The sequence below is a fragment of the Sorangium sp. So ce381 genome, assembly GCF_051473845.1.
Lineage (GTDB): Bacteria > Myxococcota_A > Polyangia > Polyangiales > Polyangiaceae > Sorangium > Sorangium atrum.
The window spans coordinates 345,327-460,669 of the sequence record NZ_CP150336.1; the positions used below are offsets into that span (position 1 = coordinate 345,327).

At 71.2% G+C, this 115,343-nt stretch carries 76 protein-coding genes, 1 pseudogene and 3 CRISPR repeat arrays (2 of these 80 cut by a window edge); of the genes and pseudogenes, 46 read left to right on the forward strand and 31 right to left on the reverse strand.

All coding sequences use genetic code 11. The annotated features are described in order from the left end of the window. From WMF29_RS01360 to WMF29_RS01370, 3 genes are all read left to right on the forward strand, one after another. Positions 1–10,980 carry the 3' portion of a tetratricopeptide repeat protein gene (locus tag WMF29_RS01360; RefSeq protein ID WP_437327105.1) on the forward strand. Its footprint begins 240 nt before the window's first position, so only the last 10,980 of its 11,220 coding nucleotides appear in the window; the start codon falls outside the window, past its left edge; the stop codon is at positions 10,978–10,980. Between the two features lie 14 nt (positions 10,981–10,994). Then, positions 10,995–11,987 carry an aminotransferase class IV gene (locus WMF29_RS01365; protein WP_437327106.1) on the forward strand — a complete coding sequence of 331 codons (993 nt, stop codon included), beginning with the start codon at positions 10,995–10,997 and terminating at the stop codon, positions 11,985–11,987. A 151-nt stretch (positions 11,988–12,138) separates the two neighbouring features. Further along, positions 12,139–12,972: a hypothetical protein gene (locus WMF29_RS01370; protein WP_437327107.1), complete on the forward strand. Its 834-nt coding sequence runs from the start codon at positions 12,139–12,141 to the stop codon at positions 12,970–12,972. 113 nt (positions 12,973–13,085) lie between these two features. On the opposite strand, the gene WMF29_RS01375 is transcribed toward WMF29_RS01370, so the two are convergent. The 4 genes from WMF29_RS01375 to WMF29_RS01390 all read right to left on the reverse strand — a co-directional run bounded on the left by WMF29_RS01375 (position 13,086) and on the right by WMF29_RS01390 (position 16,951). Beyond that, entirely contained in the window at positions 13,086–15,377 is a 2,292-nt protein-coding gene (locus WMF29_RS01375; RefSeq protein WP_437327108.1) for a hypothetical protein, read from the reverse strand. Positions 15,378–15,431: 54 nt separating this feature from the next. Beyond that, on the reverse strand, positions 15,432–15,818 hold the full coding sequence (locus tag WMF29_RS01380) for a RidA family protein (protein ID WP_437327109.1): 387 nt from the start codon (positions 15,816–15,818) through the stop codon (positions 15,432–15,434). A 96-nt stretch (positions 15,819–15,914) separates the two neighbouring features. Then, positions 15,915–16,529 carry a recombination mediator RecR gene (recR, locus tag WMF29_RS01385; protein WP_437331070.1) on the reverse strand — a complete coding sequence of 205 codons (615 nt, stop codon included), beginning with the start codon at positions 16,527–16,529 and terminating at the stop codon, positions 15,915–15,917. Between the two features lie 98 nt (positions 16,530–16,627). Continuing rightward, positions 16,628–16,951: a YbaB/EbfC family nucleoid-associated protein gene (locus tag WMF29_RS01390; protein ID WP_272097344.1), complete on the reverse strand. Its 324-nt coding sequence runs from the start codon at positions 16,949–16,951 to the stop codon at positions 16,628–16,630. A gap of 397 nt (positions 16,952–17,348) precedes the next feature. Between WMF29_RS01390 and dnaX the strand changes: the two genes are divergently transcribed. Further along, positions 17,349–19,772, forward strand: a complete 2,424-nt coding sequence (gene dnaX, locus WMF29_RS01395) for a DNA polymerase III subunit gamma/tau (protein WP_437327110.1) — start codon at positions 17,349–17,351, stop codon at positions 19,770–19,772. A 40-nt stretch (positions 19,773–19,812) separates the two neighbouring features. Here dnaX and WMF29_RS01400 read toward each other — a convergent pair whose 3' ends face one another. From WMF29_RS01400 to WMF29_RS01420, 5 genes are all read right to left on the reverse strand, one after another. Continuing rightward, the gene (locus tag WMF29_RS01400) at positions 19,813–20,418 is read right to left on the reverse strand and encodes an AAA family ATPase (RefSeq protein ID WP_437327111.1); all 606 of its coding nucleotides are present in this window, start codon (positions 20,416–20,418) and stop codon (positions 19,813–19,815) included. Positions 20,419–20,429: 11 nt separating this feature from the next. Continuing rightward, the gene (locus tag WMF29_RS01405) at positions 20,430–21,422 is read right to left on the reverse strand and encodes a class I SAM-dependent methyltransferase (RefSeq protein ID WP_437327112.1); all 993 of its coding nucleotides are present in this window, start codon (positions 21,420–21,422) and stop codon (positions 20,430–20,432) included. Further along, positions 21,419–22,495, reverse strand: a complete 1,077-nt coding sequence (locus tag WMF29_RS01410) for a radical SAM protein (RefSeq protein ID WP_437327113.1) — start codon at positions 22,493–22,495, stop codon at positions 21,419–21,421. The genes WMF29_RS01405 and WMF29_RS01410 overlap by 4 nt, the downstream gene beginning before the upstream one ends. Then, positions 22,492–23,238, reverse strand: coding sequence for a radical SAM protein (locus tag WMF29_RS01415; protein WP_437327114.1), 747 nt, complete (start codon positions 23,236–23,238; stop codon positions 22,492–22,494). Before WMF29_RS01415 ends, WMF29_RS01410 begins: the two co-directional genes overlap by 4 nt. A gap of 64 nt (positions 23,239–23,302) precedes the next feature. Further along, positions 23,303–23,455 carry a hypothetical protein gene (locus WMF29_RS01420; protein WP_437327115.1) on the reverse strand — a complete coding sequence of 51 codons (153 nt, stop codon included), beginning with the start codon at positions 23,453–23,455 and terminating at the stop codon, positions 23,303–23,305. 501 nt (positions 23,456–23,956) lie between these two features. On the opposite strand from WMF29_RS01420, the gene WMF29_RS01425 reads away from it, so the two are divergent. Further along, on the forward strand, positions 23,957–24,595 hold the full coding sequence (locus tag WMF29_RS01425; protein ID WP_437327116.1) for a TIR domain-containing protein: 639 nt from the start codon (positions 23,957–23,959) through the stop codon (positions 24,593–24,595). Between the two features lie 133 nt (positions 24,596–24,728). On the opposite strand, the gene WMF29_RS01430 is transcribed toward WMF29_RS01425, so the two are convergent. Genes WMF29_RS01430 through cas7g form a run of 4 tightly spaced genes read right to left on the reverse strand, consistent with a single transcriptional unit; the run spans position 24,729 to position 31,645 of the window. After that, positions 24,729–25,682, reverse strand: a complete 954-nt coding sequence (locus WMF29_RS01430; RefSeq protein ID WP_437327117.1) for a type I-G CRISPR-associated protein, Cas3-extension family — start codon at positions 25,680–25,682, stop codon at positions 24,729–24,731. Next, a complete protein-coding gene (gene cas3g, locus WMF29_RS01435) occupies positions 25,679–28,684 on the reverse strand; it encodes a type I-G CRISPR-associated helicase/endonuclease Cas3g (protein WP_437327118.1) in 3,006 nt (1,001 codons plus the stop codon). The genes WMF29_RS01430 and cas3g overlap by 4 nt, the downstream gene beginning before the upstream one ends. Further along, positions 28,677–30,368: a type I-G CRISPR-associated protein Csb2 gene (gene csb2, locus WMF29_RS01440; protein ID WP_437327119.1), complete on the reverse strand. Its 1,692-nt coding sequence runs from the start codon at positions 30,366–30,368 to the stop codon at positions 28,677–28,679. The genes cas3g and csb2 overlap by 8 nt, the downstream gene beginning before the upstream one ends. Continuing rightward, complete coding sequence (gene cas7g, locus WMF29_RS01445; RefSeq protein ID WP_437327120.1) at positions 30,368–31,645, reverse strand: type I-G CRISPR-associated RAMP protein Csb1/Cas7g; 1,278 nt, start codon at positions 31,643–31,645, stop codon at positions 30,368–30,370. The genes csb2 and cas7g overlap by 1 nt, the downstream gene beginning before the upstream one ends. A 582-nt stretch (positions 31,646–32,227) precedes the next feature. On the opposite strand from cas7g, the gene cas1 reads away from it, so the two are divergent. The 3 genes from cas1 to WMF29_RS01460 all read left to right on the forward strand — a co-directional run bounded on the left by cas1 (position 32,228) and on the right by WMF29_RS01460 (position 38,743). Further along, a complete protein-coding gene (cas1, locus tag WMF29_RS01450; RefSeq protein ID WP_437327121.1) occupies positions 32,228–33,460 on the forward strand; it encodes a CRISPR-associated endonuclease Cas1 in 1,233 nt (410 codons plus the stop codon). 90 nt (positions 33,461–33,550) lie between these two features. Next, the gene (gene cas2, locus WMF29_RS01455) at positions 33,551–33,841 is read left to right on the forward strand and encodes a CRISPR-associated endonuclease Cas2 (RefSeq protein ID WP_437327122.1); all 291 of its coding nucleotides are present in this window, start codon (positions 33,551–33,553) and stop codon (positions 33,839–33,841) included. A 1,110-nt stretch (positions 33,842–34,951) separates the two neighbouring features. Further along, positions 34,952–37,922: direct repeats of the CRISPR family, unit length 36 nt; unit sequence CTCTCCGCCGCTGAAAGGCGGCGGCCCCATTGAAGC. Positions 37,923–38,392: 470 nt separating this feature from the next. Further along, a complete protein-coding gene (locus WMF29_RS01460) occupies positions 38,393–38,743 on the forward strand; it encodes a hypothetical protein (RefSeq protein ID WP_437327123.1) in 351 nt (116 codons plus the stop codon). Here WMF29_RS01460 and WMF29_RS01465 read toward each other — a convergent pair whose 3' ends face one another. Then, positions 38,744–40,195 (reverse strand): SAVED domain-containing protein, encoded by a 1,452-nt coding sequence (locus WMF29_RS01465; protein ID WP_437327124.1) that lies wholly within the window; start codon positions 40,193–40,195, stop codon positions 38,744–38,746. It abuts the gene before it with no gap. A gap of 136 nt (positions 40,196–40,331) precedes the next feature. Here WMF29_RS01465 and WMF29_RS01470 point away from each other — a divergent pair, with 136 nt between their 5' ends. From WMF29_RS01470 to WMF29_RS01525, 12 genes are all read left to right on the forward strand, one after another. Further along, positions 40,332–43,817: an nSTAND1 domain-containing NTPase gene (locus WMF29_RS01470; protein ID WP_437327125.1), complete on the forward strand. Its 3,486-nt coding sequence runs from the start codon at positions 40,332–40,334 to the stop codon at positions 43,815–43,817. Further along, positions 43,759–44,811 carry a sigma-70 family RNA polymerase sigma factor gene (locus WMF29_RS01475; RefSeq protein ID WP_437327126.1) on the forward strand — a complete coding sequence of 351 codons (1,053 nt, stop codon included), beginning with the start codon at positions 43,759–43,761 and terminating at the stop codon, positions 44,809–44,811. Before WMF29_RS01470 ends, WMF29_RS01475 begins: the two co-directional genes overlap by 59 nt. After that, positions 44,811–45,665, forward strand: a complete 855-nt coding sequence (locus tag WMF29_RS01480; RefSeq protein ID WP_437327127.1) for a serine/threonine-protein kinase — start codon at positions 44,811–44,813, stop codon at positions 45,663–45,665. The genes WMF29_RS01475 and WMF29_RS01480 overlap by 1 nt, the downstream gene beginning before the upstream one ends. A gap of 155 nt (positions 45,666–45,820) precedes the next feature. Beyond that, positions 45,821–46,831, forward strand: a complete 1,011-nt coding sequence (locus tag WMF29_RS01485; RefSeq protein ID WP_437327128.1) for a cyclic GMP-AMP synthase DncV-like nucleotidyltransferase — start codon at positions 45,821–45,823, stop codon at positions 46,829–46,831. A gap of 25 nt (positions 46,832–46,856) precedes the next feature. Further along, positions 46,857–48,602 (forward strand): hypothetical protein, encoded by a 1,746-nt coding sequence (locus WMF29_RS01490; protein ID WP_437327129.1) that lies wholly within the window; start codon positions 46,857–46,859, stop codon positions 48,600–48,602. Positions 48,603–48,792: 190 nt separating this feature from the next. Next, positions 48,793–50,190: a Cas10/Cmr2 second palm domain-containing protein gene (locus WMF29_RS01495; protein WP_437327130.1), complete on the forward strand. Its 1,398-nt coding sequence runs from the start codon at positions 48,793–48,795 to the stop codon at positions 50,188–50,190. After that, entirely contained in the window at positions 50,187–51,998 is a 1,812-nt protein-coding gene (locus tag WMF29_RS01500; RefSeq protein WP_437331071.1) for an RAMP superfamily CRISPR-associated protein, read from the forward strand. The genes WMF29_RS01495 and WMF29_RS01500 overlap by 4 nt, the downstream gene beginning before the upstream one ends. Further along, the gene (locus WMF29_RS01505) at positions 51,985–52,392 is read left to right on the forward strand and encodes a hypothetical protein (RefSeq protein WP_437327131.1); all 408 of its coding nucleotides are present in this window, start codon (positions 51,985–51,987) and stop codon (positions 52,390–52,392) included. The genes WMF29_RS01500 and WMF29_RS01505 overlap by 14 nt, the downstream gene beginning before the upstream one ends. Beyond that, on the forward strand, positions 52,373–53,140 hold the full coding sequence (gene csx7 / locus WMF29_RS01510) for a type III CRISPR-associated RAMP protein Csx7 (RefSeq protein WP_437327132.1): 768 nt from the start codon (positions 52,373–52,375) through the stop codon (positions 53,138–53,140). Before WMF29_RS01505 ends, csx7 (WMF29_RS01510) begins: the two co-directional genes overlap by 20 nt. Beyond that, entirely contained in the window at positions 53,140–54,057 is a 918-nt protein-coding gene (csx7, locus tag WMF29_RS01515) for a type III CRISPR-associated RAMP protein Csx7 (RefSeq protein ID WP_437327133.1), read from the forward strand. Before csx7 (WMF29_RS01510) ends, csx7 (WMF29_RS01515) begins: the two co-directional genes overlap by 1 nt. Beyond that, positions 54,054–55,043 (forward strand): RAMP superfamily CRISPR-associated protein, encoded by a 990-nt coding sequence (locus WMF29_RS01520; protein ID WP_437327134.1) that lies wholly within the window; start codon positions 54,054–54,056, stop codon positions 55,041–55,043. Before csx7 (WMF29_RS01515) ends, WMF29_RS01520 begins: the two co-directional genes overlap by 4 nt. 1 nt (position 55,044) lies before the next feature. Continuing rightward, positions 55,045–55,893 carry a hypothetical protein gene (locus WMF29_RS01525; protein ID WP_437327135.1) on the forward strand — a complete coding sequence of 283 codons (849 nt, stop codon included), beginning with the start codon at positions 55,045–55,047 and terminating at the stop codon, positions 55,891–55,893. A 28-nt stretch (positions 55,894–55,921) separates the two neighbouring features. On the opposite strand, the gene WMF29_RS01530 is transcribed toward WMF29_RS01525, so the two are convergent. Beyond that, complete coding sequence (locus WMF29_RS01530; protein ID WP_437327136.1) at positions 55,922–56,719, reverse strand: hypothetical protein; 798 nt, start codon at positions 56,717–56,719, stop codon at positions 55,922–55,924. Between the two features lie 417 nt (positions 56,720–57,136). Beyond that, complete coding sequence (locus WMF29_RS01535) at positions 57,137–57,991, reverse strand: hypothetical protein (protein ID WP_437327137.1); 855 nt, start codon at positions 57,989–57,991, stop codon at positions 57,137–57,139. Positions 57,992–58,690: 699 nt separating this feature from the next. Continuing rightward, a CRISPR array of direct repeats spans positions 58,691–62,166; the repeat unit is 36 nt; unit sequence CTCTCCGCCGCTGAAAGGCGGCGGCCCCATTGAAGC. Between the two features lie 107 nt (positions 62,167–62,273). Continuing rightward, a CRISPR array of direct repeats spans positions 62,274–66,344; the repeat unit is 36 nt; unit sequence CTCTCCGCCGCTGAAAGGCGGCGGCCCCATTGAAGC. Between the two features lie 82 nt (positions 66,345–66,426). Between WMF29_RS01535 and WMF29_RS01540 the strand changes: the two genes are divergently transcribed. The 4 genes from WMF29_RS01540 to WMF29_RS01555 all read left to right on the forward strand — a co-directional run bounded on the left by WMF29_RS01540 (position 66,427) and on the right by WMF29_RS01555 (position 71,614). After that, positions 66,427–66,651, forward strand: a complete 225-nt coding sequence (locus WMF29_RS01540; protein ID WP_437327138.1) for a hypothetical protein — start codon at positions 66,427–66,429, stop codon at positions 66,649–66,651. 186 nt (positions 66,652–66,837) lie between these two features. Then, a complete protein-coding gene (locus WMF29_RS01545; protein ID WP_437327139.1) occupies positions 66,838–68,247 on the forward strand; it encodes a hypothetical protein in 1,410 nt (469 codons plus the stop codon). Next, positions 68,244–70,463, forward strand: a complete 2,220-nt coding sequence (locus WMF29_RS01550) for a hypothetical protein (protein WP_437327140.1) — start codon at positions 68,244–68,246, stop codon at positions 70,461–70,463. The genes WMF29_RS01545 and WMF29_RS01550 overlap by 4 nt, the downstream gene beginning before the upstream one ends. Next, a complete protein-coding gene (locus WMF29_RS01555) occupies positions 70,460–71,614 on the forward strand; it encodes a hypothetical protein (protein ID WP_437327141.1) in 1,155 nt (384 codons plus the stop codon). Before WMF29_RS01550 ends, WMF29_RS01555 begins: the two co-directional genes overlap by 4 nt. Positions 71,615–71,771: 157 nt before the next feature. Here the strand turns inward: WMF29_RS01555 and WMF29_RS01560 are convergent. Continuing rightward, positions 71,772–72,554 (reverse strand): annotated as a pseudogene (locus tag WMF29_RS01560) (transposase); the annotation flags it as partial. Positions 72,555–72,730: 176 nt separating this feature from the next. Here WMF29_RS01560 and WMF29_RS01565 point away from each other — a divergent pair. The 5 genes from WMF29_RS01565 to WMF29_RS01585 all read left to right on the forward strand — a co-directional run bounded on the left by WMF29_RS01565 (position 72,731) and on the right by WMF29_RS01585 (position 80,935). Next, positions 72,731–73,711, forward strand: coding sequence for an SGNH/GDSL hydrolase family protein (locus WMF29_RS01565; protein ID WP_437327142.1), 981 nt, complete (start codon positions 72,731–72,733; stop codon positions 73,709–73,711). A gap of 282 nt (positions 73,712–73,993) precedes the next feature. Further along, the gene (gene tssI / locus WMF29_RS01570) at positions 73,994–76,651 is read left to right on the forward strand and encodes a type VI secretion system tip protein TssI/VgrG (RefSeq protein ID WP_437327143.1); all 2,658 of its coding nucleotides are present in this window, start codon (positions 73,994–73,996) and stop codon (positions 76,649–76,651) included. A 47-nt stretch (positions 76,652–76,698) separates the two neighbouring features. Next, entirely contained in the window at positions 76,699–78,795 is a 2,097-nt protein-coding gene (locus tag WMF29_RS01575) for a hypothetical protein (protein ID WP_437327144.1), read from the forward strand. Positions 78,796–78,890: 95 nt separating this feature from the next. Next, the gene (locus WMF29_RS01580) at positions 78,891–80,336 is read left to right on the forward strand and encodes a hypothetical protein (RefSeq protein WP_437327145.1); all 1,446 of its coding nucleotides are present in this window, start codon (positions 78,891–78,893) and stop codon (positions 80,334–80,336) included. After that, positions 80,333–80,935, forward strand: a complete 603-nt coding sequence (locus WMF29_RS01585; RefSeq protein WP_437327146.1) for a hypothetical protein — start codon at positions 80,333–80,335, stop codon at positions 80,933–80,935. Before WMF29_RS01580 ends, WMF29_RS01585 begins: the two co-directional genes overlap by 4 nt. 197 nt (positions 80,936–81,132) lie before the next feature. Here WMF29_RS01585 and WMF29_RS01590 read toward each other — a convergent pair whose 3' ends face one another. Further along, entirely contained in the window at positions 81,133–81,723 is a 591-nt protein-coding gene (locus WMF29_RS01590; protein WP_437327147.1) for a Uma2 family endonuclease, read from the reverse strand. A 79-nt stretch (positions 81,724–81,802) separates the two neighbouring features. Beyond that, positions 81,803–82,495, reverse strand: coding sequence for a DNA-binding protein (locus WMF29_RS01595; RefSeq protein WP_437327148.1), 693 nt, complete (start codon positions 82,493–82,495; stop codon positions 81,803–81,805). 124 nt (positions 82,496–82,619) lie between these two features. Here WMF29_RS01595 and WMF29_RS01600 point away from each other — a divergent pair, with 124 nt between their 5' ends. From WMF29_RS01600 to WMF29_RS01630, 7 genes are all read left to right on the forward strand, one after another. Further along, the gene (locus WMF29_RS01600) at positions 82,620–84,152 is read left to right on the forward strand and encodes an RNA polymerase sigma factor (protein ID WP_437327149.1); all 1,533 of its coding nucleotides are present in this window, start codon (positions 82,620–82,622) and stop codon (positions 84,150–84,152) included. Between the two features lie 17 nt (positions 84,153–84,169). Beyond that, positions 84,170–85,288 (forward strand): hypothetical protein, encoded by a 1,119-nt coding sequence (locus tag WMF29_RS01605; RefSeq protein WP_437327150.1) that lies wholly within the window; start codon positions 84,170–84,172, stop codon positions 85,286–85,288. A gap of 148 nt (positions 85,289–85,436) precedes the next feature. Then, the gene (locus WMF29_RS01610) at positions 85,437–86,597 is read left to right on the forward strand and encodes a hypothetical protein (RefSeq protein ID WP_437327151.1); all 1,161 of its coding nucleotides are present in this window, start codon (positions 85,437–85,439) and stop codon (positions 86,595–86,597) included. A gap of 169 nt (positions 86,598–86,766) precedes the next feature. Next, on the forward strand, positions 86,767–88,548 hold the full coding sequence (locus tag WMF29_RS01615; RefSeq protein WP_437327152.1) for an ABC transporter ATP-binding protein: 1,782 nt from the start codon (positions 86,767–86,769) through the stop codon (positions 88,546–88,548). 234 nt (positions 88,549–88,782) lie between these two features. Then, positions 88,783–88,980 carry a hypothetical protein gene (locus WMF29_RS01620; protein WP_437327153.1) on the forward strand — a complete coding sequence of 66 codons (198 nt, stop codon included), beginning with the start codon at positions 88,783–88,785 and terminating at the stop codon, positions 88,978–88,980. 23 nt (positions 88,981–89,003) lie between these two features. Continuing rightward, positions 89,004–89,957, forward strand: a complete 954-nt coding sequence (locus WMF29_RS01625; protein WP_437327154.1) for an MvdC/MvdD family ATP grasp protein — start codon at positions 89,004–89,006, stop codon at positions 89,955–89,957. After that, positions 89,954–90,967: an MvdC/MvdD family ATP grasp protein gene (locus WMF29_RS01630; RefSeq protein WP_437327155.1), complete on the forward strand. Its 1,014-nt coding sequence runs from the start codon at positions 89,954–89,956 to the stop codon at positions 90,965–90,967. Before WMF29_RS01625 ends, WMF29_RS01630 begins: the two co-directional genes overlap by 4 nt. A gap of 21 nt (positions 90,968–90,988) precedes the next feature. Here WMF29_RS01630 and WMF29_RS01635 read toward each other — a convergent pair whose 3' ends face one another. The 3 genes from WMF29_RS01635 to WMF29_RS01645 form a co-directional block, all read right to left on the reverse strand. Further along, complete coding sequence (locus tag WMF29_RS01635; RefSeq protein ID WP_437327156.1) at positions 90,989–92,539, reverse strand: ATP-binding protein; 1,551 nt, start codon at positions 92,537–92,539, stop codon at positions 90,989–90,991. Between the two features lie 210 nt (positions 92,540–92,749). Next, positions 92,750–93,826 carry a hypothetical protein gene (locus WMF29_RS01640; RefSeq protein WP_437327157.1) on the reverse strand — a complete coding sequence of 359 codons (1,077 nt, stop codon included), beginning with the start codon at positions 93,824–93,826 and terminating at the stop codon, positions 92,750–92,752. Between the two features lie 10 nt (positions 93,827–93,836). Beyond that, positions 93,837–95,720: a serine/threonine protein kinase gene (locus WMF29_RS01645; protein ID WP_437327158.1), complete on the reverse strand. Its 1,884-nt coding sequence runs from the start codon at positions 95,718–95,720 to the stop codon at positions 93,837–93,839. A 475-nt stretch (positions 95,721–96,195) separates the two neighbouring features. On the opposite strand from WMF29_RS01645, the gene WMF29_RS01650 reads away from it, so the two are divergent. From WMF29_RS01650 to WMF29_RS01660, 3 genes are all read left to right on the forward strand, one after another. Continuing rightward, positions 96,196–99,615 carry a DUF2126 domain-containing protein gene (locus WMF29_RS01650; protein ID WP_437327159.1) on the forward strand — a complete coding sequence of 1,140 codons (3,420 nt, stop codon included), beginning with the start codon at positions 96,196–96,198 and terminating at the stop codon, positions 99,613–99,615. Between the two features lie 297 nt (positions 99,616–99,912). Continuing rightward, the gene (locus tag WMF29_RS01655) at positions 99,913–101,397 is read left to right on the forward strand and encodes an IS4 family transposase (RefSeq protein WP_437325635.1); all 1,485 of its coding nucleotides are present in this window, start codon (positions 99,913–99,915) and stop codon (positions 101,395–101,397) included. 406 nt (positions 101,398–101,803) lie between these two features. Next, on the forward strand, positions 101,804–102,016 hold the full coding sequence (locus WMF29_RS01660; RefSeq protein WP_437327160.1) for a hypothetical protein: 213 nt from the start codon (positions 101,804–101,806) through the stop codon (positions 102,014–102,016). A 21-nt stretch (positions 102,017–102,037) separates the two neighbouring features. Here the strand turns inward: WMF29_RS01660 and WMF29_RS01665 are convergent, their stop codons facing one another. The 3 genes from WMF29_RS01665 to WMF29_RS01675 form a co-directional block, all read right to left on the reverse strand. After that, positions 102,038–103,396: a hypothetical protein gene (locus tag WMF29_RS01665; RefSeq protein WP_437327161.1), complete on the reverse strand. Its 1,359-nt coding sequence runs from the start codon at positions 103,394–103,396 to the stop codon at positions 102,038–102,040. A 261-nt stretch (positions 103,397–103,657) separates the two neighbouring features. Then, positions 103,658–104,236, reverse strand: coding sequence for a protoglobin family protein (locus WMF29_RS01670; RefSeq protein WP_437331072.1), 579 nt, complete (start codon positions 104,234–104,236; stop codon positions 103,658–103,660). Next, positions 104,236–104,445 (reverse strand): hypothetical protein, encoded by a 210-nt coding sequence (locus WMF29_RS01675; RefSeq protein ID WP_437327162.1) that lies wholly within the window; start codon positions 104,443–104,445, stop codon positions 104,236–104,238. Before WMF29_RS01675 ends, WMF29_RS01670 begins: the two co-directional genes overlap by 1 nt. Before the next feature lie 215 nt (positions 104,446–104,660). Between WMF29_RS01675 and WMF29_RS01680 the strand changes: the two genes are divergently transcribed. Continuing rightward, on the forward strand, positions 104,661–105,551 hold the full coding sequence (locus WMF29_RS01680; RefSeq protein WP_437327163.1) for an SDR family oxidoreductase: 891 nt from the start codon (positions 104,661–104,663) through the stop codon (positions 105,549–105,551). A 141-nt stretch (positions 105,552–105,692) separates the two neighbouring features. On the opposite strand, the gene WMF29_RS01685 is transcribed toward WMF29_RS01680, so the two are convergent. Together WMF29_RS01685 and WMF29_RS01690 are read right to left on the reverse strand one after the other, a co-directional pair. Then, entirely contained in the window at positions 105,693–106,211 is a 519-nt protein-coding gene (locus WMF29_RS01685; protein WP_437327164.1) for a hypothetical protein, read from the reverse strand. Positions 106,212–106,214: 3 nt separating this feature from the next. Then, entirely contained in the window at positions 106,215–106,925 is a 711-nt protein-coding gene (locus tag WMF29_RS01690) for a hypothetical protein (RefSeq protein WP_437327165.1), read from the reverse strand. Positions 106,926–107,018: 93 nt separating this feature from the next. Here WMF29_RS01690 and WMF29_RS01695 point away from each other — a divergent pair, with 93 nt between their 5' ends. The 3 genes from WMF29_RS01695 (at position 107,019) to WMF29_RS01705 (ending at position 109,726) form a co-directional block, all read left to right on the forward strand. Further along, on the forward strand, positions 107,019–107,660 hold the full coding sequence (locus WMF29_RS01695; protein WP_272097377.1) for an O-methyltransferase: 642 nt from the start codon (positions 107,019–107,021) through the stop codon (positions 107,658–107,660). A gap of 102 nt (positions 107,661–107,762) precedes the next feature. Further along, positions 107,763–108,659, forward strand: coding sequence for a type III pantothenate kinase (locus WMF29_RS01700; RefSeq protein WP_437327166.1), 897 nt, complete (start codon positions 107,763–107,765; stop codon positions 108,657–108,659). Then, entirely contained in the window at positions 108,656–109,726 is a 1,071-nt protein-coding gene (locus tag WMF29_RS01705) for a FecCD family ABC transporter permease (protein WP_437327167.1), read from the forward strand. The genes WMF29_RS01700 and WMF29_RS01705 overlap by 4 nt, the downstream gene beginning before the upstream one ends. 13 nt (positions 109,727–109,739) lie before the next feature. Here WMF29_RS01705 and WMF29_RS01710 read toward each other — a convergent pair whose 3' ends face one another. The 4 genes from WMF29_RS01710 to WMF29_RS01725 all read right to left on the reverse strand — a co-directional run bounded on the left by WMF29_RS01710 (position 109,740) and on the right by WMF29_RS01725 (position 112,775). Beyond that, on the reverse strand, positions 109,740–110,138 hold the full coding sequence (locus WMF29_RS01710; protein ID WP_272097380.1) for a (deoxy)nucleoside triphosphate pyrophosphohydrolase: 399 nt from the start codon (positions 110,136–110,138) through the stop codon (positions 109,740–109,742). Between the two features lie 90 nt (positions 110,139–110,228). Further along, entirely contained in the window at positions 110,229–111,335 is a 1,107-nt protein-coding gene (locus WMF29_RS01715; protein ID WP_437327168.1) for an FHA domain-containing protein, read from the reverse strand. 298 nt (positions 111,336–111,633) lie between these two features. Next, positions 111,634–112,260: a Holliday junction branch migration protein RuvA gene (gene ruvA, locus WMF29_RS01720; RefSeq protein WP_437327169.1), complete on the reverse strand. Its 627-nt coding sequence runs from the start codon at positions 112,258–112,260 to the stop codon at positions 111,634–111,636. Next, the gene (locus WMF29_RS01725) at positions 112,257–112,775 is read right to left on the reverse strand and encodes a hypothetical protein (RefSeq protein ID WP_437327170.1); all 519 of its coding nucleotides are present in this window, start codon (positions 112,773–112,775) and stop codon (positions 112,257–112,259) included. Before WMF29_RS01725 ends, ruvA begins: the two co-directional genes overlap by 4 nt. A 201-nt stretch (positions 112,776–112,976) precedes the next feature. On the opposite strand from WMF29_RS01725, the gene WMF29_RS01730 reads away from it, so the two are divergent. The 3 genes from WMF29_RS01730 to WMF29_RS01740 all read left to right on the forward strand — a co-directional run. Then, positions 112,977–113,384 (forward strand): hypothetical protein, encoded by a 408-nt coding sequence (locus tag WMF29_RS01730; protein ID WP_437327171.1) that lies wholly within the window; start codon positions 112,977–112,979, stop codon positions 113,382–113,384. Then, a complete protein-coding gene (locus tag WMF29_RS01735) occupies positions 113,381–114,715 on the forward strand; it encodes a LysM peptidoglycan-binding domain-containing protein (RefSeq protein ID WP_437327172.1) in 1,335 nt (444 codons plus the stop codon). Before WMF29_RS01730 ends, WMF29_RS01735 begins: the two co-directional genes overlap by 4 nt. 259 nt (positions 114,716–114,974) lie before the next feature. After that, positions 114,975–115,343 carry the 5' end (the start) of a tetratricopeptide repeat protein gene (locus tag WMF29_RS01740; RefSeq protein ID WP_437327173.1) on the forward strand. The gene runs 1,269 nt beyond the window's last position, so only the first 369 of its 1,638 coding nucleotides appear in the window; its start codon is at positions 114,975–114,977; its stop codon lies off the right edge, out of view.

The following is a 115,343-nucleotide window of genomic DNA, read 5'->3' on the forward strand; positions in this document are numbered from 1 at the left end:
CGCGTCTACCACGAGGAGCTCATCGACGTCGACCGCGCGGCGGCCGCCTACAAGCGGCTGATCGAGCTGCGCCCCGACGACGACGCCGCGGCCGAGGCGCTCGAGACCGACGCCTCGAAGCGCGAGCGGTGGCGCGACCTCGTGGACCGGTACGTGGCCGAGGCCGAGGGCGCGACCGACGGCGCCTTCAAGAGCGCGCTCTACACGAGCGCCGCCGACATCGGCTACCGCTACGGCCGCGCCGAGCTCGGCGAGCGGGTGGCCGAGCTCATCGAGCTCGCCCTGAAGCTCGACCCGAAGAACCTCCGCGCCGCCAACCTCGCCGAGATCGCCTTCTCCACCGCGGGGGACTGGGACGCCGTCGTCCGCGTCCAGTCGATCGTCAAGGGCGAGGCCCAGAACAAGGAGGACCGCATCGCGGCGGCCGTCCGCGCGGCGCGCACCATCAAGGCCCGCCTGAGCGATCCGGCCCGCGCTGTCGCGGCGTACGAGGAGCTGCTCGACCTCTCGCCAGGCCAGCCCGAGGCGCTCTCGTTCCTGACCGAGGCCTACTCCGCCGCGGGCGACTGGGATCGCCTCGTCGCCCTCTACGAGGACCAGCTCCGCAGCGGCGGCGTGAAGCCCGGCGAGGAGCTCGGCATGCTCGTGCAGATCGCCATGGTCCACTGGCGCATGCGCGGCCAGCCCCAGGCGGCCGAGCCCTATTTCGACCGCGTGCGCCGCGCCGACCCGGCGCACGCCGGGATGCTCAACTTCTACCGCGAGGTCCTCGAGCAGCGCGGCGACAAGCCGCGGCTCACGACGATCCTCACGGACGCGCAGCGCGCCGTTCCCGACGGCCCCGAGAAGCGCGCCATCGCCACCGAGCTCGCGCGGCTCGCCGAGTCGCAGGAGAACGCCGCCAAGGCGATCGAGCAGTACAAGTCCGTGCTCCGGACCGACCCGGAGAACCGCCAGGCGCGCGACGCCCTGAAGCGCCTCTACCTGCAGACCGAGGGGTACAACGCCCTCGTCGAGCTCCACCGGCAGGACCTGGAGCGCACGCCCGCCGACGACGTCGCCGGCAGGGTCGCGGTGCTCCGCGAGATCGCCGCGATCTACCGCGATCGCGCCAAGAACGACGCGGCCCTCGTCACGGTCCTCACCCAGATCGTGCAGCTCGACGACAAGGACGTCGACGCCGTGCGGGAGCTGACCCGCATCTACGAGTCGCTCGGGCGCTGGCGCGACCTGCTCTCGTACCAGCAGCGCCTCGCCGAGCTGACAGAGAGCCCCGCCGAGAAGGCGGGGCTCTACCGCGCGGTCGCGCGGCGCTGGTTCGACCAGTTCTCCAACGTCCAGAACGCCATCGCGGCGTACGAGGCGCTGCTCACGGTCGAGCCGATCGACGAGGAGGCGCAGCAGAAGCTCCGCGAGCTGTACCTGAAGCGGCGCGCCTGGCCGCAGCTCTACTCGCTCTACGAGCGCAAGCTCGAGGGCGCCGAGGGCGCCGCGAAGATCGAGCTCCTCGGCGAGATGGCCAAGCTCGCCGCCGAGCGGCTCGACCGCGGCGCGGACGCGATCGCGCTGCAGAAGCGGATCCTCGAGCTCGACCCGAGCGCCCCCGGGGTGCTCGACGCGCTGGAGAAGCAGGCCGAGCGCGAGAAGGACTTCGCCACGGTCGCCGAGGTGCTCGAGCGCCGCGTCGACCTCGCGGCCGACGACGCGGCTCGCCTCGTCTCGCTGCAGAAGCTCGGGGCCGTGTACGCCGAGCGCCTCAAGGATCCGGCCCAGGCGGCGCGGACGTGGCGGCGCGTGCTCACGCTCTCGCCGGGGCACGCGCGCGCGCTCCGCGTCCTGCGCGACGCGTACTTCGCCGCGGGCGACTGGGACGGGCTCGAGGAGCTCTACGCCTCGCAGAACGACTGGGAGGGCCTCGTCGACTTCCTCTCGGGCGCGGCGGACAAGGCGACCGACCCGGCCACGAAGCTCGACATCTCCTTCCGCGCGGCCCGGATCTTCGAGGAGCAGCTGAAGGCGCCCGAGCGCGCGGCGCGCTCGTACGAGCGCGTGCTCAGCGTCTCGCCGAAGGACGCGCGCGCCGCTGCGGCGCTCGTGCCGATCTACGAGGAGGAGGAGAAGTGGGCCCGGCTGCCGGCGCTCTACGAGATCCTCCTCGACGCGACGGACGACGCCGAGGCGCAGGTCGGCATGCTGCGCAAGCTCGCGGCGGTGACGGGCGGGCCGCTCTCGGACAAGCCGAGCGCGCTCGGCTACGCGCGCCGCGCCTACGAGCTGAAGCCGGACGACGAGGGGCTCGACCTGCTCGAGGCCTGGTCGCGGGCGGCGGGCTCGTGGGGGCCGTTCGTCGAGGCGGTCGAGGGCCGGCTCCGGACGGCGGAGGACCTCGCGACCGACGTGCAGCGCACGCTGCGGCTGAAGCTCGCCGAGGTGTACGCGCGCGAGATGGGCAAGCTCGACGAGGCGGTGACCGTCTACCGCGGCCTCGTCGAGGACGACCCGTCGGACGACGACACGGTGCGGGCGCTCGACGCGCTCCTCCGGGCGAACGAGCGGCAGGCCGATCTGCGGTGGCTGTTCGAGCTCAGGGCGAGCCAGGTCGGGGGCGAGGATCGCGCCGAGATCCTCGAGGAGTGGGCGACGCTCGAGGAGGAGGTCTTCGGCGACCCGGCGAAGGCGATCGAGCTGCTGCGCAAGGTCATCGCGCTGACGCCCGGGCGCATCAACGCGCTGCGGGTGCTCTCGCGCCTCCTGAACGCCGCGGGCGAGTACGAGGCGGCGTCCGTGATCGTGGCCACGCACCGCGACGTCAGCGAGGGCGACGAGCGGGCGCGCCGCGAGATCGAGCTCGCGACGCTCTACCTGGACCGGCTGGATCGGCCGGCGGACGCCTTCGAGGCGGCGGTGCGCGCGCTCGATCTGTCGGCGCACGACCCGGACGCGATCGCCGTCCTCTCGCGGCTCGTCGAGCGCCCGGAGACGCGCGTGCGCGCGGCCAAGGTGCTCGCCGTCGAGTACGCCGAGACGGGCAACCACCGGCGCGAGGCCATGGCGCTCCGGGTCATCCTCGAGTCGGAGCGGGATCCGGCGCGGCGGCGGGAGCTCTACCTCACGCTCGCGAGCGTCGAGGAGGCGAAGCTGCACGCGGCCGGGACGGCGTTCGACGCGCTCCTCCGGGCGCTGCACGAGTTCTCCGACGACATCGAGCTCTGGGACCGCGCCGCCGAGCTGTCGCGGCGCGCCGGCCGCCCGACCGACCTCGCGGAGGCGTACCGCGTGCACCTCGTCGCGGGCCGCACCGAGGGCGACAAGGTGCTCGGCAGCTCCGTGGAGGTCGAGCTCTGCGAGCGCGCGGCGAGCCTCCACGACGAGCAGCTCGGCGACCCGGAGGGCGCGAAGCCCTACCTGGAGCGGGTGCTGAGCCTCGACCCGAACAACCACCGCGCGTTCGAGCGGCTGAAGCAGATCCTGACGGCGGCCGAGCGGTGGGGCGAGCTCGAGGAGCTCTACGACCGCGCGGCGAAGGGCACGACGGACCAGAGCGAGCGCATCGAGCTGCTCAACGAGGTGGCGCTCATCGCCGAGGAGATCATCGGCGATGCGGCCAAGGCGATCGGCTACTACGAGCGCATCCTCGAGCTCGATCCGTTCTACACGGCGGCGCTCGACTCGCTGGAGAAGCTCTACGAGCGCGAGGGCCGCTTCCGCGACCTCGCGGCGCTCCTCGAGCAGCGCCTGAAGACGGCGACCGAGGCCGAGAGCGTCGAGATCAAGCTGTCGCTCGGCAGCATCTACCTCGACCGGCTGCACGAGCCCGAGGGGTCGCTCGGGCACCTCGAGGACGTGCTGCGGATCCGCCAGAACGACCCGAAGGCGCGCGAGCTCGTCGAGCGGCTGCTCGACATCGGGGCGCTCCGCCTCCGGGCGGCGCGCGTGCTCGAGGCGGTGTACGAGGCGCGGGACGAGATCCGGCAGCTCGTGCGGGTCCTCGAGATCCGGCGCCAGGGCGCCGAGACCGAGTCGGAGCGGCGCGAGCTGCTCCGCCGGGTCAGCGTGCTCCAGGACGAGCGGCTCAGGGACGACGCGGGCGCGTTCGCCAGCCTGTCGGAGCTCCTGCCGCTCGAGCCGGAGGACCTCGCGGCGCGCGAGCGGCTCATCGAGATCGGCCGGCGCCTCGGCGAGCACGAGCAGGTCGCCGAGGTGCTCACGGCGGCCGCGGACGCGTGCGGTACCGCCACCATCCGCGGCGAAATCCTCATGGAAGTCGCGAGGATCTGCGAGGACCTCCTCGGCGACGCCGACCGGGCCGAGAAGGTCTACCGGCGCGTGCTCGCCATCGATCCGACCGATCCGACGCTGGTGATCCCGGCGGCGCAGGCGCTCGGCCGCATCTACGCGGCGAAGGAGCAGCACCAGGCGCTCGCGGGCGTGCTCGCGATCGAGGTGCGCCTCGAGGAGAACGTCGAGACGCGGCGGTCGCTCTACGAGCGCATCGGGACGCTGCACGAGACGGTGCTGGACGACCCGGCCAAGGCGATCGAGGCCTGGCAGGCGCGGCTCGGCGACGACGGCGCCGACGTGGCGGCGCTCGCGGCGCTCGAGCGGCTCTACGAGCGGACGTCGCAGTGGCGGGAGCTCGTCTCCGTGCTCCGGGCGCGGGAGCAGTCGACGACGGAGCCGGAGGAGCGGCGGCGCGCCATGACCAAGGCGGCCGAGACGCTCGCGCAGAAGCTCGCCGACGTGCCCGAGGCGATCAACGCGTGGCGCGCGGTGCTCGACGAGTTCGGCCCCGAGCGCCCGACGCTCGCAGCCCTCGAGGAGCTCTACGAGCTCGACGAGCGCTGGGTCGACCTCGCCGAGACGCTGGAGGTGGACCTGTCCCTCGCGGTGGAGACGCCCGCCCGGCTCGACCTGCTGGCGCGGCTCGGCGACGTGCGGCGGCTGCACCAGGCCGACGCGACGGGGGCGCTCGAGGCGTACCGCCAGGCGCTCTCGCTCGACCCGTCGAACGCGCGCTGCCGCGCGGCGCTCGAGGCGATGCTCGAGCGGGAGGACGCGCGGCGCGACGCCGCCGAGACGCTCGAGCCGCTCTACGAGGCGGACGGCGACGCCGAGCGCCTCCTCCGGGTCCTGGAGATCAAGGTCGAGACCTCGGATCTCCCGAGCGAGCGGCTCGCCACCCTGCAGAAGTCGCTCCGCACCGCGGAGGGGCCGCTCGGCGACACGTCGCGGGCGTTCGGCTACGCGCTCCGCGGCGTGCGGGAGGCGGCGGGCGAGCCCGAGGTGACGACGTGGATCGCCACGGTCGAGCGGCTCGGCGAGGCGACCGGGCGCTGGTCCGAGGTGTGCGAGCTGTTCCAGCGCATCGCGCCGGACATCCTCGACGGCGACGTGCAGCAGAACGTGCGGCTGCGGGTCGGCGAGCTCGCGCGGCACAAGCTCGACGACCGCGAGCTCGCGGTGGAGCAGTACAAGAAGGCGCTCGAGGCCCGCGGGGACGACCGGCGGGCGATGATCGCGCTGGAGGAGCTCTACGGCGAGGCGCGCGACGCCGGGCGGCTGCTCGAGATCCTGAAGCTCCGGGTCGAGCACGCCGAGAGCGACGAGGAGAAGACGGGGCTGCTCTTCCGGATCGCCGAGCTCGAGCGGGGCCCGCTCGGGGACCAGGCCGGCGCGATCGCGACCTACGAGACGATCCTCGACATCGCGCTCCACCCGGACGCGATCGCGGCGCTGGACGGCCTCTACCGCGAGGCGGGGCGCTTCCAGGACCTCATCCGGCTCTACGAGCGGCAGCTCGACGTGCGCGCCGGCGACCTCGCCGAGCTGCACGTCAAGATCGCGCTCGTCGCGCACCGGCACACCGAGGACCTGCAGCGCGCGTTCGACGAGCTCTCCGAGGCGCTGCTCATCGATCCGGCGCACGAGGGCGCGGTCTCGCTGCTCGAGGCGATCCTCGAGGGCTCGGCCGAGGCGGAGCACCGGGCGCGCGCCGGGGAGATGCTCGAGCCGGTGTACCTGCGCCGGGCGGACTGGAACCGGGTGAAGATCGCGCTCGACGCGCGCCTCGCCGCGAGCCAGGACCCGGTCGAGCGCCGCGATCTGCTGCAGCGGCTCGCGACGCTGCACGAGGAGCAGCTCGAGGATTACCGCGCGGCGCTCGAGACGGTGGCGAAGCTCCTCCACGAGGACCTCACCGACGAGGGCGTCTGGGCGGAGCTCGAGCGGCTCGCGAAGGTGGCGAGCGCGGAGCGGCGGCTCGCGGAGATCTACGCCGCGGAGCTCGGGGAGCTCACCTCGGACGACGCGTCGAGCGCGAAGCTCAGCCGGCGCACCGGCGAGCTCTACGCCCAGCTCGGCGACGTGGCCGACGCGCTGCGGTGGTACCGGCGCGCGCACGAGTTCGAGCCGGACTCGCGCGAGCTGTTCGACGCGATCGACGGGCTGCTCGTCAAGGAAGGGCGCCACGCCGAGCGCATCCAGCTCTACCGCGCGGCGCTCGACTACCGGAAGGACGAGGATCGGCTCGACGCCCTCCACACGATCGCGCGCCTGGAGCGGACGGAGCTCCGCGAGCCCGCGCTCGCGATCGAGACGTACCGCGCGGCGCTCGACGTCGACGAGAACGACGCCCGGGCGCTCGACGCGCTGACGGAGCTCTACCGCGAGCTCGACCGGCCGCGGGACCTCGCCGACCTCTACCTGCGCCGGGCCGAGGCGGCCCCGAACGGCGAGCGTGCGGCGCCCTACCGCCTCGCGCTCGCGCAGCTCCTGCGCACGCGGCTCGAGGACACCTCGGGCGCGATCGATCAGCTCGAGGCGATCGTCGGCGAGGTGCCGTCGCACGCCGAGGCGATCCGGGCGCTCGAGGCGCTCATCCAGGACCCGCAGCACAAGGCGCGGGTCGTCGAGATCCTCGGTCCGCTCTACGAGGGGGCGGACGACTGGCGGCAGCTCGTCCGGCTCAACGACGAGCGGTTCGGCCTCGCCTCGGACGCCCGCGAGAAGGTCGCGGTGCTCCGGGAGACGGCGAAGCTCTGGGAGACGCGCGGCAACGACGAGCTGCGCGCCTTCGACGCGACCCGGACGGCGTTCGGCCTCGATCCGGACGACGGCGAGACGCGCGGCGAGCTCGAGCGGCTCGCCGAGCAGCTCGGCGCCTGGGAGGAGCTCGCGGAGAGCCTCGAGGCGGGGGTGACCACCACGTCGGACGAGCTCACGAAGCGCGAGCTGCTCTCGTCGCTGGCCAAGGTCTACGACACGCGCATCGACGACCCGCGCCGGGCGCTCCGCGCCTACGCGCGCCTGTCCGCGCTCGACCCGAGCGATCCCGAGCCGCTCGAGCAGATGGACACCCTGGCCGTGCTGCTCAGCGACTGGGACACGCTCATCTCCGTCCTCGAGAAGAAGAGCGAGATGGCGTCGGACGAGGAAAACGCCTCGATCTGCCGGCGCATCGCCGAGACCAAGCTCGAGATGCTCGAGGACACGGAGGGCGCCATCCAGGCGTACGAGCGGGCGCTCGAGCTCGATCCGGAGAGCGCGATGACGATCGACGCCCTCATCGAGCTGCACGAGCCGCGCGGCGCCGCGAGCCGCCTCGTCGAGCTCTACGGCCGGCGCGTCGAGCTCGCGGGCCCCGACGAGGAGGAGCTGCGCTACGACCTCAACGTGCGCGCCGCCGAGCGCTACGAGCGGGATCTCTCGAGCCCGCGCGACGCCATCGCCGCGCTCAACGCGGCGCTCGAGGCGAAGCAGGGCGATCCGGCGGTGCTGTCCTCGCTGGAGCGGCTCTACCGGGCCGAGCGGATGTGGGACGAGCTCCTGTCGAACCTGATGCTCCAGGCGAGCGCGGCCGCGGACAGGGGCGCGCGCATCAAGCTGCGGACGGCGATCGGCGACCTCTACGCGGGGGAGCTCGAGAGCCCGAGCGACGCGATCGAGCAATACCGGCTCGTCCTCGACGAGGACGCGGTGAACGACCACGCGATCCAGGCGGTCCGCGCCATCGGCGAAGGCCGGGAGGAGCTGCGGCTCGACGCCGCCGAGGTGCTCGAGCCCGTCCTCCGCGCGGCCGGCCGCCACGAGGAGCTCGCGGCCGCGCTCGAGCTGCGCCTGCGCGCGCAGACCGAGCCGGCCGATCGGGCCGCGACCCTCCGCGCGATCGCCCTCGTGCAGGACGTCCAGCTCGGGCGCCCGCTCGAGGCGGAGCAGGCGCTGCTCCGCGCGCTGGAGGACGCGCCGGACGACGCGTCGCTGCACGGCGAGATCGAGCGGCTCGCGGAGCGCACGGACGGCTTCGGCCGCTACTGCGACGCGCTCGCGCAGCGGGCCGCGGCGACGTTCGACGCGACGATCGCGAAGGACCTGTTCCTGCGGATCGGCCGCATCGCCGAGGAGAAGCTCGGCGACGATCGGCGCAGCGCCCAGGCCTACGCGAAGGCGGTCGAGCACGCCGGCGACACGCCGGAGCTCCTCGAGGCGCTGGACCGGCTCTACGGCCGCCTCGGCGACGAGCGGGCGCTCGCGGACGTGCTCGAGCGCCGCGTCGCAGTCACGCCCGGCGATCGCGACCAGGCGGATCTCTTCTATCGGCTCGCGGTGATCCAGATCGGGTCGTTCGGCGACAAGCCCCAGGGCCTGAACACCCTGCGGCAGGCGCTCGATCGCGCGGTCGATCACGAGCGGGCGAGCGGCGCGCTCGAGGCGCTCACCGAGGACCCGGCGCTCTTCGACGAGGCGGCCGAGGCGCTCGAGGGCGTCTACCGGACGCGGGGCGACAACGCCGCGCTGGCGCGCCTCTACGAGAAGCGCATCCGCTTCGCGCCGGGCGGCGCGGAGCGGATCCGCATGCGCCTCGACCTGGCGAAGGTGCTCGAGGTGCGCTCGAACGACCCGAGGGCGGCGCTGGAGACCCTCGAGAAGGCGCTCGCCGACGACCCGTCGGACCCCGACGTGCTCGGCGAGATCGAGCGCCTGGCCCCGCTGACGGGCGGCTGGGCGAGCGCCGCCTCCGCCCTGGAGCGGGCGGTGCGGGCCGGGACCGAGCTCGACGGCGACACGGCGCGCGACCTCTGGATGCGCATCGCCGAGTGGCAGAAGAACAAGGTGGGCGACGCCAAGGCCGCCGAGGCGGCGTACGAGGCGGCGCTCACGCACGATTCCACGAGCGAGCACATCCTGCGGTCGATCGAGGAGCTGCAGCGGGCGCCGGGGCGCGAGCGCGACCTCATCGGCACGCTGCGCCGGATCGCCGCCCTCGACGGCATGGAAGGGAGCGCGGGCGAGCTGCGCCGCGAGGCGAAGGAGCTGGCGGAGCGCGCGCTGGGCGACCGCGAGCTCGTCGAGGCGATCCTGCGCGAGATGATCGCCGCGGACGAGGGGGACACCTGGGCGCTCGCCGAGCTCACGAAGGTGCGGGAGGAGGCGGGCGACCACAAGGAGGTCTTCCGGCTGCTCGTGCGCCAGTCCGAGCTCTACGCCGAGGCCGAGCGCATCCGCGACGCGCGGCACGCCGCCGCGGCGGTCGCGCGCGAGCGGCTCGGCGACGACGCGGCGGCGATCGAGCTCTACGAGACGCTCTTCGAGGCGGATCCGGGCGACGCGCGCGCAGCGACGGCGCTGCGCGAGCTCTACGCGAAGGCCGGCAAGCACAAGGAGCTCCTCGCGCTGCTCGAGCGGCTCACCGACCTGGCCGAGTCGCCCGAGGCCCGCTCGGCGCTGCGCCTCGAGAGCGCGGAGATCTGCCTCTCGCGGCTCGACGCGGTGAGCGAGGCGACCGAGCACCTGCGCGCGGTCCTCGACGAGCAGCCCGACAACGAGAAGGCGACGGTCCTGCTCGCGCAGCTGCTCGAGAAGACCGGCCGCGATCAGGAGCTGTCGGACCTGTTCGTCACGCAGATCGAGCGCGCCAAGGACCGCGGCGACGTCGCGGCGGAGCTCTCGTACAGCGTCCGCCTCGGCGAGGTCTACGAGGCGCGGCTGAACGACACGGCGCGGGCGATCGAGACCTACCGCGCGGTCCTCGAGCGCGAGCCGCGCCACCACGGCGCGCTCCTCGCGCTGGCGCGCCTGCACGAGCAGCGCGGGGAGAAGGCCGAGGCGGCGCAGCGGCTCGAGGTGATCCTCGAGGACGCCCGCGCCACGGAGGCGGTGGCCACGGCGCTCCGGCTCGCGGATCTGCACCGGTCCCTCGGCGACGAGGGCGCGGTCCGGCGCGTGCTGGAGCGGGGGCTCGCGGCGGACGGGTCGGCGCAGGAGATCAGGAAGCAGCTCCTCGCCCTCTACGAGAAGCAGCAGGCCTTCACCGAGCTCGCCGATCTCATCACGGGCGACGCCGAGGCGGCCGCGCAGCCGGCCGAGAAGGTGGCGCTCTACCGCAAGGCGGCCGGCATCCACCTGGCGAAGCGGAACGATCCCGGCCGCGCGGCGGACCTCCTGGTCAAGGCCACCGAGCTCGTGCCGGGCGACCGCGAGCTCCTGCTCGCGCTGTGCGACGCGTACAGCGCCTCGGGCCGCGGCCAGAAGGCCGCCGAGGCGCTCCAGCAGATCGTCGAGTCCTACGGCGGCCGCCGCTCGAAGGATCTCGCCGCGATCCACCACCGCCTCGCCAAGGCCTACCTGGCCGAGGGGCAGCGGGAGCGGGCGCTCGCCGAGCTCGACATCGCCTTCAAGATCGACCCGGGCTCGATCGCCATCCTCCGCGACCTCGGCGTGCTGGCGCTCGATCTGTCGGAGTCGGGCGACGACGCGGCGAAGGCGGCGCACATCGATCGCGCGCAGAAGACCTTCCGCGCCCTGCTCCTCCAGAAGCTCGACGAGGGCGCGCCGATCAGCAAGGGCGAGGTCTTCTATTACCTCGGCGTGATCAGCCATCGTCAGAACGACGACAAGAAGGCGATCCAGATGCTGGAGCGCGCGCTCGACAACGAGCGCGACTTCGCCCCGGCGAAGGAGCTCCTGGCGCAGCTCAAGAAGTGACGTAATCTCGCCGCGTGACGCGGCTAGTCAGCATCGATGGTGTGATCCACCGGCCGGAGGAGGCCCGGGTCTCGGTCTACGACCGCGGCTTCCTCTACGGCGATAGCGTCTTCGAGACCATCCGCACCTACGGCGGCGAGCCGTTCGCTCTGGAAGAGCACCTCGTCCGCCTCGAGCGCTCGGCCGAGCGGATCGCGATCGCCCTGCCGATCCCGCGCGACGATCTCGGCCGCGAGGTCGTCGCGCTGCTCCGGGCAGCGACGGCGGCCGGGAGCGCCGGGGCCACGGCGGGCTCGGCGGGGGCCCCGGGCTCGGCTTCCGCCGGCAGCCCGGCCGCGCCGCTCGAGAGCTACATCCGCGTGATGCTGACGCGGGGCAGCGGCCCGCTCGGGCTCGATCCCTCGCTCGCGGGCGCGCCCCTCCGCGTCATCCTCGTCGAGCCGCTGAAGCCGCTGCCGGGCGCGCTCTACCGTGAGGGGATCTCGGCCATCACGATCCGCACCCAGCGGGCCGGCGACGCGGCGCCCGGCGCCAAGGTCTCGAACTACCTCGAGAGCCTGCTCGCCCTGCGCGAGGCGCGGGCCGCGGGGGCGCACGAGGCGCTGATCCTCGACCCGTCAGGTCATGTCGTCGAGGGCACGACGTCCAATGTCTTCCTTGTCGAGCGGCGCCCCGCGGCGCACGAGGGCGCCGAGGACCCGGGGCACCTGCTGATCACGCCGCCCAAGGAGGCAGGGATCCTCGTCGGCATCACCCGGGCCCACGTGATCCACGTCGCGGGCGAGGTCGGCATGCCGGTGTGCTGCGAGCCGGTCACGATGGCCCGGCTCCTCGCCGCCGAGGAGGTGTTCATCACCTCGAGCCTCCGCGAGATCGTTCCCGTCGTCCGCGTGGACGCCCACACGATCGGCGCGGGTGTCCCCGGCCCGAAGACCCAGGCGCTGCATGCCGCTTTCCGCAAGCGGGTGGGAGCTGGTGCGATTCCTCTCCCGTGGGAGGCGCCCTGAGCCCGCCGCGGCCGGCTCGACGGCGTCGAAATCTTGCGATCCATGACGTGCCGCTCGGAGCGCGCGTCCAAGGAACGGGCCGGCACGTTCCCTGCGCGGGTCGGATGGGGCTCGCAACTCGCCCGCCGTACAATCTGCCCGAGAGGAATCCATGATGAATCGCTCGCTCCGAATCGCCTGTTTCCTTGTGTGCGCCGTGTCCGCCGCAGCGACGGCCGGATGTGCCCTGACCATCGACGACAACTCCATCACCGCCGAGACCCTCGTGCGCTACGAGGGCACCAAGGAGAAGGCGCGGGTCGACTACCTCCCGACCCAGAGCGTCCGCATCGTCAGCGAGAACGGGGATGTCGAGGTCCGTATCGGGGACGTGAGCGCGGTCGAGGTCAGCTTCTCCCCGTTCACGATGCGCAAGAAGGACGAGAACCAGATCGCGGTGGAGGAGATCGAGAACGACCTCGAGCTCTCCGCGATCACCGACGGCGATGTCGTGATCTCGACGCGGCGCGTCTCGGGCGGGTGGGGAGGGCTGGGCGCCGACATCCAGGTCGTCCTGCCAGCCGAGTTCGACGGCGGGCTCCGCGTCGAGCAGGACAACGGCGGCGTCGAGGTCAACCTGGACGGCGCCCCGTCCCGCGGCACCACCGTGGTGAGCGACAACGGCAGCATCGACGTGGTCGGCGCGCGCGGCGCGATCGACGTGGCCACCGACAACGGCCACGTCTTCGTCGACCTCGACGCGTGGAGCAGCTCCGATGGCGCGATCAGCTCCGGCAACGGCGCCATCGAGCTCTCGGTGCCGGCCGGGGTGGACGGGACGATGACCGCGCAGACGCTCAACGGCGACGTCGTGGAGCAGGGCATCCCCTCGACGTGGGCCACAGCCGGCGAGGGCAGCGCGACGTCGTACACGATGGGTGACGGCGACGGCGGCCTGCTCGAGCTGTTCACCGAGAACGGCGACATCACCATCGCCGTGAAGTAGCTCCGCCGGGACAAAAGCCGAGAGGCGAGCGCCGGGTCGCCCCGGGCTCGCCTCCTGGTCTCTGGGTCACCGGCTTCGCGTCGCCGGCGCGCCGGCGACGCCGGCGCTCCCGATCACGTGCCGGTCGACGGCTGGGCCTCGGCGCCCGAGCCCTCGGCGCCCTGCGCCGTGGCGCCCGAGCCCTCGGCCGGCTCCTCGCCGCCTGCAGCGGGCGCGGGCGGGACAGCGCCGGCCGGGACCGGGATCCGCAGCTGCCCGCCGCCCTGCTGCGCCAGCACGCCGAGCGCCTTCTGGAAGAAGGCGGCCAGGAACGGGATCTCCCGCGGCGGCGAGGTGATCAGCCCGGCCTCCTTGATGGCACGCGCGACGGCGAGGGCGGTGGTGGCCGCCGCGTCGCCCTTGCGTGCCCGCAGCGACACGGCGCTGCTCCGGATCCGCGTCGCGAGCTGCCCGCGCACCTCGGGCGAGAAGAACCGGTCGGTCGCGAGATCGATCTCCTCCCGCAGGGCCGTGTTCACCAGCCCGGGATCGCGCATCCCGGCGGCCCCGAGCCGCTGGCCGACCTTCTGGAGGAGCTCGTCGAGCGCCGGCCGCGAGGGCAGCCAGTGCCGGAACTCAGGCTCGTCGTGCAGCGCGGCGGAGCCGGCGATCTGCGCCGTCACCAGCTCGTCCGTCAGGCTCTCTTCGAGGTCCGCCACCGGGTGCCTCGGCTCGGTCTCCGGCGCGGGCTCGATGAGATCGCGACATCCCTCGAACCCGAGCGGCACCACCTGCCCCGACACCGCGTTCTGCCGCTTCGCGGCCGCGATCCGGTGGCGCGCCCACTCCAGGGAGACCGGCACGGGCGCCGTCCCCAGGTTCTCGTACGCGCGCGCGCGGCCCTCCTTGATCTGCGAGCCGCTGAGCCACCCCGCGCCGGCGTGCAGCACGCCGACCGAGTCGCGCACGATCACCTCGGCGATCCGGTAGCGGCCGCTGGTGTCGCGGCTCGTGATCGCGATGGCCTCGGTCCCGCTCGAGTCGGGCGGGATGAGCGTCGCCTCGACCACCTCGGCGCGCTCCTCCGCGAGCCGCACCACGCGCGGGCGCGTCGGGATCGTCGCCCCGCGCGACTTGAGCACGTTGAGCGCGCGCCGCGCCGCCTTGCGCGCCGCGCCGGAGGCGTCCTCCGACTCGGCGGCCGCCGCGATCGCCTCGGCGTTGGAGGCGCCGAGCCAGGCGTCGACGAGGGCCGGCGCGGCGTCGCCCGCCGACTTGAGCGCCTCGAGCGCCCGATCCCAGCCCGCCGCGAGCACCTCGGCGTCGAAGTCGACCTTCGTCGCCCCGGCGCTCGGGCTGCTGCCTTCAGGGCGGGCGCCGCTCTCGGCCTTGCTCTTCGAGGTGGCCGCGGCCTGCTGGGCCTTCGCGGTGCGCGCGCCGAGCGCCTCGCGCGCCGTGAGCGCCGGCTTGTCGGAGGTCGCGACCGGCTTCGCCTTGGCCGCCGGCAGCGCGAAGAGGAGGTGCGCCGGCTTGGCCGGGCCCTGCGGCTGCCGGGCGCTCTTGCCCGTCACGACCGTCGCGGCCGCGCCCTGGCCGACCACGGTGACCATCCGGTCGCTCTGCTGCTGCTTCGCCGCGGCGGGCGCTCGTCCTTCGGCACCCCCGGGGCCCTGCGGCCGCCCGCCTTCCGCGGCCGGCCGCGCCGAGAAGCCGCGGTCGGGCCTCGGCCCGCGGTCGGGGCGCGGTCCACGGTCGGGCCTCGGTCCACGGTCGGGCCTGGGCCCGCGGTCGGACCAGGGGCGGTCGGGGCGCGGTCCACGGTCGGGCCTCGCGCCCTGCGCGCCCTGCTCTGCGCCTGCCACCTGCGCCGCTCCAGGGGCCCGCTCGGGCCTGGGTCCACGGTCGGGCCTGGGCCCGCGGTCGGGGCGCGGCCCGCGGTCGGGCCTGGGTCCACGGTCAGGGCGCGGGCCGCGATCGGGCCTGGGCCCGCGGTCGGGCCTGGGCCCGCCGGAGGCCGCGGCGGGCCGCTCGGGCCTCGGCGCGCGGTAGTCGCGCACCACCCGCGGCGCGGCGGCCGGCGGCGGCGCGGCGTCCTCGGTCGTCGGCGGCGGCGGCGCGTCCGCGAGCGCCGGCCGCTTGCGCGGCGCGATGACGTCCAGCAGCGAGCCCTGCGGTTCCTTTGCGGCGGCCTTCGACGAGGGACGCGGCGCCTCGCCTGCGGGCTGCGCCGACGCGCCCTCGGAGGGCTCGTCGGTTCGTTTCACGCCGCTCGCGCCGCTCGCGCCGACGGACGTGCTCGCCGAGCGGACGACCCTCCGCGCGCGCGGCTTGTCTCCGCTCTCTGCATCGGGGGCGCCCTCGCGCGCAGCTTCGGACACTGCGCTGGCGGTCCGCTCCGTGCTCTCGCTCTCGTTCTTTGTGCTCATGTCGAGGCTCCCGGGGACATATTGGAGATGGGGGCCGCGGCCGCGGCTCCCCGATTATCGCGAAAGATGGGCAACAGCTTCGATCTCGACGGCGGCGCCCTTGGGCAGCGCCGCCACCTGCACCGTCGCCCGTGCGGGCAGCACGCCGCCGACGGCTGCTCCGTACACCTGGTTGACGATGGCGAAATCCGCGAGGTCCGTCAGGTAAATCGTGGTCTTCACCACGTCGCTCCAGCTCGCGCCGGCCGCGGACAGCACCTCGGTCAGGTTCCTGATCACCTGGGCCGTCTGCTCCTCGATCCCCCCGGCGACGAGCTCGCCCGTCGCGGGATCGATCGGGATCTGGCCGCTGCAGAACACGAGATCTCCCGCCTTGACGGCCTGCGAGTAGGGGCCGATGGCGCGCGGGGCCCGATCGGATGTGATGGTGATTTTGGACATGTCGACCTCTGAAGTTCGTGAGCGCTTCGGCGTGAAGAACGCCCGCCCGCCCCGGCCCTCGCTTTCGGGGGCTGGGGCCGATTCTCGCGTTTCCTGCTAGCCGAAGCTCTTCCGGCCTTCGATGGCTCGCCCCAGCGTCACCTGGTCGGCGAACTCCAGATCTCCCCCGTGCGGCACGCCGCTGGCGATCCGCGTGACCTGGATCCCCATCGCGCCGAGCTCCCGCGCGAGCAGGAGCGCGGTCGCCTCTCCGTCGACGGAAGGCGGGGTGGCGACCAGCACTTCCCTCACCGGCTGCTCTGGATCGCGCACGCGCGCCCGGAGCGCCTCGAGCGGCAGCTCCTCGGCGCCGACCCCCTCGAGCGGCGAGAGGAGCCGGCCGAGCACGAAGTACCGCCCGCGCATCGCCCCGCTCCGCTCGATCGCCAGGAGGTCCTGGACGCGCGCGACGACGCACAGGAGCGCGCCGTCGCGCCGCGTATCCAGGCAAATGGCGCAGAGCGCCCGGCCGTCGTCGTCGAGCTCGGCGATGTGGCCGCACCGGATGCACGGCCTGATGTGATCGCAGAGCTCGACGAGCTCGCCGCCCAGGTCGCGCGCGGTGTCCTCGCCGGCGGTCACGAGGAAGAGGGCGAAGCGCTGCGCGGTCTTCTCGCCGACGCCCGGCAGGCGCGCGAGCAGCTGGGCGACCCGCGACAGCCGGCCGGGCAGGCCGCCCGGCGCGCTCCGGAAGCCGGCCGAGGGCGCGCCCCGGTCGCCGTTCGGGACCTTCGAGGAGCCGGGGAGCGACGCCGGGGAACGCAACGCCGTCAAGTGTGCATGCCGGGGAGCTTGACGCCGCCGGTCACCTTGGTGATCTCGGTCTCGACGAGCTTGTCGGCCGCGTCGAGCGCCGAGTTCGATGCGGCCACGATGGCGTCGAGCGCCATCTCCAGGCCCTCGCTCGCGAGGAAGGCGGGGTCGACCTCGATCCGGCGCAGCTTGCCCTCGCAGGAGACCACGACGGTGACCTTGTCGCCGGCGGCGGTCGCGCTCACCTCGCGGTCCTTCAGCTCGCCCTTCACCTGGTCGATCTTGCGCTGCACGCGCGCCGCCTGGCGAACCAGCTCGTTCATTCCGCCGCGAAATTGCATATTCAGACCGGCGTCTATGCCGTGAACCGCGCCGCGCCGCAACCGTGAAGGGGAGGGGGACGGGGGCGAGGAGGGGCGCGAGACGCGCGGCCCGCCGACGCAGCGCGCGGCCGTTCGACGCAGCGCGCGGCGGCACCATGGGCGCGTCGCCCTCCGGGGCCGCCCGCCGCGAGCGGGCTCCTCCGTCTCTTCAGGGGGCTCGTGGGCGCGCTCTCCAGGGGCTCCTTGGCGCGTGCGGTGGCGTGGTTCCGGCTGGTTCCGGCCGGTTCCGGCCCCGGCGCGGGGCGGGGTGCATTTTGTGCGGCAATTCTGGCAGACTCTCCGGAATGCAGGGCGACTTCCGTACCGGCCACAGCTGCGGCGACGCGCCCGCGAGAAGGTGCTAGTCGAGCAGCGTATGAGCTACGTCGTCCTCGCGCGGAAATGGCGCCCGCAGTCCTTCGAGGATCTCGTCGGACAGGAGCACGTCTCCACGACGCTCGCCAACGCCATCGCGCGGGATCGCGTCGCCCACGCGTTCCTCTTCACGGGCGTCCGCGGGGTCGGCAAGACGACGAGCGCCCGCATCCTCGCGAAGGCGCTGAACTGCGTCCGCGGCCCGACGGCGACGCCCTGCCAGACGTGCGCGCCGTGCGCCGAGATCACGGTCGGCGCGGACGTCGACGTCCAGGAGATCGACGGCGCGAGCTACAACGGCGTCGACGAGGTGCGCAAGCTCCAGGAGAGCCTGCCGTACCGTCCGGCGCGCGACCGGTTCAAGATCTTCATCGTGGACGAGGTCCACATGCTCTCGAACGCGGCGTGGAACGCGTTCTTGAAGACGCTCGAGGAGCCGCCGCCGCACGTGAAGTTCATCTTCGCGACGACGGAGGTGCACAAGGTCCCGGTCACGATCCTGAGCCGGTGCCAGCGCTACGACTTCAAGCTCATCGGAGCGCAGGCGATCGCGGCGCGGCTCCGCTGGGTGCTCGATCAGGAGAAGATCCCCGCCGACGACCCGGCGCTCAGCGCGCTCGCGCGGGAGGCGGCGGGGAGCATGCGCGACGCGATGAGCCTGCTCGACCAGGTGATCGCGTGGGTGGGGACGAGCGGCGATCGCATCACGGCCGAGGGGGTGGCGAAGGTGCTCGGCGTCGCCGACCGCGTCGTGCTGCACCGGCTCGCGGGGGCGCTCGTGGACGGCGACCCCGCGGCGTGCGTGCGCATCGTCGGCGAGCTCGCGCAGGAGGGGTACGATCTGCCCCACGTGGCCCGCGATTTCCTCGCGCACCTGCGCGATCTCGTGGTGGCCAAGGTCTGCGAGGATCCGGCGCCGCTCCTGGATCTCGCGGACGAGGAGGTCGCCGACACGCGCGCGCTCGCGGCGCGGGCGGACGCGGACGATCTCACGCGGCTGCACCAGGGCTTCTCGCGCGCGTTCGACGACATCGCCCGGAGCGGCCAGCCGCGCGCCTCGTTCGAGATGGCGCTCGTCCGGCTCGCCCGGAGGCCGCCGCTCCTGCCGATCGACGAGCTGCTGCGCCGCCTCGGCGATCTCGAGCGGCGCCTGAACGGCGGAGGCGGCGGCGGGGGTGGCGGCGGCGGCGCGCCGGAGCGCGGGCCGCAGCGGCCCGGCGCGCCCTCCGGCGGAGCGGCTGCGCCCCGGCGCGGGGCGGCTTCGGCCGAGGCTGCGCCCGAGGACGCGCGCGCGTCCGGCGCGGCGGCGGCCGGCGCGGCGAGGGCGAACGACGCGGCGGGGTTGAACGGCGCGGCGGCGGCGAACGGCGTGGTGAGAGCGAACGGCGCGGCCGCCACCGGCGCACCGGCGAACGGCGTCGCCTTCGCGAGCGGCGCAGCGGGCGCGGGCATGGCGGGGAGACCGACCGGCGCGGCGCCGGCGAACGGCGTGGCGGCGGTGAACGGCGCGGCGGCGGTGAACGGCGCGGCGGCGAACGGCGTGGCGGCGGCGAACGGCGTGGCGAGGGCGAACGGTGCGGCGGCTGTCTATGGCGCGCCGGGCGGGAGCGGGGTGGCGCGAGCGCACGGCGGCATGGCAGCGAACGGCGCTGTCGCGGCGAGCGGCGCGTCGGCTGCCAACGTCGTCCCGTTCGTGAACGGCGCGCCGGGCGTGCACGGCGCCGCGACCAGCTTCTCGAGCGGCGGCGCCGCGCCGGCCTTCGCGAAGGCGCCGCCGTATGCGAGCGGCGCAGCCGCACCCGCGTACCGCGCCGACAGCGCTCCGCCACCCTCGCCCCGCGGCGCGTTGTACTCCGTTCCGCAGAGCGCGCCGCCGTTCGTGGCGCCCAGCTTTACGCCGAGGTCGAGCGCGCCGCCCTCGGCGCAGACCCCGGCGCCGGCGTCGAGCGCACCGCCCTCGGCGCAGGGCCCGGCGCCAGCGTCGAGCGCGCCGCCGCCGCCAGCGATGAGCGCCGAGGACCTCGCCACCTGGCGCGCGGTGATCGCCGCGGTCAGGGTGCAGCGGCCGGCGCTCGCCTCCGTCCTCGAGCACGCGGCGGTGCTGGAGCTCACGCCGACCCGCGTCGCCCTCGGCTACGAGGCGAACTCGTTCCTGGCCGGCCAGGCCACCGAGCCGGTGTCCCGCGATCTGCTCGCCCGCGTCCTCGGCTCCCACTTCGGCGCCCCCACCGAGCTGGTCTTCGAGACGATCACCCGCGGCAGCGCCGGCCCGTCGCTCGCCCAGGTCGAGACCGCCGAGCGCAAGGCCCGCATCGATGCCGCCAAGCGCGCCGTGGCCGACCACCCGCTCGTCACGGCCGCGATCGAGCTGCTCGGCGCGGAGCTCAAGGACGTGCGGCTCGCTCAGGACTTCGCAGAGGGGTGAGGGCCCCGGGCCGGCGCGCCATGCGCCCTGGCGCGCCGAGTCAGGCGTGGTGCGCGGCACCGATGAGCCGCGCGCGGCTCGCCAGGAGCTCCGCCCGCTCCTCCACCGTGCCAGGGCCGACGTCGATCACCTCGAAGCCCGCCGCGCGGTAGAGCGCGCCGAGCCGCTGGTTGATCCGCTCCGCCTCGGCGGCGCGCGCCTCTCTGCTCTTGCCCCAGCGCGGCTCCTGGAGCTCTGGCATCACGGCGAACAGGAACACCAGCGCATAGCGCTCGAACGCGGGCTCGCCTTCCGGCCAGGGGTACTCCGCCTCTCCGCTCGTGCGCAGGTAGTACTCGACCGGATCGAGGTACCCGCGCTCCAGCCAGTCTCCCTCCCGCGCGTCCGCCTCGATCGCCTTCTGGGTCTCCAGCACCCGCGCGGCGAACTCCCGCTTTCGGCACATCGGACAGAGGTGCTCCGGCGTGTCGATCGGGCGAAACGGCGCGTCCGGCGCGTGGCCGTGGGTGCGCGCGCCGAGCTCGTCGAGCACGCGCCGGTGCGCCTCGCCGTGGATGCGATAGCCCCGCGTGGACGCGAGGTGACGGAGCGTCGTGGTCTTGCCGCACGAATAGGCCCCTGTCGCCACGAAGAGAGGTTTGCTCATCGCCATCCCACCTAGCGCCGCGCCCACCACACCGAGCCTGCGCCGCGCTCGATCGCCCGCCCGACACGGGACATGAAGTGAGCGACGGCCTCCATGACGCCCGCGTGGTCCTCGTTGTGGTCATGGCCGGCCAGGACGGCGCCCGGCTTGAGCCTTGGCCACCAGGCCTCGAGATCGGCGAGCACGGCCGCGCGGTCGTGCGAGCCGTCGAGGAACACGAGATCCAGGCTGGCGTCGGCGAAGCCCGCCGCCGCGTCCGTGGACGCCATCCGGAGGACGTTCGGCTGGATCCCGAGCGCCGCCATGTTCGCCCTGAACGCGCCGGGCACGTCCTCCGCGGCGAGCATGGCGCGATACCTGTCGGCGTACTTGTCGCTCGAGCCTCTCCAGGTGTCGACGCAATGGAGCGCGACTCCATTCTTCGCGGCGAGCCGCCCGACGTACGCCGTGGAGAGCCCCTTCCACGAGCCCACCTCGACCATCGCGCCGCCCCGGATGGGGCGCACCAGCGCCCGGTAGGCGAGGCCGTCCTCCTCGGAGAACCAGCCCTGGATGGGCGCGACCCGGTTCACCGGGAACAGCGCGAGCAGCGCTGCTCGCTTCTGTGCTGGATCGCGGTACTCGTACTGCCTGTCGCACAGCTTGACGAAGCAGCGGGCGTCGTGCGCGATGAACAGAGGCCGCTCGATCACGGCGAATTTCTTGAGCGACGTGGACCGCTCGGGCTCCCGCTCCCCTCTCCGGATCTCGCCTTCGGTCGTCGCGAAGATCACGTCTTCGTGCCGGATCGGCCGCCCTTGATCCGGGCCGTCGGTCCAGGCCCTCTCTCCGGGGTATCCGGCGCGGTCGGTGCCGTGCTCGAGGAGGCGAGTCAGCTTGTCCGCCTCGCTCGCGCGGAACAGGAGAGGGTGAGGAGTGCCGCGCCCTTCGAGCTCGTCCAGGACCTCCTCGAGGAAGAGCAGGTTCCGGCCGATGTAAGGAACGGGAATGAGGAGCGGTGTCATGACGTGGGCAGCGAGGCGCGCATCGAAGGGGGAGGGCCGAGGACGCCGTCCCAGGGTTGCCAGGTGGAGGCGAGCCTCGCGTTGGGGTGGAAGATGAGCTCGTGGACGATGCCCGGGCCCGAGCGCTTCGTCTCCTCGAGCTGGGCGAGGTCGGCCTCCTCGAAGACGACATCCATGTCCTCGAAGCGGAACACCTCGACATAGTAGTAATAACCCACGATCTGCCGCTCGAACGAGAACCGCGCGTCGGCGCTCAGCGCGTCGAGCAGCGGCTCGAGCCGGACGCGCGTGCGATCGCTGTATTTGACGACGTGGTTCTCGACCACCGCGGTGGGATCGGTCTTCATCAGCTGCCGGAAGATCACGTTGTCCACGCCGAGCGACCGGGCGAAGCGCAGGTAATGGACGATGGGCTCGACCGCGTCGATCTGCCCGTCGAGGAGCACGCAGGAGAGGCGCACCCGGGTGCCGCCCGCCGTCGCCGCCGCCACGACGGTACGCAGCTCGTCGGCGCGGAGGCCGTCCTTCATCACCATCAGCCGTGCGTTCCTGTCGTGATCGGGGTGGGCGCGGCTGATGTTGAGGTGCTGGATACCGGTGTCGACGATCCAGTCGATCACCCGCTTTCCTTCGCGCTGCTGGAGCAGCCCCGAGCCGTTCGTTGTGAGCGTCCGCTTGCGGCCCCGGTGGGCCTGCCCGAGGGCGAGGATGCGGGGCAATCGCGGATCGTGGCTCGGCTCCCCGCCGGTCACCGAGATCGTCGGATCGAGCGGCCGGAGCGCTTCCAGGGACGCCACCATGGCATCGAAATAACGCCCGTCGTCGTCCTCGACGGTCTTCTGCACGGACAGGCTGCGCCCGCGCGACGCTGGCCTCAGCTCTTCGACGCAGAAGTGGCATTTCGCGTTGCAGGGCTGACGGCTGTAGATGGAGAAGTTCGCGTTGCGATAGACCTCGACCGGCCGGCCCCAGAGGTCGAAGCGCACCGTGTCGCCGGCGGTGCTGTTGGCCTTGAGATCGAAGGCGCGGCTCTTCAGGCGGCGCCATTCCTCGCGGAAGGGACGGGCGCTCACGGTAGCCTCCTCATCGCGTCGGAGCGCGCCACGAGGTCGGGACCGAAGGCGCTGCCGTCCGGGTTGAGCATCGTGAAGTGGGTTCCTACGAGGAAAGGCTCGTCCCAGTCGTCGCGCTTCTGCGCGAAGCCATAGCGCTGGAGGTGGAACACGTTGGCGAGCTCGATGAGTCCCGCTTCGCGCACCGCCTCGACGATCCATGCATCGCCGTCGGGCTCGGTCTTGCGCAGCCGGACGTTCAGGACGAGCTGGCGATCACCGCCGAGCGCGGAGAGCCGCTCGCGCAGAGCGCGCGCGAGGGCGAGCAGGCCGCCGTCGTTCTCGAGGAGGTGGTGGTTCACCGATAGCTTGATCGTAGCGGGCTCGCCGAGCTTCTGGAGCCATGCGTCGAGCCCGGCCGGATCGCGCGGGATCTCGACGCCGTTGGTGACCACGACGACGCGCGCGCAGCGGGGCTCGGCGCGGGCGAGGCGGACCATCTCGTCGAAGTGCGGGTGGATCGTGGGCTCGCCGCCCTCGAGTTGCACCTCGAACGGGCCCTCGGCCGGGAAGCTCGCGAGGTAGCGGTCGAGGGCGAGGAACGTCTGCCCCCGGGGCGACGAGCAGGTGCAGCACCACGGGCAGGAGCGGTTGCAGTGGTTCGAGGTGGCCACGTAGAGCCGGTGCGGCCGCTCCGCCGTGGGGCGGTCGAGCGGCAGCGTGCCCGTGAGCGTGGCGTTCTGGGGGCGCGTCGCGGTCGGCATGGAGCCTCCTGCGAGGAGGATACGGCGGGGTGGGGAGGGGATGAAGGAGATCCGCGGAGGCGGATCACGGCGATGGGGCCGTCGCGCCGAGGCCGAAGTGGGAGGCGTAGCCGAGGGCGATGGGGCCGCGGACGGGCTCGGCGAAGGTGAGGCGCAGGCCGAGGCTCGTGGCGGCGGGAGGGCGCTGCATCACCAGCCAGGGCGTGGTCGTCCTCATCCCGAGCTCGCCGTCGGAGCCGCCTGCTACGCGTGTAGCGGGTGTGCGGGTATTCCGAAATGGCTGGTTGTATGAGGCGGAAGGGCGAGTCGGTGGGTAATCGCTCATGGCTTGGATCGCCCGCCGAGAGCACTGCGGTTTGCGGGCGGCGCCTTGCGGAAGGGTCTGGGTGGCGGCTTCTTTATCTTAACAGCCGGTACCGGTGGTGGTTGTTGACAGCTGGAACTGTTGGCGCCTGTAGGGTAACAAATGCTGAGGCCTGACTTGACGAGCCGTCCTGCCGTTCCAAGGACATGGCGTATGCAACGACTCCCTGAATTCAGCAGGATGGGGTGGCCCTCCCCCCCGCTTTCCCGTGTTGTCGAATTTGCCGATGCGGGCCTCTTTGAAGTACAGCCGGCACGGCTGGTGGGTGCAGCAATCTACACGTTTCGCTGCTGAGGGCGGCGGAGCGCTCCGCCGCTGAGAACGGCGGCCCCGTTGTGTGCGCACCTGCCCACCGTGAGATTATATGTTCTGTTCGACCTCGCTGTCGACGAGGTGCGTTATGGCACGGAGTGGGATGAAAAAGTGCCGGAGGTTGCCCTCGTCAATGTTGCACCAGTCTGGCTTGACGCTGATGCTCTTGCCGCGCCCGGGAATGCGGGTGCCGCTTCTGGCACCATGGGTAGTTCCAATGGCATACGGAGCAGGTGTATGAAACCGCGGGTGTTCATCGGTTCCTCGTCGGAAGGTCTCTCGATTGCAGAAGAAATTCAGCTGGGCCTTCAGTATGTTGCTGGATGTAGGCTGTGGACCCAGTGGGTGTTTCGCCCCTCGTTGAATGTGCTCGACGAACTTGTGGGTAGGGCCAAGGAGTATGATTACGCGATTTTTGTTCTGACGCCCGGTGATGTCGTCACCAGACGAGGGCGGGTTGGAAAAGTTCCACGTGGTAATGTTATCTTAGAGCTCGGCTTGTTTCTAGGTATGCTGGGTCGCCATCGAATATTCATGGTTTGTAATCGCGATGTGCAAATGGAGCTGCCCTCCAATCTGGAAGGTGTTACGACTGTGTCGTACGGAATTTGTGCTGGTAACGACTTGTCCGCGGCAATGGGCTCGGCATGTACTCAGTTGAAGAAGGCAATGATGCTGTAGTCGTTGCACCCGCTCATTGCCCGTGCGCGAGGCTGTCCAAGGCGTTGTCGGCAAAATTCAACGGTTCCATGACGAGGAAAGACGGGCGCGCGCATGGACGGCAAGGGCGGGTCCTCCACTCCTCTGTCCCGGGTCAGCCCCCCGGCGCTGGGCGTGCCATGCGCGCCGGCGCGAAACTCCCGTAGCCGCCCTGATCGCTCCGGCGGATGGCGGACTCGAACACGATGGCGATGCCGCGGGAGCGCAGGACGCTCGGATTCACCTCGAAGACCTCCGGCGACGTCAGGATGGAGCCGATCACGGGGCGTGAGAGAGGCACCGTCCAAATCGGCCACCGGAATGCTCCTGTCTTCCACTCGCCGCTGCACCCGGTGGTCACGATCCGGTCGCCCACGGGAGCGACCCGGATGAATGGCAGGCCACGGAACGCGAGCCAGTCCGCGCCGGGCACGCCGAGCTTCTTGTCCTTCGAAGGATCGCTCGCGCGAAGCGCGTAGTCGCGCGCCGACGTGTTGTCCCACTGGAGCACAGGGAGAGCTCGCTCGTACCTCCACGGCCCGAATAGGGCCTCCTCCAAGTCCTCGACGCGCACTCCCTGGCTGAGTTCGCTCACCATCGAGAGGAACTCCTGCTGGCCCGCGGTGAAATGCAGTGCGGTCGGCTTCGTGTTGCCGTTGTTGTCCATCGCCACATCCGTCGCGAACGCGGCGGCGAAGGCGAGGCTCCGCCGCAGGTCGTTGTTCACCAGGGCGTCGTTCACCAGACGGCTCAGGTAATCCGCGAAGTACCCCGGAGGGGGCTTGAGATCGTGCGTCTCGGTTCCGGTGCCGTCTTTGCGGTAACGCAGCCGCTCGATCGCGGGCTCTCCCCGGAAGCTCTCCAGGTCTCGTACCAGCGCGTCGAGCAACGCGCCGCGATCCGGGCCGCCCACGATCGCCGGTCGGTAGTTGCCACCGGCGCGCCACACGAGCCTTGGCTCCGGCGTTCCGTCCTTCGTCCGGTCGGCGAGCGCGTTGAGCACCCCGAGCGCCGCCAGGAACGCCAGCGGGTTCTTGCCATCCAGCCCGGTCAGCAGGAGCTCGGTCATCGCTCGTTCCTCGCTCCGATGTCGCCGCGCTGCTCTTCCTCGCTCCGCCGGTGATCCGCGAGCCGCAGGATCGCTTCGAGCCACGCCAGCCCGAACCAGCCGTAGTGCTGCACGAGCCGCCAGAACCGCTCGGCGATGCCCGAATCGAGCCGCGCCAGGCCGTGATCGCTCGAGGCGCGCACGGGCGTGCCCGCCACGTCCAAGGTGAGCTCGACGGGTTCGTCATCGGCGACGACCGGAGCGAACGGCCGACACCAGCCGTGGTGCGAGGCCGTGAGGTGCAGGACCAGGTCGCGATCGACATCCTTGTCGAACAGCTGTGCGCAGCCCTGAAGGAGCGCAACGGACGAGAGCTCGTGACGGGCTCCCAGCGGATACCCGGATCGCTTGAACGCGTGGGCCCGCGCTGCGCGATCCGGTGCGACGATTGCGCTCTTGGCGAGCGGCTCGGGCGCCACCGCCGCCCGGAGCTCGCTGCCCCCGTGGAGCATCCGCTGGAACCGCGGGTCGACCTTCCCGGCGTCGTGCCAGCGCGCCGCCAACTCGACGGCGCGCGCGACATCGAGCGGGAGCCCACACTGCTCGGCGAACCGCCTGGCCCAGGCAGCGACCCCTCCCAGATGCTCGCGCAGCGTTACCTCGACGCCTGTGTACGATGCGCTGTCGCCCTCCGTCGTCACATCGCCCACCCCGTCGTTGCGTGCGCGGAAGCGGCCGACGAGCGCGAAATAGCCCGGCTCGACCCAACGCTTTCCATCGTCATCCCCCAGCTCCACGCCGTCGATTCGCACGAGCGCAGGGCGCCTCCTGCCCTTCACCGCGAGCGCCTGGAGCACGTCACCAAGCCACGGTGGCATGGCCGTCGCCGCGCTCATCTCGGAGAGCCACGCGTCCATGGCCGCCCGGTCCTCGGCATCCGACCGCTCGTCCACGACCGGGACGGCAGCCTTCGACCATGCGGGATCCGTGATGTCGGCGTGCCATTGAATGACCTCACGGTGCAGCCGCAGCGTCGGACGCCCCGTCTGCTGCCATCGGGCGCGATCGCCCAGGTCCGAGACGGGCTCTTGGGAGGATGGATCCCAGGTGCCTTCGGCGAGGCCTCCATAGGCGCTTGGGACGATGAGCGTACTGCCTGCGCGGAGGTCGCCCGGCTCGACCACCCGGCTATCGTCGCCATTCCAGAGGAGCGCGAGCCGCCCGCTCCGCGGTTTCTCGTCGCGCTCCTCCCCCGCCGCGCGCCCTTCGACGTCGGCGAGGTCGGGCACCGCGCCGCCCTGGAGCCACGCGCGAACCGCATGGATCGGCATCGAAATCGCCTCGACCCCGACCGGCGTGCACGCCTCCACGCGCTTCAACAGGGCCTCGCGCGCCGCCTCGTCCGCTGTCGCCCGCGCGAGCAGCAGCTCCGTCACATCGGCGCGCCAGACGACCTGCACCTCGGGCGCCTGCTCCTGCTCGATCCCGTGGAGCCACAGCGCCACATCGGGATCGTACGCCGGGCTTGGCATCGTCTGCACCCACGCGTCGAGGTGCGCGGGCAGCATCACGGGCGCACGCCCCGCCTGCGTGTGCATCTCGGCGAGCCTCTTGCCCACGGGTAGCGCCGCCTCCAGCGCCTGGATGCCGAAATCGCGCGCGGCCTCGCCAAGCCACTTCCACGTTTCGGTGAGCGCCTTGCCATAGATCGGGTCGACGTGATCCTTGGCGAGCGCGTCCGAGCGCACCAGCACCACGCCGCGCGCGTCCTTGATGGTGCCAATCCGGTTCAGGCGCCCGAATCGCTGCCGGAGCGCGTCGAGCGAAGCGCACTCCGTCACGATCGCGTCGAGATCGAAGTCGGCGCCCGCCTCGATGCACTGGGTCGCGACGATGATGACCGGGCGCGCCGTCGTACTGCGTACGCGGTCCGAGCGGACGAGCCGGCCGATCGTGGCACCGAGGTCGTCCCGATCGAGCGGACGCATGCGACCCGTGACGAGGAAAACGTCAGCGCTGTCGCCGGTTCGCTTTCGTATGACCGCGGCCGCCTCGCGTGCCGTGGCGACGCGGTTGACGATGACACCCACGGCGCGCCCCGGCGCGACGAAGCCCAGGGCATGGTCGGCGCAGGCCTCGGCGAAGGTCACTCGCCGCGCGTCCTCCCCGCCGCTCACCTTCACTTCGCCGAGCGTGACCGGCTTCTTCGCCCCGAGCCGCCTCGCGAGCCGCTCATCGCGGTGATCGTCCTCGTTCAGCTCGAGCACTCGCCGGCCGTCCGATGCAGCCGACGCGCTGCCCGGCGTGGCCGACATCTCCACGACCTGCCATCGGTCGGGCAGTTTGCGGGTCGCCCACGCGCGGTACCGGCGCAGCGCGAGCAGCGTGTCGCGAAACGGCTGCGACAGGTGCACCTCGTCGAGCAGCAGGAGCGTGTCGTTGCCCAGCAGCCCCGCGTGGATCGGTCGCATGGAGTCGCTCACGCCGTAGCCACGGAAGAGCAGCCGCGAGCCGACCTGATCCACGGTCGAGACGGCCACGAGCGGCTGATCGGGCCTCCGCGCCCACGCGTCGTCGCGCGGCATGCCGCCGCGGAGCTGCGCCAGCGCGAGCGGCGCATCGCCCTCCCGGAGGCCGGCGAGCCCGCGGAGCCGGTCGGCCACCGTGCGAAGGATGCCGTGCTGTGCAGAAGTCAGCTTTCTGGCGATCTTCTCCGCGCGTTCGAACGCCTGATCGACGACCGTCCGCCGATCCACGACCATCACGATGCGCCGGGGGGCCTTGCGCTCCGCTGCCGGCAATGCGGCGTCGAGCGCGAGGTGGAAGACCGCGACGTCGATCGCCGCCGTCTTGCCCGTGCCCGTGGGGAGATCGAGCAAGTCCGGCCAGACCCCATCGCGTGCGACCTCCGCGAGCAGCCTCTCCTGCCATGGAAATGGCGTCACGCGGTCGCTCGGATCCGGCGTTGCGCTGTGGATCGCCTCGAAATAAGCGACGAAGTCGTCGGGCGAGAGCTCAGCCATCTCCCCTCAGCGGCCGGAAGAGGCCGAGGCCGAAGTAACGCCCCGCGCCGAGCAGGATCGGCCCCCGCACCGGCGCGTCGAACGAGAGGGTCGCGTGCACGAGGACCCGCTGCAGGGGAGGTGTGCCCGCCTGGAACGGCGGAAAATTCCGGGCCTTTTCGGCGCCTGCAAGGGGCGCCGCCGGCGCGACCGTCACGCGCGCCGGGCGCGGGAGGCCGATCCGCTCGCACGCCATGGCGACGGTCGCCTCGGCCTCCGCGTAGGCAGCGGCCTCCTTCTGCGGATCGCGCGCGCCGAGATCGCCCGGGTTGCGGTCGAGCGCAACCGGCGTGGCGCTGGCCCACGAAGTGGCCTCGGCGCACCACGTCGCTGGCCGCAGCGTCGATTGGAACGCCTGCTCTTCCAGCCGCTCGAGGATGAGCTCACCTGCCCTCCCAAGGTGGACAGGGAGCCGCGGCGGCTCCTCGTCGCCGACGCGCCTTTGCTGTTCCCAGGCGTCCAGCGCGCGGTAGACGGCGAGCCGTTCGTCACGCGTCGCGTCCCGCGGCAGGATCAGCGCGACGCCCAGGATCGCACCGTCGGCGTGCTCGCTGCCGACGAACGGCAGTGGGACGTAGGCGAGGTGGGGGCGCTCGCTCGGTCCGCCCGAGGCGCGGTGCCCCGAGAGGATCTCGGGCGCGCCTGGGCCGTGCGCCGCCATCATGGCCTTGCGTACCGTCCGGGCGACGTCGAGGCCACGAACCGACGGGAGGCGCAGGCCGGCGACCCGGCGCAGGACGATCCACTCGTCGCTGAAGCGTGGCGCCAGCGCGCTCGTCTCGCCGGCGGCGCGAGGCCTGACGTAGCGCTGGAACGACGCAGGCAGGACCCGTCCGGGTGTGTCGGCCTGGAGCTCGAAGGCCGTGCAGAGGGCCGTGAGCTGGCCCGGGCCCACGACGCGGAGCACCGCTTCGTCTCCGGCGCGCCCGTAGCCGGCGTCGTCCGGGATCCAGGTCGGCTCGGGGCGATCGTCGCGCACGCGCACGCTGACGAGCGACGACGAGTGTCCGAGCCGCGTCACGCGCGCGGCGAGCGCATCGAGCGTCGCGCGCAGCTCGGGCGAGGGCGCCGCGTTCGGCCATGCGAAGACGATATGCGGCCCTGCTGATCCCATCTCGGCCGGCGCGCTCGACGGGAAGGTGCGCGGCTGCCGCGTCCGTCGCTCGGGCAGGATCGACGCCGCCTTCGCCGGCCCTTCTTTCCCCTCCTTGCCGGTCGGGACAGGCGCGATCGCCTTGCGCACGGCCTCGTTGAAGCGCGCCTCGGCCTTGGCGAGCGCCTTCTCGGCCGCGGCGAGCGGCTTGCCACCCTTCGGCCGCGCGGCGTCGACCTCTGCGCGCGCCTCGCGCACGGCGAGCGCCTCGTCGTCGAGCGAGCCGACCACGCTCGTGTCGTTCACGGGCACGAACACCGTCACGACCTCCCGCGCCGCGGCCTCGGGGGCCGTGATCTCGGGCGGGCCTTGCTGCTCCAGCCACTCCAGCGCGGCGCGCTCGTCGTCCGACCGGTCGAGCGCCTCGAAATACGCCGCGACGAGGGCCGAGAACAGCCGCGCCGGGTGCGGCGGCCACTCGGCACGACCGCGGTCATCGACGGCGGTCGCCACGTAGCGGCCGGTCAGCAGGGCGACCTCGATTGCGAGCATCAGCCCTCGTCCTCGGCCTCGCCGCTCGCCGCCAGCTCACGGCTCTTCCGGATGAGGCCGGCGAGCTTCGGTGCCGGCGTGAGCGTGATGGGCTTCGGATCCCAGCCGAGGCCGAGCTGCCGTGCGTTCTGCTCGGCGCCCTTGAGCAGGGCAGCCGCCTCGCTCCGGGAGAGCGAGAAGCGCTCCGGCTCGCCGCCGTCCCGGCCCACGAGCTCGAAGACGAGGGGCTCTCTCGCGACGAGGGTCGAGCGTGAGCGGAGGTCGTAACCCTGGTCGCGCTGGTAGACGACGGCGGCGAGGGCCAGCGCGGCGAGGGCGGTGCGCGCCGCAGCCTCGGCTGTGTCGCGCTGCTCGGCAGGGAGGCGCTCGCCCGAGCAGGTGGTCTGGAAGCGCAGGCGGCGGAGGGCGCCGAGCGAGAGCACGGTGGTCTGCACGGCGTGGCTCATCGTGACGCCGCCCGCGGCTGCATCGATGCTCGGCGGGATGTTGCCGTGATTGATGGCGGACGGAGAGCCCTTCTTGCCGTCGCCGCCGCCGCTGCGGGAAAACTCGACGGGCTTGCCCTTGGCTAGCTCGGCCTCCTTCGGGTCGACCGTCCAGTCCTGGCTGGGGTCCTTGTGCTTGAACACCGGTCCGGCCTTCGTTTGGATGCCGGCGGGGTCGAGGCGACTCGCTGTCTTGACGCCTGGCGCGACGTCGATCCCGACGATCTCGGAGACCAGGCAGCGCTGGAACTTGGCGCCGAGGCCGCCCTTCGGACCCGTGCTGTCCCACACGCCGAAGATCAGGGCTGTCGGACAGTACTTGTACATGGCCGTCGCGTGGGTCGGGCGCGCGTCGGTCACCTCCTTGCCGACGGTCGTGTGGCGGAACGGGGTGCCGCCCAGCACGCTGTCGCGGAGGAGCGCGTCGGCGATGCGGTGCGGGGCCTGTAGCGCCGTGATCTGCTCGAGGTCCGCGAGCCCCTCCTCGTTCGAGAAGTCGACCTGCACGATCGGGAAGGGGAGCTCCCCGCGCCGGAATCCATCGAGCAGCGCCTCCTCCAGGCGGTTTGCCTGAGAAGCGACCGAGTCGAGGAGCACGGTACTCACCTCGCGCCCGTCGATGCGCCGCTGCTCCGTCGCGTACTTCGTGGCCGCGTTGCGTTCCTTCACGTAAGTCGGCGGAAAGACCTTGTCTCCGGGGCCGCCCGCGGGATCGAGGCGCGTGATCGTGCGGATGGCGGCGGCGCCGCCGGCGACGGCGTTCGCGAGGGTATCGAGATCGAGAGAGCGCATCGGTCCTCCGTGGGCGGAACGTGCTGGATGTCGACGAAAAACGCGAAAAGCTCCAAGCGGCGCAGGGCGGGGCGAGCTCGTGCGGCGTGGCGCCAGCGTCGCGCGGCTGGAGCGGAGGTGTCTACCATCGCAGAGCAGGCGGCGAATGGGAAGAGGGCGATACCTTACTCCGCAATTTTGCGTACCCCTGCGAGCTTACCTGACGGAGTGACGCGCGCAGCCAAGCTCGGCTTGCGTCGCCGGGGCCACTGTTGTCCTGGGCCGCTGTGGCGGGAATCGAGCCAGGGGCGACATGGGTGTGGCGGCACGGGAGGCGTGGCGCGCCCTATCGATGAGCCCCGGGCCCCTACGGTCAGCGGAGCTCGCAGCGCGCCGCTGCTGGAGAGGCGTCGCGCGGGCGGACGCCGACGCTCCTGGCGTGCATTGCGGCGAGCGATTCAGGATTCTCGGATTAATTGATGGATTCGAATGTTTGACTCTGTCTGACGCGAAGCCGTCCTCTGACGTCCAGAGGGGGGTGCCGTTCCACCGTCGCTCGTCGACAGCTCGAAGTGCAACGGCTGCTCGCTTGTGGGGATCTGCTTGCCCGACGAGACCAACCTCTTGCGGCGTCTCGACGGGGAAGATCTCGACGCGGCGGTGGAGGGGGAGAAAGGGCACCCGCCCATCAAGGCCGATGGGTCGGAGGAGCTGGGCCCGCTGGACGTGGACCCGTGGGGGCTCGCCGGCGCCGCGGGCGCGGACGTCAGGTCCGAGGACGCGGACGAGCAGGCCGGGGCGGAGCTCAGGCGCCTCCACCCTGCGCGTGACGACAAGCTCCCCGTCTACGTGCAGGAGCAGGGGGCGCGCATCGGGCTCGCGGGGGAGCGGCTCGTGATCACCAGCCGCGCTGGCGGGCACACGGAGGCGCGGCTCTCGAACACGTCGCAGGTCGCGCTTCTCGGCAACGTGCAGATCTCGACGCAGGCGATGCGGGCGCTGCTGGAGCGGGGGATACCTCTCTGCTTCATGACGTACGGGGGCTACACCCTGGGTCGCGCGACGGGGCTCGAGTCGAGGAACGTCGAGCTCCGGGTCGCGCAGCACCGGGCGGCGGCGGACGAGGCGTTCTGCCTGTCGTTCGCGCGCGGCGTCGTGGTGTCGAAGATCAAGAACGCGAGGACGATGCTCCGGCGCAACCACGCGGCGCCCGAGGCGGCGGTGCTGTCGGAGCTCGACCAGCTCGCGCGCAAGGCCGCGGGGGCGCCGTCGTTGCCGTCGCTGCTCGGGATCGAGGGGACGGCGGCCCGGGTGTATTTCGGGGCGTTCGCTGGCATGTTGAAGGGCGCGGGCGAGGCGAGGGGCGAGTTCGACCTGGAGGGGAGGAACCGGCGGCCGCCGCGCGATCCGGTGAACGCGCTGCTGTCGCTGGCCTACGCGCTGCTCGCGAAGGATCTCGCGACGACGCTGGGCACCGTCGGGCTGGATCCGCTGCTCGGGTTCTATCACCAGCCGCGCTTCGGTCGGCCGGCGCTGGCGCTGGATCTGATGGAGGAGTTCCGGACGATCGTGGCGGACTCGGTGGTCGTGGCGGCGATCAACAACGGGGTCGTGGCGCCGGACGATTTCCAGCGCTTCGGCGGCGCGGTGGCGCTGCGGCCCGCGGGGCGCAAGAAGTTCCTCCAGGCCTACGAGCGGCGGATGGACCAGCTGGTGACGCACCCGGTGTTCGGATACCGGATCAGCTACCGCAGGGTGCTGGAGGTGAAGGCGCGGCTGCTCGCGCGGGTGCTGCTCGGCGAGGTGGAGGCGTACCCGTCGTTCCGGACGCGGTGAAGGCGTCGTCCAGGACGAGGTGAATGAAGGCACGGCGCGGGAGAGCGCGGGCCGAGGGAGCGAGGGAGAGAGCGAGCGAAGGAGGCCGGCGTGAGGCAGAGCTACATCGTGAGTTACGACGTCTGCGATCCGAAGCGGCTGCGCAAGATCTTCAAGGCGATGCGTGGGTACGGCGACTGGCTGCAGCTCTCGGTGTGGCAGTGCGAGCTGAGCCGCAGGGAGCTCGTGGAGCTGCGGAGCGATCTCGGGCAGATCATCGATCCGAGGGTGGACCAGGTGCTGATCATCGACATCGGTCCTGCGAAGGGGCGCGGGCTGAGCGCCATCGCGTCGCTCGGGAGGGCGTGCGTCCCATCGGAGCGGGTGGCCGTGGTGGTGTGAGGCGCTGAGCCGGGGGGCGGAGCGGCTGAGTCTGTCGCGTGCGGCGGCAGCAGCGAGGAGGGCGGACGGCGGCGTGCTGGCTCATCGGTCAGCGCGGGGCCGACCGAGCCGGGGGAGGCGTCAGCGGCGAACTGCCGTCCGTTGGCTGCCGCATCCACGAGCCATGCGGCGAGCGCATCGGCGGAGGGCTCCAGCCCCACGTCGTCGAGGCGATCCGGGCCGAGGCCATCGCGCCGCGCGGTTCCGGAAGTACGAGCGCATCTCAGCGAAGGGCAGGACGATGCTCCTCTCCCAGGCGTCGTCGGGCAGGGGGGGCGAGCCTGCGGCTGGGCGTCGCGGAGCGCGATGCGCGCGGAGCGGGTGCGGGAGCAGGCGGTCGCGCCGTCGATGATGGGGAGCGCAGCGGCGACCTTGTGCTTGCGGAACCGAGGAACAGCACGAGCGCGCGCTGGACCTTCCGACCTGGCGTGAGATGCGTCGCGTGCGTCGGTAAGGGAGTTCGGCGAGGGTGCTCCCTGCGTGCCGTAGGCGGAGGACTGCGTTCAGGAGAGCCATGCCGCGCCAGGGCGCCGGGGGAAGGGAACCGTCGCTTGCGAGGACGAGGCTCTGGCATGGGCAGCGGGCCCCCAGGGGCAGCGCCCCGGTCCGTGGCGCGTTAGGCGCGGTCCCCAGCTCGGAAGGTGAGCGTTTCGCCGGGGCGGAAATCGGCGAGGTGGGGGCGAGTCCGGAGAGGCCGCCGAGCCGGGGACGCCGTGGGGCAAGGGGAGCTTGAGGAAAGGTGGAGGCGATGGTGCAGACGCGGAGGAGGTGCGGGTGCAGCGGTGGCGGTGCGGTGGCAGAGCGGCGAGGCGGACGAGCGGAACGGAAGGCCTGGGCGAGAGGGGCAGGTGGCGTGGTAGAAGGAGGACAGGAGGACCGGCTGCGAGCGGTGGAGTGACGCGGAAAAGCCGGGGGGCGCTCGCAAGGCTGGCAGGTGTTTGAAAAGACGAAGGATTTGGTGATGGCCGGGGGGCGCGGAGCGACCCCCGGCGGCCGGAGCGAGGGGTCGGGCGGGAACCTCTCGCAAACCGGGTTGTAAGTGTGCGAAATGTTTCGTAGCCCGCGAGGGCTCTCTCCGCCGCTGAAAGGCGGCGGTCCCATTGAAGCCGCTCGTCCCGGGCGCTCCGACAGTCTGAGGATCGGAATCTCTCCGCCGCTGAAAGGCGGCGGCCCCATTGAAGCTTGTCGCGGGTGTAGTGCGCCGTGAGCCGTACCTCCTCTCCGCCGCTGAAAGGCGGCGGCCCCATTGAAGCAGGCTCGTTGAAATGTGCTCCCCGTTCAAGTGGTAGTGGCACTCTCCGCCGCTGAAAGGCGGCGGCCCCATTGAAGCGGCGAGCGGGGCGCGTGTCACCTGGTGCGGCGTGGGCTCTCCGCCGCTGAAAGGCGGCGGCCCCATTGAAGCCTCTCGAGCATGCCGGCTGTGTATCCGGCGACAGCGGCGACTCTCCGCCGCTGAAAGGCGGCGGCCCCATTGAAGCCGCGTGCGGGTGCTGACGAAGAACTCGACGGTGGGGCTCTCCGCCGCTGAAAGGCGGCGGCCCCATTGAAGCACTCCTCCGGGTCGAGGTAGGGGACCGGCGCGGGCGCGCTCTCCGCCGCTGAAAGGCGGCGGCCCCATTGAAGCCTCTCCGCCTCGCTGTCTCCGAAGTAGATCCCCCCCTCTCCGCCGCTGAAAGGCGGCGGCCCCATTGAAGCTTCTCGCCCGCCACGGGGGCGGCGCCGCGCCCGAGCTCTCTCCGCCGCTGAAAGGCGGCGGCCCCATTGAAGCCAGAGGCTGCCGGCGCCGACGGTAGGGCTGTCCGCGTACTCTCCGCCGCAGAAAGGCGGCGGCCCCATTGAAGCCCATAGCTGCTCTCGACGCCAGCGACGGCCAGAACGGCATCTCTCCGCCGCTGAAAGGCGGCGGCCCCATTGAAGCGAGCAACGGATCGCGCGCCTCACACTCTCACGCGAGCTCTCCGCCGCTGAAAGGCGGCGGCCCCATTGAAGCTCGCTGGAACTGGTAATTGTCCCGAAGCCAGAGGGCATGCTCTCCGCCGCTGAAAGGCGGCGGCCCCATTGAAGCGCCGGGTAGTCGCGAGCGGTCGTATCGAGCACCGTCCACCTCTCCGCCGCTGAAATGCGACGGCCCCATTGAAGCTTTGGGTACGACACGCCGGTTGGCATCGACAGCGCGACTCTCCGCCGCTGAAAGGCGGCGGCCCCATTGAAGCATACTGATGGGCTCGCAAGCACGAGCACCTTTGAGAGCTCGTCTCTCCGCCGCTGAAAGGCGGCGGCCCCATTGAAGCATCGCGTCCTCCATGTCCCTCTAGATTCCGTCCCGCGACTCTCCGCCGCTGAAAGGCGGCGGCCCCATTGAAGCTTGGGCGCCACCTTCTTGGGCGCGCTCTCCGCCGCTGAAAGGCGGCGACCCCATTGAAGCAGCCTTTTCCCCGGGCCGCCTCCTCGACCCCCGTCACCTCTCCGCCGCAGAAAGGCGGCGGCCCCATTGAAGCGAGACCATGAGCCGGTTCGTCCTCGGGTCGATGGTCACCTCTCCGCCGCAGAAAGGCGGCGGCCCCATTGAAGCGCAACCCTCTGCGGCTTGCTGCGCCCGAAGGTGCGCTCTCCGCCGCAGAAAGGCGGCGGCCCCATTGAAGCGCTTGTGTTCCTGGGCATAACTCCGGCGCGGAGGGGGGCTCTCCGCCGCAGAAAGGCGGCGGCCCCATTGAAGCTTGATGGTGGCTTTGAAGGTCGTTTTATTCGGGAACTCTCCGCCGCTGAAAGGCGGCGGCCCCATTGAAGCAAGCCCGGCGTGTGGAAGAACTCAGCAGACACCTCCGCTCTCCGCCGCTGGAAGGCGGCGGCCCCATTGAAGCAAGCCCGGCGTGTGGAAGAACTCAGCAGACACCTCCGCTCTCCGCCGCTGGAAGGCGGCGGCCCCATTGAAGCCTGAGCACCGTCTCGGTCCTGCGCTAGGTGACCGGCTGGCTCTCCGCCGCTGAAAGGCGGCGGCCCCATTGAAGCCTCATCTCGTACGCGAGCGCCTTGACCGCCGGGCCGACTCTCCGCCGCAGAAAGGCGGCGGCCCCATTGAAGCTGCGCTCGCGCGTGATTCAAGCGCTCGTGCGCTCCATCCCTCTCCGCCGCAGAAAGGCGGCGGCCCCATTGAAGCATGGCCTTGACGCGGAGCTTCTGCGGCCAGTAGGCCATCTCTCCGCCGCAGAAAGGCGGCGGCCCCATTGAATCGATGAAGGTGCCGCCGCCGTTCAGCGACCACGCCAGCGTCTCTCCGCCGCAGAAAGGCGGCGGCCCCATTGAAGCGGATTCAGCCGCAACGCCTTGACCAGACGCCCCGTGCTCCCCCTCTCCGCCGCAGAAAGGCGGCGGCCCCATTGAAGCGCGCAGGACTGACCGCGCCCGCACCTCCGAGATGCTCACCTCTCCGCCGCAGAAAGGCGGCGGCCCCATTGAAGCTTGTGTGCCCAAAGGATGACCGGGTTTCTCAGGTACTCTCCGCCGCAGAAAGGCGGCGGTCCCATTGAAGCTGCAGGTTGGCCTTCTTGTGAGCTTTCCACAGCCCTCTCCGCCGCAGAAAGGCGGCGGCCCCATTGAAGCAAGGTGTGGGAACGGGATCGCGACATGGGCCTCGTCAGCTCTCCGCCGCAGAAATGCCGCGGCCCCATTGAAGCATCCACCAGTCGGTGATGCGCGTGGCCGACTTCTCCACGCTCTCCGCCGCAGAAATGCGGCGGCCCCACTGAAGCAGAAGCCAGAGGTTCTGGAAGCGCGGGTCGTTCAGCCTCTCCGCCGCAGAAATGCGGCGGCCCCATTGAAGCAGCTCATCGAGCGCGCGCAGATTTTCGCTTTCCTCGTCGCTCCGCCGCAGAAAGGCGGCGGCCCCATTGAAGTCTCTCACAGAGCGTCCCTGTCACTACCCTGGGCATGGTTCTCTCCGCCGCAGAAATGCGGCGGCCCCATTGAGGCGTCATGTTGCGCTTCGAGCCCTTCGCCAGCTTCACCGCTCTCCGCCGCAGAAACGCGGCGGCCCCATTGAGGATTGGAGGAGAAATGAAAGTCGTTTCGATCCTGATCTGTGTCTCCGCTGCAGCGTGCAACTATGACATGGGCGAGTGCTATCTCCGGGATGGCCGTGATGAAAGCGTCGGCAGCGGCGTAATCACCACGGGCGGAGCCGGAGGCTTCGGGGACGCGCCGCCGGCGCCGCGAGACGGGGACGAGCCTTCCGAGTGCAGCGAAGCCGTCGAGGCGGCAGCCCAGGTCGCCTGCGCGTCTCCGGGGAGCAGTGCGTGCGTGGACCAGTGCGAGGCGATCGGCGCCTACTGCGTCCATCGAGCTTCGCATCCATACAGCAAGAGCAGCGGATTCGGCGATCTGTACTGGTGTAAAGGTGGCAAGCCCACGTGGACGTGCTCTTGTCAATATTCGAATGGCGACAATTGCACGGTCATTCGGCCGCTCGGGACGTGGCTTTGTCGATATTCGTTCGAGAAATAGGGAGGTGGACAGATGGTACATGCACGGCGTGTGGCGGAGGCGCTCTCTGGCGGGCTGAACTGCGCCTCTGCGATCGTGGAAGCGCTCGATGCCGGCCCGCCGGGGGCCGACCTTCCGATGGATGAATGGGTAGGGACCCTTCGCGCGATGGGGGACGCTCTCGAAGCGATCCTGGCAAAAGAGGTGACGACGGCGCTCATCGTACACCAAGGTGACTGTGACGTCGCCCGACGATTGGCCGCCCTGGTGTCGGACTGGGCGACCACGCGCCCGCCACCTCACGAGCTGCGCGCGATGGCCATGGCTGTTTTGCGACTCTCGAACCGTAGCGAAGCCGAATCCGCACCCGACGGGCAGGAGTGATCAGCCGGGGATGAAGAACGCTGGCCCATAACCCGGGCTCAGATCCTCGTACAGCTGGGTGCCGGGTATCCGATTCCAGAGGTGCCCGAGGAGCAGCGCTGCTCCCGCGGGCCCTGACAGGAACAGGTGCACCCTGCGCGCTCCCGTGGCGCGTACCTGCTCGCGCACCACTTGCCTCACCGCGCGCGCCCACCCCTTCGCGCGCGCCGCGTCCGGGATCGCCGTGTCGCTCGGCGCAGGGGCGGCCGCGATCTCGACGAAGCGCCCGACGGGAAGCCCGCTGCGCCGCAGATACGCGAGCACGTCCTCGGAGATGTCGTTGGCCACGCTGAGCCCCACCGCCAGGTCGCCCCCCGCCCCGAGCTCCACCGGCGCGCCGACGCGCAGCGGGAACTCGTCAGACGCCACGTCGCTGCTCCACCGCTCGCCGCGCTGCACGCACGCCACCCGGAACTTGCGCGTATCGCCGAACGTGACGCCGGCCGCGAACCACGCGGGCAAGCGCATGTCGCCGCGCACGAGGACCCGGTCGAACCCGAGCGCGCGGATGCGGCGCTCGGCCGCCTCCAGCTCCGGCAGCAAGCGCCCGTTCCAGTCCCGCGGATCGCGGAGCTGCCGGCGCGCCCGGGGGTGGTCGCCCTCGAACCGATCGACCCAGTCGAGGTGCTCCGTCGCCCCGGCCGCCCAGGGATCGCGATCGATCGCCTGCACCACCACGGTCGCCCGGCGCGCCTCGCCGTGCAGGCCGCGGCGCGCGATCTCCGCGGCCAGCACCTGTCGATCCACCTCCTGCCGGGCCCCCGTCACCCACCCACGGATCATCTGGACCCCCTGCTCCACCGCGAGCTCATCGCTCCTCAGCCCCACAGCGGCCATCCGATCCGAGACGCTCGTCGCGAGCCCCGTCCACCCCGGCTGGCCGGTGAGCAGGACGAGGTGATCGAGCATCTCGAGCAGGTCGGCCTCCGCGACGCCGACATGGCCTGCCCAGCGCTTTCGCCCGAGCCCAGCCTTCGATCTCGGCGCCGCCAGCCGCAGCCTCGGGCCGAGCGTGCCGGTGCGTCCGTCCTGCAAGGCCAGCACCGGATCGGACACGTCGAGCGATCGGTTCGTGTACAGGCCCATCTTCGGCCGCTGTCCGTCCCGCGACAGCCTCTGCCAGCTCTTCCAGAACATCTGTAAAGGGCTCTTCCCCTTGTCGGTCGCCGGCGTGATCCACCAGGCCCGGTCGATCGGGTGGCGCCCGTCCACCGAGTACTTCACTTGAAAGTGCTCGTCCGCCGCCGTCCGGCGGCGCACCACGACGTCGTCCACGTTGCCCGCGTTCTTCACCTCGATCGCGATCCCGTCGACGTCCTCCGCCGGCATCAGCGCTCGCAGCGCGTGATACCAGGCGAAGAGGTGCTGGTAGTCGTGTCCTTGGAGCGCGGCTCCCGCAGCGCTGAGGCTCATCTCGGCTTCCCCTCTGGCCCTCGGGCGATCCCGCGGCCAGCTTGCTGCGGCGCCCGCGCGCCGGCAAGCGAGAGCGCCTCGCGCCGGCGCGCTGGTCCTGCCGGAGCATCATCGGCTAGATTCCGCCCACCCGATCATGGACCTTCCGGGCGACAGGTTCGGTCCCTATCGACTCGTCCAGCCCATCGGCAGCGGCGGCGTCGGGCGCGTCTTCCTCGCGGTCCACCAGCACATGGGCCAGGAGGTGGCGCTCAAGGTCCTCTCGCGGGAGTCGGCCGGAGACCCCCAGCTCGTGGCGCGGTTCGTCCAGGAGTCGCGCGCCCTCGCCCAGCTCCGCCACCCGGGCATCGTGCGGGTCCACAACTGCGATAGACGCGAGGACGGCGCCGCCTACCTCGTGATGGAGTACCTCGAAGGCACCACGCTCCGCGCGTGGGTGCAACGGCAGAACGGGCCGGCGCCGCTCGACGCCGCGCTGGCGATCGGCCGGCAGCTCGCCGACGCGATGAGCGAGGTCCATGCAAAAGGGATCGTTCATCGCGATCTGAAGCCCGAGAACGTCCTCCTCGTCCCGGACGAGGCGGCTCCGCTCGGCCTCCAGCCCAAGATCCTCGACTTCGGTATCGCCAAGGTGCCGCCGGCCAGCGACGAGCGGGGCGATACGCACGTTCAGACCGCCGCACACAATTTCCTGGGAACCTCGGCGTACATGGCACCGGAGCAGTGCAGGAACGCCGCGGAGGTGACCGACCGGGCCGACGTCTACGCGCTCGGCGTGGTCCTGTTCGAGCTCATCGCGGGGAGGCCGCCGTTCGTCTCGACGGACGATGTGGAGCTTCTCTATCACCACGTGCACGAGGAGCCCCCGCACCTGGACGAGCTCGTGCCCACGGTGCCCCCGGCGCTCAGCGCCTTCGTCTCCTCGATGCTGGCCAAGGCGCCGGAGCAACGACCCACGATGGTCCGTTGCCGAGACATGCTCGCGCGGTCGTGGGCGAGCGAAAGAAACGAGTGCCCCTTCCCGGGATTACAGCCGTTCACGGAGGCGCAGGCCGAGCTGTTCTTCGGGCGCCATGTCGAGATCAAAGAGCTCGTGCCCGTCCTCGAGGAGATGCGCGAGGAAGGCGCCAGGCGCTGGCTCCAGATCGAGGGGCCGAGCGGCACCGGGAAATCGTCGCTCGTGCAGGCCGGGCTCCTGCCGAGGCTGATCGAGCGAGCTCCAGGGGCGGCGCCGTGGCTCGTCGTGACGCTCCGCCCGTCCGAGGACCCGATCGAGAGCCTCGCTGCCGCGGTCGCCTCGGTGTGCGCAGCGCATGAGCCCGCAGGGGCTCAGGCAGAGATAGAGACCGCGCTGCGCTCGGAAGGAAATGCGCTCGCCGCGCTCCTCTCCCGCTGTGTTCCCCCGGGAGCCAGGCTGCTGCTCGTGGTGGAGCAGCTCGAGGAGCTTTTCGCGCTGGGCGGCGCTCACGTGCGCCAGGTCGACGCCCTGCTGTCGGCGTGCCTCGCAGGTGAACGCTCTCCGCTGCGCCTGCTGACGACGCTGAGGAGCGACTACCTGCATCGGCTGGAGCAGGCGCCCGGCCTGGCGCGGGCGCTGAACAGCAAGGCGTGCCGCTATCACCTCCGGCCGATGGATGGAGAGGCGCTCGAACAGGTGATCCTCGGCATGGCCACCCGGGCCGGGCTCCGGCTCTCCGAGGGGCTGCCCGCGCGCATGGTGCGCGACGCGGCCGGCACCGACGCGCGGCTCCCGCTCCTGGGCCATACGCTCCGCAGCCTCTGGTCGTCCCGCGCCTCGGGCGCGTTGACCCACGACCACTACGAGCAAATCGGCGGGGTCAGCGGCGCGCTGGCGCGCCACGCCGCACTGCTCCTCGATGCGCTGGGCGAGCAGGGGCGAGAGCGGGCCAAATGGCTCATCCTCGATCTCGTCCAGGTCGGTCGCGGCGTCCCCGACACCCGGCGCCCGAGGACGCGGGGAGACGTCCTCGCTGCCGCGGGAGGCGACCAGCTGGCGGAGGACGTGCTCCTGCGGATCTCGGGCATGCCGGCCGGGGAATCGCCGGCAGCGTCCGAGAGCCTGCGGCTCGTCGTGATGGCCGCGGACCCTCCGGCGGAGCCGTCCCAGCAGCGCGTCGACCTGGTGCACGAGACGCTGCTGCAGAAGGTCCCGGCGATCGTCGGGTGGATCGAGGCCGAGCGCGCGCTCCTCGAGCGGCACGCCGACCTCGAGGTCGCGGCGCACGCGTGGGCGCAATCAGGGAGGCGCGAGGATGGGCTGCCCTGGGGCTCCCTGCTGGATCACTACCGCGGGAAGATCGGCGCGGCGGGCGACCCGGGGCGGCTCCTGCGGATGGCCAGCGAGCGGGCGCGCACGTTCCTGGGAAAGGCGGAGAAGCTCGAGCGGCGACGTCTCTTGATACGGCGAGCGCTCATCCTGATCCTGGGCGCCGCGGTGGTCGCGATCTCCGCGACGGCGCTCTGGGCCTGGACGGAGCGGCAGCGCGCCGAGGAAGAACGGCAGCGCGCGGAGCAGGAGCGGCAGCGCGCCGAGGAAGAACGGCAGCGCGCCGAGAAGAACCGGCAACACATCCTCATGGCCACGAGAGAGCTGGTCGGCGATCTCGACTGGAAGCTCGGCAGGGTCCTGTACACGTCGAGCATCCGGGCGATGCTGCTCGAGCACCTGGACGAGAACCTCTCGTCCCTGCGCGAGGAGGAGAAGGACGAACCGGACGTCATCCGCGCCGTGGTGGATATCAAGCTCCGGCGCAGCGATTTCGCTCGAGCGAATGGGCGCCTGTCCGAGTCGTACGCGTTCGTCTCGCAGTCAGAGGACCGCATCCGGCTCGGTCTTGCGAAGGACCCGTCGAGCGAGATCCTGCGCATGAGGCTCGGGTGGACCCACTCGAAGCGCGGGAAGCTCAACCTCGCGTACGGGCGATACGAGCTCGCCCGCGAAGATTTCGATCGATCGGTGGAGGTGCTGAGCGGCGTGCGCTCCGTCGAGCCCAACAACTACAGGCGCACGCTCGCGACGAGCTACTCCGAGCAAGGAGAGGCCCAGCTCGAGCTCGGCCATGCATCCGCCGCCGCGGCTCGATACAAGGATGCCCTCGGTCTGCTCGAGCAGATCGACGAGCCCGACGAAGAGGGCAAGCGATACAACCGCTCCTTGATCGCGCAAGCGCTGGCCGCCCTGGGGGCTGCCACGCGCAGGAGCGGAGAGCTGCGCGTCGCGGTGGGCCACATCGAGCAAGCCCGTGAGCTCGCGAGAGAGCTCTTCCAGGGCGAGCCAGGGAACGTGTACTTCCGCTTGATCCTGAGCAAGACCGAGGCGGCCCTGGCCGCGGCGCGGGCGGAGGGAGGCCAGGCCGCCGAGGCGTTGCCGCTCTACGAGCAGGCCGCCGGCACAGGCGAGGCATTGCATGCAGGGGACCCGACCCACAAGGAGTACGGGTTGCTCCTGTGCCAGAGCCTCCGGGGGGTGGAGGAACTGGCGGGGGCCCGAGGAGGGCGGACGCGCGCCGCGGAGGCGCGCGCACGCCGGTGTGAGGTGGCGCGTGGGTTCGTCGAGCGGGACCCGGAGGACGTGCGGTTCAGGCGCCTGGCCTGCCCGTGAGCCGGCAGAAAAAATAAATGAGCGCTCCGCGATCGATCTTGCGCGGAACGGCATCCATCCGGATCGAGGCGCGCTCCGCGCCCCCTCCATGATCACCGCCCAACTTGCGCCCTCCAGAACGCGGCCTTGCAACGTCCGCCCCGCGGCGTACGATGGATTGCATTCTTCTATGGGCCAGGAAGCCGTTCCTCTGGAGGAGCTCATCGCGCGCGCACGGGCCGGAGATCAGGCGGCGATGCGGCAGCTATTCAAGTGGTCCGCACCGCTCCTCGAGGACTGGGCGTCCCGTAGGCTGAGGAGGAAGCAGCCGGATATCACACGCCCGTCCGACCTCGTGCAGGAAGCGTCGGAGAGGGCCTCTCGCGGGATCTCCTCCTTCAGGGGGACGACGGCGGCCGAGTGGCTTTCCTGGCTGGAGAGCATCGTGGAGACCTGCGCTATCCAGTCCTTCCGCGCGGCCGCCCGCAAGAAGCGGGACAGGGCCGGCGAGGTGCCGCTCGACGAGGAGAAGCACCTCGTGCCTCAGCTGAGCCCGAGCCAGGCCGCCGCGGACGAGGAGCAGTGGCGGCAGGTGTTCGGTCGCGTCTTCGAGCTCCCGGAGGAGCAGAAGACGGCGATCTGGCTGTGTTACCTCAAAGGTCTTCGCGTCTCCGACGCGGCTCGATGCATGGAGAGGTCCGACGCGGCGATCCGCGGCCTCTTGCACAGAGGCATCGAGGCGCTCCAGGAGCGCGTGACTGGCGCTGCGGAGCCTGCCTCTGCGGCGGACGGTGCCCGTCGGGCGGCCCAGCCGAAGGAGGACGCCAGGGCAGCGTTGCTCTCGTACCTGCGACGGCGTGAAGCCGGAGAGCGCATCGACGCCGGCGCGTTCATCGCCGAGCACGCCTCGTGCGCCCCGGAGCTTCGACCCATGCTCGAGTGGGTCGAACGGATCGAGGCGCAGCGGCTGGCGCGCCTCGGGGAACCCGGGGAAGAGGGAAGCGAGGAGCGTTGATGCTGGCGCCCGGCGTGAGGATCGAGGGCTACGAGGTGGTGAGCATCCTGGCCATCGGGGAGATCTGTCATGTCTACGAGGCGCGCGCCGGCCAGGGTGCGAGGCCGGTCGCGGTGAAGGTCCTGCACGAGGCGTGGTGCGCCGATGAGGAGATCGCGACCCGGTTCCGGAACGAGGCGAGCGTCCTCCGGAGCATCCAGCACCCGCACGTGGTCCGCCTGTTCGCGTCGGGGACCCTGCCATCAGGGGCGCCTTATATGATCCTGGAGCGGCTGCCCACCCACCTCGCGCGTGCGCTCGCCGACGCGGACGGCGCCCTGCCGCCGAGGACCGCGGCGCGCCTCGCGTCCCAGATCGCGACCGCGCTCCTCGCCTTGCACGCCCGGGGGATCGTCCACCGCGATCTGAAGCCGGCCAACGTGCTGCTCGACGCACACGATCTCGGCGCCGCCCAGGTCCGGCTCGCCGACCTGGGCCTCGCCAAGGTGAGGTCGGACGCACGGGGTGAGCCCATCGCCGCCGGCCACGTTTCGACGGGCGGGAGCGCGCTGCTCGGGACCTGGGACTACATGGCGCCCGAGCAGTGGATCAAGCCCAAGGCCGCTGGCGCGGCGGCGGACGTGTACTCCCTCGGCGTGCTCCTGTTCCAGATGCTGTGCGGCCGCCTGCCGTTCGTTGCGGACGAGCCGAAGGAGCTGATGGCGCTCCACCTGTTCGAGCGCCCGCCGCTGGGCGGGCTCGACGAGCGGAGCCCGCCGGCGCTGCGCGAGCTCGTCGGCCGGATGCTGAACAAGGTCCCATCGACGAGGCCGGCCATGCAGGAGGTGCTCGGCCAGCTCGACGGCCTGCGCTAGCCGAGGGTAGGGCTGGTCGAGAAATCGACAGGGCCCGCGATCGATTTCCTTCGGAGCGGCGTCTTCCCCCGGTGGGAGCGACCGAGCAGCCAGCGGTCGCCCCGGAGTGCCGTCCATCCCGCGCTCCTGTGGAGCCGTTCCTGGAGGTCCATCCCGTGGCAGACGTGCAGAAATATTTCGTGCAGTTCGACGAGGCCATCCGGTTCGATAGGGACCATGAGAAGCAGATCCTCGCGGAGAAGCGTGAGCGCATCCTCCGCAAGCTGAGCGAGGGCATCAAGCGGCAGCGCGTGGAGGGCGTGAAGATCCCGTCCTACGAGCCCTTCAACCAGGGCAGCTACGCGATGAACATCGGGGTGAAGCCCGTCGATGGCGACTTCGACATCGACGTCGGCCTGCGCTTCGATCTGTCGAAGAACGACTATTCGGATCCCGTCGTCGTCAAGGGGTGGGTCCACAAGGCGCTCGACGGTCACACCAGGAAGGTCGAAGTGCGCCGTTCATGCGTCACCGTCTTCTACCAGGAGCGCGGAGAAGACATCTACCATGTCGACCTCGCGATCTACTCGAGTGGCAAGAGGAATGCCGACGGCAAGGACTACATCGCGAAGGGCAAGCCCGGACAGAGGGCGGACGAGCGCCGCTGGGAGCCGTCGGACCCGCAGGAGCTCCACGACGTCATCCTGAGCGGGCGTACGGGGGAGCACGCGCAGCAGTTCCGCCGCGTCGTCCGCGCCCTGAAGCGCTGGAAGGAACTCCGCCTGTCGAGGTACGGCAGGAACGCCCCGAAGGGGATCGCGCTGACGGTCGCTGCCCACCACTGGTTCGAGCCGTCCGTGAAGAAGGACGTGTTCGGGAAGACCGTCGGGTACGACGATCTCGGAGCGCTGAGCGGCCTCGTCACCCGGGTGCTGAACCGGTTCGAGTCGAGCTGGAGCACGGAGGAGCAGCGATACGTCTCACGTTTGCGGATCCAGCACCCTGTTTCGCGTGATTACGACTTCTGTTCGAACATGACGAGCGCGAGCATGCTCGGCTTCAAGGACGGCTTCGGGGCGCTCCTGTCCGCGCTGACGAGGGCCCAGGAAATTTCGGATGCGCGCGCGGCCTGCCAGGCGCTCCGAGAACAGCTCGGCGACGACTTCCCGCTGCCCGAGGGGCGATAGAGCAGTTCATCAGGAGCGAACCATCATGGCGAACAACGAACTCCAGATCCTGATCCTGGTCGACCTTTACCCTGCCGTCTCGGTCGACGAGCTCCGGGACACGCTCCCGCACGAGCGCGAGGACCGCCAGACGCTGCTCTTGACGCGGTTCGGGGCCCCCCGGCTCGCGTCTCCGCCCGACGCCTCTCCGATCGACTGGCCGGCCGTGGGTCGCGCCGTGGAGAAGCTCGTGGCCGAGGTCCAGGCGATCCGAGGCGACAGGCCTACGGTCCTCTTCATCGGCGGTCGCGGCCCGCTCGCGGTGTTCGTCCACCTGGGCTATCTGCTCTCCAACTTCGGGGGAAGGCAGGTGGTGCTCAACCAGCCGCCCGGCGGGGGACGCTGGGAGCACTTCTCCATGGAAACCGCAGCCGGGGAGAGGCCGCTCCTTCTCGACGTTCTGGCCGGCTTGCCCGCGGAGGAGGTGCCGAGCTCAGGGCGAGTCGGCATCTACATCGACACCGCCGGCAGGGACACCTCCAGGGACGTCTTCCGCGACTTCATCAAGGAGGAGGGCGACCACGTGGCCAGCGTCGTCAAGCTTTGCTCCTCGACCCCTCTGCGCCTCACGCCGGAGGACGTGCCGGCGCTCGTACTGCAGCTCACCGAGTTCTTTTCGCGCGCTCCCGCCCGTTACCCGGACCGCTCGGGTCTCTCGCTCTTCATCGGCGGCCCGGTGCAGGTCGCCTTCGCCGTCGGGCGCGCCATCAACCCCAAGGTGCTCGGCAAGGACATCTGGCTCACCGAGTACCGTGCTCCGGGCTACGAGCGCGTCTACTCGCTCCCGTTCAACCCGAGGACCGAGCCGGAGATCTCGCGCGGCGCGGAGGACGTGAACGCACGCCGGGATGTGCTCGATGCCATGGCCGATGGGATCGCCGAGCTGAAGACGTATCTGGAACCAAAGCACCTGCCGGACGGCATCCTGCCGGCCTCCGAACGAGAAAAATTCATCGCTCGCCTCCAGAAGCTCGATCAGGCGAGGCAGGCGAGGGACGACGATGCGTTCGAGCTACGCGCCCTGGAAGGGCATTACACCCTCGGCGAGGGCCTGCTCGAGGCGCTCCGCGGCAGCACCGCACAACAGCAGCAAGACTTCGCGAAACTGCTGCTGCTCCACGAGCTCGTCCACGACTGGCAGACGTTGCGCAGCACCAACCACCTCGCCGTGGGCCGAGCCTGCTTCGTGCTCGAGCAGGTAGATTGCGCGGCGGACGCCTTCGCGGTTCGAGCGCTCATGAACATGGAGCTCGACATCGGCGGTCCGAGGGCGCGCGACCAAGCGCGCGCGCGGCTCCGGCACTGGCTGCGGATGGTCCTGCACGGCATCTCCTCGTTCGACATCATGGAGCACGGCAGCAAGATGGAGCAGCTCGCCGAGCGGCGCTTGCGTCGATACCTCATCTGGCACCTCCAGCTCGCGCGCGCGGCGACCGTTAGTGACGCGAGTCACGTCGACGCCATGCTGCGCTCGCCGCTCTCCGTCGAGCTGGCCCCGCTCGCGGGCCGGATCGATACGCAGCGGCATGAGAAGATGGTCACCCGCGCGTTGCCAGATACGGAGCTCTTCTGCGCGGTCGGCGGGTACCTGGTCAGGCAAGCGAGACGCCCCGGCTTCGAGCCTGGCACCCTCGTGGACGCGGTGCGGACGTATGCGCACGAGCCGATCCAGAAGGCGATGGTCTTCCTGGTTGACGAGCACCGGGCGAAGCTCGCGCCGTGGGACACATGATCGTTCGGAAGGGACGTCCGATGTCGGTGCATGCGCCGAATGCAGCACTTGGCCCTGTTCCTACGGCGCGGCCCGCCGCTTCGATGTGGTTTCGCTGTTTCGTGTTGACAGGAGAAACGTGTGATTCGTACCGTAGCCTGAGCCGGCCAGCAGCCGTGCGGCGCGAGCGCGGAGGCGGATCGGAGAGAGCATGATCCAGATCGACGTTGCCGAGAAGAAGCGAAAGGTCGCAGGCGCAATCGCATCCGCAGGCTCCCCGGCTCGGCTCGTCGGCTTCGAGGCCGTCGAGATCCAACGCTTCGTCACCGCGAGCAGTCGTCCTGTTGCCATCCACGGTGCGAGCGAGGCCATCAAGCTGTTCGACGACCTCATCAGCCGTCGCATTGAGACGGTGTTCGCCGGCGGTGGTCGTGGCGTCCTCGTCGTGCCGGAGCGGCACGCCCCCGACCACATCGAGGATCTCAAGCGTGAGTTCCGCCGCCTCACGCACGGGTCGCCGCTCGCGGTCGCCGACGTTCCGTTCGACCCTGCGGGCGAAGCGGCGTCCCTCGACTGGCTTCGTCTCAAACAGGCGACCGCGCGATACGCCTGCGATCCCGAGCAGTTCGAGCTCGATTTCTCGCGCGGAGCGTGCGCCGATTGCCATGCGCGCCCGGCCAGCCGTCGATCTGAAAAGCCTGACTCTGACAACGAGTTCGTTTGCGATCGATGCTATTCACTCATCCGTGTCGGCCGCGAGATAGAAAAGGGAGAGGCCCGCGGGCGATGGACGCTGGAGGACCTGTCGACGAACGGCAAAATCGCCGTGGTTTGCGCGGATGGCAATCACCTCGGCCTGTTCTTCCGGTCGCTTCACAGCCTCGCGGCGCTCGCGATCGGCAGCACCGCGATCTCGGACATCTTCAGGAACGCCCACCGAGAGGCGATGAAGCACGCCGGGGAGCCGCGCAACGTCGCGCTCGTCGCCGGCGGAGACGACCTCAAGGCGTTCTTGCCACCGGAGGCCGCGCTCGAGTACGTCGGCGCGCTCGTGAGCGCGGTCGAGCGCCAAGCGGCCGCCGTCGGTGGGCTCGCTGGTGCGCTCGGGGCCGAGTCGCTCGATCGCCTGCGCGGGCTCGGCGTCGGCGTCGGCCTGTTCGTCGCACCGTACCAGGTGCCGGCGTCCCGCCTCGTCGACCAGGCGCGTGATCTCGAGAAGGAGGCGAAGCGCTTCTGCCTTCGCGGCGACGCCCGGTCCGCCGTCGACTTCGCGATCGTCGCCTCGGAAGGCGGCGTCGACGAGGCGTCAAGCCGTACAAGGAAGGGCCTCCATCGGCCTGTCGCCGGCGATCGCTGGGCGCAGGTCCTCCGGAACGCGCGGGCGCTCGGCGACGTCCCCGCGGCTCAGCGCTCCGCGGCGTCCGACGCGTGGTCGCTCGACGAGGCCGAGCGAGACAACCGGTTCTACTACCAGCTCGCGCGCTCGGAGTCCTGGCAAGCTTGGTTCCGGCAATGCGGCGTGGACTGGCGGGATCGCAAGGCCGTACGGCAGCACATCCCGGACCCGGCCATGCTGGCGTTGGCCCGGTTGAGCGAGGGCAAGCGATGAGCGAGTTCGAGCTGATCTTGTCGTTTCCGAGCGGGAGCGTGTTGATCGGCGGCCACTCGCCGGCTCCCGAGGGCGTCAGCGTCGCCCATGCCCGCCTCCCAGACGGCCGGCCGGTCATCCCGGCCTCGGCCCTCCGCGGCGCGCTGCGGGAGGCGCTGGAGGCGCTGCTCCGCGCTGTGGGCGAGCCCGCTTGCGCCGGGGGCGACGGCGTGGATCCGCGCCGGCCCGGCCCGTCGGAACGAGGGCCCTGCCAGCTCGCCGGCGGAACGTCGTGCCGGGGTTGCCGCCTGTTCGGGGGTGGTCGCTCGGTGCTGCCCGAAGCCTCCAGGACCTTCTCCGCTCTCGTCCTCGGCGAGGCGGTTCCGGTCGACGAGGGCGCGATCGCCTGGCAGACGCGCCACGGCGTCGCCATCGATCGACGGCGACGCAGCGCATCCAGCAAGAGGCTCTTTCGCCGTGCCGTGCCGGAAGAAGGTCTCATGTATCGGGCCCGCGGCCGCCTCACCATCACAGATGAGCAGGTCCGCCGGGACTTCGAGGCCGCTGTGGCAGCGACCACGCACGTCGGTGCGGGCAAGAGCGGCGGGCTCGCGCGCGTGGAAATGAAGCTTCAATGGGTCTCGAGCGAGATTGTGCCGCGGCCTATGCCCCCCGCGAGTGAGATCGAGCTCTCCATCGTGCTCCGGACGCCCGCGTCGATCGGCGTCCCGCTTGCGGCGGGGAACTTCCGCGACACGCGCCTCGACATCCCCGGCTCGGCGCTCCGTGGAGCGATCGGCTTTGCCCTCGCCGAGATCCTCGACGATCCGAACGAGCCCGATTTTCAGGCCCTGGTCGCCGAAGACGAGGGCGGCGCCATCTTCGACTTTCTGTATCCGGTCGATGGCTTCGACGCCGATGGAATCGCGGGACCATGGCCGCTCACAGCTCGGCAGTGCAAGGCCGATCCGCGCCATGGTGTCGTCGATACGCTCCTCGATCGCATCGCGGTCGATACCGTTCGAACGCCCACAGAGGCGGCCCGCATTGCGGAGCACATCGTCGAGACCTGCCCGGTAGCCGGCTGCGGCCATGTCCTTCGAGCGGCGCGCGGTTCGCGGCGGGCGAGCGGGCCGCCGAGCACGCGTCTCACGACTCGGGTCGCCATGGATCGACAGCGCGGGTCCGCGCGCGACAAGATGCTCTTTTCGCACGCGCAGATTGAGCGTGGAGCGCGGTTCGTGGGACGGATTCGCAACATTCCGGAGGCATCCAGGGAGCACCTCCAACGGGCGCTCCAGCGGCCCCTGTCGGTGGGGCGCGCTCGGGCCATGGGATGGGGGGCCATCGACATTGCGCAGGTGACCACACCGGCACCCATGGCGTCCGTCGCGGAGCGAGGCGAGAGGTTCGATCGGGCGCTTGCCCGGCGCCTCGAAAAGGACCTCGGCCTCCCCGGCGACCGCGTGGGGCGCCTCATCGCCTTCACGCTGCTCTCTCCGCTGCTCCCGCCGAGCGGGGACGACGGCCGGGCGGCCCTCGGCGGCGCGCTCGGGTGTGCCGTTCGCTGGCCTGTCGTGGCGCGCCGCTTCGATATCGAGCGCGGCTGGGACCAGCGCACCGGGCCGCGCGATGTGGCCCGCGCAGTGCAGGCGGGGGCGGTGTTCGTGGCCGAGCTGGTGGATGCGTCGCACTGGCGCGAGCTTGCCACCGTGCTGGCACGGATCGAGTCTCAGGGGGTCGGAGACCGGACCCGCCAGGGGTTCGGCCGTGTCCTTTGTTTTGACCCATTCATCTATGAAGGGATCAGGCAACGTGAAGATGGATGAAGCGGCACGGACCCACCGCGAACAGGCGCAGCTTCTCCAGCAGCATCGCAAGGAGCTCGTCCTCGCGGCCGAGAGCGTCATCGAGACGCGCTTCAAACAGGGCAGGTTGATCAAGCCGAAGAAGACGCAGTTCTCGAACCTCATCGGCCTGTGCAACGAAGCCCAGTGCGCGGAGGAGCTCGCCAATTACCTCCGCTACCAGGCGGGCCGCAACGAATGGGAGGCGGACTTCACGAGGGCGGTCCTCGCCGCGGTGCAGCCGATCCTCGACAAGCTCCCGGAAGGCGTGCGGGTCGCCGCGTGGAAGCTCTACGCCACCTACATGGCGCGCGCTTACGTGTACCAGGACGCCGTCGCAGCGGGCGGGAGGGGCCATGAACGAGCCTCGCGTTGACGATTTCGACGTCCTCCGCTCCCGTGTTCGCCTGACGGGCGTGATCACGGCGCAGACGGCGCTCCACGTTGGCAGCAGCGGAGGCGGCGATGTCGGCGCCGCTGATCTGCCGGTGCAGAAGACCGTGCACGGCTACCCCTTCATCCCCGGCTCGTCGCTCAAGGGCGTCGTGCGCTCGACGCTCGAAGGGATACTGCGCGCGGCGAAGAACGAACGACTGCGAGCGTGCGATCCTCTCGGAGACGACGCCTGCGCGGCGGGCGGCGAGCGCTCCGGCCCGCTCAAGGAGCACTGCGCCGTATGCCGGCTGTTCGGTAGCCACCTGGTGGCCAGCCACGTTCGCTTCAGCGACGCGCGGATGCTCGACGAGAACGGGTCCCCTCCGGTCGAGACACGCGATGGCGTATCGATCGACCGCGACCTTCGCGTCGCCGCCGGACGGCGGAAGTATGATCTGGAGGTCGTCTCGCCCGGGACGGCGTTCTCGCTCGAGATCTTCGTCGTCAACCCAGAGCCCTGGCTCATGGGTCTCCTCGTCACCGGGCTCGATCAGATCGCCGAGGGCTTCACCGCGATCGGCGGCTTCACCTCGCGCGGTCTCGGGCGCGTGAGCATCGCGTGGAGCGCGCTCGAGCGCGTCACTGCCGCGCAGCTCCTTGCGGGCAAGAAGGTCGAGTCGCTCGACGTCGAAGCGGAGCTCGACGGTTACCGCGCGGCGCTCGCGACCCTGGCGGAAGGGGGTACGTGATGTTCAGCGAGACGGGGAACCGAGCGCTGCTGCGCATCCGCATCACGACCAGGACGCCGCTCCTGATCCGGGCCGGCGATACTGGCCTCGATCCGACGGGCTCGGACCTGAAGTGCGTGCGTACCCGGCGCGGCGATGTCGACCGCACCGTGTATGTGCCGGGCTCCAGCCTCAAGGGCGTGGTGCGGTCGGTCGCTGAGTCCAGCGTCCGCGGGCGCAAGCTGGGCGGCGTCGAGGGGGCGTGCGATCCCTTGAGCCCGACGGCCGCGTGCGGCGAGCGCGGGCGCACGCGTGCGGGCGGTCCTGACATCCACCGCGAGCACTGCCTCGCGTGCCGTGTCTTTGGCTCCCTCGCGATGAAGGGGCGCGCGGCGATCCGCGATCTGTTCCCCTGGGAAGGGCAAGGCGACGAGCTCTCGACGGCAGATCTCCGGCTGATGGCCAGCGCCAATCGGACCCAGGTCCGGTTCGGCGTCGCTATCAACCGCGTTTCGGGCGGCGTCAGCCGTGGGAAGCTCTTCGATCAGGAGGTCGTGCCCGCCGGCACGTCGTTCTGGGGCGAGATCGCGCTGGAGAATTACCAGGTCTGGCAGCTCGGTCTCCTGGCGACCGCCTTCGATGAGATCGAGGAAGGGCTTGCTCAGCTCGGGTCGAGCAAGAGCCGCGGTCTTGGCGTCGTGGGCCTCACCGTGGCGTCGATGGTTCACGAGCAAGCGGCGCACGCCGGAATGAATCCCGCTGGAATCGGCGACATCGTGCCCGAGCCGAGGCGGCGCGAGTACGGCCTCCTGCCGGAAGGCAAGCTGCCGGCGGTCGAGGGGCGCCGCCGGGGGCTCTTCGTCCGCTTCGCGGTTTCGGGCGAGCAAACGAAGGAATGGATGGAAGCCGGCCTCGACGCGCTGGGGGCGCTCGGATGAGCTACGAGTTCGTCCCCTTCCCGGACACGGGCGCGACGGTGCGGCGGGAGTCGCGCCCGTGGGCGCGCCACGATCGCCGGATGCCTGGGGCCTGGTTCGGGACGCTCCGCGTGGAGATCGCATGCCACCAGCCGATCCATGTCGGCTCCGGCTTCAAGGCCGAGCAGGGCGGCAGGGTCGTCCGCCGGACGGCGCGCGCCGGCGAACGCCTCGTCCTCCCCGGCTCCACCCTCAAAGGCGTCCTCCGTGCGCGCTTCGAGGCCATCACGCGGAGCTGCGCGTTCGAGCCGCCGAGCGACCGTGGGTTCATCATCTCTCAGAGCTACCCGGATGTGAGGCGGGGCCGGCTCACGGCCGCGGTTCGGCAGATGCCGATCTTCGACGAGCGCTGCGGTCGCGACAACCGACTCTGCGCGGCCTGCGCGCTGTTCGGCTTCCAGTACAAGGACGAGTCGCTCCAGAGCCGCGTCCGTGTCGCCGATTTCCTGGCCGACGAAGCGGCGCGCTCCGCCGTCGCGGAGATGCCGGAGCAGTACGAACCGCGGCTGCATCACCTGGGCGACTTCCGCATCGACCGGAGCGGACGGGAGCCCGAGTTCGAGGTCAGCCGGCTCTACGGCCGGAAGTTCTATGTGGGGGCCAATCCATCGACCGATGGGGCGCCGCGAAGGCAGCAGGTCGAGGTTGCACCAGCGGGGACGCGTTTCTGCGGTGCGATTCACCTCTTCAACGTCGACGCCGCCGAGCTGGGCGCGCTGCTGGTCGCGCTTGGGGTGGAGCCGAAGACCTATCTCAAGATCGGCGCTGGGAAGGGGCACGGCTTCGGTCGCGCGGCAGTCGCGACGGTGGGCTACCAGCTCCGCGATGAGCTCCGCCGCTCCCGCGAGCCGGCCATCGATGCGTGGCGGAAGGCGTTCGATGCGTCGGGTGATCGATGGGAGGGCGGCGTCGTCAAGCTCGTCGAGATCCACGAGAGGCCTTGTTGACATGAGCGGGATGCGCGAGCGGATGGCGCGCCTGGAGCGCGACGCGACGGGGATGGGCACGGCCAACCACGGGCGGTTCCTGTCCGAGGCGATGCAGGCCCTGCGGGATCCGGCGGCCGTCGGCGACGTGGACGCGGACGAGATCGAGGCGCCGCTCCGCGCGCTGCGGTTGCTCGATGCGCTCTGGGGCTCATCGTATGCGGACCGGCCGGAGCCAAAGGTGGCGCTCAACGAGATCGGCGGCTGGCTCGAGCGGCGGCTCCTGTCGACGCCTGGGCTGAAGACAGCGGAGCTGCTCGTCGAGCTCGGCTGGCTCAAGCGGCTCGCGAGGCATCACGAGGCGCTGCGCCGCGAGTCGACGGGAAGCGGCGGGCGCGCTCCGGTTGCGAGGCCGGCGACGAAGAGCTTCGGCGCGCGGATGGCCGAGGTCGAGCGCCGGAGGAGGGCGGCGCTCGCGGTGGCTCCGCGGCCGGTACCGAGCGCGGTGCCAGCGCCGGCCGCGAAGCTGCCGGAGGCTCCGGCGGCGCTGCCCGACGAGGTGGCGGTCCAGTTCGCGGAGCTCGGCAAGGCCAGGGAGGAGCGCGGGAGGGCGGCGGATCGTGTGAAGAGGGGCAAAGAGCCGAAGGATGCGCAGCTCGGTCTGACGGCCCTGGAGGGCGTCGCGAGGGGGATGCGTCTCGTGTGTTCGACGACGCGGACCGCTGGGATGGGCGAGGTGTTCGAGCGGATCCGGACGACGCCGGGAGCGCAGGATTGGGTCTGCTACGCGAGCGGGATGGAGCGACGGGCGGATGGGGTGGTGTTCGTGGGGAGGTTGTCGCTGACGCCGACGCGAAGGCACGATGCGTAGGGGCCACCGGCCGAGGTGATGGCTGCCCTCAGCGCGCTGCCGGGTCGGCGAGCCAGGCGGCGAGCGCGTCGGCGGAGAGCTCCAGCCGGACGTCGTCGAGCCGGTCGGAACCGAGGCGGTCGAGCCGTTCGGCCATCACGGGATGCTCCGCCTCGCTCAGCGGTCGCCCTAGCTTCTTCTCGAACTGCGTCGTCAGCACCCGGAGCTGGCCCTCTTGGAGGCCCTCCTTCCGCGCCTCGTCGCGGATCGATTGCTTGAGCTGCTCGAACCACTGGTGAACTTCCGTCGCGATGTCCTCCTCTTCCGCGTCTCCGGCCGCACGCGCCGAGGGCTCGACCTGGGTCTCGAAGCCCAGGCGTGCCAGCCAGGGTAGGGCGATGTCCCTCTCCCAGGCGTCGTCAGGCAGGGCGGCGAGCTCGCGGATCGCGTCGCGGCGCACGGCTCGCGCGCCGAGCAGGCGCAGGACCAGGGTGTCGCGGGTGCGCGGCAGCTCCGAGATGACCACGATCTCGACTCGCCAACCTGGCGCAGAGCGGTAGAGGCCGGGGCGCCCTGGTACCGGCTCGAAGCCGAACGCGTCGAGCACGGCGGTGGGTCGGTCGCTGCTGAGGACGCACAGCCGCGGTACGGGTACGGTGGCACCGGCGCGGCGCTTGAGCTCCTGGTGCCGGTGGAGCTGCCTGCGAACGCAGTCGCGCAGCTCGTCCGGGCCAGGGGGGTCGTGAAAAGGTTCGAACTGGCAGGGCTCCGCCGCGAGCGCGCCGAGCAGGCCGAGCTCGGCGCGCAAGGCGGCGCGGGCGGGATCGGGTACGTACCAGACGTTCATGGTCCAGGAAGCCGCGATGACCTGGCCGCGATGACCTCGACCTGGGTGTCGGCGGCGCCGACGCGGGTGAGGGTATCGCGAAGGACGTTCTTGCCGAAGGCGTCGAATCTGCTGCGCATCGATGCGGGGCGAGGATGGGATCTGTCGAGCGTGTCAGCAAGCCAATTGCGGCGCGTGGCGTGCTGTTTTTGCGAAGCGAGGGAGAGGGGCACCGCGTATGGGGAGGAGCGGGAGCAGCGGTATTACGTGTGCCGTATCGATGTCGTGCTGCAATCGCGTTGCGAGCGCGGCGCTGCGCATCTGGCGCTGTGCATCTGGTGCCGCGTCCGGGGACGCGCGAATCGACGGATGGAGGTGGGGGGAGCGAGGCAGGGGGAGAGGGCGTGGGCGCGGTGTGCCCGCGCCGCGCCGCGCCGCTCAGCGCCCCTTGCGCTTGGCGTTCGCGACGGGGGCGCCGGTCTTGGCGTTCGCAACGGGGGCGCCGGTCTTGGCCTTCGCGACGGGGGCGCCGGTGAGGAACGCGCCGGTCTCGGCCTGCGGCTCGGCGGCGTCGTTTTCGCTGTCGTCGTCGGTCTCCTCGTCGGCGGCCTCGCTGGCCGGAGCGGCCTTGGAGGAGCTGGCGCGGCGGAAGCCGAGCTCGCGGAGGAGCCTTCGGTCCTTGATGGCGGTCTGGACGATGGTGCTCCACTCCAGGTACCAGTCCCAGAGCTGCTGCTCGGCCGTGTCGAAGTCCTCGTCGGCGGCGGAGGCGGGCGGGATCTCGGCGGTGGGCTCCAGCTTTCCTGCGCGGGCGAGGAGCTCTTTTGCCTCGTCGACGACGGCCTTGGTCAGGCCGCGCTTGGTGAGCATCTTGCGCGCATCGTCGCCCTGGGCGTCGGGGCCGCCCTTTTCCTTGGACCTGGCGAGTTTCTCCCAGCGTTCGACGAAGGTGCCGACGGAGACGAGGACGGCGGCGCCCTCGGTCTGGGCGAGGTTGCGGAAGACGAAGGCGTACGCTTGCGGAGTGTGGCGCTTGAGGGTGGCTGACGCGATGGGGAACCACTTGTTTTCCCAGGCATCGAGCTCGTTGATCAAGCCGGTGTCGGCGGCGGCGGCGGTGGCGACGAAGCCGAGGCGGGTGCGGGTGACGCGCTGGAGCAGGCGCCATCCCTCGGCGAGATCGTCATCGGAGAAGCCGTGGGCGACGAGCGCCGCGGCGACCTTGTTCTTGCGGAGCCCCATGAGCAACAGGAGCACTCGTTCGGCCTTCTGACCTATCGTGAGCTTGGCCATGATTCACCTCCCAGCGCACGGAGGTAATCAGGAGATGGATGGCTGTCGATGCGTGGAGTGCGTCCGTAACGTGCTCTGCGCGCTCGCCGGGCGGGGGGCACCGGCACGGACGGGCGGGCGCTGAGGGTGGCGGACGGCGGCCCCGGCTTGGCGCGGGCGAGCCCCGGAGCGGCGGGCGCGAGCCCCGGGTCGGCGGGCGCGAGCCCCGGGTCGGCGGGCGCGAGCCCCAGGTCGGCGAGCGGCGTCCCTAGCTCGGAAGGTGAGCGCCCCGCGGGGGGCCAGGCCGGCGCGCTGGGGGATGAGTCGGGCGATGTGGGGGGCGAGCCGGTGGACGCGGGGATGACGTGGCGCAAGGCGGGGGATGAGCCCGGCGCGCCGGGGGCGGCGGCGCCGGACGCGGGGCGGCGAACCGCGGAGGCGGGGGACGCGGCGGCAGGGCGTCCGGAAGGACGGAAGGGTGGGGCGAGGGGAGGAGGAGGCGTGGTAGAAGAGGGCGAGTGCACCGGCTGCGAGCGGTGGGGTGGCGCGAAAACCCCGGGGGGCGCTCGCAAGGCCGCCAGGTGTTTGAAAAGACGATGGATTTCAAGATGGCTGGGCGCTCGCGGAGCGGTCTCCGGCAGCCGGAACGGGGGGCGAGACGGGAACCTCTCGCAAACCCGTTTGCAAGTACGCGAAATGTCAGGTAGGCCTGGGAGGTCGCTCTCCGCCGCTGAAAGGCGGCGGCCCCATTGAAGCGCTGCGCTGAACGCGCGGCAGCGCGTGAGCGTGCGCCTCTCCGCCGCTGAAAGGCGGCGGCCCCATTGAAGCTCGATCGGGAGGCAGACCGGGGCGATGAAGCCTCGGACCTCTCCGCCGCTGAAAGGCGGCGGCCCCATTGAAGCAGGATGTCGGCCGGCGCCTCGAGCCCCGCCACGCGCTCTCTCCGCCGCTGAAAGGCGGCGGCCCCATTGAAGCACCTTCGTCGCGTCGAGCGCGGCGCGCGCGAGCCCAAGCTCTCCGCCGCTGAAAGGCGGCGGCCCCATTGAAGCCATCACACGTGAACTCCTTTCGATGCAGTGAGGCAGTGCCTCTCCGCCGCTGAAAGGCGGCGGCCCCATTGAAGCAGCGCGGTCGCTGGGTCGGTACAGAGATACATCGCCCTCTCCGCCGCTGAAAGGCGGCGGCCCCATTGAAGCAAGTCGAAGCCGGGCGGGAGCACGAGGGTCGAGTTCGCTCTCCGCCGCTGAAAGGCGGCGGCCCCATTGAAGCCGAGCCGCGTAGAGAGCGCTTGCCCCGCGCGCCCGAGACTCTCCGCCGCTGAAAGGCGGCGGCCCCATTGAAGCGGCGCGCAGCCGAGGCGCTTCGCCGCGTGCGAGTAGCTCTCCGCCGCTGAAAGGCGGCGGCCCCATTGAAGCATATGCAGGAGCTCCGCGAGTTCCTTCGGCGTGAGCACCTCTCCGCCGCTGAAAGGCGGCGGCCCCATTGAAGCATCGGGAACGAGTTGGCGGTAGCGGCGTCGTTGTCCGCCTCTCCGCCGCTGAAAGGCGGCGGCCCCATTGAAGCGCATCCTGCATCTCCTGCTGGAGGACGCTATGCTGGTGCTCTCCGCCGCTGAAAGGCGGCGGCCCCATTGAAGCGAGACGACATAGTATCTGTACCCTGCCAAAGCCGCCTCTCCGCCGCTGAAAGGCGGCGGCCCCATTGAAGCCCGCCGATCATGAGCGTGCAGTTCCGCAGCGCGTCCCTCTCCGCCGCTGAAAGGCGGCGGCCCCATTGAAGCCACCCGGACAACATGCCGGAGGAGTTCGATGACACCTCTCCGCCGCTGAAAGGCGGCGGCCCCATTGAAGCCGATCGACGCCATCGGCGAGGCTCACGCGCTCGCCAGCTCTCCGCCGCTGAAAGGCGGCGGCCCCATTGAAGCTCCCAGACGGTGTATCGCGGGCCGCCGCGAAGCTTCTCTCTCCGCCGCTGAAAGGCGGCGGCCCCATTGAAGCCCCGAGTGCGGCGGCGCCGGCCTGCGCCTTGGCGACACTCTCCGCCGCTGAAAGGCGGCGGCCCCATTGAAGCAGGTCGCTCAGGTCGTCGGCGGTCAGCGCGTTGTGCATCTCTCCGCCGCTGAAAGGCGGCGGCCCCATTGAAGCTCGGCGGTGCCATCGTCGGACAGCACCCGGAGGTAAGCTCTCCGCCGCTGAAAGGCGGCGGCCCCATTGAAGCGAATACCTGCCTGTCCCGGAAGGCGTGCGAGGGCTTGCTCTCCGCCGCTGAAAGGCGGCGGCCCCATTGAAGCTTTATCGCATCGGGTCGCAGGAGATCGGCGCCATCACCGACTCTCCGCCGCTGAAAGGCGGCGGCCCCATTGAAGCCCCGAGGGGCGGAGCAGCGAGAGGGGCGGGGAGGGGCTCTCCGCCGCTGAAAGGCGGCGGCCCCATTGAAGCCAGGTTCCAGCCCCACTCGATGAACTCGCACTCGACCTCTCCGCCGCTGAAAGGCGGCGGCCCCATTGAAGCTCCGTGAGCACCGCGCCCCCGGGGTACCACTCGATCGCCTCTCCGCCGCTGAAAGGCGGCGGCCCCATTGAAGCTGCCAGTTCCGCCGACCGCCGGACCCGACACAGGGCGAGCTCTCCGCCGCTGAAAGGCGGCGGCCCCATTGAAGCAGCAGGTGCTTCCGGATGTCCGAGCCCGCCTCGTCCCACTCTCCGCCGCTGAAAGGCGGCGGCCCCATTGAAGCTCGATCAGCTTCTGGGCCCCCTGCTGCCCCTTGCTCCCCTCTCTCCGCCGCTGAAAGGCGGCGGCCCCATTGAAGCGTGAGGAGATCCACCGCCTGATACTGCGGCTCGAGCGCCTCTCCGCCGCTGAAAGGCGGCGGCCCCATTGAAGCCCCCGAATCCGGAAGCGCCGGAGTCTCTCCAGAACCTCCTCTCCGCCGCTGAAAGGCGGCGGCCCCATTGAAGCGTCGCCACTACAACGTGCGCTTCGACGTCGCCGGTGCTCTCCGCCGCTGAAAGGCGGCGGCCCCATTGAAGCGTGCGGCTGCCCTTCTTTCCCTTGGCGCCGCTGCCCTCTCCGCCGCTGAAAGGCGGCGGCCCCATTGAAGCGCCTCACCCGGGTAGTTGCCCTCCCGAGGGATGTTCTCTCCGCCGCTGAAAGGCGGCGGCCCCATTGAAGCGACTCCGTCGCGCGCGCCGCGAGCAGAGCTGTCTCGCTCTCCGCCGCTGAAATGCGGCGGCCCCATTGAAGCAAGTGACCCACGTCACGACACGGCGTCACGACGCCTCTCTCCGCCGCTGAAAGGCGGCGGCCCCATTGAAGCGCAGCAGCGGGCGGCACGCGCTGGGCGAGGGCGGCGATCTCTCCGCCGCTGAAAGGCGGCGGCCCCATTGAAGCGGCGCCGCCGGTTTCGCGCTCGGCTTCAGCGCCGTCTCTCCGCCGCTGAAATGCGGCGGCCCCATTGAAGCTTTGTTGGGTCGCCGTCTCTATGGCATCCCTCCATGCCTCTCCGCCGCTGAAATGCGGCGGCCCCATTGAAGCGGCGAGAGTCCCGGCGTGACCGTGAAGACCAAGCGTACCTCTCCGCCGCCGAAAGGCGGCGGCCCCATTGAAGCAGCATCAAGTGGGGCGAGACGATGCCGCCGAGGCCTATCGACTCTCCGCCGCTGAAAGGCGGCGGCCCCATTGAAGCGACTACGTGGGCGTGGACGGGCGCCCGGTGATCTTCCTCTCCGCCGCTGAAAGGCGGCGGCCCCATTGAAGCTAGCGTTTCGCCCGCCGGTGCTCCGGTCGATGCACGCTCTCCGCCGCTGAAAGGCGGCGGCCCCATTGAAGCTATCGCGAGGTGTGCGTGATATTGACCAGTACCGTAGCTCTCCGCCGCTGAAAGGCGGCGGCCCCATTGAAGCGGCGGCGATGGCGCAGAGGTTGGCGGTCTGCGCGTTCACCCTCTCCGCCGCTGAAAGGCGGCGGCCCCATTGAAGCTCCGTGGAACTCACGTGTATCCTTTCGTCCCGCGCGGCCTCTCCGCCGCTGAGGGGCGGCGGCCCCATTGAAGCTGGAACCGCTCCATGAACTTGTGGGCGGACTCCCGGACTCTCCGCCGCTGAAAGGCGGCGGCCCCATTGAAGCACGACGAACTCGCCGATGCACAGGTTGAACTCCTGCTCTCCGCCGCTGAAAGGCGGCGGCCCCATTGAAGCCAGTGGTCCTCGATGATGACGGCGAGTCCGCGCGCCTCTCTCCGCCGCTAAAGGCGGCGGCCCCATTGAAGCAGGGTGGAGGGAGCTTCCGCCTGCTCGGGATGCGAGCTCTCCGCGGCTGAAAGGCGGCGGCCCCATTGAAGCCGACCTCGGTCCAGTGCGAGAGCGGCAGCACCCGATCTCTCCGCCGCTGAAAGGCGGCGGCCCCATTGAAGCGTCTGCTTCTTCGCCGCCCCCATGCGTCACCCCACGCTCTCCGCCGCTGAAAGGCGGCGGCCCCATTGAAGCATGGTCAGCCCTGTCGAACCCAGCACGGTCGCCGCCTCTCTCCGCCGCTGAAAGGCGGCGGCCCCATTGAAGCTCGTCGGCGATACCCCATCGCTTTGCCGCGAGGTGCACTCTCCGCCGCTGAAAGGCGGCGGCCCCATTGAAGCGAAGGCGCGATCGTGGCTCGCGTCTCGTTCGGGCGCTCTCCGCCGCTGAAAGGCGGCGGCCCCATTGAAGCAGGCGCAGCGGCTGCCGGCCGTGCTCCTTGGTGATGACTCTCCGCCGCTGAAAGGCGGCGGCCCATTGAAGCGAACTGCGGCACGGGGCGCACCTGCGCTTCGGGGGCTCTCCGCCGCTGAAAGGCGGCGGCCCCATTGAAGCCAGGGACCGCTACTGCGCGAGAGAAAGGTACTTGGGTCTCTCCGCCGCTGAAAGGCGGCGGCCCCATTGAAGCGGGAAGCGGTCGCGCAGCACGGTGGGGATGTGGAGCGGGCTCTCCGCCGCTGAAAGGCGGCGGCCCCATTGAAGCTGGGCGATCTGGGACTGGCCGCTCTGCAACGCCTGCAAGACTCTCCGCCGCTGAAAGGCGGCGGCCCCATTGAAGCAGCGCGTCGCAAGGCGGTAAGCCCGGCGCCGTCAGCTCTCCGCCGTTGAAAGGCGGCGGCCCCATTGAAGCGCGGCGGTCGTCGGGACCGCGTAGATCGCGTCGTTCACCTCTCCGCCGCTGAAAGGCGGCGGCCCCATTGAAGCACCCGGCGGCACGCGCGCCACGAGAGCGTCCCGCACCTCTCCGCCGCTGAAAGGCGGCGGCCCCATTGAAGCCGTCCCGCTCACGTTCGAGTGATACGCCGCGTTCAGGCCCTCTCCGCTGCTGAAAGGCGGCGGCCCCATTGAAGCTAGGCGGTGCTCCGCGCGATGCTCACGCTGCGTCCCGCTCTCCGCCGCTGAAAGGCGGCGGCCCCATTGAAGCGTCGCGTCGATGGCGTTGACCACGAACGTTCCCGCACCCTCTCCGCCGCTGAAAGGCGGCGGCCCCATTGAAGCACGAACTCGACCACCGCGGCCCGGACGTTCTCGACCACTCTCCGCCGCTGAAAGGCGGCGGACCCATTGAAGCAGGCCATGCCCCAAGTCTTGACGCGCTCCCCAGACGGTCTCTCCGCCGCTGAAAGGCGGCGGCCCCATTGAAGCTTGCTCCTGCCCCGGCGCGGGCGGCGAGGCCGGCGGCGGCTCTCCGCCGCTGAAAGGCGGCGGCCCCATTGAAGCAACGCGCTGCGTGGCGGGGAGAAGGCCATCGCCGCGAGCTCTCCGCCGCTGAAATGCGGCGGCCCCATTGAAGCGCTGAGCCCTCCAGACGGCAGCGTTCGCGATCTCCTCTCTCCGCCGCTGAAATGCGGCGGCCCCATTGAAGCTTGTAAAGTTGCGCAACACCTTGGTGGCGCTGCATGAGTGCTCTCCGCCGCTGAAATGCGGCGGCCCCATTGAAGCGCGATGCTCGCCGACACCTTGGGGTGCGTGAGCTTCGCGGCTCTCCGCCGCTGAAAGGCGGCGGCCCCATTGAAGCGAGCTCTTCCTCGCCCTCGAGGTAGTCCTCATCGCCCTCTCCGCCGCTGAAAGGCGGCGGCCCCATTGAAGCCTCGAATTGCCGTTCTTTCGTCCCATGTCATGCCTCTCTCCGCCGCTGAAAGGCGGCGGCCCCATTGAAGCGCAGGACAGCGCGTCAGCGTGACGCGAAACGTCGTGGTTCTCTCCGCCGCTGAAAGGCGGCGGCCCCATTGAAGCTCCGAAGGCAGCGCGGCGTCGGTGCCGCGCAGGATCTCTCCGCCGCTGAAAGGCGGCGGCCCCATTGAAGCGTGTCGCTCACCACGACCGTGGCCGGGCCCCACGGCTCTCCGCCGCTGAAAGGCGGCGGCCCCATTGAAGCGGCAAGGAGGACGGCGGTCCCGGCGCGAAGCTCTTCGCGCTCTCCGCCGCTGAAATGCGGCGGCCCCATTGAAGCATCTGGAACGCGACGTCGAAGCGGAGCACCGCGATCCTCTCCGCCGCTGAAAGGCGGCGGCCCCATTGAAGCCCCACGCTCAACGAGCCCGCGCGCTCCGTCCTGCCGCCCATCTCTCCGCCGCTGAAAGGCGGCGGCCCCATTGAAGCGGGAGAGAAGGATACGGGAAAGCCAAATCCCATGAAACTCTCCGCCGCTGAAAGGCGGCGGCCCCATTGAAGCCTTGACGTGGGATGCGCGAGCGCGCACGGTTGACGCTCTCCGCCGCTGAAAGGCGGCGGCCCCATTGAAGCGGCTTCGTGATCTCCTGGGAAACGTTCTGGTCCATCTCTCTCTCCGCCGCTGAAAGGCGGCGGCCCCATTGAAGCACGTTGCTAGCGCGCGACCCGTTGGCGGCGGAGCTCTTCTCCGCCGCTGAAAGGCGGCGGCCTCATTGAAGCCGGGCGGCCATCTCTGCGGCCGGTTTGATGCCGCGAGCTCTCCGCCGCTGAAAGGCGGCGGCCCCATTGAAGCCGGCTCGCGGCCGCGCAGCGGCGGACGAGCATGCGGCGCCTCTCTCCGCCGCTGAAAGGCGGCGGCCCCATTGAAGCGACCGCCACCGTGACGCCCAAGATATCGCAGGAGTGGCCTCTCCGCCGCTGAAAGGCGGCGGCCCCATTGAAGCCAAGAGCTATGCAGAGCAGGCCGTCAAACTCGAGGCTTACTCTCCGCCGCTGAAAGGCGGCGGCCCCATTGAAGCGCCACGGGCCCCGCGGCGAAGCCCGCCAGCGTCGCCTCTCCGCCGCTGACAGGCGGCGGCCCCATTGAGGCATCAGGATCGCCGGAATCCCTCCCGGGTTCCGCTTCTCTCCGCCGCTGAAAGGCGGCGGCCCCATTGAAGCAGCGTCATGAGGCCGGCCGCCCCGGCGCCGAACAGCTTCATCTCTCCGCCGCTGAAAGGCGGCGGCCCCATTGAAGCGGCATTGGGAAGCCGGATTTTTTGATGAAGTCCGCGACGTCTCTCCGCCGCTGAAAGGCGGCGGCCCCATTGAAGCATGAGCCAGAGCGTCGCGGCGACCGGGATCAGCTTGCCTCTCCGCCGCTGAAAGGCGGCGGCCCCATTGAAGCGCGCGCGCCGGAGCGGCGAGCCAGATCCGCACGTTGGGGCTCTCCGCCGCTGAAAGGCGGCGGCCCCATTGAAGCGCCTGCGTCAGCGCGGTCTCGCGTGCCGCGACGGCCGCGCTTCGCCGCTGAAAGGCGGCGGCCCCATTGAAGCTAGATGAGCGCGGAGCTCGCTCCGTTGACGATTACGCTCTCCGCCGCTGAAAGGCGGCGGCCCCATTGAAGCCGCGATCCGGTGTCGGGCAAGGTCTATCGCGGCCGGCTCTCCGCCGCTGAAAGGCGGCGGCCCCATTGAAGCAAGAGCGCGCGATCGTCGTCCGTTGTCGGGATCGTGACTCTCCGCCGCTGAAAGGCGGCGGCCCCATTGAAGCCCGAATTGCCACACGACGAAAGCGCCCGCTGCAATCGCCTCTCCGCCGCTGAAAGGCGGCGGCCCCATTGAAGCTTCGCCCTCGGCGTCCCTTGCTGCGCCGGCGCCGACCTCTCCGCCGCTGAAAGTCGGCGGCCCCATTGAAGCCTGTACCGCTTGTCGTCCTTGTCCCCGCTGTCGAAGCTCTCCGCCGCTGAAAGGCGGCGGCCCCATTGAAGCAGCGTTCAGTCTCCGGGTTCAGGCCAGATGAATGTAAGGTTCTCTCCGCCGCTGAAAGGCGGCGGCCTCATTGAAGGGACGCGAGCACGTGCACGCCGCGCGCGGCGAGGCGCTCTCCGCCGCTGAAAGGCGGCGGCCCCATTGAAGCCACGTGATGTGGACCCACAACTGGCCGCGGGTGATCGAGCTCTCCGCCGCTGAAAGGCGGCGGCCCCATTGAAGACGGCATCCAGGTCGAGACGCAGCGTTTCCATGAATAGGATCACGACACTTCAGGCGAACCCTGGTGTGACAGGGCGCCGACGGTGGCACGCTCGGAGCTCCACGAGGGCACCCGCGGGCCTGCTGGTGGCGACGTGGACAGCCGCGCGGCGCCCCAGGAGCACGACGCCGAGACCTCGCTCGCGGAGCTCGCCGGCGAGGGTCACGAGCTCAGCGGCCTCCGCCTCGACCCCGCGGCCGGTCCGCAGGCCGTGGCGCCACGCACCCCCAAGCACACCTCTCCGGTTCCGCGACTGTCCGCGCATTGAGGACGGACAACCTGGCGCTCGGGGCGCGATCCACGGCCGAGCAATGTCCTAGCGCTTTGGTGGGGGCGCTTGCTTCTGGAGAATGCGCGGGCGAGCGTGCGCGAGCGAGAAAATCGCGGGGTGGAGGCAATGAGCATGGGCGAAAGATCCAGACCGGGGCGATGGAGGACGATCCTTGCTGTCGCTGTGGCCGCCCTGGCGCTCGGCGCGGCAGGGGCCGGGTGCTTGTGGAAGTTCGGGGACGACACGTTCGGGAGCTTCTGCGCGGCCTCGGTGGGCGGCGAGGAGCACTGCGTGGGCGAGAATCAGGGGCCGGGCGCCGCGTGGGCCCAGGCCGAGAAGGACGGCGCGCTGCCCATCGAGTTGTGGGCCACATGGCCGAACGACAAGACGCCGGAGGAGATCGTCGCCAGCAGCCACTCGCTCGACGTCTGGTTCGGCCACATCGACGAGGCGATCGCGTACGTGCGCGACGACGCGAGGAACGCCGAGTCCCTGCGAGCGACGCTCGCGGGCAAGCTCGCACGGCTACTCGACGAGGCGAGGGACCGCCAGAGGGTGCTGCTCGCGGAGACGCCTGTCGACGCGGCCGGCAACTTCACGGCGGCAATGATCGACAAGGCCAGCGCCGAGAGGGAGCCGCTCGCCGCCACGCTCGCGGCCGACAGGCAGGCGATGGCGGCCGTGCAGGTGATCTTCGACCAGGCCCGGGACGAGGCCGCCCCGCTGCGATCGAAATACGCGGGCGTCGCGGCGCGCTTCGCCGCGTACCGCGCGACCGAGGCGGCGGAGACGGCGGCGTACGCGGCGCTCTCGGCGCAGGCGTCGCGGTCGGACATCGACGGTCTCGACGGCGTGGAGCAGGCCGTCCTCGCAGCGGCGCGCGAGGCGAGCCGCGCGCCCGGTGAGCTCACCGCGGAGATCCTGAGGTGGTCGGCGACGCTTCAGGTCTTCGCGGCCTCCTTCGACGAGGCGATGGCGCCGCACAGGGAGCTGCTCGCGACGCACGGCGCGGTCGTGCCGGACATGACGTCGGGCGCGCTGCGCTCGCTGAACGCGATGCTGGGTTACGTGAAGGGGCGCGTCGCCCGGAGCGACGCGACCGCGTCGGCGCTGCTCGGCGGCATCGCGCTGCGCCGGCAGGCGCTCCGTGTGCTGGAGATGGACGAGGGGGCGCGCGAGGCGGTCGCGGGCGCGCGGATCCGGAAGGCGTCGGAGGCGTTCGGGGAGCGTGCGCGCGCGCAGGTCGCGGCGCTGTCGGCGGCGCCGCCGGTGAGCGAGGAGCTCGGGCTGCCGCTCTTGGCCGAGCGGTGCGGGGAGCTAACGGCGATGGTGCAGATGCGCTCGCCCTGCGAGGCGGCGGGGTCGTCGTGGCGGGAGGCCGGGTGCGCCGAGCTCCGAGGGCGGTTCGACGCCGCGGAGGCCGAGCTCGAGACGGGGCTGCCGCGGAAGATCGCGGCGGGGCTCGCGAAGCTGCGGGAGAAGGGGATGGCCGCGGCGGCGCTCGACGCGGTCGAGGCGAGGCTCGACGCGGGCGACGTGAAGGGCGCCGCGATCGCGTATGACGCCGCGGTGCGCGGGGCGGAGGGGACATGAGGCGGTCGAAGAAGAACGTTGCGCCGCGTGGCGTTCGCGCCGCTGTGCTTCGGAAGGTCGTCGCGCTGGTCACGATGGTGGCGGTGCTGGCGCCGTCGGTGGGGTGGGCGGGAACGCCGTACACCTTGCTCTGGAACGAGTGCGAGGACGCGACCTCATGCGGGAAGGCCGAGCTGGAGAGGGAGGGCGAGGCATTCTTCGAGGTGAACCAGACGCCGCTGCCCACGTACTCGGTTCCGGACGCGCTGCGGATCGAAGCCGATGGCTCCCAGAGCAACATCTTCGAGGCGGAGTTCGACTCGGTGCTGCTCCGCATGGGCAGCAACGACTTCCACTTCCGGGTCCACACCGTCAACGGCGGCGACTGGTGTACCCACTCGCACGAGGTGGTGCACCTCGTCTCGGAGCCGCTCGGCCTGAACAAGCCGCTCTTCGACATCCGCCTTGATGGGGCCGGCTTCGAGGGCAACAGGAGCGTCGACCTGAGCCTCGCGGAGGTCAACCCGGCGCTGGCGCGCGACATCGAGATCCTGCTGGCCGAGATCGCCAAGGAGCGCGCGGCGCTCGTGGCGAACGCACGGGCGGTGGGCCTGCTGGCGGAGAAGCTGGACCTGCTCCAGCAGCTCGACACCGAGCTGAAGGACCTGGTCAGCCGGCCGCTGGACGAGATCTCGCGGACCGACCTCGAGGCGATCCTGGACCGGTACGAGGACGCGGTCGCGCCGGAGACGCGCGCGGCGATGGAGCAGCTCGTCGACGACCTGAAGAAGAGCGTCAACGATCTCGAGGACGAGCTCGCGCGGCTGATGGACGAGTTCGGCGCGCAGGCGGACGAGATGGCGGACCTGGCGACGCAGGATGCGCGCGCCGAGGGGTGGGATCCGGACGATCCGCAGGCGTACGCGCTCGGGAAGAGCGACGTGCCGTGGGTCGACGTGCCGGACGTCGCGGAGGTAGAGGGGGCGTTCGACGACGGGAGGGATCCCTATGCGGCGTACGCGGACGCGGTGCTCGCGGCGCTGGAGGCGGACGTGAGCGGCCGGGTGGTGGTCCTCCGGGCGGACTTCGTGGCGAACGTGCGGGCGTGGCGGGCGAACAGCGCGGCGCTGGAGATCGCGCTGCGCGACCGGATGGGGGTGTCGCTGGCGGAGACCAACGCGTTCCTGAACGCGCAGAACCGGATCACGGGGTTCGTGCGGCGGTTCATGGATGCGTCGGACTGGTTCGAGGACTCACCCGTGCCGGCGGACCTGCGGGCGCAGGTGGACACGGTGCTCAAGCCGCGGTTCGACGCGCTCGCGGACCAGATGAAGGACAACCTCAACCTGTGGACGGGGGACGGGCTCGACCTGGAGCAGACGCAGCTCTACCAGACGATCAGCGCGTTCGCGGGCGCGATGTCGACGGTCGCCGAGGGCTTCGAGGCGTACGGGGAGGTGATGCAGACGCTGGTGCACGCGACGACGCGCATCGGCGTGGGGTTCGTGCCGGTGGTCGGGCCGGCGCTCGACCTGTGCGAGGCGGTGACGGGCAAGGCGTGGTGCCTGCCGTCGGGGGAGGAGCTGAGCGACGAGGAGCGGATCTTCTCGGGGATGGGGTTCGGGCTCGGGGCGGTCGGGCCGATGTGGCGCGCAGCCAGCGGCGCCGGTGGGCTAACGCCAGGTGCGATCCGAGTCACCAAAAAGATCGCGGAGATCGAGGAGCCCGTTTGGGCAGCGATTCGCGCGAACCGGCGCAACTGGTACAAGACGCTGCGCGGGGCGGTCACGAGCAAGCCGCTCGACGCGCTGGAGAAGAAGGCGGCAAAGTTCATGCTGGACGACGGGAGGGCCTTGATCGGCGTGGGGGACGACGGCGTGCGCGACGTCCTGGGCATCCCGAGGGATGGTCGCAACGGCATTGCGAAGGCGCCCGACTTCCTCACAGTGACCAAAGGAAATAAGCTGGCATTGAGCGAGGCGAAGTCGATTGCCAGTGAGACTGGAAAGATTGACGTTGACAAGGCGCTCGAGCAATTGGAAAATGCGATAAAGAAGCTCGATAAGGAGTGGGGACTTGCCGGTGATGTCGAGAGGGTTGAACTCATCATGCCGAAGGGCGCGCCGCTCAATAATAATGATCTGAAGGTCGTGAGCGGCTATTTGGTCAAGGTGAGCACGGGTGAGCGGGTCCGCATCAGAGGGTACAAGAACCTCGTCATGGTGATCGAGCTGTGAGCGACGGAAGTCCCTATTTCTATGCATGGTGTGACGAGGCGGACAGGGTCGATGCGTTCGCGGCGGCGATATCTGCCCTTGTTACTCGCGACGCGACGTGTAATGTTGATATTCAGTCGATTGATCATCCAGATGTAGCATGGCGCCGATCGATTCCCATCGACGAGGCTATCGCGGCGGTGCGTAATGCTTTTTCCCCTGGCACGTACGTCTTCGCGTCGCTTCCAGTGACGTTGAGCTCTGGATCTAGTGTTCGCTTCGCCGTTGTGTGCAACGGTGATAAGTACGAGCGTCGCGGACCCTCCGGGCCTCTTTGTGCGTCGCCGTTCGACCGGCGGGATCTGCTTCCGTCGAGCATCGAGATCGCATTCGGCGGCAGCTTGCGCGGCGTGGAGATCGAGTCGGCGATCGCGTCGATACAAGTCCAGCAAGAGATCGAGGATCTCCTGATCCGCCTCTGCGCGCCGGAGGCGCACCCACGCGTGCGGACCGGCGCGTGCGTGGACGTCGGGGATTGGGGGGCCCCCGTCGAGACCTGCGCGAGCTACCACGCGGACGCCGCATCGGTCGCGCGCGATCTCGCCCTCTCATGGGTCCATCTGCACGAGGGTGACAAGACGGCGCTCGCCGCGGGGACGTCGCATGAGCTGCTGCGCGCGCGCATCGACGCCGCTCCGCATGGGGCATGTGTCGGCATCGCAGGCGACGTCGAGCTCCTGCGGCAGCACATGCGGATGGACTGGGCCGCATCGGCATCGAGAGACACGCGGCCCGCGCGCGCCGACACCGCTCGTCGCGGAGCACGGGCCGTCGTCGAGGGGGATGCGGAGCTCACGCGCGAAACCGTCCTCAAAGCGCTTGATACACCACCCAGCCTACTTCTCGAGGCGCTCGAAGCCTCGGCGGTGCCGGACGACGCATGGCGCTCCATCGAATCGGCCGCCCTCGAGACCATTGCAGCAACGAACGAAGGCGTGCCAATGTACGAGGTGGACGTGACGTCGCGCAAGCACGTCCAGTTCATCGAGCGCCACGCTCCCTACCACGTTCGGCGTCTGCCGAGCGGCGGCGTGGTGCTGGCGACGCACCCGTACCGCACGCTCTGGCCGCTCTGGGCCGACGCGCTCTTCTTGCTGGGCATCACGTCCTGACGCGAGTTGCCCGCCTGTTCTCCCTCTCAGGTTCCCACCTGGATATGCCGGGCAACGCACCCCTCCCTGAGCGCGCGGAGCGCGCGATTTGGGAGGGGCGGACCGCGCGCAGGCGCGGAGCGCCGAGCACGGGCCGGGGGTGGGCATCCGCGCTCTCGGAACAGTCTTCCACCCTCGCAGATCGGTCTTCATCGACGAACATCACCGAGGGGTGGGATGCGCGGACGCGATCGAGGCAGCGCTCGACGTAGGGCACGTCATCGTTGCCGAAGTTCGTGTCTCCCGGCCGGAGCTGGGCGCCGATGACGGCGTTGGTTTCGGCGACGCGGACGAGCAGCGGGTGATAGCTTGGCCTGCCGTGGTAGCGAGGATTGGGTCCCGGTCGGGCTCCTTCCTGCGAGCCGAACAGCGGCTCGACGGTGGTGTCCACGTCCAGATGGATGATGTCGGGCGGCGCCTTGGCGAGCGGAGCGAGCCCGTGCTCGGCGAGGATCGAATCGAGCGCGGCGAGCGCCTTGTCGTCGAAGCGGCGGAGGTCACGGTAGACCGTGTCGATGCTGGGCACGACGCCGCCGTCCAGGTGCACGAAGAGCGGGTCGTTCGCCGGCGCCTCCAGGCCGAAGACCCGCGCCTCCCTGGCCACGGCGGCGTCGATGAGCAGCCGCATCTGGGCGGCCATGGGGAAGACAACACGGCTGTCCGGCTTGAGTCGACCGAACGTGCGCTGGAGCTCGGCGTCGACATCGAGCTCACGGAGGAAGACACCGAAGCCGACCAGCCCCGCCACGCCGGTGAGCGTCGTCTCCGTCGCGCGGAGGTGCACCGCACGCAAATCGGGACGGCGGACGCGGGCGCGTCGAGGCGGGGTCGGTTTGGGCTTGCTTCGGCGGATGCGCCGTCGCACCTTCGAGGTGCTCGGCGTGCGCTTGCGTTGGGTCATAGCAAACGCAACGGCTGCGCACGCCGAGCCTTTTCTTCAATGCGTTCCGTTTTGCGGCGTCAGTTTGCCACTTTTTTGAATGGCTCAGGACGCGCGAAATCCAGGCTCAGTTGACAACGCCGTAGCCTTCGGCGTTACCATCCTCCGGCATGAAGCGGATCACATCTTGGCCGGTCGTGGCCGGGCTCGTCGTCATCGCTCTCGGCTGCAGCGGCGGCGGCGCGGGCGCCGGCGGAGCGGGCGAAGCGGGCGCCGGCGAAGCGGGCGCCGGCGGCGGCGCAGGCGGAACGAGCGACGGCGGCGGCACGGACGGCGCTGCGGCGGGCACCGGCGGAACGACCTCTGCGGCCGGCACCGGTGGATCGCTCGCGGGAACGGGCGGTGGCGGGGACGGCGGCGGCGCGGCGGCCGGCGGCAGCGGCGGCGATTCGGGCGCGCAGGGTGGCGCCGGTGGCGGCGCGGGCTCGACCTATCGGCCCTGCCCGACCGACGGCACGGCGTGCAAGATCATGCCGTTCGGCGACTCTATCACCGACGGATACAACGGGGACACGCCGGGCGGCTATCGCGTCGAGCTGTTCCGGCTCGCGCACGCGGCGGGCAAGAACATCACGTTCGTCGGTTCGGGATCGAACGGACCGAACACCGTTGGCGGCGTGGCGTTCCCGCACAACCACGAGGGCCACAGCGGCTGGACGATCGCCCCCGCAGGCGGAAGGAGCGGCATCTCGACGCTGGTGTCGACCGTCATGCCGCAACACAAGCCCGACATCGTGCTCTTGATGATTGGAACCAACGACGCAATCGACAATTACGACATGCCCAACGCCCCCAAACGTCTGGGCGCGTTGATTGACAGCATCTACGAGCAGCTCCCCAGTGTTCTCATCGTGGTGGCCGCGCCCGTCCCGTCGCGCGGCGATGCGAGCAAGGGCGACGACACCGCGCTCAGCGCGCGCATCAAGACCTACGACGACGCCATTCCGGCGGTGGTGAAGGCCCGCGCGGACGCAGGCCGACACATCATCTCCGTCGACATGTACACGCCCTTCAATCCGAACAAGACCACGTTACTCGAAGATCAGTGGCACCCCAACCTCCAGGGCTACGTGCTGCTGGGCGAGCAGTGGTACGCGGCGTTGCAGCCTCTGCTCTGACGGCGCGGTCGCTCAAGGGAGGCGCGCGGAGCCCGACGCCCGGCGCGGCGTGTGCAGGCTCGACCAGGGGGTAGGTAATCTCAGCCTTGATTTCGCGCCCACGGGGCACGAGTGAGCCGACGGCGACGCGCGCCATGGCTGTGTTGCGACTCTCGAACCGTAGCGAAGCCGAACCGTGAACGTCCTGCCAGGCCCAGATCTCCACGCCGCGGCGATCGAGGGCGCGCGCCGACGCTCCACCGGCGTTGACGCCGCTCAGCCGGCCGCCGACCATCCGCTCCCGTGCAGGCGCCCTCGCCCTCCGCCCTCTTCCAGCTCCGCGTCGACGCGCCCGGGACACCCGATCTGGAGGTCGTGCGCTTTCGAGGCATCGAGAGGCTCTCTCGCTGCTTCTCCTTCGATGTCACCACGCGGCTCGACGCCGGGGCGATCGACGAGACGACCCTCGCCGCTGCGCTGATGGAGCGGACCGCGTCCCTTCGCGTGCCCACCTCGGCGACCGAGGCGCGCGCGGTGACCGGCGTCGTCACCCGGGTGAGCGTCGAGGGCGTCGACGGCGACGGGCGCGCCGTCGTCCGCGTGCGCGTCGAGCCGCGGCTCGCCCTCCTCGGCGAGGGGCGGCAGAGCCGGATCTTCCAGGAACAACCCCTCTCGGGCGTCCTCGGCGCCGTGCTCACCGAGGCGGGGCTGCCCCACCGCTTCTCCCTCGCCGCGCCCCGGCCCCCGCGCGTCTACTGCGTCCAGCACCAGGAGAGCGATCTCGCCTTCATCGCCAGGCTCTGCGCGGAGGACGGCGTCTTCTTCTGGTTCGAGCCGCCCGAGGGCGGCGATCCGGCGGCGCCCGAGGTGATCGTCTTCGCCGATTCCCCCGAGGCCTACGCGCAGATCGCCGGCGATCCCACGCTCGCCTATCGCCAGGCGACCGGCGCCGCCGCGCTCGCTCCCGAGGAGCGGCACGTGACGCGGTTCGCGCGGAGGCAGGCGAAGGCGCCGCGCGGCGCGCGGGTGAAGGGCTTCGACTTCGCGCGGCCGGCGCTCGATCTCGGCGCGACCCGAGGGGAGGCGATCCGGGCGCGCACGACGTACGAGCACCACGATCACGACGAGAGGATCGACGCCGGCGCCGAGCGGGCGCAGATCGTGCTGGAGCAGGCCCGGGCGCGCGCGGATCTCGGCGAGGGCACGTCGTGGTGCAGGCGGCTCGCGCCGGGGCACAGGTTCTCGCTGGAGGGCCACGACGTCGCCGCGCTCAACGGGCGCTACGTGCTGACCCGGGTCGAGCACGACGGCCACAACGCGCACCTCTCGGGCAGCGACGGGCCGAGCTACGAGGCGCGCTTCCGCTGCGCGCCCGAGGCCATGCCGGTGAGGCCGCCCGCGCCCCGCGCGTCGGTGCGGCAGGCGCTCGAGACCGCGACCGTCGTCGGCCCGCCCGGCGAGGAGATCCACACCGACGCGCTCGGCCGCGTGAAGGTGCAGTTCCACTGGGACCTCGACGGCGCGCGCGACGACAGGAACTCGTGCTGGCTCCGCGTCGCGACGCCGTGGGCGGGCGCGGGCTGGGGCTTCCAGTTCGTGCCTCGCGTGGGGATGGAGGTCCTCGTCGGCTTCCTCGGCGGCGATCTCGACCGCCCCGTCGTCGTGGGCGCGCTCCACAACGGCCTCCACGCGCCGACGCACCCGCTGCCGCGCTCGCGCTCGCGGAGCGGCATCCGCACGCAGTCGACGCCGGGCGGCGGCGGATACAACGAGATCGCCTTCGAGGATCGGGCCGGCGGCGAGCAGGTGGTGATCCGCGCCCAGCGCGATCTCGACGCCTCGATCGAGAACGACGCCACGGAGACCGTCGGCCGCGACAAGACCCTCAACGTCGCGGGGAAGCAGGTCATCCGCGTCGAGGGCGACCGCGACGATCACGTCACGGGGGCGCTCGTCGAGGTCGTCGAGGGCGGCGCGTCGAGGAGCTGCGGCGGCGACGCGCGCGGCCGCACCACCGGCAGCGTCGCGGAGGAGATCCTCCAGAACCGGAGCGTCGAGGTGCACGGCACGGACACGGCCACGCTCCACGGCGGCTCGACGACCGTGGTGGGCGGCCCGCACGTGCTCCGCGTCGACGCCGAGCACACGCTGCTCGTGGGCGAGGGACGCGACGACGGCCAGGCCGAGGTCTCCGTGTCGCGCAAGTACCTGCTCTCCTCGGGCAGCGTGATCCGCGTCCGCGCCGAGGACTCGATCGTGCTCGAGTCGGGCCAGAGCTCGATCGAGGTCACGCCGAAGGGCGTCGTCATCCGGGCGAGGTCGATCGAGATCGTGGGCTCGGAGCGCGCGTCGCTGTCCGGCCCGGGCCCGGCGGTGCGGCTCGCGAGCGACGCGGAGATCGTGTCGAAGGTCGTCAAGATCTACGGCGAGGAGGCCTCGATCGAGCTCGGCAAGAAGGCGAGCGTGAAGGGCGAGCAGGTGCTCCTCAACTGCGACGAGGGCGCGCCCGAGCCGCCGGAGGACGGCGAGGCGCCGCCGGGGACGAAGAGGTTCAGCCTCCGGCTGACCGACGAGCGGTTCGAGCCCTACGCCGGCAAGCGGTTCAAGATGGTGTGCGAGGGCCTGAAGCTCGACGGCGAGACGGGCCGTGACGGATCCATCGAGGCGGACGTGCCGGAGGCGGCGAGGACGGCGGAGATCACGCTGTGGCTCGGCGAGTTCCCCACGGGGCAGGTGCGGCGCTACTCGATCCGGATCGAGGACCTGCCGGCGCCGACGTCGATCGCCGGAGCGCAGATCCGGCTCAAGAACCTCGGTTATTACCGGGGCGCGGGCAAGGGGGAGATCGACGACGAGACGCGCGCCTCGCTGCGGAGGTTCCAGAGCGACCACGCGCTGGAGCCGACGGGGGAGCTCGACGGGGCGACCGCCGGGTCGATCGTCGAGCGGCACGGGAGCTGACGCGACGCCAAGGGAGAGAAGAGACGATGCCTGCTCCGAGCGCACCGATGGGAGTCAAGGTCCCCGCAGGGGGCCCTGGCCACGCCTCGCCGCCAGCCGCGTTCGAGGTCGAGCCGCCGCGGCTCACGACGTGCCTCAACATGACGCCCGTCGACTACCCCGACGGGACCACGGGCGCGCCGGAGTTCCCGGCGCACGAGCTGGATCTCACCGACGCGACGAGCATCGAGCAGATCCTCGCCCACATCGACGCGCGGATCCACGCCCCTCTCGACGACGCGTGGGCCGGCCCGCCGGGCACGGACGGCGAGCACGAGTGGGTCGACGACCCCGCGGAGGAGGCCTGGGCCAAGGCGCTCAGCGAGGCGATGTTCGGCCAGCGGTACGGGGGGCCGGGGCAGTGCTACTTCGGGGATTCGAAGTGGGACTCGTTCATCTTCTCGCGGATGCAGAAGACGTCGATCGATTACATGAGCCAGAAGGTGTGGGGCGTGCGCAAGAACGCGACCGCGCCGGCGACCTGGCTCGAGGCTCAGATCTTCAAGAAGCAGCTCGAGAAGGACGGTCGCAGGATCGAGTCGGCGATGGAGGACAACGACGACCCGGCCATCTCGATCTGCTGCGCGTGTGAGCACAACGCCACCTATGGGACGATCCTGCGGGGCTTCACGCTCGAGCAGCACATGAATGGCGCCGGCTGGGCGGCGGGCCAGAACCAGGGACGCCCCATCTTCGACGCCGGGCAGTTCGCAGGCGGCAAGTGGTATCCGACCAAGGAGGCTACGCTCGACGTCGCTGCGGGTCTGCTGAAGACGCCGCCGATCGGCCCCGGGACGATCTATTGCTACAACCCCTTCGGCGACAACAAGATGGTGACCGGCTTCGTTCCCATCGGGTGGATCGAGACCGACGCGCATGGCGCGCCCGCAATCAAGGCCCAGTTCAGAGAAAGGACGCTGAACGACATCACCGAGCGCAAGTCGCAGTACGGGGCGCCGAAGCGGCAAGTCGATGATCCGACGGAACAGCTCACGAAGGTAGAGGAGCTGAACTTTACTCCCTCGACACCGACGTCGGAGTCAGACGCCGCGAACATGCTCGTCGGCGTGCCCCTCCCTGCGACCGGACAGCGCAAGGGATCTCACATCTTCTTCGTGCTCCGCGTGAGCAAGGACAAGAAGCGGATCCAGAAGTTCGACACCAGCAACGGCCACCCGCTCGACAGACACGTAGGGGACACCGTGATGGACCCGCTCGGCAAGGAGGGGATCTACGATGGCATCTCCCTCACCGCGGCCCCGCCAGGCAACGTTTTCTGCGGGATGGGCGTGCTGCCCAGGGCCCCCGTGGCGCTCGGCACCATGGCCGACCACATCCGCCGCGCGCGGCCCATCAGCCTCATGCGCCTCGTGATCGCGGAGCGCCGCCCTGGGCCCGAGCTCAGCGATCGGCATGTGCTGTTCGTCAGCAAGCTCATGCGGATGTACGATGACGATGGGCAGAATTTCTGGGTGAGCAAGTGCGCATGGTCCCTGCGCAACACCCCCGGGTTCACCAGCCTCCAGCCCTGGTGGATCATCTACATCCCGCGCATGGAGCTCGCGAGGATGATGTGGACCAAGGGCGCACGGAGCCGGAAGCTCTCGGAGATGGCGCGCGACGTGTCCGTCATCCGCCGCCTGAGGTTCGACAAGGAGCAAGCGAAGAAGACGAAGAAGGATCCCCCGCCCGCGCCAGGGCTCCGCTACGGTGAGGACTATGTGGCGCAGATCGTCCTCACGAACGATGACCGAGGAGGCGCGCTCTACTGGAGCCGGGCTCGGTCGGAGCTCAGCTTCGGGGTGACGAACGAGCAGATCCAGGGCAACCCGTTGCCGAAGGCGATCAAGGACAGCGTGGCGCCCGTGGCGCGGCAGGGGCGCGATCCCAAGCTCGAGGTGCCCTGGAACGGCGAGCGCTTCGACGATCGTTACAGCGATATCGACATCGCGATTCCATCGCTGTTCCGTGACGGCGAGGACACGAGGAGCGCGAGCGAGCATGACGCCGAGCCCATCGCGACCGACGATGACCACGCCGAAGAGCTCAGGATGAGCATGATCGACGACGAACCGAGGACGCCGGGTGAGGTGGAGCTCGCATGAGGTCGGTGGTAGCGTCTCTGCTTACCGGACTCATGTTCGTGTTCGGCTGCTCTGGAACGCCGCCGCCCCGACCGCTTCGGTCCGCACCGCCCGCGGTGGCACGCCCCACGGCGGCGGCAGCGACGGCGAGCGCTCCGCCAGCAGGCCCGAAAGACTGCGCGAAGAGCGCCACGATCGAGGAGTGCACGTCGGCGTGTAATCACGGCGCGCTCGCGAGCTGCGTCCGCGTCGGGGAGATCCGGACGCAGGCCGATCCCAAAGAGGCGGCGACCGTGCTCGAGAAGGCGTGCAACGGCGGTGAGCAAAGCGGCTGTGAGCGCCTCGCGCAGCTCTACCTCGGCGGCGCGCTGGAGAGGGACTATCCGCGCGCAGCGGCGCTCTATACCAAAGCATGCGACGCCGGATATCAACCTGCCTGCGGTCGCCTGGCCGACCTCCGTTTCCGGAGCGAGCCGGGCATCGAGGCGCAGACGGACGAGGAGTTCACCGCCGCGATCAAGCTCCTGGAGCGCGCCTGCGACGCCGATGATCCCAAGTCCTGTGGTACGCTGGGGGCGATCCATTTCACGGCGATCCATGTGCCGGAAGATCAGGCCAAGGGATCCGCGCTCCTCGCAAGAGGATGCGCCATGGGCAACGAATGGAGCTGCGGCCATGCAGCCGAGATGTGGGCCCGCGCGGACCTCCCCGCCCTCGGCGACATCAAGGAGCATGAGAGATGGGCGCGGGTCAACGAGTTCGCCAAACGTCAGGTGGCGCTACGCAAGGCCGCCTGCGAGGACACGGGCCGATTTTGCAACCTGGTCGCCAAAGAGCATATCACCAACGCGAGGAGCGTCCTCGGCGAGCTCTGCCGAACCCGCAACAACATCGCCGCATGTAACGATCTCGGGCTGATGTACGACGAGGGAGAGCAAGGCGACAGAGACTACGTGGCCGCAGCAGCGCTGTTCGAGATCGCGTGCCGAGGCGGCGCTGAGCCCTCCTGCTTCGAGCTCGCCAGGTTTTACAAATTCGGCTACGGCGTGACCAAGGATCCGCGCAAGACGTTCGTGCTCACCGAGCGGAGCTGCGCGCTCGGCTATACGCCTGCCTGCGACATCCTCGGTACACTTTATCTCAACGGGGAGGGGACGGGGCGCGATATCCAAAAATCGCTCGATTTCCGGCGAAGAGCCTGCGGCTGGCACGACAGGAATGCATGCCGTACCCTCGGAGTCTGGCTCATCTCCCACGACGGCGAGGAGGTACGGGAGGGAGAAGGGATGCGCGAAGGCGCCGAGCGTCTCCGCGAGGCATGCAATGGCGATAGCAGTCCGAGCTGCCTCGATTACGCCCTGCTCCACGACAAGGGCTGGGGCGTGCCCAGGGACCCGAAGAAGGCGCGCGAGACCGCGCAGCTCGCGTGCGATCGAGGCGATCGCGAGGCGTGCGGGTGGCTGAAGAACCCCGCGCTCCACACCCCGAAATGGGTGAAGGAGCGCGAGCAGCGGCTGGCGAAGCGCAAGGCGCGCGGCGCCGCGACAGAGGAGCCGAGATGAGCGCGGCAGAGCGAGGGCGGCAGGCAGGGCGCGCGCACCAGCGCGAACCGCAGATCGAGGGGCTCACGATCGAGCGCTACGCGGAGGTGATGGCCTATCGCCGCCACTTCCCCGCGGCGCGCGCGACCGAGGTGCTGCTCCGGCTCGGCGTCCAGCCGGCGCGCTGGGACGCGGCGACGCGCGGCTGGGGCACGGCGATGAGCAGCGCGCTCGCCCGCGACGAGCCGGAGATCCTGACGCGCTTCGCGAAGGCCCTCGCGACCCAGGAGCGGCGACTTCGCGAGTTCCCGCCGCGCATCGAGTCGCTCGGCGAGCCCGTGGCCCAGCAGGGCGACATCGACGGCGCGCGCGCGTTCGAGGGCGAGTGTGCGGCGGACCGGCCGTCGTACCTGCGCGACGAGGCCGCGAGCGCGCCCCGGGAGGCCGCGAGCGCGCCCCGGGAGGCCGCGAGCGCGCCGTGGCCCGCTCCGCCCGCGGAACCGGCGCCCGGCGCGCTGCGGAACCTCCACGGGACCGCCGAGATGAGCCGGCTCGTCCCCCGGCCCGCGCTGCCCTTCCAGGAGCTCGATCCGGCGCGCGAGCCCAGCAAGAAGCGCTGATCCCAAGATGGGTTCTCTTCTTGGCGCCCTCGGTGCGCTCGGCGGCTGATCTGCCCTCGACGCGGAGCCAGGCACCGCCACCGGGCCGACGAAGGAGATCGAACAGGGGATTCGCAACACCCTGTGTCGCCTCGGCCAGGAGTACAACCATCGCTGCTCGGTCCAGGTCGGCTCGGACAGGTCAGCGCGGCTGCAGTTCACCTCGCCCAGAGGACCGAGAGATCGAGCTCGATGGCGTGGAAGGGCTCGGCGCGGACGCGGGCGGCGTCGCGGTGGACGACGGCGGGCCCCCAGCCGCGATCCGCGCCGAGCACGTAGACCTCCAGCGTCCGGGCGATCGGGTCGACCAGCCACGCGTGCCGCACGCCCTCGCGTGCGTAGATCGACATCTTGTCGTCGCGGTCGACGCCCTCCGTCGAAGGGGAAAGCACCTCGCAGATCCAGTCCGGGGCGAGCGCGAAGTACGCCGTGTCGGGCATCTCGGGCATGCGTTCGCGGCGCCAGCCGGCGAGATCGGGCACGAGCGCGTCGAGCTCGCCCGGCGCGTCCGGGTCGGGGAAGCGCAGCTCGGGCTCGTCGATGATGTGCCCGCCGCCGGGCCCTCCGTCGCCCAGGTCGAACGGTCCGCCCAGCTTGATGCCTAGCCTGGACGACGCCCGTGCATATCGCGGTGCGGGCCGGGGGAACACGTGCAGGGTGCCGCTGACGAGCTCTGCCACCTGGTGCGGCGGAACGGCTTCGAGGTCGGCGTACGCGGCGCGGCGCTGCTTCTCGGCGGCTTGGCCCATAGGGGCCAAGTCTGCCCGGGGGGCACAGCGGGGCAAGGCGGTGAGGCGCAGGGTCGGGTCGGCGCGCCGCCCGGCTCGCTCATTGCGCCGCGAGATCTCCTGCCAAGCGCGGCGCGACCTCGTAGGTCGCCTCGTATTGCGCGGCGAGGCCGGTCACCGTGATGTCCTGATCGACCGCGAGCGACGCGGTGTCGATGACAGGCTGCCCGTCCACGATATGCACGAAGACCTGGATCTCGCCCGAGCCGTCATCGATGTACACCTTGAAGCCGTAGGGCTGGTCGTCCTCCACGGCCTTGGTCACCCGGCCGCCCACGCGCACCAGCAGGCCCTCGACGGGCTCGCCGACCTCTCCGGTCGTGACGTCCTTCGGTCCAACGGCTCCGGCCTCACCGAGCGTCGTGACCGCGGCTGTCTTGGCGTTGAGCACCGTCTGCTGGGCCGCCTGCGCGAGCGTTCCCGTGACGCGCACACGTGTGTCGAGGCCGAGATCGAGCGCGTCGGGCAGGCTCACGTAGATGCCACCGGTGTCGTCCTGCAGGGCGAAGCCCTGCTCGCTGGTCGCCGAATTGAATGTGCCGGGCGCGACGGTCACGACACCCTCGACCGTCGCCGTGGAGCCTTCGGTCAGGCCGCGGGCCTCGGAGATGGCGACCACGACCTCCTCGTCCGGAGCAGGCGACTCTTCGTCAGAGCCGCAGGCCGTCGTTGCGAGGACGCAGGTGGTGATGGCGATCGAAACGATGCTGCGAGTCGAAACGGTCTTGCGCATTCCCCGTCCCTAGCCGTGCCGTCCCCCAGGGACAAGACATGGCCCCGGCGCGCTGCATGTCGCCCCTTGGCGCCAGCCGCCGTCGATTCTGTGACGATCCCAAGAATCCCCCGCAATTCTAAGCATGAGCCCTCTCTCTCCCGTCCCGCCCCCTCCCGCCGACCTCGTCCAGCACAGCACGTGGACGTCCATGCACGCGACCGCCGTCCACGTGCTCCCGGGGATGCTCCGCTACCTCGGCGTGGCCGAGGACGACATCGACGACCTCTCCCAGGAGGTCCTCCTGGGCGCGTACACCAGCCTCCCCCGGTACAACCCCGCCTATCCCGCCTCGGCGCCCGGCTCTGCCTCCCTGCCGGCGGCCGCCTCGCCGCTTCTCCAGCACTTCGCGTCCGCCGTGCCAGCGGTCGCCGCGGGCACCGCCCAGGAGCAGCAGGAGCAGGACGACCCCGCGTCGCTCCCTCGGCCGGCGCCGCGCGATCCCTCTCGGCCATCGCGCCCGCACGGCCTCGGCCCGCGCTGGCGTGTCGAGTGCAGCTGGCTCTTCGGGATCGCCTGGCGAAAGGTCCGGCGCCATCTGGAGCGCACCTACCGGCGCCTCGAAGTGCCAATGGGCCTTTCAGACGAGGCATGCTTCCAGGGCGCCGACGTCGCGCCGAGCAGCGAGCAGCGCATCGCCACGAACCAGCGGATCGCGATCGCGACCCGCCTGCTGGCGACGATCGCGCCCGAACGGCGCGCCATCCTGATCATGGCCGACATGGTCGAGATCCCGGTGCGCGAGATCGCGCGCTCCCTCGAGCTCAACGAGAACACTGCTTCGAGTCGGCTGCGCCTGGCGCGCGAAGACTTCCGCGCCGCCGTGAAGCGCCTGCGCCCCGAGGAGCAGCGCGCGCTCCGGTCCGGCCTGCTCATGCTCCCGCTCTTCTCCCTCGCCTCCTCGCGCTCCGCCGCCGCGTCGCCGGCTGTCCACTCCGGCGCCTCCGCCGTCGTCGAGACGAGCGCGCCCGCGACCCGTCCCGAGTTCCCGAGCGATGTCGGACGCCAGGATCTCGCAGATAGGCCTGGGCGCGCCGCTCGCGTCGCGCGCCCGCTCGCCCGGTTCATCCGGCCGGCGCTCGCCCGGTTCATCCTCCCGGCGCTGGCGTGGGCGACGGCAGGCGTCGGCGGCGCCGCGCTGTTCGCCGCGCTCGCGCCGGCGCCGGCCCTCTGGGCCAACCGCCTGGGCCCGATCGCGACACCGCTCCTCCTCTCGCGTGCGGTCGACCTCGATGCGCGGCCGGCGACGAGTCCCGGGGGAAGGCCGCGCTCCGATGCGCCGCGAGCCGATGCGATCTCGGACAAGGAAGCTCCACCCTCTCGCGCGCCCGCGCCCGCGCCGGCGGGCGTCTCCCGCCAGCGCAAACCCGCCGCGCCGGAGCAGCACGCTCCCTCCGACCAGGATCGAGAGCCGCTCGCCGACGAGCTGCAGCTGCTCGCCGCCGCCAGGCAGGCGCTGCTGCAAGGCGATAGAGCGACCGCGCTGGAGCGCATCGCCGCCCACGAGCGGCGGTTCCCCGAGGGGCGGCTCAAACTGACGCGCGAGCGGCTGCGATCGAAGGCCGCGGCGGCGCAGGCCGCGCCGGCCGGCAGCGCGGCGGGGCAGACGCTTCCGTGACCGCGCGGACGAGGCCGATGCGCGGGAGATCGCACGACGAGGGCGCGCGCAGGAAGCGGGCAGCACGCGCAGCGCTCGCCTCGATGGCCGCGGCCGCGATCTCGGCCGCCGGAGTCGCACCGGTCCGGGCCGAGCCCACGGCCACGCCACTCCGGGCGCGGCTCGAGTTCATCCGTGGGCCAGGCGCCGAGGAGTGCCCGGACGAGCAGCTCCTGCGCGCGGAGACGGCCCGGGCGATGGGCGGGGTCGACCCCTATGATGCGGAGGCTCCGTTCACGATGACGGCGTCCATCGAGCGCCGGCGCGGCAAGCTCGCCGCCTCGATGTTCCTCCGCGACGGCGACGGTCACGGACGCTGGTTCGACGGGTTCAGCGCCCACGATGACTGCAAGGTGGTCGTCACCGCCATGGCCCTGTCCATCGCCGTGCTGCTCGACGACGCCGCCGAGCTCCCCGCACCACCTGGGGCGCCAGCGAAGCCCACTTCGCCGCCCGCGCCGCCCGAGCAGCCTTGTTCGCCGGATCGGCCCTGCCCGCCGCAGCCAGCCCATGCGCCGCCACCACCCCCGCGCACGGCGCCGCCGGTGCGCGCGCCGCCCCGGAGCAGCGCGTCGCCGCGGATTCCGGCAGGTCGCCTCTCCTGGGTGGCCGGCCTCGGCGCTGTGACGGGCCTCGGGATGACACCCGGCATTGCCGGTGGGCCAGCGCTGTCGTTCGGGGCACGCTGGCCGCCATGGTCCGTTGAGCTGGAGGTCCGCGGGCTCGCCTCGCTGTCGGGAAACGTCGAAGCCGTCGGCATGTCGGTCTCCACCGTCACGACGGATGTCGTCTTCTGTCTCGACCGCCGCAGCCTGTTCGCGTGCGGCCTCGCCGAGCTCGGCATACTCCATGCGGCTCCCACCGTTCCGTTAAACGCAACATCACGGCTGAATCTCCACGCCGGATTCGGTGCACGGGCGGGTATCGAGTGGCCTCTGTCAGAAAATTTATCGGCCCGAGCACACGCGGATGTCGTTCATCCTGTGGCCGGAGCCGCCATTCTTCGCCACCCAGGCGCTCCTGAGCCCGAGCGCCCCGTCTGGCGCGCGCCTGCTCTCGCCGTGGCACTCGGCATCGGTCTACAAGCGCGCTTCTGAGGGTGATTCGATAGTGAGCGCGGCAAAACGCTTCGGCAGATTGGCACGGAAAGAGAAATTCCTCTCGCTTCATGGAATGGTGTTCATGAAAGTCGTCGTACGTCATTCGCCTTGCGCTGAAGAACGGCGCTCAAGTAAGGTTTCAGCTATGCGCACGGCACGATTCGTCCTTCCAGGGCTGCTGCTCATCGCTGGCTGCGAGCAGGAGCCCATCATCATCACGGGGCCCTGTACACCCGAAGAGATCAGACTGGGTTATTGCTCGGGGGTTGGCGCCGGCGGTGACGGCGGTGCTAGCGGCCAGGGCGGCGCCGGCGGCGAGACCAGCGCCGGCGGCGAGACCAGCGCCGGCGGCGAGACCAGCGCCGGCGGCCAGGGCGGCTCCGGCGGCGACATGCACAGCTCGCTGTGCTCCGGCCAGTGCGCCCCGCCCGCGCCGCTCGGCTGGTTCGGCCCAGCGCTGCTCTGGTTCGGCCCGGCCGAGGCTGTCCCCGAGTGCCCCGCCGACGCGCCGACGCTCGGCTACGAAGGCTTCGCCGATCTCCAGCAGCCGCCGATGGACTGCTCGGTCTGCGCGTGTGACCCGCCCGAGGCCTCGTGCGCGCTTCCCACCGGCTGGGCCGCATCCTCGTCCGCCTCGTGCCCCGGCGACCAGCCGGGCACCGTGATGACCTCCTTCGCAGCGCCCGACGGCTGGGATGGCGCGTGCACCGCGGCGAACCCGATCCCCGAAGATCAGCTCTGCGACGGCGAGCCTTGCGTGCAGTCGCTCACGATCGCGGCGCCCTCGGTCACGACGGGCGCATGCACGCCGCGCCTCGACGCGCCGCCGCCTGTTCCCAGGCTCGATCCGTGGGCAACGCGGGCGAAGGCGTGCCTCGCCGGCGCGTACACCGCGTGCGAGGACGCGACGACGTGCGTGCCAGCGGCGCCGTCGGGCTTCCTGACCTGCGTCTACCACGAGGGCGACGACGCCGGCTGTCCGGAGGGATACGCCGTCAGGCACGTCTTCTTCGGGGACGTGATCGACGGCCGCGAGTGCACCCCTTGCGGCTGCGGCGATCCGACCGGCGCCTCGTGCACCCTCATGGCTTCCGTGTACCGCGACGCGGCCTGCACGGACCTGCTCGCGTCGAGCCTCGTCAGCTCCAGCGTCCCGTTCTGCGTCGTGACGCCTCCCGGCGTCGCCCTGGGCAGCAAATCGGCCGTGATCGCGGATGTCGAGCCGGGCGCGTGCGCGCCGCACGGGGGCGAGCCCGTGGGTGAGCTCCAGGCGAGCGCGCCATCGACCTTCTGCTGCACGGTCTGAGCGCGGCATTCCCGGAAGTCATTAAGGCACCTCGCTCCTCCGATCGGGGCAGGAAGAACTACCCTCCAATTTTCACCAGGGATCCGGATATCCCCGCTGCCTCGTGCGGCCCGGGAGTATCCTCACGCTCTCACGGCCGCTTCCGGCCGTCGCGCGTCCCCTTCGCCTCGTGCCGCCACCGCCCCTCCGCACGTTTCGCTCCGGGCTCTTCCGCACGATCGCCCTTGCCGCTCGCGCGAGCCCCTTCGCCCTCGCGGCCATGGTCCTCGCCGGCGTCCTCGCGGGCATCGCTCCGACCGGTATGGCCTGGTACGCCCGCCGGGTGCTCGACGGCGTCGCCCACGGCGATCGACAGGCGGTGATCACGGGCATCGTGGCCGAAGCGGGGCTCCTGCTCCTCACCTACGTCGCCGGGGGCCTCAACCAGTTCGCGACAGCGCGCCTCCGCCTCACGCTCGGCTTTCTGCTCCAGCGGTCGATCCTCGAGAAGGCGATCGCGGTCCCTTACGCCTGCTTCGAGGACCCCGGCTTTTACGACGCGCTCTCGCGGGCGCGGCGCGAGGCGGTCGGGCGTCCGGTGGCGCTCCTCGCCGGGCTCTTCGCCGTGGTGCAGGCCCTCGCGGTGCTCGGCGGCTCCGCGGCGCTCCTCTTCCGCTTCTCGCCGCTCTGCGCGCTCGCGATCCTCCTCGCCGCGCTCCCGAGCTTCCTCACGGAGACCCGCTTCGCGACCGCGCTCTTTCGCCTCCAGAACCGGCGCGCCACCGAGGCCCGCGAACAGGCCTACCTGGAGCAGGTGCTCACCCGCGACGACCACGCAAAGGAGGTGCGCCTCTTCGGAACGGGGCCCGCCTTCCTCGAGCGCGCGCGGCGCGTCTTCACGCTCGTCTTCGAGGAGGATCAGGCGCTCGCGCGACGGCGGCTGCTCGTCGGTCTGGTCGCGGACCTCGTCGCCCTCGCCCTCTTCTACGCGGTCTATGTCTACGTCGCGCTCCGGGCCCTCTCGGGGGCGCTCACCGTCGGCGACCTCGGCCTCGCGCTCGTCACCTTCCGGCAGGGGGACGGCGCCCTCAAGCAGGCCCTCGGCGGCGTGCGCGGGCTCTACATGGACCAGCAGTACCTCGCCAATCTCTACGACTTTCTCGACCTCCCGGTCCCCGCTCCGCGGCAGCTCGCCCCCGCGGCCCGCGCGCAGGACGAACAGGGGCTGCGCTTCGAGAACGTCGGCTTCACTTATCCGGGGGCCGCTCGTCCCGCCCTCGCCGGCGTCGATCTCTTCCTCGCTCCCGGCCGGAAGCTGGCGCTCGTCGGCGAGAACGGCTCCGGCAAATCGACCGTCCTCAAGCTCGTGGCCGGCCTCTACGAGCCGACCGAGGGGCGCATCCTCCTCGACGGGCGAGACCTGCGCACCTGGGACGGGGAGGCCCTCCGCGCGCGCCTCGCCGTCGTGTTCCAGGACTTCGTCCGCTACCAGCTCACGGTCCGCGAGAACGTGGCCCCACGCGCCGCCGAGGACGCCGTGCCCGACGACGCGATCGCGCGCGCGCTCGCCCGCAGCGACGCCTCGCCGGCCGTCGGCCGGCTCCCGCGCGGCCTCGAGCAGCGGCTCGGCAAGTGGTTCTCCGGCGGCGTCGAGCTCTCCGGCGGAGAGTGGCAGAAGCTCGCCCTCGCGCGCGCCTTCCTCCGCGAAGGCGCCGACCTGCTCCTCCTGGACGAGCCGACCGCGGCCATCGATCCCGCCGCCGAGGCGGCCCTCTTCGAGCGGGTGCGGGCGGAGACCGCGGGGCGCATGGCCATCCTGGTCTCCCACCGCTTCTCCACGGTCCGCCTCGCCGACGAGATCCTCGTGATGGATGGCGGGCGCATCGCCGAGCGCGGTGACCACGATACGCTCCTCGCGGCGGGCGGGCGCTACGCCGCCCTCTTTCGCCTGCAGGCGGCCGGCTACCGGTAAACGCAAGCACACGCAAGCACACGCAAGCACACGCAAGCGCACGCACGCACACGCCAACAAGCGCGGTGAAGCGTGACGGCATGAGCATGAAACCAAGACCACACGAGGAAACCGAAAAAGAGGCTTCGTGAAAAAAAGAGGATTGTAGAAAGCGTCTTGTTGGGCGTACGTTGATAGACTCGACCCAGTCACGAATTTTCGTGGGCTGAAGGTCCGAGCCGAAGGAGATTCAGCATGTCCCACCCCAACGACAACGATGACGCGACTCCGCTCTTCGCTCACCTCCTCGTCGATGACGAGCAGCCGACCCCGGCCGCGGGAGGCGGCGGCACCACCCCGACGACTCACTGCCTCGACAGCGAGTGCACGAAGAAGTACCCGTCGGACGCGGACGACTGTTATTCGTACAAGCCCTACTGCGACTTTTCCTGATCGCGCAGCGCTCCCCGAGCACCGTGGTCGCACCGACAATCCTCCTGCTCTCCCACGCGGGTGAGCCCTTCGTCACCGAGCGCGTCGCCGAGGAGCTCCGCCGCCGCGGCGCGCTCCCCGTTCGCCTCGATACCGACAGGCTCTTTGACGACGGGCCCTTCGGCGCCTCCCTCGCCAGCGACGATCCCGGCGCCGTGTGGGTCCGCGGCGAGCGCGTGCGGCCGGACGCGATCTGGCTCTGGCGGGCCTGGCCGCGCATCGACGCGCCGGCGATGGCGGAGGCGCACCGCGCCGCCGTGAACCGCGAAGCACAGGCGCTCTTCTTCGGGGCGGTATCGCTCCTCGAAGGGCGCTGGCTGGACGCGCCCGACCGTGTCCGCGCCGCGGAGAACAAGCTGCTTCAGCTCTGGTGCGCGCGCGCGGTCGGCCTCCGTATCCCCGATACGCGGTATACCTCGGACCCGGATGCGGTCCGCGCCCTCTTCGACGCCCACGAGGGGCGCGTCGTGTGCAAGCTGCACGCACCGCTCGAGGTCGGGATGCAGGCGCGCCGCGCCTTTCCGACGCGCCGCTTCCGCCGCGAGGACCTCGCGCGCCTCGACGCGCTCCGCCGGGGGCCGATGATCTTTCAGGAGGCCATCCCGAAGGCCCTCGAGCTCCGCGTCGCCTGGGCGGGCGGAGCCGCGTGGACCGGCGCGCTCGACGGAGACGAGACCTGCGTCGACTGGCGCTTCTCGGCGGCGGGCGCCTGGAAGCCGCACGCGCTCGACGCCGCGACCAGGGCGAAGCTCGCGGCGCTCATGAAGCGCCTCGGTCTCCGCCAGGGCTGCCTCGATCTGATCCTCACTCCCGGCGGCGAGACCGTCTTTCTCGAGGTCAACCCAACAGGCGAGTGGGGGATGCTCGAGGCCGAGCTCGGTCTGCCGATCGCCGCATCCCTCGCCGAAACGCTGCTCCGCGACGAGGACGAACCATGAAGGTCCTTCTCATTACCCATCGCGCCGACGCCCCGCGCTTCATCGAGCGCGTGGCCGACGAGACCCGAAGCCGCGGCGCCGAGCCGGTCGTCTTTTACGTGGAGGACTTCCCGACGAAGACGACGATCTCCTTTGCCCAGGGGCCGGACGGCGAGCGCTTCGCCATCGGCGGGCACGCGATCGGGGCGGGCGATGCCATCTGGGCGCGCCGCTACCATGGCCCCGTCGGGCTGCCAGAGGCCATGCACCCGAGCCATCGGCGGATGGTCCTCGCGGAAACGGAGCGGTTCCTGCACGGGGTGCTCGCCGCCTGCCCCGCCTTCAAGGTGGACCCGTACGCGCGCGTCCGCGGCGCCGACCACAAGCCGCTGCAGCAGCGTATCTTCCGGGAAGCGGGCATTCGCACGCCGCGCACGCTCGGCACGAACGATCCGGAGGCGGCCCGCGCCTTCCTCGCGAGCTGTCCGGACGGCGCCGTCGTCAAGATGCTGAGCCCGGAGCCGTTCCGGAAGGACGACGGAAAGCTCCAGGTGGTGATGACGAGCGAGGTGCGCCCGGAGACGCTCGAGAAGCTCGAGCAGCTCCGCCTCTGCCCCATGTACTTCCAGGAGAGGGTCCCGAAAGCCTACGAGCTCCGCGTGACCGTCTTCGGCACCAAGGTCTTCGCGGCGCGCCTCGACTCGCCGACGTTTGCCGGGGCCGAGGTCGACTGGCGCACGAAGGGGCTCGAGGCCATCGAGGCGTGGCGCCACCACGCGCTGCCGAGGCGCGTCGAGGACGCCCTTCACCGCTACCAGGACGCGGTCGGCCTCCAGTACGGCGCCGCCGACTTCATCGTGACGCCGGCCGGCGAGCACGTGCTCCTCGAGGTCAACCCGGCCGGCGAGTTCTTCTGGCTCGAAGCGAACCCGCCCCACCACCCGATGGTCGCCGCCCTCGTCGATGTCCTCGTGGGCGTGCCGGGGTCGCGTCGCAGCTTCCCGGATCTCCCGGCGCCGCCGGTCGCGTGATTCGCTCGCCGCCGCCGTCCCTCAGCCCCTCGCCGCCCCCCTCCGCGGCAGCCGCGCCGTGAACGTCGTCCCCCGCTCCGCCTGGCTCGCCACCTCGATCGCCCCGCCGTGCGCCCGCGCGATCTGGTGCGCGATGAACAGCCCGAGCCCCAGCCCCCGCCCCGCGCTCGCCCGCCCGTCCGCGAGCGACGCCTGCTGCCAGGGCTCGAACAGCGTCCCGAGCCGCTCCGGCGCGATCTCCGGGCCCTTGTTGTGCACCTCGATCAACACGTCTCCCCCGCGCGGCCGGATCGCCACCCGCACGGCGCTCCCGGGCTCGGCGTGGTCGACCGCGTTCTGCACGAGGTTCGTCACCATCTGCGCGATCCGCTCGGGATCCCACAGCCCCGCGCCGCTCCCTCGCAGATCGAGCCGGATCGGCACCCCCGCGTGCGTCGCCCGGAGCTCGTCGATCGCCCCCTTGCAGAGGACATGGAGATTCCCCGGCCTCCGCGCGATCGGGATGCTGTCGCCGAAGCAGCTCCTGGTCAGATCGAGCAGGTCCTCGATCGTCCGCGCCATGCGGCGCGCGCTCGCCGCGATGCCCTCGACGCTCGTCGCCTGGCGCGGCGTCAGGTTGCCGTGGCGCACCAGCGTGCTCGATGCCAGCGTGACCGCCGTGAGCGGCGTGCGCAGGTAATGGCTGAGCGCGGCCAGGAATCGATCGCGAAACGCGAGATCGTCCAGCCGCGCAGCCTCCGCCCGCTTGCGATCGGAGATGTCGATCGCCGTGCCGATCATCCGGACGCTGCGCCCGGTCGCGTCGAAGAAGGTGCGCCCCTGCACGCAGACCCAGCGCTCGATCCGGTCGCGGAGCCCCACGAGGCGGTACTCGATGTTGTACTCGCCGCCGCTCTCCGGGGCCTGCGAGCGCCGCACGGCCTCCTGCACGCGCGCTCGATCGTCGGGGTGGATCGCCGAAAGGAAGAGCTCGTAATCGACGTCCGACGCCGGCTCCAGCCCGCACACCTCCCGGCAGCGGTCGTCCCAGCGCAGCTGGCCGGTCACCGTGTCGTAATCCCAGATGCCGACGCCGCCCGCCTGCGTCGCGAGCCGCAGGCGCGCGCCGCTGTCCTCGAGCGCGGCGCGTGTCGCCCGCTCGATCTCGAGGGCGCTCGTCCACATGCTCGCGTCCACCACCGCGTGGAGGACCTGCGCTTCCCCCACCCCGAGCGCGATGCCCTGGGCGACGCACTCCTCGATCAGCGCAGCCCGGAGGTGCGATAGCTCCCGCAGCGCCGCCGCGATGCAGCGGCCCCGCGTGACGCAGCGGCGCGCGTGGTCCTCGACCCGCTCGTAAGCGCCGCGGAGCGCCGCGTCCTCGCCGGCGAGCCGGCTCGCAGCGAGCGCCTCGATGAGGTGCTCGAGCAGCGCCGGCATCGCGTCGACGAGCACCGGGCGCTCGCCCCGCCGCGGCGCCGGCGCCCTGGGATCGTCGAGCACCCGGCGCGTCCAGCGATCGAGCACGTCGCGCTTGCAGCTGCGGAGCCGGGAGGCAGCGGAGGTCTTTGCTAGCGGGCCGGCGTCATCCATCGACACAAAGCGAGCGCTCGCCGGCGCGGATGTCACGTGAGGACGCCCCCTGATTGGCGCGTAAGTGACCGTCACCGGGCCCGGGCCTGACGTCTCCACCCTCGGCCACCGGGCCTGACCTCTCCGCCTCGGCCACCGGGCCCGGCGCCTCCGCCCTCGGCTCGCCGGCTCTTCGGTCCCCGGCCGATCCGCGTCTGCCGCGCCCCGGCGCTAGAACGCGCCCAGCACCCCGACCCCGCCGCCCTCCGGGCCGATGAGCGGCACGATGCGCGCGTGCACCCGCGCCGGCGAGCCGTGCCGTGCCGCCGCAGCGCTCGCGCCCTCCGCGCTCGATGGGCCCGAGGTCAGCACGAGGACCGCGCCCGCGGCGAGCGCGGCGACGCCCACGCCGACGCCGATCGTGGACACGAGCGCCTTGGTCTCCGCCGCGTTGATCTCCTTGCGACCTTCCGGCGTACACAGCTTCTCCGGACAGAGCGCTTCGTCCTTTTCCGCGTCGCTCGCCTGCCCCGCGGCGAGGATGCCGAACACGGCGCCGACGCCGAGCACCGCCGCGCCGGCGCCCCCGATCACGAAGCCCGCTGTCTGCAGGCTGCCCCCGCCGCTCCGGCCGCCGGCGCCGCCGCTGACCAGCGGAGCCTGCGGCCCGGCGGGCTTGCTCGTGGCCGCCACCGGCAGGAGCTTCGGGATGGCGATCGCCTTCAGATCGGCGCTCTCGCCGACCTGGACGGTCGTCGACCAGACCGTGTAGCCGCTCGCCGTCGCCTCGACCTCGTGCGCCCCAGGATCGATCGGGATCGGCGTGCCGAGCGCGGCCGCGGGGATGTCGCCGCCGTCGACGCGGACCAGCAGGCCGGGCGTGTTCTCCGCGTTGAGCTGGATCTTCGAGAGCCTCGGCTCCAGCGCGTCGATGTGCTCCTGCGCGAACGCCTCGCGCGCGGCGTTGCCCTCCTTCTTCGAGGCGAAGAGCGCCTCCTTGAACTGCCCCCACGCCGTCGCCGTCCTGCCGAGCCCCTCGTTGCACAGGGCCAGGTTGAGCAGCGTCCCCGTGCCGGGCCGCAGGCGCTGGCTCTCGGCCAGCTTGGGGCACGCCTGCGCGTACGACTTCGTCTCCATCAGGCGGCGCCCCTCCTCGAACAACGTCTGGGCGAGCGTCGGATCGCCGCCCGCGGCCTGCGCGGCGGCGCTCGAGGGCGCGAGCAGGGCGGCCGAGCCGAGCAGGACCACGGCGAGGGCGAGGCGGGCGCGACGGAGCGCGCGGGGGGCATGGACTGTCGAGGGGATCATGGCTGTGGGCTCAGTGCGGGTCGTTCAGGTCGATGCCCTTGGGAGGGCGCTGCGTCGTCGCAGCTTGCGACGGGCGGGCGGCGGGCGCGGTGCGCCCCGCGGGCGCGCCTCCCCGAGCGGCGGTGGGAGCCGTCCTCGGCGACGCCGCGGGGGAGCTCGCGGCCGCGGCGGCGTTCGACGCGGGGGCGCTCGCGGCAGCGGAGGCGCTCGCCGCCGTTGCGTCGGCCGTCGTCGCTGCGTCGGCTGCGGTCCCTGTCGGTCGGATCGTCGGCCCGTCCGGCGTCGTCGTCGCGGCGGCAGGCGCGGGCCGCTCGGGGGTCGGCGCCGGCGCCGGCGCGGCGGTCTCCGTCGCGCTCACGGCGACCGTGGGGGCCGCCGCCGTGCCCTCCGTCCCGCCGGCGCCGCCCCGGCGGAGCACGTAGACGCTGCCGACGATGAGGCCCAGGAGGAGGGTCGCGGAGATCAGCGCGATCGCGAGGATCGCGGAAGGGGAGACCGATAGCCCAGGGATCCGGCGCCCATCCGACGAGATCCCGAGGTGGGTGGACGAGGCGAAGGTCGCCGCGGCGCGCGAGCTCATCGGCGCGCTGTACGGACCGGGGACGATCTGCTGCTGCGGCGTGGGCGCCGGGAAGCCGTTCGGCGGGATCGGGCTCGGCCTGCCGTCGTCGGCAGGGCGAGGCCCGAAGGCGCCGTTGCCCGGCGACGGGGCGTGCGAAAACGGCGACGACGGGTGCGGGTAAGGCGTCGAGGCGTGGGCGATGGGCGACGGCGCCTGCGAGAACGGCGTCCCGTGCGGGAGCGGCGTCGGCGGGCGCGGCTGCGCTGTGTCGCGCTGCCCGGCCGGATGCGAGGCGAGCTCCGGCCACGACGGCTCGCGAGCGGCCGGCCCAGGGAGCCTCGAGTCCACGGCGGGGAACGACGGCTGCGACGCGCGCTGCCCGCCGGGGATCGCGGCGTGCAGCGACAGGCCGCCCATGCGCGCGATCCGGGCCAGGGTCGGGTACGTGCGCGCGGGCGCGAACGGCGCGAGCGACACGATGAGCTCGGCGACCGACGCGTGCCGGTGCTCGCGCTCGCGGGCGTACGCCTTCTCCAGCACGGCCGCGAGCGCGGCGGGCACGTCGGGGCGCATCTCCCGCAGCGGCGTCGGCGTGCCCGTCAGCACCTCCGCGCAGAGCTGCGGCAGCGTCTCCGCGTAGTACGGCTGCCTGCCGGCGAGCAGCTCGTAGAGCGAGACGCCGAGCGCATAGATGTCCGTCCGGTGATCCACCGAGCGCGTCTGCCGCATCTGCTCCGGCGACATGTACAGGGCCGAGCCCAGCGCCGCGTCCGTGCCCGTCAGGACGTCGACCGCGCCGGTCGCCATCTTGGAGATGCCGAAGTCGAGCACCTTGACGAGCGGCGAGCCGTCGACGCGCGCCGTCAGGAACAGGTTCGCGGGCTTGAGATCGCGGTGGACGATGCCGAGCCCGTGGGCCTCGACGATCGCCTCGCTGCCCTGCGCGATGTAATCGATCGCGTCCTCGACGCCGAGCACGCCTTGATCCCGCAGCAGGCGCGCCAGGTCGCTCCCGATCAGGAACTCCATGACCATGTAGGGAGCGCCGTTCTCGAGCGTGCCGACGTCCGAAACACGGGCGACGTGCTCGCTCTTGATCTTCATGCCGGCCTTCGCCTCGCGGAGGAAGCGGGCCGAGCCCTCGGGGTGCTGGGTGAACTCGGGGAGCAGGAACTTCAGGGCGACCCGCTCGTCGAGCACGACGTGGCGGGCCTCGACGACCACGCCCATGCCGCCCTGGCCGATGACCCGCTCCACGCGGTACTTGCCGGCGAGCACCGTCCCCGGCTCGACCGGGGGCAGCGAGGGCTGTTTCGTCTCCGAACCCGACACAGCGGGCGATGATCACCGCTTCGCCCGCGGACGGCAAGGGCGGGCGGCGCCGGTGTCGGGGCGCGGCGCGGCGCGGCGGACAGAACGGCGCTAAAGGCGCCGTAACACGCGGTTTTTGTGCCGCCGCACGGTCGCTTCGTCACGCGGCTCGCGCCGTCGCGAGGCCGCGTTGGCGTGCGGTCGCTCCATCACACGCCCGCGTTGCTGCGCGGTCGCGTTGCATCGCGCTCTCCGTCAGACGCTCGTGTCGTCGCGTCCGCGCGCTGCGCCGCGTCCGCGCGCTGCGCCGCGCTCGCGTCCGCGCACCGCCACACGCTCGCCCGCCACACGCTCTCGCCCACGCGCCGCCACGCGCTCGATCCCTGGCCGAATCGTCCTCGAAACGATCTCGCAGCGCGCCTCACGCGCGTCACGGAAGGCGAGACGCAACGGGGCACTTCTGGTTGGATAGGGCCACCCCCGGAGACAAACCACCGTGCGCCTGCTCATCCAGCACCGGACCCGTTACAACTATCCCCGCCCCGCCTCGCTCGGCCCGCAGCTCATCCGGCTGCGGCCCGCGACGCACGCGAAGGCGAAGATCGAGTCGTACAGCCTGAAGATCGACCCGCCGATCGCGGCGCGCTGGCAGCAGGATCCGTACGGCAACCACGTGGCGCGGGTGCTCTTGCCCGCGGGCGAGCGCGTCCCTCACTTCGACGTCCTGGTCGAGCTCGCGGTCAGCGTGCGCCCCGTGAACCCGTTCGACTTCTTCCTCGACGAGCGCGCGAAGGAGGTCCCGTTCGCGTATCCGGCCGAGCTCAAGCAGGACCTGGCCCCCTTCCTCGATAGCTCCGACCCCTCGTTCGCCCGCGGCCCGCTGCTCGACGAGTTCCTCGCCGGGCTGCCCTCGAAGGGCGACACCGTGTCGCTCCTCGTCGCGATGAACACCGCCGTGAACCGGCGCATCAAGTACGTCATCCGCGAGGAGGCCGGCATCTGGACGCCGGAGGAGACGCTTGCGCAAGGCCGCGGCAGCTGCCGCGACTCGGCGGTGCTGCTCATCGCGGCGCTCCGGTCGCGCGGGCTCGCCGCGCGCTTCGTGAGCGGCTACCTCGTGCAGCTCACCGACGAGGGCATGATCCCCGACCAGCCGCGCGGCGTGAGCCGCGACGTCGTCGACCTGCACGCGTGGGCCGAGGTTTTCCTCCCCGGCGCAGGCTGGATCGGCCTCGACGCGACGAGCGGCCTGCTCTGCGGCGAAGGCCACATCCCGCTCGCCTGCACCGCCTCGCCCGCGCTCGCGGCGCCGGTCGAGGGCACCAGCGACACACGCGCGACCGACGTGACCTTCGAGATGAAGGTCGGCCGGCTCGGCCACGAGCCGCGGCCCACCACGCCCTACGAGGAGCCCGTGTGGCAGGAGCTCCTGTCCGTGGCGGAGCGCGCGGACGAACGGCTCGCCGCCGCGGGCCTCTCCCTGACCATGGGCGGCGAGCCGACCTTCAACTCGCGCGAGTACCCGGACGCGCCCGAGTGGCGCGAGGGCGCGCTCGGCCCGACGAAGTGGTCGCAAGGGCTCCGGCTCGCGCACGAGCTCCGGCGCCGCATCACGCCGGGCGGCGTCCTGCTGCTCCGCGCCGGCAAGCACTACCCCGGCGAGAGCCTGCCCCGCTGGGCGCTCGAGATCATCGGCCGGCGCGACGGCGTCCCGCTCTGGACCGAGATGTCCCAGGCGCGCCACGCCGATCCGGCGACCAGCGCGTCGCGCGCGCGCGGCGTCGAGCTCTCGCGGAGGTTCGCCGACGCGCTCGCGTCGCGGCTCGGGCTGGCCGACTTCCTGATGCCGGCCCTCGAGGACCCCTGGCGCCACCTCCAGGACGAGGCGAGCCTGCCCACCGACGTCGACCCGCTCAAGGCGAACCTCGACGACCCGGAGGAGCGGCGGCGCCTCGCGCGGGTCCTCGATCGCGGGCTCGGGCGAGAGGTCGGCTTCGTCCTGCCCCTCGCGCGCCAGTGGGGGTCGTGGATCAGCGAGCGCTGGGGCTTCCGGCGCGGGCACCTCTTCCTGCTCCCGGGCGACAGCTCCATCGGCCTGCGCCTCCCGCTCCGCTCGCTCGTCGCGGTGGCCCCGCCGCCGCCGATCGAGGAGCTCGTGTCGCCGCAGGACCCGCGGCGCGGCGAGCCCGAGGCCGACGAGGAGGAAGAGCGGCAGCGCCGCGTCGAGCTCCTCGAGGGCGACGGCGACCCGGAGCACGCCGAGACGGCGCGCGCGCGCGCGGCCCAGCGGCACGCCCACGACGGCGAGCGCGCCGCGCATCACGCCCAGCGCGCCGCCCCCGCCGCGGGGCGATCGGGCTACGGCGTGCGCACAGCGCTCTGCGTCGAGACGCGCGACGGCCTCGTCCACGTCTTCCTGCCGCCGCTCCTCTCGCCGGGCGACTTCTTCGACCTCATCGCCGCGATCGACGCGACCCGGCAGGAGACGGGCATCGACGTGCTGCTCGAGGGGTACCCGCCGCCTCCCGGCGCGAACGTGCTCCGCTTCTCGGTGACGCCGGACCCGGGCGTGCTCGAGGTGAACCTGCCGCCCTCCGACGGGGTGCGCGCGTACGCGTCGCTCCTCGAGACGGTGTTCGACGCGTCGCTCCACAGCGGCCTGCACTGCGAGAAATACCTGGTCGACGGGCGCATGGCGGGGAGCGGGGGCGGCCATCACCTCACGTTCGGCGGCCCGACGCCGCTCTCGAGCCCCTTCCTGCGCCGGCCGGATCTGCTGGCCAGCCTGCTCACGTTCAACCAGCACCACCCGTCGCTCTCGTACATGTTCGCCGGCCTCTTCGTCGGCCCGACGTCGCAGGCGCCGCGCGTGGACGAGGCGCGCCACGAGAACCTCTACGAGCTGGAGATCGCGCTCTCGCGCGCGTTCGAGCGCCGGCTGAACGAGCCTGCGTGGCTCTCGGACCTCCTGTTCCGCCACCTGCTCGTGGACATGACGGGCAACACGCACCGCGCCGAGGTGAGCATCGACAAGCTGTTCGATCCGCAGACGGCGCACGGCCGGCAGGGGCTCATCGAGCTGCGCGCCTTCGAGATGCCGCCGCACTTCCGGATGGCGGTCGCCCAGGCGCTCCTCGTCCGCACGCTGCTCGCCTCGTTCGCCGAGGAGCCGTACTCGGGCCGGCTCGTGCGCTGGGGACAGGCGCTGCACGACCGCTTCCTCTTGCCGTATTACCTGTGGCGCGACTTCGAGGACGTGCTGGATCACCTGAAGCAGCGCGGGCTCGCCCTGCCCGCGGACGCGTACCGGCCGTTCATCGAGCTGCGCTGCCCGGTGGTGGGCACGCTGCACGCCGGCGACGTGGTGCTGGAGGTGCGCAACGCGATCGAGCCGTGGCACGTGCTCGGCGAGGAGCTGACGACGACGGGCACGTCGCGCTACGTGGACTCGTCGATGGAGCGCATCGAGGTGCGCGTGCAGGGGCTCACGCCGGAGCGCCACACGGTGCTCGTGAACGGCCACGTGCTGCCGCTCCGGCCGACGGGGACGGCGGGCGAGCACGTGGGCGGCGTGCGGTTCCGCGCCTGGGCGCCGCCGCACAGCCTGCACGCGCACCTCGGCATCCACCACCCGGTCCACATCGACATCCTGGACACGTGGGGCAAGCGCTCGATCGGCGCGTGCGCCTACCACGTGTGGCACCCCGAGGGCCGCGCCTTCCACGACGCGCCGCTCACGCGGTTCGAGGCGTCGGCGCGGCGCGCGCAGCGGTTCACGATCGAGGGGCAGACGCCCTGGCCGGTGACAGCGAAGCAGGCGTTCGCCCACGGCGACGCGCCCTGCACGCTGGATCTGCGGCGCTACGCCGTGGACCGGCCGCCGCCCAAGCCGCAGAAGCCCGAAGGCGAGGGGTGAGCTGCGGGGCCGCGCTGCGGTGAGACCCAGCGCGGCCGCATGACGTCGTAGTCGTGAACGTGGTCGTGGTCGTGAACGTGGTCGTGGTCGTGGTCGTCAACGGCTCGGCCGTGAACGTGAACGTCACCCGGAAGTCGCCGCTCTCGTTCGTTGACCAAGGCATCGGCAGAACGTTTACGTCCACGATCAGGTCGTCGACGACCACGACCACGACCACGACCACGACCACGACCACGACTGAAGATCCCGCACATCTTTTTTTGATCCGTTTCGGACCCGCCAAGCGTCTGAAATGTCATGGGAAATCCCGATGTGCCGGAAGCGACGCCGTCGCTCGTGCGCGAGTTCGAGACGGTGCAGCTGGGCGACGCGCGCCTGCATCAGCGGGTCCGGGCGGTGGTGGCACGGCTGAGCGTCGCGCCGGGCGAGAGCTTCCCGGACTCGCTGAAGACAGAAGCAGAGCTGGAGGGCTTCTACCGGCTCCTTGGCAACAAGCGCGTGTCGTATGGTGCGCTGGTGCAAGCCCACAGCGAGCAGACCCTCGAGCGGATGGCCGGTCACGACACGGTTCGCGCGGTGCATGACACCACCGCGGTCGCCTTCGACGGCGACGGCGCACGCAAAGGGCTCGGCCCGCTCAACGGCAAGCACACCCAGGGCTTTTTGGCGCACGCGACGCTCGCCGTGGCCACCGACGCGATCAACCAGCCGCTCGGACTGCTGGGGCTGGCCTGCTGGGCCCGCAAAGCCTCCGCCCTGTCCAAGAGCCCACGCAAGAAGAACAGGACGGGCAGCGACTATGCGCGCGTGACCGACAAGGAATCGACGCGCTGGCTGCGGCAGGTGGAGGCGGCCGAGCAGGCCGTGGGCGACCGCACGTCGCTGCTGCACATCATGGATCGCGAGGCCGACGCCTACCCGCTTCTGTGCGCCATGGTCGAGCAGGGCCACCGCTTCGTCGTGCGCATGGCGCGGGATCGGAACGTGTTGGAGTTGGCCGAGGACGAGGAGGAATCGCTCGACGACAGCGCACCGCTTCGGCTGAGCGAGGCGCTAGTCGAGCTGCCGATCCGGCTTAGCCGCGAGGTCGTGCTCACCCAACGCCGCACCGGCCCTGTACCTGCGAGCAAGCGTGCGCACCCCGAGCGCTCGGAGCGGAGGGCCACGCTGGGCGTCGGCGCCCGGCGCGTGGCGCTGCGCCGTCCGTACTACCTGCCCGAGCTGGCCGAAGAGCTTGCAGTCAACATCGTGTGTGTGCAGGAGATCGACACGCCAGCGGGCGAAGAGCCGGTCGCGTGGGTGCTGGCGACCAACGAGCCCGTCGACACGCCCGACCAGATCGCTGCGATCGTCGACCATTACCGGGCACGGTGGCTCATCGAGGAGTTCTTCAAGGCGCTCAAGACCGGCTGCGCCCTCGAGACGCGCCAGCTCGAGAGCTTCCGGAGCCTGACGAACGCGCTGGCGCTGTTCGCCCCGATCGCGTGGCAGATGCTGCTGCTGCGCTCTCTGTCGCGCCTTGAGCCCAACGCGCCCGCGGAACGAGCCCTGAACCCCACGCAGCTGAAGCTGCTGCACCAGCACCAGCCCAAGAAGCTGCCGGCGCAGGGGGCGACGGTAGTCGATGCGCTCTACGCCGTTGCCGGTCTCGGTGGACACCTCAAGCGCAACGGTCCCCCCGGTTGGCTGACGCTCGCGCGCGGAATGCAGACCTTGCTCATGCTGGAGATGGGCTGGAACGCCGCCGTCGCCAACACAGCGAAAACTAAGGGGGAAATGTGATCAATCCTCAGACGACCACGTTCACGACCACGTTCGTGAGCGATGGCCGGGGGCTCGCCTGGACGGAGGTCCGTCGCTCACGGTCGAGCCGGGTGTGACACTTTGGCCCAGCGCGCACGCTCGGCGCGCCGCGCGGGAAATCCCGGCGCCGGCGGCGCCGAGCGCCGCCAAGGCCCGCTCCGCTGTGGCGATTTGCCTTCTCGCCGGACCCCCCACCCCCGTCGGCCGACGTGCTCGGGTGAGCCGGAAGTCCGGCGCCGAGCTCGCTTTGCGCGGCATAACGGCTCTCCGGGTCTGCGGACCAACGGGTGAGTCGCGTCAGAACGCCGATTGGTACGCCCCCTGCTTGGGTGTTCGATGTCCCCTGCATCGCATGCGGACAGTACACCACGAAGGAGGACAACTCATGTTGCGCAAGATGCTCGCAGTGCTCTTGGTTTCCACGGTTCCCCTGGCGGCAGGCTGTTTCGTCGACGCGGACGATGACAAGGACGAAGGGGACGACTGCATCACGGCGTGTTCGACGGATCGGGACGATTGCGTCGCTGCATGTGACGACGACGGCGATTGCGTCTCGGCGTGCGAAGAAGATCACGACTGCGACTCGCTCTGCATCTGAGAGCGCCGCGCCGTCGCTGGATCAGTGATGTCGCCCGGGCAGGCGCCGCGAGAGCCTGGCCGCGAGCGACGGGCGGGTCCGGATCACGTGCCGCATCGGCCGGAGCCCGGAGGGGAAGGCGGCCTCGGCGAGCGAGGGCAGGAGCGCTTCATCGACGTTCTTGACGGCGACCACGCGCTCTTCCCTCCGCTCGATCCAGAGGAGCTCGCCGTCGCCGGCCCGCCCGAGCCGCGGCTCCTCGCCGGCGATCGGCGAGGCGTCGTAGAGCCGCCACAGCGCGGCCTCGACGCCCGCCGCGGCGCCGGCGTCGCCCCACGCCGACGCCCACGCCGTACCGATCGCGTCCGTCTTCCGATCGCGCACGAACAGGGCGCGATCGCCGTCCCAGGCCGCGGCCAGCGCGCGCATGTCGCCGAGCTCGGGCGCGCCCTCGAGCGGGCGCAGGAGCAGGTACGTGAGCCACTCGCCGAGGGTGTCCCAGTTGAGCCGCTCGAGCCGCTCGTCGAGCGCGGACGGGATCTCGTCGAGTCCGACGCCGACCTCGGGGTCCTGGGCGTCGAGGGTGAGGATCTGCTGGGTGCTCGCGGGCGCCCGCGTCGTGAAGAGCGCGTCCTCGCTCGGCCAGTCGAACGGCGGGAGCCTGTCGATGAAGGGCGTCGCCGCGCTCACGCCGGTCAGGTTGTGGGCGCAGTACTCGAGCCCGAAGCTGTAAGCGAACGATGGATACGCCATGAACAAGAGGGGGAGCTCGCTCCCGGCGAGGAGCTCTTCCCGACGCGCGTGCACCGAGGACAGGAGCGGGCCCCAGTCCACGAGGTGCAGATCGGCGTCGAGGCGCTCCTGCATGATGAAGCGCCCCTCCGCGAGCGTCGCGTCGCCCTCGGTGACCGCCCGCTGCGCGAGGAACGCGTCGCTCGTCAGCGCGTCGTCCTGGTCCGGCGCCAGGTCGAAATGCTGATCCTGGAGCCCATGCACGTACTCGTGGACGAGGACGGCGTCGTCCACCTCGCCGATGAGCACGATGCCCTCGCTCTCGGGAGAGTACCAGGCAGCGGCCCAGTCCCCCGAGCGAGCCAGCGTCCCCCGCAGGTCCGCGTCGACGGCGAAGAAGCCGAGCCGGCCGTAGGTCGCGGCCATCTCCGCGAGATCGGCCTCCTCGGCGTCGGCCGCGGCGGCCTCCTGATCCGCCTCGTACTCGTCCCGCGATATCGTGACGACCGGCACGGCGTGGCGGAACGACAGCTCGCGCACCTGCTCGGCGCGCCTCGCGAGCCGGGCGAAGCGGCGCTCCTCCTCGGATGGCTCGTCGCTGCAGCCGGCGATCGTGGGAATGAAGGACAGCCCCACGAGAAGCGCGATGCCATCGAAGAATCGGTTCATGGTGGCCGGCCGCCTAGCACCGCATGTGCCGGGTTCGTCGTCGCGTATTCCCGGCCGATCCAGTCGGCCCCGCCATCGCGCCGCGCGCGGGGCGGGCCGGCGCAGCGCAAACCGTTGTGCGCTTGCGCAAACGGTCGCGCAATTACGCAATGGGCCATCCGCTCGACGCGCCGCCGCCCGCCGGGATGGCGATGCGCCGCCCGCCGCCAGCCGCTGCGGTCCGTCCCGGCGGGCGATGGTTGGGGTCGGAGGGGGAGGGGATCAAGCCGCCGAGAGGTAATGGCGGGCGATGAGGTCGTTCTGGAGCCAGAGCAGCTTGTTGAACGCGCGGAGGGTGCGCACCTCGGCTTCCCGGTCGAGGCCCAGCGACAGGATGGTCTGGAGCAGGGCGTCCGACACGAAGCCCATCAGCGCGTTCATCTGCACGAGCGGGACGACGACCTCGGGATTGCCGGCCTTCGTGGTGTGGATTTTCCCCACCATGTCGAGGTAGGCGACCATCTTCGGATCATACGGATGGGTCACGAGCCGGACGAGGTAGGCCGAGAGGTGCTGCTTGCGGAACCTGATCTGCTCGTGGCCCAGCGTGAGCGACGCCAGGTCGGCCGGGGGCGCCCCCTCGTAGCCGTGCTGCTTCGGCACGAAATGGCGCTTCGTGGCGTCGTAGAGGAACAGCTTCTCGTACACCGCGTCGACGAGCGCCTCCACCCGCGGGGCGAGGTGCGGCGCGGCGCCGTGGATCGCCGCGATGTCCGCCTCGCCGAAGCCGACAAACTCGATGAGATATCCGAACCGATACTCGAGATCTGACTCCAGACGGCTCTCGTCGATGTGTTTCATCACCACGGTTCTCCTCCGCGTCTTCGCCGGCGGCATGCCGCGAGGCGACGCAGGGTGAAGACACCGGACCAGCTGTCGCCTGTCAAGCCTTGACGTGACAGGCCGCCGCGGCACCGGGCGACAGGGGCGCGCGACGTCTGCTCGATCACGTCGATCACGTCGATCACGTCGATCACGTCGATCACGTCGATCACATCGATCACGTTCATCTTACCGAGAGAGGTCTACTGCCGTGTCCGCTCGCGAGCGCCCGGCGAGGATCCGACGGCACGAGCCGCTCGCCGGTCGCTGCGCCGGTGTAGGGGGAGCTCCGATCTGGAGAGCAGGCGGCGACCGATGGCTGGGCTGTGCCGACGCCCTTATGGCCACGGTTCGGTGGGAGCGCGTTCGGCCTCTCCCCACAGCGCAGCGTCAGGAGGAGGTTATGCAGAACACTGGACCTACAGCGGATCCGAAAGGCGCAGGCCCGAAGCCGCCTTTCGAGGGCAAGACACAGGAGCGTCCCGGAATCGAAGCCAGGATGGATCCGAGGCCCGATTACGGCGAATCGTCGTACAAGGGGCTCGGCCGGCTGAAGGACCGCATCGCGCTGATCACGGGAGGGGACAGCGGGATCGGCCGCGCCGTCGCGCTCGCGTTCGCCCGCGAGGGGGCCCACGTGGCGATCTCGTACCTGAGCGAGCACGAGGACGCGAAGGAGACGGCGCGCGTCGTGAAGGAGGCGGGGCGCGAGGCGCTCACGATACCCGGCGATCTGGCCGACGAGGGCCATTGCAGGAAGGTCGTCGAGGAGGCGGCGCGCAAGTTCGGGCGCATCGATATCCTTGTGAACAACGCCGCGGAGCAGGGCAAGGCCGTCGAGCGGTTCGAGGACATCGACGCTGCGCGCGTCGAGCGCACCTTCCGCGTCAACATCCTGGCCATGTTTCACATGGTCCGGTACGCGCTTCCGCACATGAAGGAAGGCGGCTCGATCATCAACGTCGCCTCGATCCAGGCGTACCAGCCGAGCTCGAATATCCTCGATTACGCGTCCACCAAGGGGGCGATCGTCACCTTCACCAAGGGCCTGGCGCAGGACCTCATCGAGCGTGGCATCCGCGTCAACGCCGTGGCGCCCGGCCCCGTGTGGACGCCGCTCATTCAGCAATCGTTCGACAAGGAGAAGGTGGCCACCTTCGGCAAGAATCATCCAATGGAGCGCCCAGCACAGCCGGTCGAGCTCGCCCCCGCGTTCGTGTTCCTCGCCTCGAACGAGGCGAGCTACGTCAACGGCGAGATACTGGGTGTGACCGGCGGCAAACCGCTTTCCTGAGGGGCTCACCCGCTGCGGATACGGGCCCACCTCGACGTTTTCGGTGCTCAGCGCACCGGAGTGCGCTTCCGCGCCGAAAACGCCGATCTGGGCCCGTCTCCTGTGCGGGTGAGCCCCGCTCCGCTCTGGGCGGCAGGGGCGTTAGGGATCGGTGAGCTGCTTCAGGTCGACGCTGACGCCGAGGTGGTGGAGCGCGTCCTCGGGGCGGGTGAAGATGCCCATCGGCTTTGAATAGCCCTTCGAAAGCCGGCCGAGCTGGAGCACCCCGGTCGCGCTCTTCAGGAGGACCGCGGTCCTCTTGAAACCCTCCGTCAGCCGCGTGTGACAGTGAGCGAACGCATTCTCGAACCCGTCGTCGTTGCGCAGCGGCGCCTCTCGGGCGTCGACGAGCAGGAGCGTGCGCCGCCTGGCGATCGCCTCGAGCGACCGATTGATGCGGTCGAAGCTCAGCTCGATCGCCGCGATGCTCGGATAGTTCAGCGAATATCGCTTGATGAACACGAGCTGCTGAGCGGGGTCGTGATGGACGGCCGTGTACGGGTCCCGCTCGATCTCGCGCAATCCGAGGAAGGCCACGACGGAATGGTATGCCTGTTCGCCCGGGGCGTCGACCCCCGCGGCGCCGCGCGGCATGGCGGCCCGCGGCGGCTCGCGGCTCAACGGTTACTCGCAATCCGCACCGCACTGCGCCTCTTCGCAAGCGAAGACCGCTTCGGCGGTCTGCACGCCGTCCACGTGCATCGCCGCGCACTCTTCCCGGCAACCATCTCCGTCCGCACGGCACAACTCCACGCACGCGAGCAACGCCCTGCACGACGGGTCGGCGACGCACGCGTTCATCTCGGCGGCGCACCCCGTGAACCGGCAGGACGCGCAGGGGGACAACGCGTCTCGCGACGGGCATTGCGCCCTGCACAGCTCGGACGCGCAGCCGCCTTCGAGGAAGATGCCCGAAATGCCCGCCCGGTGCGCCGTCATGCACGCCTGCTTGCAAGCGACGTCCTCCGCCGCGCAGCCGAGGAGGCAGTTGCCCAGCGCGGCGCACTCCGTGCTCCGCTGGCACGCGCAATAGCTCTCCTGACAGCGCAGGGCGAGGCAGGTCGTGCACGGATCGCCGATCGACGCGCAATCGTAGACAGCCTCTCCCCCCGCGCCGCCGCCGGCCGTCGTGGAGCTCGCCCCTCCGCCGGCGCCAGCGCCGCCGGAGCCGCCAGCGCCGCCGGAGCCGCCCGCGCTCGCGCCCCCGCCAGCGCCGCCCGCGCCGCCCAGGCCGGCGCTGCCAGCGCTGCCCGTCCCGGGGCTGCCGCCGGTCGAGCTGCAGGCTGCCGCCAGGAGCGCCGCTGCGGCGCACGTCTGCCAGGAAGAGAAGGCCATGGTCGACGCTACCGCGAAGGCCGCCGGCGGCTCAAGGTGAGGCGAGGAGCGAGCGCGCACCGATGCTACGGTGCCCGGCCGAGGAACCGCGCCATGATCGCCATCGTCAATCCAGAGCTGGATCGCTACGTTCACGACCACTCCGAGCCGCCTCCCGCGCTCCTCGACGAGCTGCGCGAGTTCACCCTCGCCCATGAGCCGAGGGCGGTCATGCAGGTCGGGCGGGTCGAAGGCGCCCTGCTCAGGATGCTGGTCGCGCTCATTCAGGCGCGCCGGGTGCTCGAGATCGGCACGTTCACCGGCTACTCGGCGCTCAGCATGGCCGAGGCGCTCCCGCCGGACGGCGAGCTCATCACGTGCGATCGCGACCCCGAAGTGGCCCGCATCGCCCGCTCGTTCTTCGACCGCAGCGAGCACGGCGGGAAGATCCGGATCGCGCTCGGCGACGCGCTCGCCACCCTCCGCGCCATGCCGGCGAGCCCGGCCTTCGATCTCGTGTTCATCGACGCCGACAAGGAGCGGTATCCGGCCTACTACGAGGAGGCCCTCCCGCGCCTCCGCCGCGGCGGGCTGATCGTCGCCGACAACACCCTCTGGAGCGGCGAGGTCCTCGCCCCCGAGAGCGCCGACGGCCGCGCCATCGCGGCCTTCAACGATCTCGTCTTCCGCGATCCCCGGGTCGAGAAGGTCATGCTCACCGTGCGCGACGGGGTGACGCTCGCGCGCAAGCGCTGAAGGCCGGGCGCGCGCGGGCGTGCGGCAGCGCGCCGCGAGCGCCGGTGGCGCGTCCGAAATCCTGGCCGGATCCCGGGCGCGCGGCGCTAGAGTCGCGCCAGCATGCTGCTCGCCATCGACGTCGGGAACACCAACATCAGCTTCGGGGTGCTGGAGGGCGAGGTGCTCCAGCACCACCTGCGCTGCGAGAGCGCGCGCTCCCGCACCGCGGACGAGTACGCCGTGCTCGTCCGGCAGATGCTCGACCTCCGCCGCGTCGACCTCGCCCGCATCGACAGCGCGATCGTCGCGAGCGTCGTGCCGACGCTGACCGACACGATGGTGGGCCTCGTCGAGCGGGCGTTCGGGATCGAGCCGCTCGTCGTGGGGCCTGGCATCAAGACCGGGATGGCCATCCTCTACGAGAACCCGCGCGAGGTCGGCGCCGATCGGATCGTCAACGCGGTCGCGGCGCACGAGTGGGTGCGGCGGCAACCCGAGCCCGCGCCCCGCGCCGCGCCGGCGCGAGCGCACGCGGCCGAGCCCGACCGGGGTGATCACCCCGCCGGCGCCATCGTCGTCGACTTCGGCACGGCGACGACGTTCGACTGCGTGACCCCGAAGGGCGAGTACCTGGGCGGCGTCATCGCGCCGGGCATCCAGATCAGCGCCGAGGCGCTCTTCTCCCGCGCCGCGCGGCTGTCCCGCGTCGAGATCGCGCTCCCGCCCCGGGTCGTCGGCCGCAACCCCGTCCACTCGATGCAGTCGGGCATCGTGTACGGCTACGCGGGGCTCGTCGACGGGCTCGTGGGCCGCCTCCGGCGGGAGCTCGGCTACCCGTGCCGCGTCATCGCCACCGGCGGCCTGGCGCGGCTCATCGCGCCGCAGACCGAGACCATCGAGGAGGTCGACGACGACCTGACGCTCACCGGGCTGCGCCTCATCTACGAGCGCAACGCCGAGCGCAACAGCGGGCCCGCCACCCTGCCGCCCGCGGCGCGCGGAGGCGGCCAGGATTGACGTCGCCCGTGTCCGGCCGCGCCCCGCGCCGAGCGAGCGCGCCCTCCCTCCCGGCGCCGCCGGCGTCCGGCCGGGGCCTCCGCCGCGCGCTCGTCCTCGCCGCGGCGCCCGCGGCGCTCGTGCTCTCGCTCCTCGTCGCCGTGCTCCTCGGCGCCGAGCCCGTCTCGATCGCGCGCGCCGTCGCCGAGCCCGGCCTCGACCGGACCCTCCTCATCGACGTGCGTCTGCCGCGCGTGCTCCTCGCGGCCGTCTCCGGCGCCGGCCTCGCGGCCGTGGGCGCCGCGTTCCAGGCGCTGCTCAGGAACCCGCTGGCCGAGCCGTACGTGCTGGGCGTCTCCGGCGGCTCCGCGCTCGGCGCCGCGGTCGCCATCGCGCTCGGCATCGGCGCCACGACCGTCCTCGGCGCGACGCTCCTGCCCGCGGCGGCGCTCGCCGGCGGCCTCGTCGCGACGCTGCTCGTCTACGCCATCGCGCGCGGCGCGGCCGAGGGCACCTCCGGCGCCTCGATGCTCCTCGCCGGCGTCATCGTGAACTCCATCGCGGCGGGCCTCATCTCCTTCCTCAAGACGCTCGTCTCCCCCTCGCGCGCCCAGCAGCTGCTCCGGTGGCTCATCGGCTTCGTCGAGCTGCCCACGACCTCGGCCCTCCTCGGCGTCGCCGCGTACGTCGCCGCGGGCTGCGCCGTGCTCCTCGCCGACGCCGCGCGCCTGAACCTCCTGTCGCTCGGCGACGAGTCGGCAGGGACCCTGGGCGTCGACGTCCGCGCCGTCGAGCGCCGGGTCTTCCTCGCGTCCTCGTGCGTCGTCGGCGCGATCGTCAGCCGCACCGGCCTCATCGGCTTCGTCGGGCTCATCGTCCCGCACGCGATCCGCCGGCTCTGCGGCGCAGATCACCGGCGGCTCCTGCCGCTGTCGCTCGTGGCCGGCGCCGTCCTGCTCACCACGTGCGACCTCGTCGCGCGGCTCCTGTTCCGGTGGCTCGGCACGGAGCCGCCCGTGGGCGCGGTGACCGCGGTGCTCGGCGGGCCGATGTTCCTCGTGCTGCTGCGGCGCTCGCCGCGCCTGTGAGGGCGCGGGCGCGTCAGGTCATGCCGAGGAGCTTGTTCATGCTGGCCTCGTCCGCCGGCGTGAACGGGTAGCGATCGAACTCGGCGCTCGTGACCCACCGGAACGCGTTCACGGCCAGCGAGGCGAGCTCGCCGCTCTTGATGTGGCACTCGTAGAGGTACAGGTCGACGACGTAGCGCTCGTAGGGGTGGCTCACGAACGAGATCAGCTGGCCCACCTCGATCTCGACGCCGAGCCGGTGGCGGACCTCGCGCTTCAGCGCCGCCGCGTCGGTCTCGGTCTCCTCCACGCGCCCCCCGGGGAACTCCCAGAGCATCGGGAGCACGGCGGTCGGGCGGCGCTGGGTGATGAGGTACCGGCCGTCCTGTTCAATCACGGCGGCGACCACGCGGATGGTGCGGACCATTTCCATGGCGAGTGCCTCAGGGCTGCTGAGCGTACGATGGGGCGTCGGGTTGTGCGAGCGGGACGGTCGCGCCCTCGGGGCGCCGGCGGCGCGCCCTCAGACGTTGATGCGGAACAGCTGCTGACCCATGAGCAGGATGTCGCCGCCCGTGATCTCGGTCTCGCCGAGGACGCGGAGGAAGGTGCCGTTCGAGCTGCCGAGGTCCGTGAGGAACAGCCGGCCGCCCTGGAGCGAGATCTGGCAGTGGAGCCCGGAGACGTAGCCGTCCTCGGGGAAGAGGATGTCGCCGCGCTCGCGCCCGAGGTGCAGGCCGGTGTCGGGGACCGGGAACGCGTTGCCGGTCGCGTCCCTTCCGATGATGAGGGCCAGCCGCGCGACGTAGCCCTTCGAGGGGCTGCCGAGCCGCTCGACGCCGTCGGGCGTCGTGGGCGCCGGGGAGAGCGGCTCGACGCGGACGATCTCCTGGCCGATGCGGAAGACGTCGCCGTTGTCGAGCTGCACCGGCGTGTCCCTGCGCAGCCTGCGGTAGACGCCGTTCAGCGAGCCCTCGTCCTTGACGAAGAGCCGCCCGCCCTTGATCGAGAACGTCGCGTGGCGCGGCGAGAGGTAGCTGTCGCCGCCGAAGATCGTGCCCGAGTCGCGCCCGATCACCGTGGGGTTCGTGGGCAGCGTGTACGAGCCGGCCTCGGTGCCGTCGGCCCGGAGCGCGGTCAGCACGACGTTCGCGGCGCCCGACGTGGAGACGACCGGCGTGGAGGGCTGCGCGGCCTGGCCCGCCGGCTTGACGAGCTTGAAGCCGCACAGCGCGCAGAACTTGTTCGACGGCGGGTTGGGCTCCTGGCACTGGGGGCAGACGACCGTCCCCGCGCCGGCCGCCGCTGCCGGCGTCGCGGGCGCTGCCGCGGCCGCCGCGGCCTTCTTGCCGGCGCCTGTGTCCTCCCCGCGGGCCGGGGCGATGAACGCCGCGGGATCGACGAGCGCGGGCGGCGGGGGCGCGACCGCGGGGCCCTTCTGGGCGCCGGTGCCGATGGCGGTCGGCTCATCGCCGTAGTCCTTCGCCCGCGTCGCCGCCGGCACGCCGTGGGGCGGGGTGCCGGCCGCGAACTTCTTGGGCGAAACGTCGCGAGGCAGCTCGGCGCCGCAGCCGAGGCAGAACTTGTAATGGTCCTGATTTTCCTTGGAGCACTTCGGGCAGGTGATCACCACGCCTCCTCACAACGAGCGACCGGACTGGATCCCAGGGCGAACGGCGGCGGGAGCATATTCGCCGCGGCGCCCCTCTGTCGACTGTCTGTCGCTCCTCCGCCTCCCCGCGGGGGGGTGCGCGCCGCCGTCCGCCCGCCCGTCGGGGCGATCCCGCCTGGCAAACCGCGGCTCGCCGGCGCGGTTTGCCGCGGTTTGCCGGGCGCGGGCTGCCGCGGCTCGCCGGGCGAGGGCGGCCGCGGCTCGCCGGGCCTGGGCGGCCAGGCTCGCAGGGCTCGTCGGGCGCCGGCGGCGTGGCTCACTTGGACAGGAGCGCGAGCGCGTCGCGCACGAGGTCGCCGAGCGGGGCGCTGTCGACGCGCGCGCCGAGGGCGGTGACGGCGCGCTCCGCCTCGGCGGGGCGGTAGCCCATGCGGGTGAGCGCGCTGTGGAGGAGGTCCTGCTTGGCGCCGGCGGCCGCGGGCGGCGGGGCCGCGGCGGAGAGCGGGGCCGAGGGGAGGTGGACGAGCTTGTCCTTCAGCTCGAGGACGAGGCGCTCGGCGGTCTTCTTGCCGACGCCGGGGATGGCGGTGAGGCGCGCGGTCTCCCGGCGGGTGATCACCGCGGCGAGCTCCCCCGCGCCGAGCGCGCTGAGGATGGCCATCGCGATCTTCGGGCCGATGCTGGAGATGCCGATGAGCACGCGGAAGGCCGCCCGGTCCTCGCGCGTCGCGAAGCCGTACAGGAGGAGCGCGTCCTCGCGCACGTGGGTGTGGACGAACAGGGTGATCGCGTCCGAGCCGGCCTTCGCGTTCGCGGCGATGCCGCGCGCGCGCCCCACGGCCCCGAGCGGGACGGTCACCTCGTAGCCGACCCCGCTGACGTCGAGGACGACCGTGCCCTCGTCGCCTTCTTCCACGACGTGGCCGGAGAGCCGGCCGATCAATTGACCTTGGCCCCTTGCTGGATCCACCTGCGGATGGCGTCGCGCTCCGCCGAGGGCAGGGGATCGCCGCCGAAGGGCATCGGGTCGCCGCAGCCGTCGGAGGCGCACTCGAGGTCCCCGCAGCTCAGGGTGTCGTCGAGCTTGTGCAGGAGGAAGCTGTTCGCGGGGTCGCCGGCCGTGATCCGCGGCATCCCGGAGGGCGCCCTCGACGCGGCGCCGACGTTCTGGGCCACGATCGCGTCGATCTGCGCCTGCGTGGCCTGCTCGCTCAGCGGCGGGCCGAGGTACGCGAACCCGGCCGAGCCGGCCTCGGCGCCGTGGCATGTCGAGCTGAACGAGCAGGACCGCTGGAAGATGGGGAGGACCTCGGCCGAGAAGCTCACCTCGGGCGTGGCGCCGTCGAACTTGCTGTAGTCGAAGCACTCCGTCGCGGGCCCGGGGCCGTCATCGCCGCAGCCGGCGCCGGCGCAGGCCGTCGCGACAAGGAAAATCAGGAAGAATTTCCGCACGTTCACCCCTCGCACCCAGATGTCGGGGTGGGACCCTAGCAGAACTGCGCGCGCTCCGTAACGCGTGACGTCGCGCCGCCCACCTCGGGTCGCGCGGGTCGTTCCGGCGCGCGCGGCGCGCCGCGCCGTTGCGGGGCGCACCGCCGGGGCGCGGAGATCGCCGCGCGTTTGGCCGGCCGGCGCGGCGGCGGGTAGGCTGGGCGTCCCATGAGGATTGGCCTGGGCATCGGCGCGATGGCGCTCGCGCTCGCCGCGCTCAACGTCGGTTGCGGCGGAGGGCAGGACGCGGTCGAACGACAGCTCTCCGAGCTGCGCGCGGAGCTCGTCAGGGTGCGCGCGGAGAACGCGGTGCTCACGGATCGGGTGGGCTCGCTGGAGCGCTCGCGGGGCGGCGTCCGCAGCGCGGCGCGCCCTGGCGAGGCCGGGGCGCGCGCCGTGCCCCCGGAGGAGCCCGACAGGCCTGACCTCGAGGTGGTGCGGCTCGCGCCGGAGGACGACGGCGCGCGGCCGCCCGTGCTCCGCTCGACCGCGAACGGCGTCGTGATCGAAGAGCTCCCGGGCGGATCGCCGCCGCCGAGCCCGCCACCCTCACCCCCGTCGAGGCGCAAGCGATGAAGTTCCCCCCGAAGGCAACGCTGGTCCTGGTCTCCCTGGCGATCGTCGCGGCGCCGCCGCTGGCGCGCGCTCAGGATCAGCAGGGCGGCGAAGAGGGCGCCGGCCAGGGGCCGGGCGTCACCGTGGTCCAGCTCCCGAGGGGCGAGCCGACCGTCGAGACGCAGGTCGTTGTGCCGGGTTATCCGCAGCCCGGGTTCGATCCGAACGCCCACCTGCCCTCGAGCTCGCGGGGCACGACGGACACGTCCCGCCCGTCGGACGGCTTCGATCTGGGCCGCCGCAGCGAGGGCCCCGCCTCGGTGAAGGGCGGCGCGAACGGCAGCTACGTCGTCGAGGGGCAGTTCGTGCCCGAGTCGCACTCGGTGCGGCGCGGCGACACGCTCTGGGACATCTCGGGCAGGTACTACACGAACCCCTATGCGTGGCCGCAGGTCTGGGCGCTGAACCCGCAGCTCCAGAACCCGCACTGGATCTACCCGGGCGACCGGATCCGGCTCCGCGACCCGAGCGAGGGCCCGACCCGCGGCAGCATCGGGTTCGGCGCGAACCAGCTGGGGCGCGGGGGGCGGGTGCCGTCGAAGACGATCTTCCTGCGCGAGCTCGGCTGGGTCGACGACGTGAAGAAGGACACGTGGGGGGAGCTCGTCGCGAGCCCCGACGACCAGATGCTCCTCAGCGAGGGCGACGATGTCTACCTCCGCCTCTCGGACGATCACGACGTCTCGATCGGCCAGGAGCTGACGATCTTCCGCGAGATCAAGAAGGTGAAGAGCGGGGACGTGAAGGGCGAGCTCGTGACGGTGCGCGGCACGGCGCGCGTGGATCGTTACAACCCGAAGACGCACATGGTGCGCGCGCGGCTCATCGAGTCGCTCGACGTGGTCGAGCGCACGGACAGGGTCGGCGCGGTGTTGCGGCGCCTCGACGTGGTGCCGCCGGTGGGCGCCGAGGCGGATCTCGAGGCGAGGATCATCGCGGCCGTCTATCCCTACCAGCTCGTCGGGCAGCACCAGGTGGTGTTCATCGACAAGGGCGAGAAGGACGGCGTGAAGCCGGGGCAGCGCTTCTTCGCGGTCCGGCGGGGCGACCGCTGGCTGCAGCAGATCGGGGGCGCGGGCAGGCTGGCGACGGTCCGGCCGCGGGTGCAGGACGAGCGCCCGGCGCAGGTCGACGAGCCGAAGTTCGGCGTCGACGAGGAGCTGCTGCCGGACGAGACCTACGCCGAGCTGCGGGTCGTGCATGTGCGCGAGCGCACGGCTGCGGCGCTCGTGACCCACGCGATGTACGAGGTCGAGCGGGACGCGGTGCTGGTCTCGCGCAAGGGCCTCTGACGATCGACCGTCCACGGCTTTTCACGGCCGGGGTGGACGAGCCCACGGGCCCGCATCCGATTGCGTGAGCGGGCCAACGTGCGGAAAGCCAGCGGCCCCAGCCGTCGGCGCGCCTCCGCTCGCGGGCGGCGGCGTCCGCTCGCGGGCGGCGGCAATGAAGCGGCGATGAAGGCGATGGAGAAACCGAGCGCTGCCGCCGCGCTGACCGCGCAATGTCTCCACGAGAGAGGCGCTGGCGCGGTATGATGTTCCGCCTGGCATGCGTCGCCTCCCCGAAGTCCAGTCCGAGCTGAAGGGCGTGGATGGCGATCCTCCCACACAGCGCTCGTTCGACAGCGCGGCGGATCGCTGCACGCCGAGGAGCGGATCGCTGGCCGAGGTGCTCGGCGAGGGGGTGACGCGGGGGCCCCGTTCGAGCGCGGCGCCCCCGAGCCTCAACAGCACCCCGCCGGAGTCGCGCGGCAACGCGCTGCGGGAGCGCGGCAACCTGCTCCTCCGGCGGAGCGACTACGTGGGCGCCGCGCGCGACTACGACGAGGCGCTCGCGCTGTTCCGCGCGACGGGCGACGCGCTCGGGCAGGCCCAGGTGCTCATGGATCGGGGCGCGCTGCGCCTGCGGGAGGGCGTC

What these genes read in the sequence shown, in the direction of transcription:
- WMF29_RS01370 (WP_437327107.1), top strand. Translation starts at nt 12,139, where the DNA reads ATGATGAATCGCTCGCTCCGAATCGCCTGTTTCCTTGTGTGCGCCGTG.
- WMF29_RS01375 (WP_437327108.1), bottom strand. Translation starts at nt 15,377, where the DNA reads ATGAGCACAAAGAACGAGAGCGAGAGCACGGAGCGGACCGCCAGCGCA.
- WMF29_RS01380 (WP_437327109.1), bottom strand. Translation starts at nt 15,818, where the DNA reads ATGTCCAAAATCACCATCACATCCGATCGGGCCCCGCGCGCCATCGGC.
- WMF29_RS01390 (WP_272097344.1), bottom strand. Translation starts at nt 16,951, where the DNA reads ATGCAATTTCGCGGCGGAATGAACGAGCTGGTTCGCCAGGCGGCGCGC.
- dnaX (WP_437327110.1), top strand. Translation starts at nt 17,349, where the DNA reads ATGAGCTACGTCGTCCTCGCGCGGAAATGGCGCCCGCAGTCCTTCGAG.
- WMF29_RS01400 (WP_437327111.1), bottom strand. Translation starts at nt 20,418, where the DNA reads ATGAGCAAACCTCTCTTCGTGGCGACAGGGGCCTATTCGTGCGGCAAG.
- WMF29_RS01405 (WP_437327112.1), bottom strand. Translation starts at nt 21,422, where the DNA reads ATGACACCGCTCCTCATTCCCGTTCCTTACATCGGCCGGAACCTGCTC.
- WMF29_RS01415 (WP_437327114.1), bottom strand. Translation starts at nt 23,238, where the DNA reads ATGCCGACCGCGACGCGCCCCCAGAACGCCACGCTCACGGGCACGCTG.
- WMF29_RS01420 (WP_437327115.1), bottom strand. Translation starts at nt 23,455, where the DNA reads ATGAGGACGACCACGCCCTGGCTGGTGATGCAGCGCCCTCCCGCCGCC.
- WMF29_RS01430 (WP_437327117.1), bottom strand. Translation starts at nt 25,682, where the DNA reads ATGACCGAGCTCCTGCTGACCGGGCTGGATGGCAAGAACCCGCTGGCG.
- cas3g (WP_437327118.1), bottom strand. Translation starts at nt 28,684, where the DNA reads ATGGCTGAGCTCTCGCCCGACGACTTCGTCGCTTATTTCGAGGCGATC.
- csb2 (WP_437327119.1), bottom strand. Translation starts at nt 30,368, where the DNA reads ATGCTCGCAATCGAGGTCGCCCTGCTGACCGGCCGCTACGTGGCGACC.
- cas7g (WP_437327120.1), bottom strand. Translation starts at nt 31,645, where the DNA reads ATGCGCTCTCTCGATCTCGATACCCTCGCGAACGCCGTCGCCGGCGGC.
- WMF29_RS01460 (WP_437327123.1), top strand. Translation starts at nt 38,393, where the DNA reads ATGGTACATGCACGGCGTGTGGCGGAGGCGCTCTCTGGCGGGCTGAAC.
- WMF29_RS01465 (WP_437327124.1), bottom strand. Translation starts at nt 40,195, where the DNA reads ATGAGCCTCAGCGCTGCGGGAGCCGCGCTCCAAGGACACGACTACCAG.
- WMF29_RS01470 (WP_437327125.1), top strand. Translation starts at nt 40,332, where the DNA reads ATGGACCTTCCGGGCGACAGGTTCGGTCCCTATCGACTCGTCCAGCCC.
- WMF29_RS01480 (WP_437327127.1), top strand. Translation starts at nt 44,811, where the DNA reads ATGCTGGCGCCCGGCGTGAGGATCGAGGGCTACGAGGTGGTGAGCATC.
- WMF29_RS01490 (WP_437327129.1), top strand. Translation starts at nt 46,857, where the DNA reads ATGGCGAACAACGAACTCCAGATCCTGATCCTGGTCGACCTTTACCCT.
- WMF29_RS01495 (WP_437327130.1), top strand. Translation starts at nt 48,793, where the DNA reads ATGATCCAGATCGACGTTGCCGAGAAGAAGCGAAAGGTCGCAGGCGCA.
- WMF29_RS01500 (WP_437331071.1), top strand. Translation starts at nt 50,187, where the DNA reads ATGAGCGAGTTCGAGCTGATCTTGTCGTTTCCGAGCGGGAGCGTGTTG.
- csx7 (WP_437327132.1), top strand. Translation starts at nt 52,373, where the DNA reads ATGAACGAGCCTCGCGTTGACGATTTCGACGTCCTCCGCTCCCGTGTT.
- csx7 (WP_437327133.1), top strand. Translation starts at nt 53,140, where the DNA reads ATGTTCAGCGAGACGGGGAACCGAGCGCTGCTGCGCATCCGCATCACG.
- WMF29_RS01520 (WP_437327134.1), top strand. Translation starts at nt 54,054, where the DNA reads ATGAGCTACGAGTTCGTCCCCTTCCCGGACACGGGCGCGACGGTGCGG.
- WMF29_RS01525 (WP_437327135.1), top strand. Translation starts at nt 55,045, where the DNA reads ATGAGCGGGATGCGCGAGCGGATGGCGCGCCTGGAGCGCGACGCGACG.
- WMF29_RS01530 (WP_437327136.1), bottom strand. Translation starts at nt 56,719, where the DNA reads ATGAACGTCTGGTACGTACCCGATCCCGCCCGCGCCGCCTTGCGCGCC.
- WMF29_RS01535 (WP_437327137.1), bottom strand. Translation starts at nt 57,991, where the DNA reads ATGGCCAAGCTCACGATAGGTCAGAAGGCCGAACGAGTGCTCCTGTTG.
- WMF29_RS01550 (WP_437327140.1), top strand. Translation starts at nt 68,244, where the DNA reads ATGAGGCGGTCGAAGAAGAACGTTGCGCCGCGTGGCGTTCGCGCCGCT.
- WMF29_RS01575 (WP_437327144.1), top strand. Translation starts at nt 76,699, where the DNA reads ATGGGAGTCAAGGTCCCCGCAGGGGGCCCTGGCCACGCCTCGCCGCCA.
- WMF29_RS01585 (WP_437327146.1), top strand. Translation starts at nt 80,333, where the DNA reads ATGAGCGCGGCAGAGCGAGGGCGGCAGGCAGGGCGCGCGCACCAGCGC.
- WMF29_RS01590 (WP_437327147.1), bottom strand. Translation starts at nt 81,723, where the DNA reads ATGGGCCAAGCCGCCGAGAAGCAGCGCCGCGCCGCGTACGCCGACCTC.
- WMF29_RS01595 (WP_437327148.1), bottom strand. Translation starts at nt 82,495, where the DNA reads ATGCGCAAGACCGTTTCGACTCGCAGCATCGTTTCGATCGCCATCACC.
- WMF29_RS01600 (WP_437327149.1), top strand. Translation starts at nt 82,620, where the DNA reads ATGAGCCCTCTCTCTCCCGTCCCGCCCCCTCCCGCCGACCTCGTCCAG.
- WMF29_RS01605 (WP_437327150.1), top strand. Translation starts at nt 84,170, where the DNA reads ATGCGCGGGAGATCGCACGACGAGGGCGCGCGCAGGAAGCGGGCAGCA.
- WMF29_RS01610 (WP_437327151.1), top strand. Translation starts at nt 85,437, where the DNA reads ATGCGCACGGCACGATTCGTCCTTCCAGGGCTGCTGCTCATCGCTGGC.
- WMF29_RS01620 (WP_437327153.1), top strand. Translation starts at nt 88,783, where the DNA reads ATGTCCCACCCCAACGACAACGATGACGCGACTCCGCTCTTCGCTCAC.
- WMF29_RS01630 (WP_437327155.1), top strand. Translation starts at nt 89,954, where the DNA reads ATGAAGGTCCTTCTCATTACCCATCGCGCCGACGCCCCGCGCTTCATC.
- WMF29_RS01635 (WP_437327156.1), bottom strand. Translation starts at nt 92,539, where the DNA reads ATGGATGACGCCGGCCCGCTAGCAAAGACCTCCGCTGCCTCCCGGCTC.
- WMF29_RS01640 (WP_437327157.1), bottom strand. Translation starts at nt 93,826, where the DNA reads ATGATCCCCTCGACAGTCCATGCCCCCCGCGCGCTCCGTCGCGCCCGC.
- WMF29_RS01655 (WP_437325635.1), top strand. Translation starts at nt 99,913, where the DNA reads ATGGGAAATCCCGATGTGCCGGAAGCGACGCCGTCGCTCGTGCGCGAG.
- WMF29_RS01660 (WP_437327160.1), top strand. Translation starts at nt 101,804, where the DNA reads ATGTTGCGCAAGATGCTCGCAGTGCTCTTGGTTTCCACGGTTCCCCTG.
- WMF29_RS01665 (WP_437327161.1), bottom strand. Translation starts at nt 103,396, where the DNA reads ATGAACCGATTCTTCGATGGCATCGCGCTTCTCGTGGGGCTGTCCTTC.
- WMF29_RS01670 (WP_437331072.1), bottom strand. Translation starts at nt 104,236, where the DNA reads ATGAAACACATCGACGAGAGCCGTCTGGAGTCAGATCTCGAGTATCGG.
- WMF29_RS01675 (WP_437327162.1), bottom strand. Translation starts at nt 104,445, where the DNA reads ATGAACGTGATCGATGTGATCGACGTGATCGACGTGATCGACGTGATC.
- WMF29_RS01680 (WP_437327163.1), top strand. Translation starts at nt 104,661, where the DNA reads ATGCAGAACACTGGACCTACAGCGGATCCGAAAGGCGCAGGCCCGAAG.
- WMF29_RS01690 (WP_437327165.1), bottom strand. Translation starts at nt 106,925, where the DNA reads ATGGCCTTCTCTTCCTGGCAGACGTGCGCCGCAGCGGCGCTCCTGGCG.
- WMF29_RS01695 (WP_272097377.1), top strand. Translation starts at nt 107,019, where the DNA reads ATGATCGCCATCGTCAATCCAGAGCTGGATCGCTACGTTCACGACCAC.
- WMF29_RS01700 (WP_437327166.1), top strand. Translation starts at nt 107,763, where the DNA reads ATGCTGCTCGCCATCGACGTCGGGAACACCAACATCAGCTTCGGGGTG.
- WMF29_RS01710 (WP_272097380.1), bottom strand. Translation starts at nt 110,138, where the DNA reads ATGGAAATGGTCCGCACCATCCGCGTGGTCGCCGCCGTGATTGAACAG.
- WMF29_RS01730 (WP_437327171.1), top strand. Translation starts at nt 112,977, where the DNA reads ATGAGGATTGGCCTGGGCATCGGCGCGATGGCGCTCGCGCTCGCCGCG.
- WMF29_RS01735 (WP_437327172.1), top strand. Translation starts at nt 113,381, where the DNA reads ATGAAGTTCCCCCCGAAGGCAACGCTGGTCCTGGTCTCCCTGGCGATC.